This window comes from Staphylococcus sp. CWZ226, from assembly GCF_018986355.1.
GTDB classification, from domain to species: domain Bacteria; phylum Bacillota; class Bacilli; order Staphylococcales; family Staphylococcaceae; genus Staphylococcus; species Staphylococcus simulans.
Genome location: NZ_JAHMSB010000005.1, coordinates 1 through 115,343, shown reverse-complemented (window position 1 = coordinate 115,343; position 115,343 = coordinate 1). Strand labels below are relative to the sequence as shown.

At 35.8% G+C, this 115,343-nt stretch carries 99 protein-coding genes and 1 riboswitch (1 of these 100 running past the window's edge); of the genes, 18 read left to right on the top strand and 81 right to left on the bottom strand.

Annotated elements, in window-relative coordinates; translation table 11 throughout:
• The 9 genes from KRR19_RS05840 to parE all read right to left on the bottom strand — a co-directional run.
• A protein-coding gene (locus tag KRR19_RS05840; protein ID WP_002480873.1) for an O-acetylhomoserine aminocarboxypropyltransferase/cysteine synthase family protein crosses the window boundary here: on the bottom strand, positions 1-68 show its beginning. It extends 1,213 nt beyond the left edge of the window; the window shows 68 of its 1,281 coding nt (coding positions 1-68); its start codon is at positions 66-68; its stop codon lies beyond the left edge, outside the window.
• A gap of 59 nt (positions 69-127) precedes the next feature.
• Positions 128-225, bottom strand: a riboswitch (SAM riboswitch).
• A gap of 198 nt (positions 226-423) precedes the next feature.
• The gene (gene mprF / locus KRR19_RS05835; RefSeq protein WP_023015244.1) at positions 424-2,949 is read right to left on the bottom strand and encodes a bifunctional lysylphosphatidylglycerol flippase/synthetase MprF; all 2,526 of its coding nucleotides are present in this window, start codon (positions 2,947-2,949) and stop codon (positions 424-426) included.
• A gap of 144 nt (positions 2,950-3,093) precedes the next feature.
• The gene (locus KRR19_RS05830; RefSeq protein WP_031262556.1) at positions 3,094-4,320 is read right to left on the bottom strand and encodes an AI-2E family transporter; all 1,227 of its coding nucleotides are present in this window, start codon (positions 4,318-4,320) and stop codon (positions 3,094-3,096) included.
• 163 nt (positions 4,321-4,483) lie between these two features.
• Positions 4,484-6,562 (bottom strand): glucose-specific PTS transporter subunit IIBC, encoded by a 2,079-nt coding sequence (ptsG, locus tag KRR19_RS05825; protein ID WP_023015246.1) that lies wholly within the window; start codon positions 6,560-6,562, stop codon positions 4,484-4,486.
• A 121-nt stretch (positions 6,563-6,683) separates the two neighbouring features.
• Positions 6,684-8,708, bottom strand: coding sequence for a glucose-specific PTS transporter subunit IIBC (ptsG, locus tag KRR19_RS05820; RefSeq protein ID WP_156666555.1), 2,025 nt, complete (start codon positions 8,706-8,708; stop codon positions 6,684-6,686).
• 127 nt (positions 8,709-8,835) lie between these two features.
• Positions 8,836-9,696 carry a glucose PTS transporter transcription antiterminator GlcT gene (glcT, locus tag KRR19_RS05815; protein WP_037556387.1) on the bottom strand — a complete coding sequence of 287 codons (861 nt, stop codon included), beginning with the start codon at positions 9,694-9,696 and terminating at the stop codon, positions 8,836-8,838.
• A 264-nt stretch (positions 9,697-9,960) separates the two neighbouring features.
• Positions 9,961-11,424 carry a glutamine transporter AlsT gene (gene alsT, locus KRR19_RS05810; RefSeq protein ID WP_002480867.1) on the bottom strand — a complete coding sequence of 488 codons (1,464 nt, stop codon included), beginning with the start codon at positions 11,422-11,424 and terminating at the stop codon, positions 9,961-9,963.
• Between the two features lie 288 nt (positions 11,425-11,712).
• Positions 11,713-14,136, bottom strand: coding sequence for a DNA topoisomerase IV subunit A (gene parC / locus KRR19_RS05805; protein WP_107587361.1), 2,424 nt, complete (start codon positions 14,134-14,136; stop codon positions 11,713-11,715).
• The gene (gene parE / locus KRR19_RS05800; protein WP_023015250.1) at positions 14,133-16,133 is read right to left on the bottom strand and encodes a DNA topoisomerase IV subunit B; all 2,001 of its coding nucleotides are present in this window, start codon (positions 16,131-16,133) and stop codon (positions 14,133-14,135) included. Before parE ends, parC begins: the two co-directional genes overlap by 4 nt.
• Before the next feature lie 292 nt (positions 16,134-16,425).
• On the opposite strand from parE, the gene plsY reads away from it, so the two are divergent.
• Positions 16,426-17,034 carry a glycerol-3-phosphate 1-O-acyltransferase PlsY gene (plsY, locus tag KRR19_RS05795; protein WP_023015251.1) on the top strand — a complete coding sequence of 203 codons (609 nt, stop codon included), beginning with the start codon at positions 16,426-16,428 and terminating at the stop codon, positions 17,032-17,034.
• Positions 17,035-17,219: 185 nt separating this feature from the next.
• Positions 17,220-17,516, top strand: coding sequence for a HesB/YadR/YfhF family protein (locus KRR19_RS05790; protein ID WP_002480863.1), 297 nt, complete (start codon positions 17,220-17,222; stop codon positions 17,514-17,516).
• 64 nt (positions 17,517-17,580) lie between these two features.
• Here the strand turns inward: KRR19_RS05790 and menI are convergent, their stop codons facing one another.
• The 3 genes from menI to KRR19_RS05775 form a co-directional block, all read right to left on the bottom strand.
• A complete protein-coding gene (gene menI, locus KRR19_RS05785) occupies positions 17,581-18,042 on the bottom strand; it encodes a 1,4-dihydroxy-2-naphthoyl-CoA hydrolase MenI (protein ID WP_002480862.1) in 462 nt (153 codons plus the stop codon).
• Positions 18,043-18,161: 119 nt separating this feature from the next.
• A complete protein-coding gene (gene acnA / locus KRR19_RS05780; RefSeq protein ID WP_002480861.1) occupies positions 18,162-20,867 on the bottom strand; it encodes an aconitate hydratase AcnA in 2,706 nt (901 codons plus the stop codon).
• Positions 20,868-21,130: 263 nt separating this feature from the next.
• Complete coding sequence (locus tag KRR19_RS05775) at positions 21,131-22,756, bottom strand: BCCT family transporter (RefSeq protein WP_002480860.1); 1,626 nt, start codon at positions 22,754-22,756, stop codon at positions 21,131-21,133.
• A gap of 380 nt (positions 22,757-23,136) precedes the next feature.
• Between KRR19_RS05775 and mscL the strand changes: the two genes are divergently transcribed.
• Positions 23,137-23,508 (top strand): large conductance mechanosensitive channel protein MscL, encoded by a 372-nt coding sequence (gene mscL, locus KRR19_RS05770; protein WP_002480859.1) that lies wholly within the window; start codon positions 23,137-23,139, stop codon positions 23,506-23,508.
• 58 nt (positions 23,509-23,566) lie between these two features.
• On the opposite strand, the gene sbcC is transcribed toward mscL, so the two are convergent.
• The 7 genes from sbcC to sosA all read right to left on the bottom strand — a co-directional run bounded on the left by sbcC (position 23,567) and on the right by sosA (position 31,861).
• Positions 23,567-26,596 (bottom strand): exonuclease subunit SbcC, encoded by a 3,030-nt coding sequence (sbcC, locus tag KRR19_RS05765; RefSeq protein WP_216733537.1) that lies wholly within the window; start codon positions 26,594-26,596, stop codon positions 23,567-23,569.
• Entirely contained in the window at positions 26,593-27,720 is a 1,128-nt protein-coding gene (sbcD, locus tag KRR19_RS05760) for an exonuclease subunit SbcD (RefSeq protein ID WP_107593540.1), read from the bottom strand. Before sbcD ends, sbcC begins: the two co-directional genes overlap by 4 nt.
• Before the next feature lie 277 nt (positions 27,721-27,997).
• Positions 27,998-28,465 carry a CcdC family protein gene (locus KRR19_RS05755; protein WP_002480856.1) on the bottom strand — a complete coding sequence of 156 codons (468 nt, stop codon included), beginning with the start codon at positions 28,463-28,465 and terminating at the stop codon, positions 27,998-28,000.
• Positions 28,466-28,626: 161 nt separating this feature from the next.
• Positions 28,627-28,857, bottom strand: coding sequence for a YneF family protein (locus KRR19_RS05750; protein ID WP_023015255.1), 231 nt, complete (start codon positions 28,855-28,857; stop codon positions 28,627-28,629).
• A 174-nt stretch (positions 28,858-29,031) separates the two neighbouring features.
• Positions 29,032-31,020, bottom strand: a complete 1,989-nt coding sequence (gene tkt, locus KRR19_RS05745) for a transketolase (protein WP_002480854.1) — start codon at positions 31,018-31,020, stop codon at positions 29,032-29,034.
• Between the two features lie 208 nt (positions 31,021-31,228).
• Positions 31,229-31,471, bottom strand: coding sequence for a DUF896 domain-containing protein (locus KRR19_RS05740; RefSeq protein WP_002480853.1), 243 nt, complete (start codon positions 31,469-31,471; stop codon positions 31,229-31,231).
• Between the two features lie 156 nt (positions 31,472-31,627).
• Positions 31,628-31,861, bottom strand: a complete 234-nt coding sequence (gene sosA / locus KRR19_RS05735) for a DNA damage-induced cell division inhibitor SosA (RefSeq protein ID WP_002480852.1) — start codon at positions 31,859-31,861, stop codon at positions 31,628-31,630.
• Between the two features lie 144 nt (positions 31,862-32,005).
• Here sosA and lexA point away from each other — a divergent pair, with 144 nt between their 5' ends.
• Positions 32,006-32,629 (top strand): transcriptional repressor LexA, encoded by a 624-nt coding sequence (lexA, locus tag KRR19_RS05730; protein ID WP_023015256.1) that lies wholly within the window; start codon positions 32,006-32,008, stop codon positions 32,627-32,629.
• Between the two features lie 341 nt (positions 32,630-32,970).
• Positions 32,971-33,654, top strand: a complete 684-nt coding sequence (locus KRR19_RS05725; RefSeq protein WP_002480850.1) for a phosphoribosylaminoimidazolesuccinocarboxamide synthase — start codon at positions 32,971-32,973, stop codon at positions 33,652-33,654.
• Between the two features lie 43 nt (positions 33,655-33,697).
• Here KRR19_RS05725 and KRR19_RS05720 read toward each other — a convergent pair whose 3' ends face one another.
• From KRR19_RS05720 to rpsN, 8 genes are all read right to left on the bottom strand, one after another.
• Positions 33,698-34,219: an NAD(P)H-dependent oxidoreductase gene (locus KRR19_RS05720; RefSeq protein WP_207021203.1), complete on the bottom strand. Its 522-nt coding sequence runs from the start codon at positions 34,217-34,219 to the stop codon at positions 33,698-33,700.
• Between the two features lie 138 nt (positions 34,220-34,357).
• On the bottom strand, positions 34,358-35,770 hold the full coding sequence (locus tag KRR19_RS05715) for a sucrose-specific PTS transporter subunit IIBC (protein WP_002480848.1): 1,413 nt from the start codon (positions 35,768-35,770) through the stop codon (positions 34,358-34,360).
• Positions 35,770-36,729, bottom strand: a complete 960-nt coding sequence (locus KRR19_RS05710; RefSeq protein WP_156666661.1) for a carbohydrate kinase family protein — start codon at positions 36,727-36,729, stop codon at positions 35,770-35,772. The genes KRR19_RS05715 and KRR19_RS05710 overlap by 1 nt, the downstream gene beginning before the upstream one ends.
• 2 nt (positions 36,730-36,731) lie before the next feature.
• Complete coding sequence (locus KRR19_RS05705) at positions 36,732-38,204, bottom strand: sucrose-6-phosphate hydrolase (protein WP_216733536.1); 1,473 nt, start codon at positions 38,202-38,204, stop codon at positions 36,732-36,734.
• Positions 38,205-38,271: 67 nt separating this feature from the next.
• Positions 38,272-39,252: a LacI family DNA-binding transcriptional regulator gene (locus KRR19_RS05700; RefSeq protein WP_216733535.1), complete on the bottom strand. Its 981-nt coding sequence runs from the start codon at positions 39,250-39,252 to the stop codon at positions 38,272-38,274.
• 196 nt (positions 39,253-39,448) lie between these two features.
• Entirely contained in the window at positions 39,449-40,384 is a 936-nt protein-coding gene (locus KRR19_RS05695; RefSeq protein WP_105978061.1) for a CAP domain-containing protein, read from the bottom strand.
• Positions 40,385-40,484: 100 nt separating this feature from the next.
• Entirely contained in the window at positions 40,485-41,462 is a 978-nt protein-coding gene (guaC, locus tag KRR19_RS05690; RefSeq protein ID WP_002480843.1) for a GMP reductase, read from the bottom strand.
• A gap of 179 nt (positions 41,463-41,641) precedes the next feature.
• Positions 41,642-41,911 (bottom strand): 30S ribosomal protein S14, encoded by a 270-nt coding sequence (rpsN, locus tag KRR19_RS05685; protein ID WP_002480842.1) that lies wholly within the window; start codon positions 41,909-41,911, stop codon positions 41,642-41,644.
• A 256-nt stretch (positions 41,912-42,167) separates the two neighbouring features.
• Here rpsN and rpmG point away from each other — a divergent pair, with 256 nt between their 5' ends.
• From rpmG to KRR19_RS05670, 3 genes are all read left to right on the top strand, one after another.
• Positions 42,168-42,317, top strand: coding sequence for a 50S ribosomal protein L33 (rpmG, locus tag KRR19_RS05680; RefSeq protein ID WP_001265708.1), 150 nt, complete (start codon positions 42,168-42,170; stop codon positions 42,315-42,317).
• 284 nt (positions 42,318-42,601) lie between these two features.
• Positions 42,602-44,059, top strand: coding sequence for an amino acid permease (locus KRR19_RS05675; RefSeq protein ID WP_002480841.1), 1,458 nt, complete (start codon positions 42,602-42,604; stop codon positions 44,057-44,059).
• 129 nt (positions 44,060-44,188) lie between these two features.
• Positions 44,189-44,503: a hypothetical protein gene (locus KRR19_RS05670; RefSeq protein ID WP_002480840.1), complete on the top strand. Its 315-nt coding sequence runs from the start codon at positions 44,189-44,191 to the stop codon at positions 44,501-44,503.
• A 59-nt stretch (positions 44,504-44,562) separates the two neighbouring features.
• On the opposite strand, the gene KRR19_RS05665 is transcribed toward KRR19_RS05670, so the two are convergent.
• From KRR19_RS05665 to KRR19_RS05650, 4 genes are read right to left on the bottom strand one after another with little or no spacing between them, the layout of a single operon-like run.
• Entirely contained in the window at positions 44,563-45,366 is an 804-nt protein-coding gene (locus KRR19_RS05665; RefSeq protein WP_002480839.1) for a Cof-type HAD-IIB family hydrolase, read from the bottom strand.
• A 56-nt stretch (positions 45,367-45,422) separates the two neighbouring features.
• Positions 45,423-46,337: a homoserine kinase gene (thrB, locus tag KRR19_RS05660; protein WP_002480838.1), complete on the bottom strand. Its 915-nt coding sequence runs from the start codon at positions 46,335-46,337 to the stop codon at positions 45,423-45,425.
• Positions 46,337-47,404 (bottom strand): threonine synthase, encoded by a 1,068-nt coding sequence (thrC, locus tag KRR19_RS05655; protein WP_105978063.1) that lies wholly within the window; start codon positions 47,402-47,404, stop codon positions 46,337-46,339. The genes thrB and thrC overlap by 1 nt, the downstream gene beginning before the upstream one ends.
• 5 nt (positions 47,405-47,409) lie before the next feature.
• Positions 47,410-48,690 carry a homoserine dehydrogenase gene (locus tag KRR19_RS05650; RefSeq protein WP_002480836.1) on the bottom strand — a complete coding sequence of 427 codons (1,281 nt, stop codon included), beginning with the start codon at positions 48,688-48,690 and terminating at the stop codon, positions 47,410-47,412.
• 192 nt (positions 48,691-48,882) lie between these two features.
• Here KRR19_RS05650 and KRR19_RS05645 point away from each other — a divergent pair, with 192 nt between their 5' ends.
• Complete coding sequence (locus tag KRR19_RS05645; protein ID WP_105978064.1) at positions 48,883-50,259, top strand: aspartate kinase; 1,377 nt, start codon at positions 48,883-48,885, stop codon at positions 50,257-50,259.
• Positions 50,260-50,341: 82 nt separating this feature from the next.
• Here the strand turns inward: KRR19_RS05645 and KRR19_RS05640 are convergent, their stop codons facing one another.
• Complete coding sequence (locus KRR19_RS05640; RefSeq protein WP_002480834.1) at positions 50,342-50,926, bottom strand: hypothetical protein; 585 nt, start codon at positions 50,924-50,926, stop codon at positions 50,342-50,344.
• Positions 50,927-51,021: 95 nt separating this feature from the next.
• Entirely contained in the window at positions 51,022-51,486 is a 465-nt protein-coding gene (locus KRR19_RS05635; protein ID WP_105978065.1) for a sugar phosphate isomerase family, read from the bottom strand.
• 192 nt (positions 51,487-51,678) lie between these two features.
• Between KRR19_RS05635 and KRR19_RS05630 the strand changes: the two genes are divergently transcribed.
• Together KRR19_RS05630 and KRR19_RS05625 are read left to right on the top strand one after the other, a co-directional pair.
• Positions 51,679-52,053, top strand: a complete 375-nt coding sequence (locus KRR19_RS05630) for a transcriptional regulator, SarA/Rot family (RefSeq protein WP_002480832.1) — start codon at positions 51,679-51,681, stop codon at positions 52,051-52,053.
• A 250-nt stretch (positions 52,054-52,303) separates the two neighbouring features.
• Positions 52,304-53,164 carry a hypothetical protein gene (locus KRR19_RS05625; RefSeq protein ID WP_156666656.1) on the top strand — a complete coding sequence of 287 codons (861 nt, stop codon included), beginning with the start codon at positions 52,304-52,306 and terminating at the stop codon, positions 53,162-53,164.
• 41 nt (positions 53,165-53,205) lie between these two features.
• On the opposite strand, the gene nucI is transcribed toward KRR19_RS05625, so the two are convergent.
• Positions 53,206-53,739 (bottom strand): thermonuclease NucI, encoded by a 534-nt coding sequence (gene nucI, locus KRR19_RS05620; RefSeq protein WP_105978067.1) that lies wholly within the window; start codon positions 53,737-53,739, stop codon positions 53,206-53,208.
• 128 nt (positions 53,740-53,867) lie between these two features.
• On the opposite strand from nucI, the gene KRR19_RS05615 reads away from it, so the two are divergent.
• Positions 53,868-54,062 (top strand): hypothetical protein, encoded by a 195-nt coding sequence (locus KRR19_RS05615; protein WP_023015265.1) that lies wholly within the window; start codon positions 53,868-53,870, stop codon positions 54,060-54,062.
• A gap of 54 nt (positions 54,063-54,116) precedes the next feature.
• Here KRR19_RS05615 and cls read toward each other — a convergent pair whose 3' ends face one another.
• Positions 54,117-55,595, bottom strand: coding sequence for a cardiolipin synthase (gene cls, locus KRR19_RS05610; RefSeq protein WP_156666655.1), 1,479 nt, complete (start codon positions 55,593-55,595; stop codon positions 54,117-54,119).
• Between the two features lie 461 nt (positions 55,596-56,056).
• On the opposite strand from cls, the gene KRR19_RS05605 reads away from it, so the two are divergent.
• Both KRR19_RS05605 and glnA read left to right on the top strand, forming a co-directional pair.
• Positions 56,057-56,422 carry a MerR family transcriptional regulator gene (locus KRR19_RS05605; RefSeq protein ID WP_002480827.1) on the top strand — a complete coding sequence of 122 codons (366 nt, stop codon included), beginning with the start codon at positions 56,057-56,059 and terminating at the stop codon, positions 56,420-56,422.
• 20 nt (positions 56,423-56,442) lie between these two features.
• Complete coding sequence (gene glnA / locus KRR19_RS05600; RefSeq protein ID WP_002480826.1) at positions 56,443-57,783, top strand: type I glutamate--ammonia ligase; 1,341 nt, start codon at positions 56,443-56,445, stop codon at positions 57,781-57,783.
• 402 nt (positions 57,784-58,185) lie between these two features.
• Here the strand turns inward: glnA and KRR19_RS05595 are convergent, their stop codons facing one another.
• The gene (locus tag KRR19_RS05595; RefSeq protein ID WP_103364085.1) at positions 58,186-59,424 is read right to left on the bottom strand and encodes a methionine gamma-lyase family protein; all 1,239 of its coding nucleotides are present in this window, start codon (positions 59,422-59,424) and stop codon (positions 58,186-58,188) included.
• Positions 59,425-59,429: 5 nt separating this feature from the next.
• Positions 59,430-60,686, bottom strand: a complete 1,257-nt coding sequence (hflX, locus tag KRR19_RS05590) for a GTPase HflX (RefSeq protein ID WP_216733534.1) — start codon at positions 60,684-60,686, stop codon at positions 59,430-59,432.
• A gap of 144 nt (positions 60,687-60,830) precedes the next feature.
• Between hflX and KRR19_RS05585 the strand changes: the two genes are divergently transcribed.
• Positions 60,831-61,304 (top strand): glutathione peroxidase, encoded by a 474-nt coding sequence (locus tag KRR19_RS05585; protein ID WP_002480822.1) that lies wholly within the window; start codon positions 60,831-60,833, stop codon positions 61,302-61,304.
• A gap of 281 nt (positions 61,305-61,585) precedes the next feature.
• Here KRR19_RS05585 and hfq read toward each other — a convergent pair whose 3' ends face one another.
• The 9 genes from hfq to mutS all read right to left on the bottom strand — a co-directional run bounded on the left by hfq (position 61,586) and on the right by mutS (position 73,432).
• The gene (gene hfq / locus KRR19_RS05580) at positions 61,586-61,798 is read right to left on the bottom strand and encodes an RNA chaperone Hfq (RefSeq protein WP_244968292.1); all 213 of its coding nucleotides are present in this window, start codon (positions 61,796-61,798) and stop codon (positions 61,586-61,588) included.
• On the bottom strand, positions 61,795-62,757 hold the full coding sequence (miaA, locus tag KRR19_RS05575) for a tRNA (adenosine(37)-N6)-dimethylallyltransferase MiaA (RefSeq protein WP_057509845.1): 963 nt from the start codon (positions 62,755-62,757) through the stop codon (positions 61,795-61,797). The genes hfq and miaA overlap by 4 nt, the downstream gene beginning before the upstream one ends.
• Position 62,758: 1 nt before the next feature.
• Positions 62,759-63,694: an alpha/beta fold hydrolase gene (locus KRR19_RS05570; RefSeq protein WP_216733532.1), complete on the bottom strand. Its 936-nt coding sequence runs from the start codon at positions 63,692-63,694 to the stop codon at positions 62,759-62,761.
• A 199-nt stretch (positions 63,695-63,893) separates the two neighbouring features.
• The gene (locus tag KRR19_RS05565; RefSeq protein ID WP_156666413.1) at positions 63,894-65,561 is read right to left on the bottom strand and encodes a glycerol-3-phosphate dehydrogenase/oxidase; all 1,668 of its coding nucleotides are present in this window, start codon (positions 65,559-65,561) and stop codon (positions 63,894-63,896) included.
• A gap of 190 nt (positions 65,562-65,751) precedes the next feature.
• Positions 65,752-67,251 carry a glycerol kinase GlpK gene (gene glpK / locus KRR19_RS05560; protein WP_002480754.1) on the bottom strand — a complete coding sequence of 500 codons (1,500 nt, stop codon included), beginning with the start codon at positions 67,249-67,251 and terminating at the stop codon, positions 65,752-65,754.
• An 86-nt stretch (positions 67,252-67,337) separates the two neighbouring features.
• Positions 67,338-68,153, bottom strand: a complete 816-nt coding sequence (locus KRR19_RS05555; RefSeq protein WP_002480753.1) for an MIP/aquaporin family protein — start codon at positions 68,151-68,153, stop codon at positions 67,338-67,340.
• 166 nt (positions 68,154-68,319) lie between these two features.
• Positions 68,320-68,853: a glycerol-3-phosphate responsive antiterminator gene (locus KRR19_RS05550; RefSeq protein WP_023015659.1), complete on the bottom strand. Its 534-nt coding sequence runs from the start codon at positions 68,851-68,853 to the stop codon at positions 68,320-68,322.
• A 13-nt stretch (positions 68,854-68,866) separates the two neighbouring features.
• Entirely contained in the window at positions 68,867-70,816 is a 1,950-nt protein-coding gene (gene mutL, locus KRR19_RS05545) for a DNA mismatch repair endonuclease MutL (RefSeq protein WP_216733530.1), read from the bottom strand.
• A 12-nt stretch (positions 70,817-70,828) separates the two neighbouring features.
• Positions 70,829-73,432: a DNA mismatch repair protein MutS gene (mutS, locus tag KRR19_RS05540; protein ID WP_070848280.1), complete on the bottom strand. Its 2,604-nt coding sequence runs from the start codon at positions 73,430-73,432 to the stop codon at positions 70,829-70,831.
• Positions 73,433-73,708: 276 nt separating this feature from the next.
• On the opposite strand from mutS, the gene KRR19_RS05535 reads away from it, so the two are divergent.
• A complete protein-coding gene (locus KRR19_RS05535; RefSeq protein ID WP_156666415.1) occupies positions 73,709-74,656 on the top strand; it encodes a glycerophosphodiester phosphodiesterase in 948 nt (315 codons plus the stop codon).
• Positions 74,657-74,811: 155 nt separating this feature from the next.
• Here KRR19_RS05535 and thiW read toward each other — a convergent pair whose 3' ends face one another.
• From thiW to KRR19_RS05470, 13 genes are all read right to left on the bottom strand, one after another.
• Entirely contained in the window at positions 74,812-75,309 is a 498-nt protein-coding gene (gene thiW, locus KRR19_RS05530) for an energy coupling factor transporter S component ThiW (protein WP_002480748.1), read from the bottom strand.
• A 33-nt stretch (positions 75,310-75,342) separates the two neighbouring features.
• Positions 75,343-75,699: a YlbF/YmcA family competence regulator gene (locus KRR19_RS05525; protein WP_002480747.1), complete on the bottom strand. Its 357-nt coding sequence runs from the start codon at positions 75,697-75,699 to the stop codon at positions 75,343-75,345.
• Positions 75,699-77,240: a tRNA (N6-isopentenyl adenosine(37)-C2)-methylthiotransferase MiaB gene (gene miaB / locus KRR19_RS05520; RefSeq protein ID WP_216733524.1), complete on the bottom strand. Its 1,542-nt coding sequence runs from the start codon at positions 77,238-77,240 to the stop codon at positions 75,699-75,701. The genes KRR19_RS05525 and miaB overlap by 1 nt, the downstream gene beginning before the upstream one ends.
• A gap of 122 nt (positions 77,241-77,362) precedes the next feature.
• A complete protein-coding gene (gene opp4C / locus KRR19_RS05515) occupies positions 77,363-78,262 on the bottom strand; it encodes an oligopeptide ABC transporter permease (protein ID WP_156666416.1) in 900 nt (299 codons plus the stop codon).
• A gap of 12 nt (positions 78,263-78,274) precedes the next feature.
• Positions 78,275-79,243, bottom strand: a complete 969-nt coding sequence (opp4B, locus tag KRR19_RS05510; RefSeq protein ID WP_002480744.1) for an oligopeptide ABC transporter permease — start codon at positions 79,241-79,243, stop codon at positions 78,275-78,277.
• Entirely contained in the window at positions 79,240-80,226 is a 987-nt protein-coding gene (locus KRR19_RS05505; protein WP_023015664.1) for an ABC transporter ATP-binding protein, read from the bottom strand. Before KRR19_RS05505 ends, opp4B begins: the two co-directional genes overlap by 4 nt.
• Before the next feature lie 12 nt (positions 80,227-80,238).
• Positions 80,239-81,219, bottom strand: coding sequence for an ABC transporter ATP-binding protein (locus KRR19_RS05500; protein WP_082709446.1), 981 nt, complete (start codon positions 81,217-81,219; stop codon positions 80,239-80,241).
• 63 nt (positions 81,220-81,282) lie between these two features.
• Positions 81,283-83,004, bottom strand: coding sequence for an oligopeptide ABC transporter substrate-binding protein (gene opp4A / locus KRR19_RS05495; RefSeq protein ID WP_105966882.1), 1,722 nt, complete (start codon positions 83,002-83,004; stop codon positions 81,283-81,285).
• 171 nt (positions 83,005-83,175) lie between these two features.
• Positions 83,176-83,466: a thiamine-binding protein gene (locus KRR19_RS05490; RefSeq protein WP_002480740.1), complete on the bottom strand. Its 291-nt coding sequence runs from the start codon at positions 83,464-83,466 to the stop codon at positions 83,176-83,178.
• An 88-nt stretch (positions 83,467-83,554) separates the two neighbouring features.
• A complete protein-coding gene (locus KRR19_RS05485; RefSeq protein ID WP_002480739.1) occupies positions 83,555-84,073 on the bottom strand; it encodes a type II toxin-antitoxin system YoeB family toxin in 519 nt (172 codons plus the stop codon).
• A 205-nt stretch (positions 84,074-84,278) separates the two neighbouring features.
• Positions 84,279-85,145 carry a 2-oxoacid:ferredoxin oxidoreductase subunit beta gene (locus tag KRR19_RS05480; RefSeq protein ID WP_002480738.1) on the bottom strand — a complete coding sequence of 289 codons (867 nt, stop codon included), beginning with the start codon at positions 85,143-85,145 and terminating at the stop codon, positions 84,279-84,281.
• The gene (locus KRR19_RS05475) at positions 85,132-86,907 is read right to left on the bottom strand and encodes a 2-oxoacid:acceptor oxidoreductase subunit alpha (protein ID WP_057509838.1); all 1,776 of its coding nucleotides are present in this window, start codon (positions 86,905-86,907) and stop codon (positions 85,132-85,134) included. The genes KRR19_RS05480 and KRR19_RS05475 overlap by 14 nt, the downstream gene beginning before the upstream one ends.
• A gap of 114 nt (positions 86,908-87,021) precedes the next feature.
• Complete coding sequence (locus KRR19_RS05470; RefSeq protein ID WP_216733522.1) at positions 87,022-87,819, bottom strand: TIGR00282 family metallophosphoesterase; 798 nt, start codon at positions 87,817-87,819, stop codon at positions 87,022-87,024.
• 270 nt (positions 87,820-88,089) lie between these two features.
• On the opposite strand from KRR19_RS05470, the gene KRR19_RS05465 reads away from it, so the two are divergent.
• Complete coding sequence (locus KRR19_RS05465; RefSeq protein WP_002480735.1) at positions 88,090-88,308, top strand: hypothetical protein; 219 nt, start codon at positions 88,090-88,092, stop codon at positions 88,306-88,308.
• Positions 88,309-88,412: 104 nt separating this feature from the next.
• Here the strand turns inward: KRR19_RS05465 and KRR19_RS05460 are convergent, their stop codons facing one another.
• Complete coding sequence (locus KRR19_RS05460; RefSeq protein ID WP_002480734.1) at positions 88,413-89,243, bottom strand: LysR family transcriptional regulator; 831 nt, start codon at positions 89,241-89,243, stop codon at positions 88,413-88,415.
• 122 nt (positions 89,244-89,365) lie between these two features.
• Between KRR19_RS05460 and KRR19_RS05455 the strand changes: the two genes are divergently transcribed.
• A complete protein-coding gene (locus tag KRR19_RS05455; protein ID WP_023015671.1) occupies positions 89,366-90,361 on the top strand; it encodes a YeiH family protein in 996 nt (331 codons plus the stop codon).
• A 120-nt stretch (positions 90,362-90,481) separates the two neighbouring features.
• Here KRR19_RS05455 and rny read toward each other — a convergent pair whose 3' ends face one another.
• The 21 genes from rny to KRR19_RS05350 all read right to left on the bottom strand — a co-directional run bounded on the left by rny (position 90,482) and on the right by KRR19_RS05350 (position 115,101).
• Positions 90,482-92,041, bottom strand: a complete 1,560-nt coding sequence (gene rny / locus KRR19_RS05450) for a ribonuclease Y (protein WP_002480732.1) — start codon at positions 92,039-92,041, stop codon at positions 90,482-90,484.
• A gap of 199 nt (positions 92,042-92,240) precedes the next feature.
• Complete coding sequence (recA, locus tag KRR19_RS05445) at positions 92,241-93,305, bottom strand: recombinase RecA (RefSeq protein ID WP_002480731.1); 1,065 nt, start codon at positions 93,303-93,305, stop codon at positions 92,241-92,243.
• A gap of 168 nt (positions 93,306-93,473) precedes the next feature.
• Positions 93,474-94,619, bottom strand: coding sequence for a CinA family nicotinamide mononucleotide deamidase-related protein (locus KRR19_RS05440; protein ID WP_107552078.1), 1,146 nt, complete (start codon positions 94,617-94,619; stop codon positions 93,474-93,476).
• A gap of 134 nt (positions 94,620-94,753) precedes the next feature.
• Positions 94,754-95,335 (bottom strand): CDP-diacylglycerol--glycerol-3-phosphate 3-phosphatidyltransferase, encoded by a 582-nt coding sequence (gene pgsA / locus KRR19_RS05435; RefSeq protein ID WP_002480729.1) that lies wholly within the window; start codon positions 95,333-95,335, stop codon positions 94,754-94,756.
• A gap of 25 nt (positions 95,336-95,360) precedes the next feature.
• Positions 95,361-95,759 carry a helix-turn-helix domain-containing protein gene (locus KRR19_RS05430; RefSeq protein WP_002480728.1) on the bottom strand — a complete coding sequence of 133 codons (399 nt, stop codon included), beginning with the start codon at positions 95,757-95,759 and terminating at the stop codon, positions 95,361-95,363.
• 21 nt (positions 95,760-95,780) lie between these two features.
• The gene (locus KRR19_RS05425) at positions 95,781-96,620 is read right to left on the bottom strand and encodes a DUF3388 domain-containing protein (protein WP_023015675.1); all 840 of its coding nucleotides are present in this window, start codon (positions 96,618-96,620) and stop codon (positions 95,781-95,783) included.
• A gap of 132 nt (positions 96,621-96,752) precedes the next feature.
• Positions 96,753-97,457 (bottom strand): elongation factor P 5-aminopentanone reductase, encoded by a 705-nt coding sequence (gene ymfI, locus KRR19_RS05420; RefSeq protein ID WP_107539886.1) that lies wholly within the window; start codon positions 97,455-97,457, stop codon positions 96,753-96,755.
• Positions 97,458-98,744, bottom strand: a complete 1,287-nt coding sequence (gene yfmH, locus KRR19_RS05415) for an EF-P 5-aminopentanol modification-associated protein YfmH (RefSeq protein ID WP_156666903.1) — start codon at positions 98,742-98,744, stop codon at positions 97,458-97,460.
• On the bottom strand, positions 98,745-99,971 hold the full coding sequence (gene yfmF, locus KRR19_RS05410) for an EF-P 5-aminopentanol modification-associated protein YfmF (protein ID WP_172954253.1): 1,227 nt from the start codon (positions 99,969-99,971) through the stop codon (positions 98,745-98,747).
• A 58-nt stretch (positions 99,972-100,029) separates the two neighbouring features.
• Positions 100,030-100,752: a GntR family transcriptional regulator gene (locus KRR19_RS05405; protein WP_002480723.1), complete on the bottom strand. Its 723-nt coding sequence runs from the start codon at positions 100,750-100,752 to the stop codon at positions 100,030-100,032.
• Positions 100,753-100,754: 2 nt separating this feature from the next.
• Positions 100,755-103,127: an FtsK/SpoIIIE family DNA translocase gene (locus KRR19_RS05400; protein ID WP_216733520.1), complete on the bottom strand. Its 2,373-nt coding sequence runs from the start codon at positions 103,125-103,127 to the stop codon at positions 100,755-100,757.
• Positions 103,128-103,359: 232 nt separating this feature from the next.
• On the bottom strand, positions 103,360-105,033 hold the full coding sequence (rnjB, locus tag KRR19_RS05395) for a ribonuclease J2 (protein WP_002480721.1): 1,674 nt from the start codon (positions 105,031-105,033) through the stop codon (positions 103,360-103,362).
• A gap of 189 nt (positions 105,034-105,222) precedes the next feature.
• Positions 105,223-107,328, bottom strand: a complete 2,106-nt coding sequence (gene pnp, locus KRR19_RS05390) for a polyribonucleotide nucleotidyltransferase (RefSeq protein ID WP_002480720.1) — start codon at positions 107,326-107,328, stop codon at positions 105,223-105,225.
• A 164-nt stretch (positions 107,329-107,492) separates the two neighbouring features.
• On the bottom strand, positions 107,493-107,762 hold the full coding sequence (gene rpsO / locus KRR19_RS05385; RefSeq protein ID WP_002480719.1) for a 30S ribosomal protein S15: 270 nt from the start codon (positions 107,760-107,762) through the stop codon (positions 107,493-107,495).
• Positions 107,763-107,886: 124 nt separating this feature from the next.
• Entirely contained in the window at positions 107,887-108,861 is a 975-nt protein-coding gene (locus tag KRR19_RS05380) for a bifunctional riboflavin kinase/FAD synthetase (protein WP_002480718.1), read from the bottom strand.
• A gap of 14 nt (positions 108,862-108,875) precedes the next feature.
• Positions 108,876-109,790, bottom strand: a complete 915-nt coding sequence (truB, locus tag KRR19_RS05375) for a tRNA pseudouridine(55) synthase TruB (RefSeq protein ID WP_103363875.1) — start codon at positions 109,788-109,790, stop codon at positions 108,876-108,878.
• Positions 109,791-109,908: 118 nt separating this feature from the next.
• Positions 109,909-110,421, bottom strand: coding sequence for a PepSY domain-containing protein (locus KRR19_RS05370; RefSeq protein WP_241964951.1), 513 nt, complete (start codon positions 110,419-110,421; stop codon positions 109,909-109,911).
• Between the two features lie 34 nt (positions 110,422-110,455).
• On the bottom strand, positions 110,456-111,832 hold the full coding sequence (locus tag KRR19_RS05365; RefSeq protein WP_156666900.1) for a sensor histidine kinase: 1,377 nt from the start codon (positions 111,830-111,832) through the stop codon (positions 110,456-110,458).
• A gap of 2 nt (positions 111,833-111,834) precedes the next feature.
• Complete coding sequence (locus KRR19_RS05360) at positions 111,835-112,512, bottom strand: response regulator transcription factor (protein WP_156666899.1); 678 nt, start codon at positions 112,510-112,512, stop codon at positions 111,835-111,837.
• A 13-nt stretch (positions 112,513-112,525) separates the two neighbouring features.
• On the bottom strand, positions 112,526-113,899 hold the full coding sequence (locus KRR19_RS05355) for an SLC13 family permease (RefSeq protein WP_156666898.1): 1,374 nt from the start codon (positions 113,897-113,899) through the stop codon (positions 112,526-112,528).
• Between the two features lie 2 nt (positions 113,900-113,901).
• Positions 113,902-115,101: a glycerate kinase family protein gene (locus tag KRR19_RS05350; protein ID WP_216733518.1), complete on the bottom strand. Its 1,200-nt coding sequence runs from the start codon at positions 115,099-115,101 to the stop codon at positions 113,902-113,904.
• Positions 115,102-115,343 lie beyond the last annotated feature (242 nt).

Here is a 115,343-nt window from a genome sequence, read left to right as displayed (position 1 = left end):
TGCGATGCTTCATCTACCTCTTGTCCTGCGTGTAATTGTAACGTTTCGAATTTAAAATCATTTGTCATGTTCATTTCCTCCTTAAATGTAAAAAACGAGCCTACCTGAAAAAGATAGACTCGCTACGGGCTTATCTTTCAGGTCTTCACCTGCTGGAATTAGCACCTAACTTAAATAGGTTGCCTGGTATCGTAGGGCCAGTCCCTCCACCATTCTTGATAAGTTTTTTTATTAATTTATTCAGAGTATAGACTGAAATTCAGACAATGTCAATAGACTTTTCTTAGTTTTCTGAATTTTGGATTAAAATAAAATATTTGGATAACAAAGTTTACATACGTTTAATCGTAAACCATTAAAAAAAGACCGAGACCTTTTTTGGCCTCAATCTTTATATGCACCTTGCAGTATGAAACGGTTCAACTAGTGTTTAGAACGAATTACTAACAACACTTTAATCATACTTTGCCATAAAGAACTGTGTCTTGAGTAAACTAAATATCGTGGTTCCCACTCTGGTTTGAATTTATCTTTATAACGTCTTAAACCGCTGAAGCGATATAACGTATTAAAGTTATCAAAGATTTTACCTGCGACACGTTCATTCCAATATGAGTATTCATTTTGACCGACATTGGATAAGGTCGCCATACCCATGTTAAATGCTTTGTAGCCTTTTTCTTGGCTCCATAACAACATATGCAGATAGAGCGCATCCATCAACGGTAAATCTACATCTGGCAACCAACGAATTAAATCTACTGAAATGGAATCATTGTAATACGTCGGCATTAAACTGCAGAATGCGATGACACGGCCATTTTCTTCTTTTAGAATTCCAATCGGTGCTTTTGATAAATAATCATGTGTGAAACGGCCGACTGAGAAATGCATTTCATTTTTACCGTCTAACCATTGATCACTAATATCTTCCAACTCTTTAAGGAATTCATCTGTATATGGCGGTTCTATAATCTCAAAGTGAACATTTTGGTCTTCTAGTTTATTTAACGTTGCTCTGAATCCTCTGCGTTTTTTACCAGAAGTTGTAAATGTTGTTAAATCAATGACCGCTTCTTCACCCAATTTAAAGAACTGGTTACCAAAATCATGATATAGCGGCATATGACGATTTGTCGCTTGATAGAAAATCACTTCATAACCCAAATCTCTAGCATAATGGTACAACGATTCAAACAAATCATTAAATCGTTTAGGGTTACCAATCGGATCACCTAATACCACAATACAATTAAGTTTAAAGCGATACATCACAAACGCTTCTTTCGATTCATCCATATACACAGTTTTATCTCCACTATGAAGCAAATGGCTTAAATAGTTGCCGCCGAATTTTTCGATAATCGCTTCACACTGTTCGATATCATTGGCTGGATAATCTTTACGATACGCATTTTCAAATAACCAGACAATAAACGTCACGATAATAATAACAACCAGAATGGTCAACCATAAGTAATAACGTAACATTGAGTTATCTACTTCAATACGATAAGCATCTACCGCATCTAATACAAAGACAATCATATAGTGATTCAGTGTCAGCATAACAATACTAATAATCAGCATTGAAACTATATGGCGTAAACGAATCGGACGTTTTAAGACTTGTGCTTTCATAAAGGCATAAATCAATAAACTAAATACCACAAGCAACCACGTAATTAATAAAAATGAGGTATTCGTATACACTGTAATCACAAAGATCAACACGATAGAAACCATCGCAAATAATATGGCTCTGCGGCTTTGTTTAAAGATACCGCGAACGTTCAACATCAGAATTAAACAAGCACTCGTATGAATCGTCACCACAATATAATAAAACATATGGTTCGGATCATATAAGCCTTCATAAATAATACTGACGTTATTTAAGATAAAGACTAAACTCGTAAACATGACCAGTACCGCTAAAGAAAGCGATGGAATTTTAGAAGTGATAGATTTTTGATATGAAAATAAAAATGAAGTCACTTCTTTTGCTGGTGTATAGTACTTCGATTGTTCAATATAACGTTTAGCTGAAGTACCGAACTCAAACATTGATAAGATTAACGCAATAATCACTGGAATGATATAATACGCAAAACGATATAACATCAACGCTAAGACAATTTTTTCTTCTGGTAAATTCAAGTGCTTCAAGCCGACTAAAATCACGACATCAAATGCCCCGAAACCACCAGGAATAAAACTGATTAACCCGGCAATCGCCGCAATAATAAAGATACCGACAAATGATGTGAATGACACATCTAAGTTGACAATTCGTAATGCAAAATAGAGTACAAAACTTGCGGCTAACCATTCCACACCTGACACTAGTGTTAAATAGACACCTGTAAAACGACGAGACGGTTCTACTGGTTTTTTAATTGTGATAAAGATAAATACAGGCAAGAAACATGCGACCACATAGAGTAAAACATGTACTACTGGATAATCATTCAGTAAATGTTTCGCATTAAAGACATGGGTCACGACTAGAATCGACAGCATGCTTAAACCAGTCAACATCGATAATAAAACCAATGAAATATAATGCAATAACGTTTTCGTATCTTTCACGTAAGGTTTATAGACTGATAGACGTGCACCCGCACCTATAAAGCCTCCAAATCCGATAATAGAATTCAACGCATTGATAATATAGCTGACACGTAATACTTTAAATAAAGACATTTTCAATTTTAAAGTCCGTACCATCGTCACATCATACAGGCTTAATAATAATATAGATAAGCCACCAGCAACTAACAGACTCGTTAATTCAACACGATTCAATTTTTCAAACAGTACAAATAATTTTTTAAAGTTCATGGTTGAGAGTTCTTTGTATAAAGTCGTCACAACTAAGATAAAAAGAACAGTCGCAAACACAATTTTCGCACCGGTGATTAATCTACCTTTTAATTGTTTTGACATTGTTTCCCTCAATTCCTCACACCATTTCAAGCAATTCATGAAATGATTTATAATATACCAAAATGTTACCACATAATTATATGTCAAAGCACCAAAAAAATAAGGCATGACACCTAACAAAAGTGTCATGCCTTATACGTTACTTTACTTCAATTGATTATTCGGATTATCTGCCCACTCATCATCAGCAACTTCATAAGGTCCTGAATCTTGACCATAATAACGGTTATAACGACGTTTATACATACCGAATAAGTGTGTGACTAACACTTTAATGACCGCATAACCAGGAATTGCGAGAATGACACCCACAATACCAAGTAAATTACCTGCACATAATAATACAAAGATAATTGTCAAAGGATGAATCTTTAATGTTTTACCCATGACGTTAGGTGAAATAAAGTGACCTTCAATAAATTGAACTGCTGTCCACACAACAATTAATTTTACTAACATAATCGGTGATGTAATCAATGCCATAATAATAGCTGGAGAAATTGCGATGGTTGGTCCTAAATAAGGAACCACACTAGTGACTGCCGCAATACTCGCTAAAACTAAGCTGTAATCTAAACCGATAATCGAATAACCGATAAAGAGTAAGATACCGATACAAAATGATACAATGATTTGACCTTGGATATATGAACCTACTTGTAAGCTCATGCTTTCAATTACTTCATGCACATCTTGGCGATATTTCGGTGGCATCACTTTTGTTAAACCTGCTTTGAAGCGATGACCATCTTTTAAGAAGAAGAAGAGTACGAATGGTGTTGTGACGATAACCACACCAATATTCACAACCGCTTCAGCGATTGACATAATCTTCGTTCCGAAACCATCAAAGAAATCTGAAACCATTGTCGGTACTTTCTTCGCTATTTTATCAAGCTGATCTTGAATTTGCGTATAGAAATCAGACATACCCGCAAAATGCGACCAGCTGGTTACTTGATCAACCATTTCATTAAATTTATCTACATAACGTGGGAAGTTATGCGCGAACGTTTTGATTTGATCGCTGATGACTGGAATTAGTAAATTAACCACTAACGCAATCACCGCTGCAGCGAAACAAAACAGAATAATAATCCCCCATAGTCTTGGGATATTATAACGTTCCATAAATTGAATAACTGGATTTAACAAGTAGAATAAGATCAAACCTAAAATAACCGGCGCTGCAATCGTATTGAATATGATCACAAACGGGTGGAATATGTACGATACTTTATCAAATATAAATATTGTTAATCCAATCATAATCAACATCAGAAGACCGAACATCAAGTTCTTACCTCCGATAAATCTCATAAACCGTGTTTCACTCAGCGAAAAACGCTTCGGTTTATCATTATTTTCCATGTACTTCACCATTCCTTGCTATTGATTAATCATATTTTATCGCTATTTTGTAAAAAAAGAAACTTTTTATTTATCATTCCCTTCAACGCTACTCTTTACCCCTAACCCTAAAAATAAAAACTGATGCCTAAAAAAATTTAGACACCAGTTTGTGTTTGATTTACTATGGTTTGACTATAGCGATTTTATCCCCATGTGTCACTTCACCTTCATGAACCAACTCTATTTCTGGTTGTTCTTGATTTGTGACGATAATCGGTGTGATAGTACTATCCGCATGTTTCTCAATATAATCTAAATCTACTTTCATCAACGGTTGGCCCAGTACAATTTTATCCCCTGCTTCAACTAAAATATCAAAGCCTTGGCCTTCCAATTTAACGGTTTCTAAGCCGAAATGAATTAATAATTCTACGCCGTCTTTAGATTCTAAACCCAGTGCATGTTTGGTTGGGAAGATCATCTTCACTGTACCATCAAATGGTGCGTAGACTTCACCTTTAGATGGTTGAATCGCAAAACCGTCTCCCATCATTTTGCCAGAGAAGACTTGGTCAGGCACCTCTGAAAGCGAAACGACTTTACCTGTAATCGGCGCATAAATTACTGCACCGCCCTCAGCTACAACTTCTGCTGTTTCTGCATCACCATCTTCTGTTACTGTCGTTTCTACTGGAGACGTAATCTTGCCATCCATAATCTGTTGCATATCATGTTTGATTTGATCTGACTTCGGTCCGAAAATCGCCTGCATATTATTGCCGACTTCAAGGACACCTGATGCTCCTAAATCTTTTAATTCTTGAACATCTACTTGAGACTTATCATTCACTTCTACACGTAAGCGTGTAATACATGCATCTAAATGTTTAATGTTGTTTTTACCACCCATCGCATCTAATACTTTAAATGGTAATTCACTCACTGACACGTTCGTTTGTGTCACTTCTTGATCTTCACGACCTGGTGTTTTCAAGTTCATTTTCTTAATTAAGAATGTGAATAAGAAGTAGTACACAACTGCATAACAAATACCGACTGGAATCACTAATAACGCATTGGAACGATCCCATGATAATAAGCCATATAAAATATAATCAATAAAACCGCCTGAGAAGGTCATACCGATTTTAACGCCTAATAAATGCATAATTAAGAATGAAGAACCTGCTAAAATGACATGTGCAACATAAAGAATCGGCGCTACAAATAAGAATGAGAATTCTAATGGTTCTGTAATCCCTGTTAAAAAGGCTGTAAGCCCTGCTGATAACATTAAACCTGCGACTACTTTTTTACGTTCTGGTTTCGCTTGACGATAAATCGCGAACGCTGCTGCTGGCAAACCGAACATCATAAATGGATATTTACCTGTGGTAAAAGCCCCTGCCGTAAACGGTACACCATCTTGGTATTGTGCCATCCAAATACGTTGGTCACCACGAATTAAGTTACCCGCTTCATTTGTATAATGTCCGAACTCAAACCAAAATGGTGCATAGAAAATATGATGTAAACCAAATGGAATAAGTGAACGTTCAATAATCCCGAAAATAAATGTCGTTAAAGCTAAGTTTTTACCTAATAAGAAATTAGATAAGTTATTTAAGCCATCTTGAACAGGTGGCCATACAAAACTTAAAACAATCCCTGTCACGATTGCGACTAATGATGTAATAATCGGTACAAATCGTTTCCCAGCAAAGAATCCTAAAAATTGAGGAAGTTGAATGTTGTAGAAGCGGTTGTAACATATCGCTGCTAAAGCCCCGATAATAATCCCGCCGAATACACCTGTTTGTAAGGTCGGTATGCCTAATATCAAAGCATGTGCCGGGTCTTTTGCTGATTGTCCTAACGTTTTAGCCCCTTCAGCATAAGAATAAATATCATCAATTGTAATACCTACGACTTTACCCATGGTCGCATTCATAATTAAATAACCGACTAGTGCCGCAATACCAGCAACACCATCACCGCCTGCTAAACCAAGTGCTGTCCCCATCGCAAAGAGTAATGGCAAGTTATCAAAGATGACCTGACCAGATACTTCCATAATCTGACTGACCATCTGAATATAATGATTTTCCATCCAAGGTGCGTAGTGTAAGATTTGTTCGTTGTGCATCGCATTACCGAACGCCAGTAAGATCCCAGCTGCAGGTAAAATCGCCACTGGCAACATTAAGGCTTTACCAATACGTTGTAATTGTCCAAAAAAGAATTTGAATAACTGTTTCATAGATAACCTCCTTGTATAAAAAAAGCACGAGCTAGAAACCTCCTAGAGTTTCATAGCTCGTGCTCAATGTGCATGACGCATCGATTAAAGTGTCTAAGGTGTTGTTTCTGTGTAGCTGTTTCTATTTAATTAAGACTGCTTTATCACCATGGTTAACATGGCCATGTTGTAACACTTCTAATGTGCGATCATTTAAATTTGTAACGACGATTGGTGTAATCGTACTTTCAGCATGTTCTATAATGTAATCTAAGTCGACTTTCATTAAAGGTTGGCCTAAAACGAAGTTATCGTTTTCTTTAACTAAGATGTCGAAACCTTGACCTTCAAGTTTAACAGTTTCTAAACCGAAGTGAATCAATAATTCCACGCCATCTTCTGATTCAATACCAATCGCATGTTTTGTTGGGAAGACCATTTTCACAGTACCGTCGAATGGTGCATAAACATCACCATTATCTGGTTTGATTGCGATACCGTCGCCCATCATTTTTTCAGAGAATACTTTATCTGGTACTTCTGTAATATCTACTAATTCACCTGTAATCGGTGCATAAATCACTGCGTCACCTGTTTGCGCTACTTTGGTTGTTGCATCACCTTCATCAATCACTGTAGTTTCTTCAGGAGATGTGATTTTACCATCCATAATCTGTTGCATATTATGTTTGATTTGATCTGATTTCGGACCAAAGATCGCTTGCATGTTGTTACCGACTTCAAGCACACCTGAAGCACCTAAATCTTTCAAACCTTGTACATCTACTTTTGCTTTATCATTTACTTCTACACGTAAACGTGTAATACATGCATCTAAGTGTTTGATGTTAGATTCGCCACCCATCGCGTCTAACACTTTGAATGGTAATTCATTTGTTGAAACTGTAGATGTCTGCATTTCTTTGTCTTCGCGACCTGGTGTTTTGTAGTTCATTTTTTGGATGACGAAGCGGAAGATAACATAGTAAATAACCGCATAAATTAATCCAACTGGAATAACTAACCACCATTGTGTCTTATTCGGCAAGATACCGAGTAAGAAGAAGTCAATAAATCCACCAGAGAATGTGTAACCTAAGTGCACATCTAATAAGTAAAGAATTAAGAATGATAAACCATCTAATACTGCATGAATGAAGAATAATAATGGTGCTACGAATAAGAATGAGAATTCTAAAGGTTCAGTGATACCTGTTAAGAATGATGTCAAAGCACCAGATAACATTAAACCAGCAACCACTTTTTTATTTTCTTTTTTCGCTGTTTGATAAATCGCAAGTGCTGCTGCTGGTAAACCGAACATCATAACTGGGAATTCACCTTGCATGAATTTACCTGCAGTTAAAGGTACGTTATCACGAATTTGTTCGATAAAGATACGTTGGTCACCATGAATGATTTGACCCGCCAAGTTTTTATATGAACCGAATTCAAACCAGAACGGTGCATGGAAAATATGGTGTAAACCAAACGGAATCAATAGACGTTTAATGAAACCGAATAAGAATACAGCTAATCCTGTATTTGATGCTAATAAACCTTCACTGAATGCGTTTAAGCCGCCTTGGATAAATGGCCAAACAATCGCCATTGGAAACGCTAAAATAAATGATAACGTCGCCATCATAATTGGTACGAAACGTTTCCCTGCAAAGAATCCTAAATAACTTGGCAGCGAGATATTATAGAACTTGTTATAACACCAGGCCGCTAAAGCCCCGATAATGATACCGCCGAACACACCCGTTTGGAGTGTCGGAATTCCTAATACTGTCGCAAAACCTTTTGCAGCATCTGCTGCTTTTTCAGGTGTTACATTTAAGAACATTCCCATTGTTTTGTTTAATACAATAAAACCGACGAATGCTGCGATAGCTGCAACACCATCTCCGCCGGCCAACCCGATTGCGACACCTAATGCGAAGATAATGGCCAAGTTATCAAAGATAATCCCACCGGCACCTTCCATCATTTTCGCAACGTTTTGAACACCTTCTACTTTAATAAAAGGCAGTAAACTTTGAAGCGCATCGCCTTGAAAGGCGTTCCCTAATGCTAAAAGTAAACCCGCTGCCGGTAAGATCGCAACAGGAAGCATTAACGCTTTACCAATACGTTGCAATTGACCGAAAAACTTTTTCCACATAAAAGTTTCCTCCTAAATTTATAAAGTTGTAAACATCACCTAGCGACATAGCAGCAAAGAAAAAAGGCATGAGTAATAAAAGCTGGAAGTACGACCAACTTTCATGACTCATGCCTAATCGAATTAGTTACACGTTATGATTTTGATTTTTATTCGCAAAATGATAAATATGCAACGTCAGATACGAGAGTTCCGCTTCATAGACAGGAACTTCAAGATGCTGCTGCATCATTTTAATGATTTTAACAGCTATATTATAGCACACGGGATAATGCGCTTTCAACATGTTTCCGAAATCTTCATTGACTTGAATAGTTTCACCTTTTTGCAAGCGTCTTATTAAGAATTGGATATGACGGATAAAACGTTGATAGATAATCGAACTTGTATCAATTGTATAACCTAAATCATGTTCCATAATTTGAACACTTTTATTGATAATCTCATTCGTCAATCTTACTTCGCTTAAAGTTAAATCATCTTTACTGCTTGCGATATGTAACGCGATAAAGCCGATTTCATCATCTGGAAAATCAATATCTAACAAGCCGTTTAAATGCTCTATCACTTGAACCGCAATTTGATATGATTCAGGGTATAGCTGTTTCGTTTCAATTAAGAATGGATTTTTAATAAATTGCTGCTGTTTGATACGTTTATACGCAAACAAGATATGATCCGTTAACGCGACGACTAAATCATTATCATCAACTGAGCGATCCGCTTTCGTGATGATATCAATCGCTTCAATAATTGATTGTAAAACATCATCATCAGCCATCTCTACTAATGCTTTATAATGTTCTTGTTCAGATTTATGTTCTAATTTATAAACTTTATCAATCATTGCTTTGTCAGATAAGCGCATCCCTTTTTTCTTATTAAAACCGATACCTTTTCCGATAAGAACGACTTCGTGCTGTTGTGTTTCATCTTTACAGATGATGACGTTATTATTTAATGCTTTCTCTATCACGTAGCTGCTCATGAAGATCACCTTTTCTCCTCAATACTCTATCCTATTCATTATAGCCCATTTCACTATTGATAGCGCTGAATTAGAAATTATTTTACCATATCCTTGTACATACTTGGACTATTTTTTATTATTTCATGTTTTTCTTCTCTAGAAATACAATAATTTGTCATTTTTTATACTTCTAAAAAAATAAAATCCCTTATCAACAACACATGATGTGTGTGATAAGGGAAGCAAATGGTTGAATCTCTTATTCAACTCATACTCTATTTATTATTTTTTACGTGATAATTGTTTAGCTGGATCGCCCCAACATTCAATACCAAATAAATTGATTTCCAAGTTCTCTGGCTTGAAGATCGGTTTCTTACCAGCTTTACGTTGGTCATGGTAATCTTTCATCACAGCCAGTGCAATGTTAGACAAGGCAATGATAGAAATAATATTGACGATTGCCATTAAGCCCATGAAGACATCCGCAGTACTCCATACTGTTTCTGTTTTCACGACTGCACCAAAGAAGACTAATAATACAACTAAACATCTAAAAATAAATAACACCGTTTTATTGTAAGATAAGAATTCAATGTTAGATTGACCATAATAGTAGTTACCGATAACAGATGAGAATGCGAACAATGTAATTGCGACAGATAAGAAAATACCGCCTGCACTGCCTAAATGTTCGTTCAATGCTGATTGTGTTACCGCAACCCCTTGTGGAGCACCTTCACCAAATTGTAAACCGCCGTATAATAAAATAACGATTGCTGTTGCAGTACATACTAAGATTGTATCGAAGAATACACCTAATGACTGAAGTAAACCTTGTTTTACTGGGTGTGGTACAGCTGCTGTTGCTGCCGCGTTTGGTGCAGAACCCATACCGGCTTCGTTTGAGAATAAACCACGTTTAATCCCTTGTAATACTGCCGCACCGACTGCACCGCCAGTCGCTTGTTCAATCCCAAAGGCACTCTTGAAGATTGTTAAAATCATTGGAATGATTTGGTCATAGTTCATGATTAAGATGACTAATACCACACCAATATAAATAATTGCCATAATCGGAACGATATATGAAGACAATGTTGCGATACTTCTTACACCACCGAAAATGATAATTCCTGTTAATACTGCAAGGACAATACCTGTTACGACTGGGCTGATATGATATTGTGTTTTCAATGATTCTGCAATGGTATTGGCTTGTACTGTATTAAACACAAAAGCGAATGTAATCGTAATTAATACCGCAAATAAGACACCTAACCATTTTTGATTCAAACCTTTTGTCATATAGTACGCTGGTCCCCCACGGAAACCGCCTGCTTTATCAGGTACTTTATAAACTTGTGCTAAAACGGATTCTACAAACGCACTGGCAGCACCGATAGACGCGATGACCCACATCCAAAAGACTGCACCAGGACCACCTAAGACAATTGCAGTCGCAACACCGGCAATATTACCCGTACCTACACGAGATCCTGCACTGATTGCGAAAGCTTGGAAAGGTGAAATCCCTTTTTCACCGCTATCTAATGTTTCAGGTTTTTCCACTAACGCTCTAAACATTTCTCCAAATGACGTAAACTGTATAAACCTGGAGCTGATTGTAAAGAAAAGTCCTGCAGTCAGCAGTAAACCGATTAAGTATTGTGACCAAATCAGGTCATTCCCTACTTCAACAAATGCTTTAAACCAACCAGGTACTAAACTATCAAAATCTTTCACATTTATTACCTCATATTCTGTTAAATATTTATGTATATCTGATACATAACAATGGAATATATCGACTGCTTTCTTCAATATACACCACTTAAATAAAAAAAATACCAAGAGGCAGGATTCTAAAAGAATGTGCTACCACTTGTTATTTCATTTGATTTACTCTATATTTTATCATCTTAGCAATTATCTGACTATATTTTTTTGAAAAACCTTATCCTTCACAAAGAAAAGCTGTTCAAATTTAAAGGGATATACGTCCCTTTTTTGAACAGCTTTACTTCATTAAATTTATGCTTCAGGTTCACTCATATCTGATACAGATAATGCTTCAACATCTCCGAAGCTATCTACATCAACCACAAATGAGCCATTTGTATATTGTTCTGTTAAATGTACATCTCCGACAGTACCTGTGAAAGTATCCTTGTTTGAATACAATGTATACGTCGCAACTGGATTTTCAATCACATCAGCACCTACGATACGATGCGGTTTACTTTTAAGTTCTTTCAACAGTTTAATACCGCGTTGTGCACGTTTAGCTTCTGTTAGCACTTGATAGCCGATACGTTTAACTGCACCTCTTTGTGTTGCCATTAAAATCGTATTATCAGGATGTACGACTTGTGTCATCACTACGTAGTCATCATCTTTAAGGTTAATCGATTTTACCCCTGCAGCACGTAAACCAGTACTTGATAATTCATCCGAACTATAAGTTAATGACATACCTGTATGTGTAATGACTGAGAGTAATTGCGGTGATTCAATACGCATCACATTAATCACTACATCGTCATCTTTTAATTTCATCGCAATCAGCGGTTTATTGAAACGTGTTGTCTTAAACAGACCTAACTCACTTTTCTTAATCATACCGTTTTTCGTAGCCATTAAATAATCCGCTTCTTGTTTGAAATCTGGTTCAGTAAAGACATCAATGACACGTTCATCATTTTCTATCGGCACAAGTTGTGAAATATGCTGACCAAGGTCTTTCCACTTGATATCAGATAGTTTATGCACCGGTAAGTAGAGATAACGGCCTTTATCTGTAAAGACTAAAGCGATATGTTGCGTATTCGTTTCTACGTAACGTAATAAGCTGTCGCCCTCTTTTAATCCGACTTCTTCTACTTTATTCGCATTGAAGCTTCGGATTGAAGTACGTTTGATGTAACCATCTTTAGATAAACTTAAAATTGTTTCCTCACTCGGCACAATCACTTCTTTAGAGATTTTAATTTCAGAAATCTCTGCTTCAATACGAGATAAACGTTCTGATTTAAAACGTTTACGAATCTCTTTCAATTCATCTTTAATCACGTTTAATAAAGCATCGTGGTTATCTAAGATATGACGTAAGCCTTTGATTTGCTCTTCTAATTCTTTATGTTCCGCTTCAAGCGCCACAATATCAGTGTTTGTTAAACGATATAATTGCAATGTCACAATAGCTTCTGCTTGTTCTTCAGTGAAGTCAAACTCTGCGACTAAATTATCTTTCGCATCACGTTTGTTTTTAGATCCGCGGATAATCGCAATGACTTCATCTAACACAGATAAAGCTTTCATTAAGCCTTCAACAATATGCATACGCTTTTCAGCGTGGAACAAGTCATAGCGCGTACGTTTCGTCACAACTTCAATTTGGTGATTCAAGTAACTATCGATAATTTGGCGGATGCCCATTTGTTTAGGGCGTCCTTCACTGATTGCGACCATGTTGAAGTTATAAGAGATTTGTAAATCTGTATTTTTGTATAAGAAGTTCAAAATCGCTTCACTATTAACATCTTTTTTCAATTCAATCGCAATACGTAATCCCGTACGGTCTGTTTCATCACGTACTTCGACAATACCATCCACTTTTTTATCTGCACGCAATTCATCAATCTTTTTGACTAACGCACTTTTATTCACTTCATATGGAATTTCAGACACTACTAATTCTTGTCTGCCGTTACGTAACGTTTCAGTTTCCACCATAGAGCGAACAACAATACGTCCTTTACCTGTTTCATATGCTTTTTTAATACCGTCGACACCTTGAATAATGCCGCCAGTCGGGAAATCCGGCCCTTTTATGTGTTTCATTAACTGATTCACTGTAATATCTGGATTATCAATGAACTTCAAAGTTCCATTAATGACTTCACCTAAGTTGTGCGGCGGAATATCTGTCGCATAACCTGCAGAAATCCCTGTGGAACCGTTCACTAATAAGTTAGGGAAACGCGCAGGCAATACCATCGGTTCTGTTGTAGTATCATCATAGTTCGGCACAAACGAAACTGTTTCTTTATTGATGTCGCGTAATAATTCTTCAGAAAGTTGACTGAGTTTCGCTTCGGTATAACGCATCGCAGCTGGCGGGTCATTATCGATACTCCCGTTATTACCATGCATTTCAATTAACACATGACGCAATTTCCAGTCTTGACTTAAACGCACCATCGCATCATAAACAGAAGAGTCGCCATGAGGGTGGAATTGTCCGATAACATCACCGACTGTTTTGGCACTCTTACGGAAGTTTTTATCAAATGTATTGCCGCTTGAGTACATCGCATATAATATACGACGTTGTACCGGCTTTAACCCGTCTCTGACATCTGGGAGGGCACGTTCTTGGATGATGTATTTACTGTAGCGGCCGAAGCGGTCGCCAATGACATCTTCTAACGAAAGGTCTTGGATGATTTCGCTCAATTTACTTCCTCCTCATCGTATGCTTCTTGATCTAGAATTTCGATTTCATCATTTTCTAGAATACTTTGATCTTCTTGCATACCAAATTGTACATGTCGTTCAATCCAATCACGACGTGGTGCAACTTTATCACCCATCAACGTCGTCACACGTTTTGATGAACGAACTTCATCTTCAACATTAACGCGAATTAACGTACGCGTTTCCGGATTCATTGTAGTTTCCCACAATTGGTCAGGGTTCATCTCACCTAAACCTTTATAACGTTGTAAGCTGAAACCTTTACCTAATTGTTTTTGAAGATTTTCTAGTTCATCATCTGTCCAGGCATATTCTACTTTCTTCGCTTTACCTTTGCCTTTTTCTAATTTGTAAAGTGGAGGCAAGGCAATGAAGACACGGCCTGCTTGTACAAGCGGCTTCATGTATTTAAAGAAGAACGTTAATAATAAAACTTGAATATGTGCACCATCTGTATCGGCATCGGTCATAATAATGACACGATTATAGTTGCTGTCTTCTAATTTGAATTCAGTTCCTACACCTGCACCGATCGTATGAATGATAGTGTTGATTTCTTCGTTTTTGAAGATATCTTCTAAACGTGCTTTCTCAGTATTAATAACCTTACCACGTAATGGTAAAATAGCTTGATATTTGCGGTCACGACCGAGTTTAGCAGAACCACCTGCAGAGTCACCCTCTACAAGATACAGTTCTTTCTTCTCTGTATTTTTACTTTGTGCTGGTGTTAACTTACCAGACAATAAAGTATCTTTGCGTTTGTTCTTTTTACCAGAACGTGCATCTTCACGTGCTTTACGTGCAGCTTCTCTGGCTTGTTGTGCTTTCACTGCTTTTTTGACAAGTGATTTAGATAATTGTCCTTTTTCTTCTAAATAGAAAGGTAGTTTCTCTGCGACTACACTATCTACTGCACTTCTTGCTTCCGCCGTACCTAGTTTAGACTTCGTTTGTCCTTCGAATTGTAATAACTCTTCAGGAATACGGACAGAAATAATCGCTGTTAAGCCTTCACGAATATCATTACCATCTAAATTTTTATCTTTAGCTTTTAATTCACCAATGCGACGCGCATAATCATTAAACACACGTGTCATCGCAGTTTTAAATCCGACTTCATGTGTACCGCCGTCTTTAGTACGTACGTTATTGACAAAGCTTAAGATACTTTCAGAATATTGATCATTGTATTGGAAAGCGATATCGACTTCGATACCATTGGCTTCTCCTGAAAACGTCGCAACATCATGTAAAACTTCTTTGCCTTCGTTGACGTAAGACACGAATTCTTTGATGCCGTCTTCATAATGATAAATTTCTTCTCTTTCTTTACCAGAACGTAAGTCTGTTAAAGTGATTTTTAGATTTTTTAAAAGGAAGGCTGATTCTTGTAGGCGTTCGCTTAATGTATCAAAATTGAATGATGTGGCTGATTTAAAGATTTCTGGATCAGGTTTGAACGTTACTTTCGTTCCTTTTTTACGTGTTTTTCCTTTTTTCTCTAAACCAGTGGCAGGTAATCCCCCCTTATTAAAACGCTGTTCATAAATAGAGCCGTCTCTATAAATTTCAACGACTAACCATTCACTTAATGCGTTAACTACGGAAGCCCCTACACCATGTAAGCCGCCTGATGTTTTGTAGCCGCCTTGGCCGAACTTACCGCCGGCATGCAAGATTGTGAAGATAACTTCGACTGTCGGTTTGCCAGATTTATGAATCCCCGTCGGCATCCCGCGTCCGTTATCTTCTATTGTGATACTATCGTCTTTATTGATAGTCACTTTGATTTCATTACCATAACCGTTCAATACCTCATCTACTGAGTTATCTACGATTTCATATACTAAGTGGTGTAAACCACGTTTATCGGTTGACCCAATATACATTCCTGGTCTTTTACGGACTGCTTCTAATCCTTCAAGTACTTGAATAGAATCGTCCGAATAGTTTTGTCGTTTATTTGTTGCCAATCGATTCTTCGCCTCCTACAAACGTACGTTCGTTTATAAAACATTACAATAAACATTCTTACTTAAATCAAATCAAAATGCAAGTCAGAAATTGATTTGCATGTGATAACATTTTACAACCTAACGAAAAAAGATTTCTTTCGATAAAAGATTTTGTTACTATGAAAATCGAACATTGTCGCTTAAACTATATATAACGAGAATGTGTCGTGAAAATAACAGAACAGTCCACTTCAAAGTCTTGGAGTGTGGTAAAATAACGTTATCGTCAATAAAGGAAGTGTCAAGGTCAATGATGATTGTACTCATGCTGCTGCTCGCCTACTTAGTAGGTTCATTCCCAAGCGGTATCATAATCGGAAAATTATTTTTCAAAAAAGATATAAGACAGTATGGAAGCGGTAATACCGGTGCTACTAACAGTTTTCGTGTGTTAGGACGACCAGCCGGATTTGCTGTAACTTTCTTAGATATATTTAAAGGTTTTATTGTAGTTTTCTTTCCACTATGGTTTCCAATCCATACGACAGGACCTATCAGTGAGTTCTTTACACATGGTATGATTGTCGGTGTATTTGCGATAGTCGGACATGTTTTCCCAGTCTTTCTTAAATTCAAAGGCGGAAAAGCTGTCGCAACCAGTGCGGGTGTCGTATTAGGTGTTGCTCCGATTTTACTCTTAATCTTAGCAGCTATCTTCTTTATTACATTAAAACTGACTAAATACGTATCCTTATCAAGTATCGTCGCAGCTATTTGCTGTGTCATCGGATCACTCATTATTCAAGATTATATCTTATTAGGTGTCAGCATCATCGTTGCTGTCTTATTGATTATCAGACACCGTACAAATATTATAAGAATCTTCAAAGGTGAAGAGCCTAAAATTAAATGGATGTAAATCACAAACCGGGACAAAATGTGTTCCGGTTTTTTTATAACTATACAAAATTTTGTCAAATCCGTTCTATACTTTTTAAAGAAATTGAGCATTTAAGGTTAATCATGGTGTTATAACGGTTATACTCTTATATATAAATCTTTATATGCAGCATAATATTTGGTAATAATGAGAGGAGTTTTACCATGGAATTGAAATTGACAGATAAAGCAATCAACTGGTTCAAAGATGAGTTTGAATTACCTCAAGAAGGAAAAGCCATTCACATCTTTGTGCGTTATGGCGGAGAACCTCAAATCAAACAAGGTTTCAGCCCTGCATTCAATATTGATAACCGCAATGATCAACCCATTGAAATTGGATTTGAACAAGACTATGACGGTGTAGACATCATTATTGCCGAAAAAGACTTATGGTACTTTGAAGATGTATCAATAACTATCGATGTTGATGACAAAGATGAAATTACTTTCAAATTTTAATAGCATCTCTAAACACATATAAAACTGGGGCATTCATATGTCCCAGTTTTTTGCGTTCATTTAATTATTGAATCCCATCAGTCACTTCAAATTGTTCGCCAGCTTTGTTTCGTTTTTCTACTTCTTGATAGACTTCGTGCCAGTCTGGGAAATAACGATCTAAACGAATCGGTGTATGCGTATCTTCTGTCATACATATCAGCTCAGTTGAACCTGTTGTCGCAATTTCTCCTTTTTCGTTATAAATTTCATAACGATATAAAGAGCGTAAACGTGAATAGCGTTCTACCCATGTTTTTATTCTTACTTTTTCAGGATAAGTCACAGGTTTAATAAACTTCACATCTAAGTGCGTGACTGGAGAAATGATGCCACGCGCTTCCATATCAGCATAATTAAAGCCAAGCTTGCTTATATAGTCTGTACGAGCAACTTCAAACCATGTCGCATAGTTCCCATGATAAATAAATCCCATTTTATCAGTTTCTTGGTATCTTGCTTCTATTTCAGTAATACTGTATATCATTTTTACGCCACACTTTCTATTCTCATTCCATGTTTTATCATAGCACAAAATGAAGAGGCTAAGACAGTTTCACACCATCTTAGCCTCACATCAAGTTCTATCAAAATAAGGTTGATGCCTTACGCATTTGCTAATTTATTACGTAATACAAGTTGTAAGATACCGCCATGACGGTAGTAGTCTAATTCAACTTGTGAATCGAAACGAGCGATTACATCGAATTCGATTGTTTCGCCATTTTCTTTTTTAGCAGTTACTTTAACTTTGTCATGTGGTTTTACAGATTCATCGATGTCTACTGAAATTTCTTCAGTACCATCTAATCCAAGGCTGTCAGCTGAGTCGCCGTCTTGGAATTGAAGCGGTAATACACCCATCATTACTAAGTTAGAACGGTGGATACGTTCGTAGCTTTGTGCAATAACTGTCTTAACGCCTAGTAAGTTTGTACCTTTAGCAGCCCAGTCACGAGAAGATCCCATACCGTAGTCGTTACCTGCTAAGACAACTAATCCAGTACCGTCTTCTTTGTATTTCATTGCTGCGTCATAGATTGGCATTACTTCGCCTGTAGGCCAGTAAGTTGTGAAGCCGCCTTCTGTACCTGGCGCTAATTGGTTTTTAATACGGATGTTTGCGAAAGTACCTCTTACCATTACTTCGTGGTTACCACGACGAGAACCGTATGAGTTGAACTCTCTGATTGGTACGTCATTTTCTTGCAAGTATTGACCTGCTGGCGTATCTTTACCGATTGCACCCGCTGGTGAAATGTGGTCAGTTGTTACTGAGTCACCGAATTTACCCATCACGCGTAGATCTTTAAGCGGTTCGATTTTTCCTGGTTCTTTTGATAAACCTTGGAAGAATGTAGGGTTTTGGATATAAGTTGAGTTAGGATCAAAGTCGTATAATGGTTGATCCGTAGTTTCAATTTCATTCCACATTTCGTTATTTGTGTATACATCTGAGTATTCTTCACGGAATAAGTCAGGTGTAACAGTGCTTTCAACAGTATCAGCAACTTCTTTGATTGATGGCCAGATATCATCTAAGTATACATCGTTGCCATCTTTGTCTTGACCGATTGGGTCATTTTGTAAGTCGATATCTACAGTACCTGCTAAAGCATATGCCACAACTAATGGTGGTGAAGCTAAGTAGTTACCTTTTACTAATGGGTGGATACGACCTTCGAAGTTACGGTTACCAGATAATACAGAAGTTACAAGTAAGTCTTCGCCTGAAATTGCTTTTTCAATTTCTGGTAATAATGGACCTGAGTTACCGATACATGTCGTACAACCATAACCTACTAAGTTAAAGCCTAATGCATCTAAGTACTCTTGTAAGCCTGAATCATCTAAATAGCCAGTTACAACTTTAGAACCTGGTGCAAGTGATGTTTTCACGTACTCAGGTACTTTCATGCCTTTTTCAACTGCTTTTTTCGCAACTAAACCAGCACCTAACATTACATATGGGTTAGATGTGTTTGTACATGAAGTAATTGCCGCAATAGCGATATCACCTGTTGTCATTTTAGCAGTGTGGCCATCTGCGAATTCGATTGTTGCTTCTTTATCGAATTCAGATTCGTCGAATCCGAAACCTTGGTTGCCTGCTGGTGCAGTCACTGCTTTTTCGAATTCTTGTTTCATGTCGCCTAATTTAATTAAGTCTTGTGGACGTTTAGGACCTGATAAAGAAGGTTCTACAGTAGATAAGTCTAATTCAAGAACATCTGTGTAAGAAGGATCTTCTTTTTCCACATCGAAGAACATATGGTTTTGTTTCAAGTATTCTTCAACTAATTCAATTTGTTCTTCAGTACGGCCTGTTAAACGTAAATATTTTAATGATTCTTCATCAACTGGGAAGAAACCACATGTTGCACCGTATTCAGGTGCCATGTTAGCGATTGTAGCACGGTCAGCTAATGGTAAGTGTTGAACACCAGGACCATAGAATTCTACGAATTTACCAACTACGCCTTTTTTACGTAACTCTTCAGTTACACGTAAAGCTAAGTCAGTTGCTGTTGCACCTTGTGGTAATTGGTTTTCTAAACGAACACCGATTACGTCTGGGATTGGGAAGTATGAAGGTTGACCTAACATACCTGCTTCAGCTTCAATACCGCCGACACCCCAACCTAATACGCCAAGACCGTTGATCATTGTCGTATGAGAGTCAGTACCGACTAATGTATCTGGGAATGCTACTGTTTCACCATCTACGTCTCTTGCATGTACAACGTTAGCTAAGTACTCTAAGTTAACTTGGTGTACGATACCTGTTGCTGGTGGTACAGCATTGTAGTTATCGAATGCTTTTGTTGCCCAGTTTAAGAATTGGTAACGTTCGAAGTTACGGTGGAATTCTAATTTCATGTTTTGACGTAATGCATCTGGATTCGCATAGCTGTCTACTTGTACTGAGTGGTCAATAACTAAGTCTACAGGTACTTCCGGGTTAATTTTATTAATATCGCCGCCTACATCATCCATTGCTTTACGTAATGAAGCTAAGTCAACAACTGCTGGTACACCTGTGAAGTCTTGTAAGATAACACGAGATGGTTTAAATGGTACTTCACCTTCAGCGCCATCACCAAATTTTGCTAATTCTTTAATATGGTCATCAGTAATTACGAAGCCATCCTCTTGGCGTAATACCGATTCCAATAGTACTCGAATTGAATATGGCAATTTGTTGATTTTAGTTAAACCTTGTTCTTCTAATGACTGCAAATCGTAAAAAGTATACGTATTGTCGTTTAAAGTAAACGTTTTCTTTGCTTGCTCTTTTAAGTTAGAAGACATCTAAATCCCCCCTGATTAATATTATGCCTTTACTTAGATTGTATATTGATATGATAGCGAATACAACTGATATTCATTAAAAACCAAATGTTCATTGTTTTTGTTTTATAATCAGTATGTATAAGTATATCTTATCATATCGAGTTCGTGTAATAAGTATCTATTATGTATTGAGAATAATTTTCATTTATTTAGCCTAAATAAAATAAAAAATGCGCTGCCTTTCAATTTAATAATTGAAAGACAACGCATCTAAAATTCAATTAAGAATCAAGATTTTGTGATTGTTGACGTACTTTACGTTTTTCTAGAATATCTTCTTCATAATCTTGTTGTGAATATTTCACATATTCTTCTAAACGATGCTTATTAGGTGTCAATGTTAAGCCTAAGAACTTACGTTCACGGTTCGCATCTTTGTAGAAGGCAATCATCATTAATATGATCACAATGGAGAATGGCAAGGCACTGATAATCGCTGCACTTTGCAGTGAGTTTAAGCCTGTATCTCCACCTGAGAATAACAAGATGAACGCGATTAATGATTGCGCAACACCCCAAGTTACTTTAATGTATGATGCCGGTTCTAATGAACCATAAGAAGTCTGCATACCTAACACGAATGTTGCTGAGTCTGCAGAAGTAACGAAGAATGATGCAATCAATAGTAACGCAACAATTGATAATATAATGCCTAAAGGCAAGTGATTAAATACTGCGAATAATTGTGTCTCAGGTGACATTTCAAAGATTTCTTTGTGTTTTTTACCAGTTTCAATACCTAGTACACCAAACACACTGAACCAAATGAAGCTGACTAATGCTGGTACTAATAGCACGCCTGAAACGAATTCGCGAATTGAACGTCCTTTAGATACACGCGCAATGAACACACCTACGAATGGACTCCAGCTTAACCACCAGCCCCAATAGTATAGTGTCCAACCTGACATCCATTCACGTTTTTGTGGGTTTAATGCTGCTGTATCAAAGCTGTTGGCTAAGAATGTGTTCAACAAGCTACCTGTTGAGCTTGTCAACATGTCTAAGATTAGAACAGTTGGACCAATAATTAATGCAACAATCATTAAGATTGTACCTAAACCGATGTTTAAGTTACTTAAGTATTGGATCCCTTTACTGATACCAGACCATGCTGATGCGATGAACATGATAGTCACAACAACGATAATAATACCTTGTACCCAAACATTGTTTGGAAGGCCGAATAAGTAATGTAAACCACCATTGATTTGTAGTGCACCCATACCTAATGATACTGCTACACCAACAACAGTCGCGAAGACTGCTAATACGTCAATGATAGTACCCACAGGTCCATCTACTTTATCTCCTAAAATAGGACGTAAAGTCTTAGATAATAAACCTGGTTCTCCTTTTCTGAACTGTGCATATGCAAGTGCTAATGCTACTACACCATAAGTTGCCCATGCATGGAAGCCCCAGTGGAAGAACGTAGAACGTAACGCTTCAGTATAGGCTTGAGCTGTTTCAGGTTTCGCATTTGGCGGCGCCGCAAAATGTCCCATTGGTTCTGCTGCACCATAGAATACTAAACCGATACCCATACCGGCACTGAATAACATCGCAAACCATGAAATCGTATTGAATTCAGGTTTGTCATTAGGCTTACCTAGTTTCAGTTTTCCAATTGGACTGAAGATAAGGAAAACACAGAAGAATACTAGGATTGTAGTTAAGATTAAGTAATACCAACCCAATTTATCGGTAATCCATAGTTTGATTGTATTCGTTACATGATCAAACTGTGATGGGAAGATTGCACCAGCGAGTACTACAATAAGTACAATAATTGAAGCGTAAATAAAGACTGGTGAGAGCTTCTTACCTCTTTGAGAAGAATCCATAATCAATTACTCCCTTTCTGATTTATTTTGTTGTCAATGATATGCTTTTGATATTTTATAACAAAATATCATTTTAGCGAAAAACCAAGTATAATCATAACAAAATCAAGTTGTATAGGCAAATTTAGGAAAATTGATTATACAATCGTATAAAAATCAATTTTATTAAAAATACATTGAGCAATAAACAACTTGATTTCTTACATTGAAATTATACATTACTTTAACATACCCTCTTACCAGATAAAAAACTAAGAATTTTTAACTTTTTTTAAGCAGACGCTTACTATTAGTAAAAAATCCAACATCTAAAAAAATGTATTTTATTACTTAAAACATTAATGTATAATTAACTTTAGTAAATTTAGGAGGACATACTCGTGTTTAAAGAATTTAAAGAGTTTGCGTTTAAAGGAAATGTATTAGATTTAGCTGTCGCAGTAGTAATGGGAGCTGCATTCAATAAGATTGTTACATCACTTGTCACTTATATTATTATGCCGTTAATCGGTTTGATTTTCGGAACAGTAGATTTTGCGAAAAACTGGTCAATGTTCGGTATTAAATATGGTTTATTTATTCAATCGATTATTGATTTCTTAATCGTCGCTTTTGCATTATTCTTATTCGTCAAAGTAGCTAACACTATGATGAAGAAAGAAGAAGTTGAAGAAGAACCAGAAGAAAATACAATCTTATTAACTGAAATCAGAGACTTACTTCAAAAACAGAATAACCCATCTGATCAATAAGATTTAGCACAAAATAAAAAGCAATGCCGCAATTTTAATAACTGCGGCATTGCTTTTTTTATTGAAATCTAAATTCTGCATGGCTTTGATAACCATTTGAATGAATCTGTAAAATACTTGGAATGCGTTGTTTTAACTCGCTGACATGAGAAATAATCCCCACCATTCGACCTGATGTTTTAATATTAATCAATGTATCCAATGCTGTTTCTAACGTTTCTTGGTCTAGCGTTCCAAATCCTTCATCGATAAAGATAGCTTCTAACGTAATACCGCCAGATTCTTGTTGTACCACTTCACTTAGGCCTAACGCTAAGGCTAATGCAGCTTGGAAAGATTCTCCGCCTGACAATGTACTAATCGGTCGTGATTTATTAGAATACCAGTCAAAGACTTCTATATCTAATCCACTGTAACCTACTGACACCGCTTCGCTTCTCACCAATTTATACCTTTGATTTGTCATCTGGAAGAAACGTTTATTCGCATTATCAATAATCAAGTTTAAGTAATATCTCAACACGAAGTTTTCTAATGTTAATTTTTGAATATTTTTTCCAGATAAAATTTCTGAAAGTCTGAAAATCTCTTCTTGATCAGCTAATTCTTGCTGTAACGTTGTTATATTCTCTTTTAGCGCCTTAAATTCTTTTTGATTAGACTGGATTTTGAATTCATGTTCATTCACTTGTCGCGTTTGCACATCTAACTTCTCTTTCGCCTCTTGAAGTTGCGCTTCCAAACTTTCTAAATCTGGTTCAGGTTGTCCTTGTATCAATTGTTTTAAATTCTCAATTTGGCTGGCTAGTTTAACTTGAGCGTCACGGAAATCTTTAATTTCTTGTTCAATAGATGCTTTCTCACTCATTTTATCCAGAACATTTTTCACTTCATCTGGTGATTGAATACCTAGCGTTTCCATTTCTTTATTAGACTGTGTTTCTTGATTTTTGATTTGTTCTGAGAGTTCTGATAGACGCTCATTAACACTTTGAAGCGAGTTTTGTTTTAATGCAAAGTCTTGTTCAAGCTCTCTTATTTTTTCAGTTAACTTTGTCTGTTGTGTTTCATATTGACGGACTTCTTTTTCTTTAGTTTCATAATCATTTTTAAATGCCATTACATCTTTATATTCAGTATTTGATTCAAACGCTTTAATCAGTTTTTGTTGGTTCGTCAATTCAGCTTGTTGATTGGTCACTTTTAACTGTAATGACTGAATTGCTTCTTTAGTTTGTTGTTTTTGCTTTATTTTCTCTTCAAGTTCAGCATTAGCTTTTTGTTGTTGTTGTTTTTTAGTTTCTGTATCTTTATATTGCTCCCTTAATGCTTCTATCTCCACTTTGGTATTTTCAGTGCTATGTGTTTCTTCAAACGTATTGACTGCTTGTTGCTCGATTTTTATTTCTGTATTGAATTCGGCTGCTTTAGCTTTTAATTCATCTCTTTGTTTTTGTAAGTTTTCAAGCTCATGTCGATAAGCTCTTAATTGTTCGTAATCTACATGATATGTAATTTCATGACCACAAATTGGACATTGATCACCAGGTTCTAACATAGATTGTAATTTTCGAATCATTGTTTCTTGATTGTCTAATTCTAACTGATGTGTATTGAATGCTTTGATTTTTTCTTCTAGTTCATTTAAGGCCGTTTGATTTTCTTCTTGCTTTGTTTTTAGCCGTTCAATATTTTGTATTTGCTTTTGATATGTCGTAAAGGCAGTTTGATATTGTTCAGCTGCTTTAATTTCATTGTCAATTTCGAACAGTTTCTGGGTTAGTTGATTTACTTTTTCGTAATCCGGTTGAACTGTTTCATGACTTGAATCAAGTTGTTTTAAATGTGCTTGATGTTCATTTAATGCATCTTCTAGTTGTTTCACTTCAACTGTCAGCTCATCGATTAATTTATAAGCACTTTGATATTGAGATGCATTTTTATAAAAATATTGAGTTTCACTTATAAAATGTTGTGCTTGTTCGATTTGTGATTGATTTTCTTGCAATTGTTTTAACTGTTGTTTACTTTCTTCTAATTGCGTTTCAATTTGTTTTAACTGTTTAGTTAAATTTTCGGATCTTTCTTGCGTTTGTGTGTAATCTTCACGCGATTGTTCAAGTGTCGTCAAAATTTGATGTAAAGGACGCACTTCACTCATTTGTTTTAAAAGTGTTTCTAACGATTCAATATGTTGTACTTCATTTGTTAAGTTTTGATACTTTTCTTGTTCTTGTTGTAATGCTTTGATATTTTGATTCAGTTCAAGTGCTTTACGATACGTAGCATCTGCTTTTTCAAATTCATTTTGTTCTTTTTCTTTTTGTTTTGTCAGTTGTTTTAATATTGTTTCAGCTGTTGTTTCAAATTCTGGGATATACAACATCAATTTATCTGTTTGAATACTTGGTGTTGTTTTCAAATTTTCTAAATGTTCATCTTCAAAAGTATTTACATTTTGCCAATGTTGCGCAATTGTTTGATAACGTAATTCAATTTGATGTTTTTCATCTTTAATCTCTTCTTCTAGTTGCTTTTTTAGGTGGTCAAAACGTACTGTGTTGAATAATGTACGTAAAATTGTTTGTTTCTCAGAACTTTTAGAGAATAAAAACTTTTTAAATTCACCTTGCGGCAAAATAAATAATTGTCTGAACTGACTGGCATTAACGCCTAATAATCTGATCAGATACTCTTTTCCTTGTCTGATTCGACTTTCTATAAGTTCATAGCCGTCATTTTTCCACTCGTAAATTAGTGCTTCGCCTTTTGTCTCGTTTTTATTTCCTTCTTTCACAAAGGGTGCTTGTCGGACGACTTTAAATAAACGATTTTTCAATCGAAATTCAAATGTGACAACCATTGGTGATTTACCATCTGCGAAATGGCTTCTAAGCTCTTTGCCTTTTCTGCTTTCTAAAGAAGTTTCATCAAATAAAGCATAGACTATCGCATCAAATAACATAGACTTTCCTGACCCTGTTTTACCGCTGATTAAAAACAGTTCGTTATCCTCTAGTTTAGAAAAATCTATTGTTTCGTCTAAGAAAGGCCCGAAGTTTTCTAAATGTAATGTCAATGGTCTCATGCTTCTTCACCTCGATTCATGCGATTTAACAAGTCATTAATTTTTTGTTCTTGTACTTTGCTTAATGATTTTTGTGTCATGCTTTCATAGAAATCTTCAATAATTTCTTTATCTGTCATTTGTTTAATCGCATTTTGTGTTTCATGTACTTCAAACGTTTGACTCTGATTAGATAGTGCTAATACGTTAGGATAGATTTGTTTTAAATTCATCATCGGATCATTAACATGTGAAAGTTGAGTTAAATTGAAATGGATGTAGTTTTCTTTATTTTTAACTTGTGCATTTTCTTGAATTGCTTCTTCATAAGTGGCATCAACGACTTCTAATTCTCTCAATGGTTTGAGTGGAATGAAAATAGATTCAATGTATCCTTCTTCATCTACAGTTAATTTACGATAACCTTTTGCTTGTTTCGTTTCTGAAAATGAGTACTGTAAGAGTGAGCCACTGTAATGAACAAAATCTGATTGAATACTGAATGGATGATGTAAATGGCCTAAGAGTACGCTATCAAATTGCTTCATAACATTTTCCGATATTTCTTCAACTGTTCCAATAGATAACTCACGTTCTGAATCTGACTTTATGCCGCCTGAAACAGTCAGATGACCGACTAATATATTAGTTTGATTAGAGTCTAATTGTGCTGTCATATGTTTTAAACAACATTGAATTGCTTGATCGTAGGACTTCAATTTTTCTTCTGGATAGAAATGCTGAATTTCTCCTAAAGTTGCGTATGGCAACATATAAAAATTCACACCATTAATCGTAATCGGTTCTGCAATGCGGTCTAAATTGGTGCGAATATATAAATGCGTATGCTCAAACCAGCTAGCTCCATAATTCAATCGTGTTCTGCCATCATGGTTACCGCTAATAATGATAAGTGGAATATTTAATGTTAAGTTTAAAGTTCTTGTTGTTTCTTCTAATAATTTAACTGTTTCTTTATTTGGATAGCTCGTGTCATACAAGTCACCTGCAATAACAATGACGTCTGGTTGTTCTTCTTTCATCGCATCAATAAATTGGTTTAAAATGTAACGTTGGTCCTCTAAAAAAGATTGCCCATTTAAAATTTTACCTAGATGCCAATCGGCAGTATGTATGATTTTCATCTAATCACCTCTTTTATTGATTATAATACAAAACGTCCATCCCTTTATAGAGAATAGACGTTCATCATTGACTACTTATATAGCTTTTGAAATTTCGCAAAGGTATACACCATCCCAGCAATAATCGCTGAAATAATACCTATAACATGTTTGAGTTTCACTCCGAGTCACCTCTCTTTATGCTTATTTCTTACCCAAAATAAAAATAAACGATGCTTTACCAATCATTGCAAAACATCGTTTAAATTATATTTATTGTTTTATTTACTATTATCCATCAATCAGCTATTTGTTTTCTTAATTTTTTATATTTCATCAACATCGCAATTCGCCATGGTAAAATCATTGAAAATGCCAATAAGAAAAACATACCGCCGAGTTGACCTGGATCAATTTGACTGCTGATGACAAGTTTCATAACAGTACGAATCACTAGCAAGGAAATCAAAATGATTGGAAAGGCTTTCGAACGTTTCATATAAATCTCTTTGCCTTTTATCTCGAAACGAGATGTCCAAATCAATACAATTGAGAACATCAACCCAACTGCCATTGCTTCAAGTGCTTCAAGTCCTGTAATTCTAAAATAAGGAATAACATACATCAGTGCACCTGTAGACATAAAAATCGGCGGCAATATGAGTTTCTTCTCATTGACTGGATATTGTTGTGCTTTCATTCGTAATATAATAACGCCGATACTCATTAAAAATGCGACACCGACTGAGAATATAAGATATAACACCGTGACACCTTCTTTTCTACATTAAGTCTATCCTGAGAAATCATTTCATAGTATATCATTTTGTGTCTATATTTCCATATCAAAACGATTGAAAATGTATAAATACAAATAAAAAGAAAGCTATATGCCGCTGCACACAACTTTCTTTTTATAGATACTGACTATTTCATTTTTTGATCCATGTTTTTGTTCATCATCGTCATCATTTGATTGATTTTCTTTTGAGATGGTTTTTGGCCCATTTGCATCATCATCATACGTAACATCTCTTCGTTGATAGGAGGATTCTTTTTAAGATAATCCATCATATATTTTCTTGCTAGGAAGAATCCACCAACTAAACCGATGATAAGTGCAGCAATGATTAATAAAATTGCTATCCAAGTTGCCATTGTCTCACCCACTTTCTTTATCCTTTAGCATTTTACTAAAATAATTTCATCTTTTCAAGTTGAATCGATACTAAAACATAAGAATAAGAGCTATTCCTAGCTCATTGAAACGCTAACCGCTATTTTGGGTGTTTCAATTGTAGAATAGCTCTTATCTTTATCTTAATTCAAAACTTATAGGTTATTCAAAAGTTTTAAAACATTTTCTTTAGTGAAGCCATATTTTTCAACAACTAATCCACCTGGTGCACTTGCGCCGAAACGATCGATACCAAGTACTTCGCCTTCTAAGCCGACATATTTATGCCAACCTAATGAAGAAGCCATTTCAATCGCTAAACGTTTTTTAATTGTTGGTGGGATAACTTCATCTTGGTAAGATTTTGGTTGTTGTTCAAATGCATGCCAGTTCGGCATAGAAACAACACGTACTGAGTTACCGTTATCCGCAAAAGTTTTTGCTGCTTCTACTGCTAAGCTTACTTCTGAACCAGAAGCTAATACAAGATATTCTGGATTTTCTTCAGATTCATATACTACATAAGCACCTTTACGTACACCTTCTTCTACTGTTTCTTTAGAAACATCTAATACAGGAAGGTTTTGACGTGTTAATACTAATGAAGTTGGTGTTTGTTCACTCTCTAATGCAACTTCCCAAGCTACGCGTGTTTCGTTACCATCTGCTGGACGAATCACATTCATATTAGGAATTGCACGTAAACCTGCTAATTGTTCAATCGGTTCGTGAGTTGGACCATCTTCACCAACAGCGATTGAGTCATGTGTAAAGATAAATGTTGAGTTAAGACCCATAATTGCTGAAAGTCTTAATGCTGGTTTTAGATAGTCACTGAACACGAAGAATGTCGCACCGTAAGGATTTACTCCACCGTGTGCTGCCATACCGTTTACAGCTGCTGCCATCGCAAATTCTCTAACACCGAACCAAATATTTTTACCTTCAGGTGTATTGCGATCATAGTCTGGTGCATCTTTAACATTTGATTTGTTTGAACCAGCTAAGTCTGCTGAACCACCGAAGAATGAAGGTACAGATTTGCTTAGTGCTTGAATGACTTCACCTGAGTCTGCACGTGTAGCACTTTCTGAACCGACTTCGAATTCTGGTAATTCTGCTTCATAGTTTTCAGGTAATTTACCAGCAATCGCATCTTTGAATTCTTGTGCTAATTCTGGATAAGATTCTGCGTATTTTTCAACTAAAGCTTTCCATGCTTCTTCGTTTTCAGTTGCACGTGTCAACATAGTTTCATTGAAGACATCATAAACTTCATCCGGAACGTAGAAACGTTTTTCTGGATCTAATTTATAGTTTTCTAATGTTAATGTACGTTCATCATCACCAAGTGGCGCACCATGTACACCATGTGTACCTGATTTATTTGGTGAACCGTAACCAATAACTGTTTTAACTTCAATCATAGTTGGACCATTTTGTTCTTTAGCTTTTTCAATGGCACTATTAATTTCTTCTAAATCATTACCATCTTTAACTAAGATGTGGTTCCAACCATATGATTCAAAGCGTTTTTTGATGTCTTCAGAGAATGCTTTATCAAGATCACCATCAAGTGAAATATCATTTGAATCGTATAACACGATTAATTTGTCTAATTGTAAGTGACCTGCTAATGAAGCTGCTTCATGAGAAATACCTTCCATCAAGTCACCATCAGAAGCTAAAACATAAGTGTAATGATTTACGACTTCAGCATCTGGTTTGTTGAATTTACCTGCTAAGTGGTTTTCTGCCATTGCCATACCTACTGACATTGCGAAACCTTGTCCAAGTGGACCTGTAGTTACTTCGACACCTTGTGTGTGTCTGAACTCAGGGTGTCCTGGAGTTTTAGAATCCCATTGTCTAAATTGTTTCAATTCTTCTAATTCTAAGCTGCCTGATACATGTAATAGGCTGTAAAGTAGTGCAGAACCGTGCCCTGCAGATAAGATGAATCTATCTCTGTTAAAGTATTCATTTGAATTAGGGTTAAAGTTCAAATGTCTTGTCCATAATGTGTATGCCATTGGTGCAGCACCCATCGGTAATCCTGGGTGACCAGAATTTGCTTTTTCAATTGCATCAATACTCAATGCTCTGATTGTATTGATTGCAAGCTCATCTCTTTTATCGAACATCAATAAAACTTCCTTTCTATACAGCATGATTTTATGCCATTATACATTAAATCAGTTAAGTTTAACATTTATTGTCCTCATGAAATCGCTATCAAATATAATAAAAGTGATTAAAACAATCAAAATATACATTTTCATGAAAAAAGAGCCTTTAGAACATCAATTATTCTGTTCTAAAAGCTCTACATTTATTGTAGTATACTGAGTTTTATTGTCTTTTATTTTGCTCACGTTGTACTTGTTTTAATTTTTCTGGTGTTACATCATTTCCTTCAGGATCTAATACTTTTGTATTTTCAATTTGTTGTTTGAAACCTTCGCGGAATGTTTCAAGATATTTTTGATGTAACTCTGCTCTTTCTTTCGCTTCTTCTTTTGTTAAGCCTTCTTCTTTTTTCTTTTTAGAAAGTTCATTAATACGGTTAATTGTTTCTTTATGTTGATCTGCCATGCTATCGACCTCCATTAGTCTGATGATTATTTATCTTAGCAAACAATCGCTCAAAATAAAATCAATATGTTCTACTAAACTTATTCCCAATCACAGAAACCTTACACCATAGAACACATCGTGTTAGCAGTATAATCAACACACTTTATTTATAAATCAGTGAACAGTTGCGACGATAGGTCTGTTATTTTGTTCGCCCTGTTCTATATATTGTTGCTCATGTTCGGCTTTTTGTTCTACCTTAGTTGGAAGTGTATGATCTGTCATTTCGTACACTTGTTCCTCATTACTTGACTGCTCTGCACCGATTAAAAACGCTGAAACTAACATAAAAGACATTAACAATACTGCTGTATATAGTAAAAAACTAGTTTGATATTTCCTAATCATTATTCGAACACCCCTAGAACATTTGTTTGTATTTAAACAATATCAGAACGATTGTTCGGTGTCAACACTTTTACGAACAAATGTTTGTAAAGGCTATATTAACGTGATATAATAAGAACAAACTAGAAGAGGATGTGCATATAAATGACTGAACTTACGAAGCGTCAAAGCGAAATTTATGAATATATAAAACAAGTCGTTCATACAAAAGGTTATCCGCCAAGTGTCAGAGAAATCGGTGAAGCAGTCGGACTTGCTTCAAGCTCTACTGTACACGGGCATCTATCACGATTAGAAAGCAAAGGGTATATTCGTCGTGACCCTACAAAACCACGCGCAATTGAAATTGTCAGCGACCAAATTGAAGATGCTGCTGAAATCGAAGGTACTATCCATGTACCAGTTATTGGTAAAGTCACAGCCGGTGTCCCAATCACAGCAGTAGAAAATGTAGAAGAATACTTCCCGTTACCAGAACACTTTACATCAACACATAACAGCGACATTTTCATTTTAAATGTTGTTGGAGACAGTATGATTGAAGCTGGTATTTTAGATGGAGATAAAGTCATCGTCAGAAGTCAGACTATCGCAGAAAACGGTGATATTATTGTAGCTATGACAGAAGATGATGAAGCAACTGTAAAACGCTTCTACAAAGAAAAACATCGTTATAGATTACAACCTGAAAACAGTACAATGGAACCTATTTATTTAGAACATGTATCTGTTTTAGGTAAAGTTGTAGGTCTATTTAGAGAGCTGTAGGCAATCGTATCTGTTCATAGGCATATCATCTCTTCTTAAATTTTGTTCGTGACAAATTATTTAGATTCAAATTAGATTAGTAAACTACTAACGCCCCATAATGTCCAAAATTCATAGACATTATGGGGTGTTTTTAATTATTTTGTTGTGTTTATCTCCGTTCTGTTATTTTTTATACTGTGCATAAATAATTTGCATCTTAAAGCGGCTTTAGTCTTGCATGCACCTTGCCTTTTTAGTTTAAAATGCAGCAATGCCATCATATTTTCATACTTTTGTATTTATATAAAAGAGAAATTCACTTATACTAAACATGAGTAATACTTGAGGAGTGAGATGAAATGGATTTAATTTACAAAGGTAAAACAAAAGATGTCTATCAAGACAAAGATGGTGAAATTGTTCTTTTCTTCAAAGATGATATGACAGGAAAAGATGGCAAATTTGATCCAGGTGAAAACCAAGTTGGCTTAACTGTTGAGGGTTCAGGTAAAGCTGGTCTTAAAATGACAAGTTATTTCTTCGAAAAAATCAACGCTGCTGGTATTCCAACACATTATATCGACGCAAATATTGAAGATCGTCAAATGCGTGTTAAAAAAGTATCAGTATTCGGTCATGGATTAGAAGTTATTTGCAGATACCGCGCAGTGGGTTCATTTATCCGCAGATACGGTGACTATATCGAAGAAGGCGCACCACTTAACGCATATGTAGAAATGACTTTAAAAGATGATGAAAGACAAGATCCACTCATCAACAAAGCAGGTCTTGAAGCGTTAAACATCTTAAAACCAGGTGAATACGACGAAATTGCTAAATTAACAGTAAAAATTTCAGACATCATTAAAGAAGAACTTGCACAAAAAGGTTTAGAACTTTACGACATTAAATTAGAATTTGGTCGCGATGAAAAAACTGGTGAAGTTTTACTTATTGATGAAATCTCTGGCGGTAACATGCGTGTGTTTGATAAAGACGGCAAATACATTGAACCTTTAGAGTTTGGAGAGTATTTATTCTAATTAAACGAAAGCTGAGATCAAAAAACGATCTCAGCTTTTTTATTTACAACTTTTTCACAAATTCTATATAGCGCTTGCTGCCTTCAATCAATTCGTTTTTCGTCGCATGATTCACTGTACCATATTGTTCAAAGTGTCCTTTATATTGGGCACCGATATAATTAAAAGTCGCAACGAATGGTGAAAGTAATGTGTCTAACGTGAATCGATTCGAACCTTCTTCTGAATAATCTTCTTCTAAACTGCCAACTGTCGTCGCAATCGCAAATTTTTTATCACGAAGTTTCGTTCCTTCTGGACCATATGCAAAATTAAATAAAAACACTTCATCTTGATATTGTTTCAATAATGGCGGACTACTATACCAATATAATGGAAATTGGAATACTATTGTATCGTAGCTCATTAATCTTTCTTGTTCGCGTGCAACATCAATGTTTCTGTCAGGGTACAATTCATATAAATCGACCACATCAATATGTTCGTTTATCAAAGCATTTTTCCACATACGATTAACTACTGAGTTTTCTATATCTGGATGGATAATAATGACTAATTTTCGCATCTTTGCACTCCTTTAGTCTTCAATACTCGAAATGATTATAACTTTTAAACTTTTCTTTTGCCATGATGCTTCACAAAAATTGCGAACATTTTCTATTAAAAAACTGTTAACCACAATTTGTGGTTAACAGTTTATCCATTATTTAGCTTCCTTGATCTCCTCAGCTAATTTATCACTATATCCAAAGAACCAAGTTAATACAAAAGCTGTCGCAAATGAAATTACTAATACTAATAAATAAAGTGGCAATTGGCCAATATCTTTTAAGAATAATAAGATACCTGGCAATACAGTAATCGCCATACCTGATGCTTTTAAGTGGAAAAGTGCTGCGAAGAATCCACCTACTGCTCCACCAATCAAACCACAAACAAAAGGTTTAAAGTAACGTAAGTTTACACCGAAAATCGCAGGTTCTGTAATACCAAGTAGTGCTGAAAATGCTGAAGGTAAAGCTAACGCTTTTAATTTCGCTTTTTTCGTTTTAAGTCCTACCGCAACAGCTGCTGCGGCTTGAGCTGTCATAGCTGCTGAAATAATCGGGTTGAATTCATTATAATGGAATTTTTCCAACAACTGAATTTCCATGAAGTTAAAGATGTGATGTACACCTGTAACCACGATAATTTGTTGGAAGAACCCAATTAAAAGTCCAGCGATACCGAATGGTAAAGCAAGTACCCATTCTGTTCCTGACAATATAATTGTTTCAATTGAATGGAATACAGGACCAATCACAAATAATCCTAAAGTAATCATCACAAGTAAGACTAAGAATGGTGTCACAATTAAATCAATCGCATCTGGAATACGTTTTCTCAATGCTTTTTCAAACTTAGCACCAATCAAGCCGACAAAGAATGCAGGCAATACAGAACCTTGGTAACCAACAATCGGTATAAATCCAAAGAATTTAATAGCTTCTGCTGAACCATCACCTACTTCATAAGCATTAGGCAATGCTGGGTTTACGAGCATCAATCCTAATACGATACCTAAAACAGGACTGCCGCCAAAGACTTTAAAAGCACTCCAAGCAACTAAAGCAGGCAGAAACGCAAAGGCAGTATCCGTCAGCACTTGTGTGAACAAAATAAAGTTTTGCGGGATATCTTTGGCTGTCATGCCCATCCAGCTTAAAATTTGGTCGTTCATTACGACACCGCGTAGTCCCATAAACAGACCTGTCGCAACTAAGACTGGAATAATCGGTACGAAAACATCACCGAACACACGAATCGCACGTTGAAATGCATTGCCTTGTTTGGCACCCGCTTCTTTAACCTCTGATTTCGAACTGCCCTCTACACCTAATTGTGTAATTTCATTATAAATCTTGTTGACGGTACCGGTTCCAAAAATAATTTGAAATTGTCCCGAGTTATAAAAGGCACCTTTTACTTTTTCAATTTCTTCTACTTCTGCTTGATCTACTTTTTCATTATCTTTGACCATGATTCTTAAACGCGTCGCACAATGGGCAAGAGATTCAATATTTTCCTCTCCACCCACTGCTTGAATGACCGCTTCTGCTATTTTCTTATCACTCATTACTTTTCACCTCTCATAAACGTTGTCGTTTGTGTTTTTGTCGGCAGACTTTCTATCGCTCCATATGCAGTAGTTGTTAATGCGCCGACCGCATTCGCAAATTTTAAAAATTGATGACTTTCTTCAAAAAGCTTGTGCTTACCATGTGTTAATAACTGATAGTTGATGGCACCGATAAAGGCATCACCCGCACCAGTCGTATCTAAAACTTCTACATTAAAACCAGTTTCTTGTGCAATTAAGCCTTCTTTTGTATAAAGCGCAGCACCTGCTTTGCCTTCTGTATAAATAACAGCTTCTACATTGCCTTTAAAAAGCGAATCGATTGCTGCTTGTTTATCTTTAAGACGCGTAATAAACTCTAATTCTTCATCTGAAATTTTGACAATATGTGCTTTAGGTATAAATTCTAATACAGTATGGTGTAATGCATCTAAATCATCCCAAAGCGGGAAACGCAAGTTCGGATCAAAAACAACAGTCCCTTTTGCTTCTAACATTTGATCGATCAACATGCGGTGTGTTGCTTTCATTGGACAATCTACTAAATCAACCGAACAAAAATGCAGAATATCTGTCTCATCAAAGGATAAATCTGTTAACTGATCCGCTTCCAACAACATATCTGCTGAAGGTTTACGATAAAACGCAAAGTCTCGTTCTCCCGCTGCGGTTAAGCTGACAAATGCAAGTGCTGTATTCGCTGTGGATGTTTGTTTCAAATACTGCGTATCGACACCAACATCCTTGAGTTTATCTTCTATTTTCTCGCCGAATGCATCATCACCGACTTGTGTAACCACTGCCGCATTTCCGCCTAATTTTGCGACACAACTTGCGACGTTTGTAGGTGCACCGCCGACTTGTGGTGAAAACTGTGTCACTTCTTTTAATTTCGCATCACGTTCACTAGGGATAAAATCGATTAATGCTTCTCCAACTGCATATAATTTATTCATGATTACCCTCTTTTCAATTCATATTGTTTCGTTTCCATTTTGACCGTTCCTGACTCTGACGATAGTTGACAATATTGATATGGTTCAACAGGAAACAGTCTAGACGTCATCACATGTGTACCTTCATTAATGAAGATTTCGATACTTGATGTATCTATAAAAATTTTCAATGATTTTAAAGCATCAAATAACTGTACACTTCTCTTTTGATTATCTTGATTGTTTGGTAATTCACCACTCTGGCTGCGATCTAGTTCAAAAACTCCTGTATTTTTATCATACGTTATTTTAACCGCTTCTTCGACTTGATTAGAAAAAACTATGCTTAATACATCCGCTTCATTTTCAACAATTGAAATGTTGATTTCTGAACGGTCTAGTTGAATCAAATCTAATACAGTGTTGTCATCAGTGATATCCATTGTTGTTTCATTACTGCGAACTCTCAACTTTTCTACATCTGGATGTACCGTTTGTATTAATGTATTCTCTTTAACTTTCAATTCCCTCGGTAAAGTCAGGCAATGTGCCCAGTTATAAACATCTGTTGGATAGTTAATGTCTGGTAAACCCATCCATCCGATTAAGACACGTTCGCCTTCTTTAGAAATAGTTGTTTGCGGCGCATAAAAATCAAAGCCGTGATCTAATTCAACAAATCCATCATGTTTCATTTCTAAAGTCTTTAAATCAAAATCTCCTATGATATAACCGGATTGATAGATATTGCGATAGTTCATCCCATCTGCTTCTAACCCTTGTGGACAAAAAATTAACACATCTTTATTTCCTAATTTAAATAAATCTGGGCATTCCCACATATATCCGAAATCTGATAAACCTGTTTGAATTTCTCCGAGTAAATGAAACTTGAATGATGTATCACCTTGATAGATTAAAGCACGCCCTGTTTGTGCTGTAGTTTGTGCACCAATCACGAAATAATAATTTCCATTTTCCTGCCAAACTTTCGGATCTCTAAAATGGTCAGTATAACCTTGCGGTGAACCTTCAATGAGTGGCTGTTTGTCCTTCACTTGAAACGCGTCATTTAATGTCGCTACCATTTGATAAGGTACACGTTCCCAATCTTTTGTCCTATGATTACCTGTATAGAATAAATACAACTGGTCTTCAATTTGTATACTAGAGCCACTATAAGCACCGTGTGAATCATATGTAGTATCAGGATAGACGACTGGTCCTTTATTTTCAAAATGAATCAAATCATCAGAAACAACGTGATACCAATATTTCAAACCATGAACAGGACCTAACGGATACCATTGATAAAATAAATGGTATTGACCTTTAAAGTAAATGAAGCCGTTCGGATCATTTAACAATCCCGAAACAGGTTGAACATGAAAGTGTTGTCGCCAAGGCGATTGATGCACTTTGTCTGTCATACTTTCAAATTCTTCATTTGTAATTGAAGATAACCCTCGATACCTTGCTTCGCGTGTCCATTCCATCCTATCACTCCTTTTATTTGGAACCGGTTCCAAAATACTGTAAAAGTAAAACGCTTTCACAAACATTTTACTCATTGCTTTCAGATAAGTCAATACTGTTATTTTTAATAAACTCAAAATCCATCACTTCTATTTGTTTAATCGCTTCACCATTGATAATACGTATTAAATTTTGGGCAGCTTTCTCACCTGTTTGTTTATAGGGAAAGCTGATTGTCGCAAGAGATGGTGTGACAATAGAGGTTGTATCATAGCCTCCGAATCCCGCTATTGATAGTTGATTTGGAACTTGAATATGTTGATGATGGGCAGCTTTCAAGGTTCCTAACGCAATATTATCTGTCCCGCAAATTAATGCATCGTATTGAGACACTAACGGTTTTGCAGCGACTACAGCTTGTTGTAAATCAAAAGTTGTGTAATAAACATCAGGCGTTTGATTATATCGTTTTAAACCTGACAATATACCTTTTTTTCTTTCAACACCTACTGCTTTATCATATTCATCGACACTTAAATATGCGATACGTTTAAAGTTTTGTTGTCCAAATAATTCTCCAATAGTGCGCCCCGCTTCAAAATCATTTTGTATTACAGAAGGTACATGTTCATCTGACTGCCCGACTAATATAACAGGAGCCTTTATTTCTTGTATCGCTTCAATGTGTTGCTTTGTGATTTGTGTGGCGATTAATAAAATACCATCTACTTTATTTTTATTTAGTGTATATAATGCTTCTATTTCTTGTTCAATACTTTGACTCGTATTAACAATCAGGGTTTGGTACTTAATTTCACGTAAGTAAGTATCTGCACCTTCAAGAATCTGATTTGCCGCATAGGAATCAAGTCTAGGAATAATCGCACCAATCATGAATGTACGTTTGGCTTTTAAGGATTGTGCAAATTGATTAGGTGAATAGCCTGTTTCCTTCACGATTTTATCTATTTTATCCTTAGTTTTCTGGCTGACTGATCCACCATTTAAGTATCTTGATACAGTGCTTTTTGATACGTTTGCCATTGATGCGATATCTGAAATATTCATAGTCACCCTCCTTCCTTTATGATTTCAAGTCATTTAATATGTATTATAAAATATTATCCTTTTTTCTGCTTGTGCTTATTATAATCAAGAAATCATTCATTAATCAATAATTTCTGAATAAATTAATCTTTTCTTTATAAAACAAAAGGCAAAATCTCTGCTGAATACAGAAATTTTGCCTTTATTTTAAAGCTGATTAACTTGTGTAATTTTCAGTCCAGAAAGGCTGTCGTTCATCATTGAAATCAACACCGACACCTAAGTTTTTAAAGCTTGGTTGTAAAATATTTTTTCGATGTCCTTCTGAATTCATCAGACCTTCATGTGCGAAAATACTATTTTGATGGCCGTACGCTAAGTTTTCACCCGCGCTATTATAATCAATGCCATCCTTTTTCATACGATCAAATGGAGATTCTCCTTTTGGATTAGTATGATCAAAGTAATGGTTGTCAGCCATATCTTTACTGTGTTTTCGTGCAGTATTAGAGATTGCATCACTATATTTCAATACAGATAAGCCTTTTTGAACACGCTCTGCATTGACTATATCAAAGTTTTGCATCTCAAAACTCTGAGCAAGTGAAGACGATGGCGCACCGTAAGGTTTAGTTAAACGATGTTCCATTTCCTTACTAATCTGCATGACACCTGTTACTTGATTATTTTCATGCTTGTCATAAAAGACGGTCGTATAAATACCATCTTTATCAAAGACATCATATTCATCGCTCGTAATTTGGTATCTATAATTACCTTTCGTCATTTCATCAATCGGTTGGCCTAGTCTATCTCTTACAGCTGATTTCGGCGAACCATACTTGATTTTAGATTTAGAAGAGATAACATTTTGATTGCTATAGATACCATTCACTTTATTATTCATATAACTGACCATTACGAATGAATGGTAATCCTTATGGTATGTGTACCATTTTAAACCATATTCATTTGCGCTGACACGCTCAGGTTTACCTAAAGCCTGTTCGACTTCTTCTTTTGTCATATTCATTTGAATGTTATTTAAAGCAAAATCTTGCTTATCCGGCACTTTAAGTGCTGTTTCATTGGCACTTTCTTGTGTAGTGATTGCTTGTATTTTGGCTTTTGCTTGATTTTGAATGTCAATCATCCATGGTGTCTCTTTAACAGGAATGATTAAAGCAGCAAGTAACAGGATGACTACAAATGAAAATGTGCGTCTGATCGTCTACACCTCCAGAAGGTAAAGCTTAGTCTCTATCACCATTGAAGATAGAGTTTCTTACGATGACATAATCTACTTTTCTTAATTCAAGCAAGTCTTTACCGCCTGCATAAGAAATAGAGCTTTGTAAGTCCTGTTGCATTTCATTCAATGTGTCTGCTAATGAACCTTTGTGTTCTACAAACATTTTCTTACCTTCAACGTTTTTGCGCTCACCTTTTTGGAATTCAGAAGCACTGCCGAAGTATTCTTTGTATAATTTACCATCAAGTTCTACTGTTTCACCTGGTGATTCTTCATGTGCCGCAAATAATGAGCCAATCATAACCATTGAAGCACCGAAACGAATTGATTTCGCGATGTCACCGTGAGTTCTGATACCGCCATCAGCAATGATTGGTTTACGCGCTGCTTTACTGCAGTGGTTTACTGCAGCTAATTGCCAACCGCCTGTACCGAATCCTGTTTTGATTTTTGTAATACATACACGGCCTGGTCCGATACCGACTTTTGTCGCATCTGCACCAGCGTTTTCTAATTCTCTTACACCTTCAGGCGTACCTACGTTGCCTGCGATCACAAATGAATCTGGTAAATATTCTTTCAAGTGGCGAATCATGTTAATGACTTGTTCTGAGTGACCATGAGCAATATCAATTGTGACATATTCAGGTTTTAAACCTTGTTCTGCAATTTCTTTAACGAAATCATATTCATTATCTTTAACACCTACAGAAATAGATGCGAATAATCCTTTATCTTGCATTTTTTTGATGAATGGAATACGCGCTGCTTCATCAAAACGATGCATAATATAGAAGTAATCATTTTCTGCGAACCACTCTGCAAGTTTTTCATTCATAACCGTCTGCATATTTGCAGGAACAACCGGCATCTTAAAACGACGCGGTCCGAATTGGATTGATGTATCACATTCTGAGCGGCTTTTCACTATACATTTATTAGGAATCATTTGGATATCTTCATAATCAAAAATTTTCATATCTATCTAACACCTTACCCTTTATTTTCTCTAACTCAAAAAGTCCAATATACATCATACTACCTCATTACGACTTTTACCATAAAAAAGCGTGTATTCTCTCTAAAAATACACAAAAAAAGAACACATTTCATTCAAGAAATGTGTTTCATGATAAATTGATTGCTAAAAACTAGAAATTACCAGCTTGCTTTTCTTACGCCTGGAATTTGACCTTTATGTGCATGTTCTCTGAATGCAATACGTGACATTTCGAATTTTCTCATTACGCCACGAGGTCTTCCAGTTACTTTACATCTACGAGTTAAACGTGTTGGTGATGAATCTCTAGGTAATTTTCTTAATGCTTCATAGTCACCTTTAGCTTTTAACTCTTGACGTTTTGCGTAATATTTAGCAACGAGTTCTTCTCGTTTTTGTTCTTTAACAACTTTTGATTTTTTTGCCATTAAAGTTCCTACCTTTCTTAATAGTAAATGTTCATAATCGTAATTATTACGATTTATATCATAACACAATTTCCATCTTTATCAATACTTTTTGCTCATTTTTTAAGCAAAGTTATTTACTAATCGTATATTTTTCTATACAATAGAATACATTGAGCTTATGCTGCTTATTTTATCCATCTTGCACGATATGCATGATTGTGGTAAATTTAAGTGCGTAAGTATTGCTAATAACTTAATAGAAAGGGTGTCTACATTGCGCGTAAACGTAACATTAGCTTGCACAGAATGCGGCGATCGTAATTATATTACTACTAAAAACAAACGTAACAATCCTGAACGTATCGAAATGAAAAAATACTGCCCAAGATTGAACAAATATACATTACACCGCGAAACTAAATAATGTATTGAAACTACGATAGTGAACTTACCTATTCAAATCGGTAACGTTCACTTTTTTTATTGTTGGGTCTAAATATACACCTCTCCTTCTATTTTGTCTAATACGCTCTTACTATATCAACTAAGAATTTATGTCAATTTAACGGACACAATGAACAAAATTCTGTCATTTTTCTGAATTTTTTAAAATATTTGATTTAATGCATCAAAGGTCATTGATTAGTCGTATAAAAACAATTAGAATAGAGTACATATATTTTAATTTAAAGATTAGAGGTAACGCATATGGATGAAAACAAAATGAATAGAGGACTCAGTTCTCGCCATATATCAATGATTGCTATCGGGGGTGCAATCGGTACAGGTCTCTTTATCGCAATGGGCGGCGTCATTTCTCAAGCTGGTCCTGGCGGTGCGATTGCAGCGTATCTGATTATTGGTGTCATGTTATATTTCTTAATGTCATCAGTCGGAGAACTTGCAACCTTTTATCCTGTATCAGGTTCTTTCAGTTCTTATTCAACACGATTCGTTGACCCCTCACTTGGTTTTACAGTCGGTTGGTTATACTGGGCAATGTGGTCACTTGTGACAAGCGTTGATGTTATTATCGCATCAAATGTCTTGTACTATTGGGACACATTTAAGTTCTTCTCTCCACTTACATGGAGTTTAATATTTATCACGTTCTTACTATTATTGAATATCTTTACGGTAAGAGCCTTCGGTGAAGCGGAATTCTGGTTAGCAGCTATTAAAGTTGTGACGATTATCGTTTTCATCGTTATAGGTGTTTTAACTATCTTTGGTATTCTTGGCGGTCATACGTATGGTTTTAAAAACTTCACTGTCGGTGAAGCACCATTTGTTGGCGGTATCTCTGGTTTCTTAAGCGTTCTGCTTATCGCTGGATTCTCTGTCGGTGGTACGGAAATTGTAGCGGTCACAGCTGGTGAATCAGATGATCCTAAAAAATCAATGCCAAGTGCTATTAAATCAGTATTCTGGAGAATTTTATTATTCTATGTTCTTTCAATCGCAGTCATTTCAGCGATTTTACCTTACAATGAACCGTTATTACTTAATAAAAGTGAATCTGTAACACAAAGTCCATTTACGATTGTGTTCGATAGAGTTGGTATCGCCTTTGCAGCTTCTGTCATCAATGCGGTTATTTTAACATCACTATTATCAGCTGCTAACTCAGGTATCTATTCAACAAGTCGTATGTTGTTCTCACTTAGTACAGATCGACAAGCGCCGAAATTCTTAAGTTATTTGCATGGTAAAACAAAGTTACCGATTCCAGCCATCTTAACGAACTTCGTAATTGTTGTGGCGGTCATTATTTTAGCGAACTTCCATGCGAATGCGATTTTCACATTACTTGGTATTATAGGGCAACTTGTTATCTTCGTATGGGCAGCCGCAATCTTCTCGCAAATCAGATTGCGTAAAGGATTAAAAGCACAAGGTATAGATATTAATGAACGTTTACCTTATAAAACACCGTTATATCCGCTAGGACCGATTCTTGTTTTAGCTATACTCGTGTTCTTGTTATTCGGTGGTTCATTTGAAAATATGATTCACTTGAATGTCGGCGGATTAATTAAAGACTTCGTACCGATTGTAGTGCTCTTTATTATTTTCATTGTTCATAAAATCATTAAGAAAACAAAACCTGTTAAATTGAAAGAAATGGATGTAAGAAGTTTCGAAGAATTTAATAAAGTGAAATAATTATTCACACTGACAGATTGGCTTTGGCCAATCTGTTTTTTTGTTTCTTCTTATAACTTTTAAGATTTTAACGTTTATGGATATGTAGTATAATAGGAGTAATAAGACGAGAAATCGAGGTGTTACAACATGGTAGGACAAACAAATTTATTTGACGATGTTTTGAAGGAAGATGAACGTTTTGTGATTGTCGTTCAGTCTCTTGAAGAAAAAAATGGCAGACTTATCAAAAGAACTTTAAGAGAATATCCAAGTCTAGAACATGATCAAATGGTACCTCTATTTGAACACTTAAAAGATGTTTACCTAAGTGAACCGTTTGAAACTGGACAATCATCATTTATTATCACAGTCTATACAAACTTAGACTACTCTGCTGATAATATCTATGCTCTTGTAAAACGAAACCATGGCATGCATGAATGGACACATACAGCTAAATAAGATGTATCGCATACAAAAGGAGACTCTCTTGAACAGAAAGTCTCCTTTTGTATTTAAATCTATAAAATTTTCTTTAAGGCATAGACAATACCGTCTGAGTTATGATCTAACGTCACAAAATCAGCGATTTCTTTTAACGCATCACGTGCATTGCCCATTGCGACAGCATACCCTGCTTCTTCCATCATAGAATAATCATTCATACTATCACCAAATGCGATAGTCTCACTGATATCGATGCCTACTTTTTCGCATAACGCATGTAATGCATTACCTTTAGACACACCATGCGGTACAAATTCTAAGAAGAAGGGTTTACTTGTCGTCACATCGATTTGGTCGTTAAACACACCGCCAAATGCTTGAGAGAGTTCTTGAATATGTGATTCGTAGTCTACGCCCAGCACTTTCGCAACAGGATTTTGAATGAATGCTTTCAAATCATCTGTGCGATGCATAGGTAACCCTGTTAACTCAGACTCAATATTCATATACTCATGTTCACCTTCATAGATAATATGACCGTCTTGATACGTCAACACAAAGATATTATTATCGCGACAATAATCTACAATACGGTCAAAGTCTTTTTTAGAAATACTTTGTTCGGCTTCAAGCTCTCCATCTCTAACACGTGTTGTACGACTGCCGTTAAAACTGATGACATAACTATCATGCTCATGAAGATGCAAGTCTTTTGCGATCGGCAACATACCTTCTGTTGGACGTCCTGAAGCTAAGACAACATGATATCCTTTATCTTGTAATTCAATTAAATATTTTGCAGTATCTGGACTGACTTGATTCTCTGAATTCAACAAAGTATCATCCATATCCATTACTATCATTTTATAGCTGCTCATTTGATGTGCAGTGCTCCTTTCAAGCGTATTCCATCAAATTATATCGCATTTCTTCATTAATCATAAACTTTTTCAACGATAATTCCGCTTTTATTAACTGAAATTAATTCAGATTCACAATCTGGCAACTCTTTGTTCAATCTTCTGACTAATTTACCGCTTTTAGAAGGATCAATTAATGTTAAAATCGTCGGACCTGCCCCACTGATAACTGTCGCATAAGCATGATATTCACGACCTAACGCTTTAACGCGTTGAAATTCTGGGATTAAATCTTGACGATACGGTTCATGGAACCCATCCATTTCCATCAACATACCTGCTAATTGATAATCATGCTGCATCAATGCACTTAACATCGTGTTACTGATGGCACTGTATTGAACCGCTTGTTCATGTTCAAAGCTTTTCGGCAAAACTTGTCTAGAGTCATGTGTCTTCAACTCGTAGCTTGGAATAGTGATCACGAGGTTCACGTATGGAGGTTCTATTGAAGAAATGTATGTTTCTTTTGTTTCATGATTATAAAATCCAGCAATCATCCCACCATAAATCACAGGGGCAACATTATCTGGATGTCCTTCTATTTCTGTTGCGGCTTCGACCATTTCAAATTCTGATAATTGTAAGTGACCGAAGAAATCTGCTAAATAAATACCTGCAACTAAAGCAGAAGCCGAGGACCCAAGTCCTCTGGCTAAAGGAATTTCACTCCGCATAGTGACATCTAATGGCGGTACTGACATATCATATTTCTGTTCAAGAAACTGTACAACTTGATAAATCAGATGGTGTTCATCTGTCGGTAAGCCATGCAAGTTGTCACCTTTATGATGGAAGTGCCATCGATCATCTGCACTCACTTCTGCTTCAACATATAGGAACTTATTTAATGCGAGTCCGATTGAATCAAAGCCTACGCCAAGATTGGCAGTAGAAGCGGGAACTTTAAGTTTTAAACTTTCTCCCATTAATGTATAGCTCCTTTGATATATTTAATAATACTTGCTTTATCATTTGGTAAAGATTTAATCGGATTGTCTAATAATGAGATGGCAGTATCAGGGTCTTTTAAGCCATTACCAGTTAACACTGCAGTAACTGTAATATCTTTTGGTAATTTACCAGCTCTATGCAGTTTAATTAATCCAGCAATTGAAGCGTTACTTGCAGGTTCTGCAAACACACCTTCTTTAGAAGCAAGTAATTGATAAGCTTCTAAGATTTCTTCATCTGTCACACTATCAATCAAGCCGTTAGATTCATCCAAAGCTTTCACTGCTTTATCCCAACTTGCTGGGTTACCGATACGAATCGCAGTTGCGACTGTTTCAGGATTTTTAATGACTTTGTTCTGTACGATTGGTGATGCACCTTCCGCTTGGAATCCAAATAATTTCGGTAAGCCTGTTTGATGTTTATCATTAAACTCTTTGAAGCCTTTCCAATACGCAGTGATGTTACCTGCGTTACCGACTGGGATAGCTAATACATCTGGTGCTTTGCCGCCTAATTGATCGACTACTTCAAATGCACCTGTTTTTTGACCTTCGATACGGTATGGGTTAATTGAGTTAACAAGTTCAATTTCGCCTTCTTCTTTCGCAACTTCTTTAACAATTTCTAACGCTTCATCAAAGTTGCCTTCAATCGATACAATTTCTGCTCCGTACATGACAGCTTGTGATAATTTACCTAAAGCGATTTTACCTTCAGGAATAACTACGATTGCTTTCAAGCCTGAACGTGCCGCATATGCAGCTGCAGAAGCCGAAGTATTACCTGTTGATGCACAAATCACAACTTTTTTACCTTCTTCTTTTGCTTTAGTGACTGCCATGACCATACCACGGTCTTTAAATGAACCTGTTGGATTGGCACCTTCAAATTTTACAAACAAGTTAATACCTAACATGTCTGATAATGTATCACAATGAATCAACGGCGTTTGGCCTTCATTTAAAGTTACATTCGGTGTGTTGTCGCTAACTGGGAGATATGCTTTGTATTCTTGTACTAAACCTTGCCATCTTTTCATTTTAATTAAACCCCTTCTACTGGATAAACTTTTTCCACTGGATATTTACCTTGTGCTAAAATTTCATCAGCTGGAACATTGATACTTTTTACAATGACAGCTGCTGTGTTGTCATCTCGTTCAATGACATTGAGTGATTTGTGAAGCGGTAATTGTGCTTTAACCTCTTCTTCCACTCGTTTAACCGGTGCACCATTTGTTTGTAAAACAACATAGTAACTACCTTTTTCTTTTAATTTTGTCGGTTCATCTGCGTCGATCATTTCTTTTGCATGACCTGTTTTCAATTCGAAATGCGGCGGTAAAGTATGCAAGTTAGATTCGAATTGTAGTGAGACGTTTAGTAAGTCGCTGACTACTGCACTACCTGTAGCTAAGCTACCTGCACCTTTACCATAGAACATCGTTTCTCCAACAGAGTCGCCGATAACATAAATCGCATTATATTCATCTTCAACTGATGCTAATTGATGTCTTTCATCGATTAAGGTTGGTGCAACAGATGTTTCAATAACACCATTATCAAATGTACCTTTACCGATTAATTTAATTTTATAACCAAGCGCTGTTGCAGCTTTGATATCCTCTACTGTTACTTCAGAAATACCTGTTACTTTAACTTCGTCTAAACTGATAACTCGGTTGAATGATAAGTATGTAACGATGACTACTTTACGTGCCGCATCGATACCTTCAACATCATCGGTTGGATCTGCTTCAGCAAAACCTAAACGTTGTGCCTCATCCAAAGCTTCTTTAAAGCTTGCGCCCTCTTTTGTCATCTTAGATAAAATGAAGTTGGATGTACCGTTTAAAATACCCATGAATTTACTGATGTTGTTCGCATTTAAACCATTGTTGATTGCGTTGACGATTGGAATACCGCCTGCCACACTGGCTTCGAATTTTAAAGCAACGCCATTTTCTTCTGCTAAATCTTCTAATGTGCGTAAATGAACCGCTAATAAATCTTTGTTAGCAGTAATCACATGTTTGCCCTGTTTTAATGATTTTTTCAACCACTCAACAGTAGGTTCGATACCGCCCATCACTTCAATCACAATGTCGACTTCATCATCATTTAAGATTTCATCCACATCTTCAGTCAGATGGTATTTACTGATATTTAAGGGACGTTTTTTCTTTTTATCTCTAACAAGAATATGTTTGATGTGAAGATCTTTGTGAATCGTATCTTTAATCTGTTGATGATTCTCTTCAATAATTTTAACTACTCCTGAGCCCACTGTTCCCAGACCGAGCAAAGCGATGTTTAACTTCTTCATAATTACATTCCTCCGTTTGTTCGTTCTAAAAAAACACCTGTACTATTGAAAAATACTTGATTATGGTTTAGTATAAATTCATTCATCAAAATTGTAAAGTTCAAAAAATTTGGAATATGTTGAAATTTTAGCATTTTTCACCCAAAAAACAAAGCAGTATATTATTAAGATTGATAGAAAGGTTGATTAAATATGAAAGTAGCTAAATTTGGCGGTAGTTCCGTCGCTTCAGCAAGCCAAATTCAGAAAGTGTTAAACATCATCAATAGCGATGACGAAAGAAAAATAATCGTTGTGTCTGCTCCTGGTAAAAGACATTCTGAAGATATTAAGACAACAGATTTGTTGCTTAGGCTTTATGAAAAAAGTGTAGCAAAATTAGATTATCAAAATAAAAAGGAAGAAATTATCGAACGTTATGCAGATATCATCCGTGATTTAAACATGGACGAAAATATTTTAACAGAATTCGATGATATTCTTGAACAGCGTATCAAAGCCAACCAAAGCAATCCGCCTCGTTTAAAAGATGCATTACTTTCTTGTGGTGAAGACTTTAACGCTCGCTTAATCGCGCAATATAATAACGCTCAAGGTGTTCCAACTACATATGTGTCTCCTTTAGACGCAGGTATTACCGTAACCAACACGCCTCAATTTGCTCAAATCTTAGAAGAATCTTATGATAAAATTTACAATCTAAGAAAAATTGAAGGAAAAATTATCGTTCCAGGTTTCTTCGGTTACTCGAAACAAGGTAATGTTGTCACTTTCCCTCGCGGCGGTTCTGATATCACTGGTGCAATCTTGGCACGCGGTGTACGCGCAACGTTGTATGAAAACTTTACAGATGTTTCAGGTATCTATCGTGCAAATCCGAACTTAATCAAAAACGCTGAAATTATGGAAGAAGTAACATATAGCGAAATGCGTGAACTTTCATATGCAGGCTTTAGTGTTTTCCACGACGAAGCCCTTCAACCTGTACAAAAAGAACGTATTCCAGTCGTAATTAAAAATACAAATCGTCCTGAAGATCCAGGTACTTTCATCAGATACGACCGTGAAATTAAACCAGACCACTTGATTACAGGTATTAGCTGTGACAAAGGCTTTACAGTCATTAACGTACGTAAATACTTAATGAACAGACAAGTTGGTTTCACACGTAAAATCTTATCAGTACTTGAAGATTACAATATCTCATTTGACCATATGCCTTCTGGTATTGATAACGTCAGTATCATCATGCGAACACATCAAATTCGTGGTAAAGAAACAAAAGTGTTAAATGAAATTCGTAAACAATGTGATGTTGATGAATTAGGTATTGATAACGACTTAGCTGTGATGATGGTTGTTGGTTTAGGTATGAACCAAATGGTCGGTACTGCCAATATGATCACATCTGCACTCGCTAAAGCGAATATCAACCTGAAAATGATCAACCAAGGTGCGTCTGAAATTTCAATGATGTTCGGTATCAGCGTTAAGGATGCTGACGATGCCGTACGTGCAGTTTATGATGGAAGTTGTGCCCATGTGAAAGAAAATTTACAATTAAAATAATCTGAATTTAAACAATATTTAGTTAAAATTTAAAGATATAAAAATACAAGAGTGTTGCGACTAAGCAACGCTCTTGTTCTTTTTACGATGCGTATAATGCATCATGTAGACGTTCTTCACCTACGACCACGCGTAACATAACGAATTGATAATAACTCAATGCATCAATCACAGCTTTGTTGTTAAAACTACTGCGATGTACTGAAGGTTGCAGCAACTCATACATCAGAACGATTTCTGGTTTAATATAATCAACGCCCCAAGGTAAAGAATGGAAATAAATATGTTTTTCAGGCAATCGAATGTTGTGGTTGAATCTAAACATCCACTCTTTGTTATGTACATCATAAATATAAATAGTCATAATTCTTTGCCCATGTATTTCTACTTCTAAATGTGTTAGTTGAGAGAATTTCGTATCTCTTAATTTTTCACTGACATTCCCTTCTGAATCTATGTATCGAATACGATAATTATCCGGGATATTCTTTAAAACTTTAGTAAGGTTCTTACGTTTTACGCAAATATCTACTGTATCGTTAATAATAAATTCATTTTTCAAGAATAAAAGTTTTGCAGTCTCTCCGAAAAATTTGATTTCATCATTGGTATTCTCTATTAATCTATCAACCAAGAAATTTAAATCTTCATTATTAGACTTTTGCATTCTGACACCTCCTACTAGTAAGCGCTTACAATAATGGTTGTATTTTCTCTCTATTCATATTCATTTTAGCGTGTGTTTCACTACTTGTCTATCATTTAATTTACATATCCGATATGAATATAACGCTGATTTGATTCTATAAAATCAGGATAATTAACGACATAACTGTGTCGCGCTTGTTGGATCAACGTTTTTTGCAATGCCCCTATTTGTGAATGCACTTGATATAAACTACCTTGTTCATCTATGTAACTCGCTGCGCAGAAATAGACATCTATTTGAAGAGTTTTAAATGATTCCACCATTGTATCACCAGTAATAATATGTAAGCTTGAATCCACTTTACCTGGCGCAAAAATAATATTTGAAAAAGTATTTTGACACACATATTTCATAATATCTGTGGAAAATGTGACAACAGAAACATGTCTCTCCTGTTCAGCTAAACAGTCTAACACATAATAAGAGATAGGATGATTATCTAATGCGATAACTGCATTAGGAGGAATATTATTATAAAAGTCTGATAAATCTGTTTTATTCTTTATAATAGAGAACAATTTTTAAACTCCTTTTGTTATACCAAGTAACCCTATTGGATTTATAAACTTTATTTTCATTCGTTAATTGAATTTTTAAAAATAGATACAATAATTTAAGTTAAAACTAAAGAATATCTCTTTTCAAAGTATAACTTTTTTATTATAATAATGTAGACGCAAGATATTATAAATACAACACGAGGTGAAATCATGTATTCTGAAAAAACACAGTCTACAGAATCGATTTTTTACTATGAATTGCATCGAAAAGAATTAATTAAAGCTTTGAAGCAGGAATATAACTTACGTTTCAACGATTTATTATTTTTAAAACACATTTTAGATCGTCAAAAGAAACTTATCCCTCTTCTTGAAGTGAAACACGGTATGAATTTCAGTTTAATGGAAATTCATAAATCGTTCAGCACATTAACGGAAATGAAAATCATCGGCAAGCAACGCTGCATCGATGATGAACGAAAAGTTTTCATTACTATTACAAGCGCACAAACGAAAAAAGCATTGAAACTGCTTGAGGAATTTGACGCTTTACAAAAATCTATCTTACAAGATACAAAAGCGTAATAGTTTTTAAGATATTTCATTGATTCCCAAGCTGAGTTGAAACCAAACACTTAAAATTGAATTTAACGATTAAAGTTCCAGACACATTTCCTACATATTCGTCTGGAACTTTTTTAGTATTATCATAATATGTCATAAATGTTACATTAATATTTTGTTAAGACTTTATTATTGATTTTTACCACTAAGAGTTAGATTATTAGGGTATGTTTAAATTTAACTACTTTTTATTGAGTAAGGAATGATAGGTATGTATTTAATATTACTTCTAGTTGCTGTCATCGTGATTTTGGCCATTGCGCTTGTTGTATCACGCAGCTTAATGCAGCACCGACTAGATACAGAGATTTATTCAAAAAATCAACTTGTAAGCAAGGTCAACACCTTACGTACAGAAGTCGCATCATTGAAAAATCAAATCATTAATGATGGTACACAACAACATCATTATGGTGTACGCAAAGCTAAACAATCTATCGAGAAAGTTATGCAAAGCTTAAAAGAAAATGGAGAAGTTAAGTTTTACCATATTGTTTCAACAGGCAATGTTGCTGTTAAACATCCACTCTTCGATTTCTTGCGTACTTTTGATTATGTAGTCATCACAGATAAAGGGTTGTTAAATATCGACGTGAAGAACTGGAAAGAAAAAACATTTTATCATTTCAGTGCTGAACCTGAAAAACCTATTGATACAAATGTAGAAGATATTGATCAAATTATCGGGCATTACATCGCAGATCAATATCAAAGTCAATTCCAGTCAACAAGAGAAGATATTTATACGTTCACTGAAAAAGTCAAAAGCAACAGTGTCACTTTTGATTTCTATGACTATGACCCGTACCTTACAGCTTCTGTGAACTCTAAAGAACTAAAAGATGCTTACGAAAAGAACTTCAATCAAAAAATTTCAAGTGTCGGTTTAGTATACTTTAGTGACGGTTCTGTAAATATCATTGATGGTCCGACTGAACGTCAAAAATATGTTGAGACCGCAACTTCTAAGCATGACTTAAAAGATGCGATTCGCAATATATTTATGCAGTCAAAATATGAAATCACTGAACAAGATTGCGAAAAGATTCTGGGCTACATCAATCAACCTTAATTAAAATAACGGACAAGCACATTCAGCTTGTCCGTTATTTTTTAACTCCAAATATTTAAATGTTTTTGTTTCGCTTCTCGTTCAGCATCTTTAAGCACATCTCGGTACTTGCCATTCGGCGCAAAGTACTTTTCACGTGCAAGTCCTTGTTTAACTAATTCTTCGTTAAACATATGGTTCTCATCTAACCAAACATAAGCTAAATAGCGGCCATATTGATCTTTCGGCTCTTTATCAAATTCTAAATAAACCTTTTGGTTATTTAAATGCTTCTTGGTATAGTTTGAAGCCTCTTTCCCGTATGGTTGTACAGGTGTATTAGGTTTAACTGTTTCTGGTGTATCCATACCAATCATTCTGACTTTAATTTCATGATTATCTTTATCTGTTGCGATAAAGGTGTCACCATCAATAACACGTTTGACAGTAACCGCTTCTTTATCCCCCATCGATGTCGACGCTTGTTCTCCACCGCTTTGTTTAAAGGGACCTGAATGATTAAAGTATTGGAAACCTAAAACAATTACAGCAATCACTGCAATTACAATGATTGACGACATAGACTTACGTTTCAAAAATTTTCACCTGCTTTGATTAAAGTTATCACCGACTCATCATACCTATTTTTTCATAGGTGCGTCAATTCTCTGATGCACAAAAATTTGGTATGATAGAAACAAGGAATTTGATGAGGAGGCGCGCTATGCAAGCCATTAAAGAAAATATTGTAACGATTGTTGCCGTTGCAGTCGCAATTATCGTCGGCTTGATTTTGCAATATGTATATGAGTTTCCATTACTAGTCACAGCAATTATTGGCATCTTAATGGGAATGCTCGTCGGTTTTATTTTATTTATCATCCAGCAGAATCGAGATAAACACAATAAAAGAAAATAACACAGTATAAATAAACTCGGAAATGAGACAGCTCACTTCCGAGTTTTTCTTATCTTATAAAATTGGTGTAATCAGTTTTGAGAAGCCCTCTTTCATTTTAATCCAGAATGAACGATTCGCATAACGTGCTTTCGTTAATTCTGTTGAAAGTGTGATATCATGTTCAAACGCTTTACGTAACTCTGTAGCGATTTCTTTGTTATACATAAAAGCGTTGACTTCAAAGTTTAATTCAAAGCTTCTGAAGTCCATGTTGGCTGAACCGACACTAGCGACTTCATCATCAATTACCATCGTTTTAGAATGGATAAACCCATTATTATACGTATAGATTTTGACACCTGAGTCTAATAGCTCTGCCGCATGATAATATGTTGCCCAGTATACAAACGGATGGTCAGGCATATCAGGAATCATCAAGTGAATGTCTACTCCTGAATTTGCGGCCATCTTCAACGCATTGATATAAGAATTATCTGGAATGAAGTAAGGACTCTGCATATAAATCGATTTTTTAGCTGAGTTAATCATTTTTGTATAGCCGAATTCAATTTCATGCCAGTTATCATCAGGGCCGCTTGAACAAATCTGAACAGAAGCTTCCCCTACATCTTCTTTCACTGGGAAGTATTTAGGTTTATATGGCAACGTTTGACGTTTAGATTGAGAATTCCAATCCAACATAAAGCGTAATTCTAACGCATCCACTGCAGAACCTTTAATTCTGACATGTGTATCTCTCCAATAACCGAATTTTTTACTTAAGCCTAAGTATTCATCTCCAACGTTGAAACCACCGATATAACCGATTTGACCGTCAATTACAACAATCTTTCTATGGTTACGGTTATTAATTCTGAAGTTGATTAACGGCAGTTTGCTTGCGAAGAAAGCTTCAACTTGCCCACCAAGCTTTCTAAAACGCTTGAATTGGCGCAAGGTTAACTTTTTCGAGCCAATATCATCATATAATAATAAGACCTCTACACCCGCTTCTAAACGCTCTTCTAAAGCATCAATAATGCGATGGCCTAAACCATCTAATTCAAATACATAATACTCTAAGTGGATAAAAGACTCCGCTTTTTTAATATCTTCAATCATTTGATCGTATAATTTATGGCCATCGACAAACACATCGATATCATTACCTTCTGTTAAGAAAGCAGGTTGTCTCGTTAACAGCATATTTACTAAGTCATGATGTCTTTGAACTATTTCATTATCACTTTGTATCTGATCTTGTTGAACTTGGTAACGTTGTTCATTGATAATATCATCAAATTGTTCTATATCTTTTCTGTAATCTTTGTATAACTTTTTCTTTGATACGCCTCTTCCAAATAAAATGTATAAGAAGAAACCTAACACTGGTGCGATAAATAAAATAAACAACCAAGCCCATGTGGCACTTGTCGACCTATTTTTCAAGAAGATGATATTAAAGGCAACAATCAAATTCAAGATTGTGAATAAGATAAATATGCCTAGCAATATATCACCTAGTAATCCTGGTACGTAAAAGGCTATCATTGTCTCAACTCCATTCTTGCGATTCATTTTAAACTCTTACATTGATTTAATGGTAAGTTAAAACGTCTATCATTTAATATAAATAAGATAAAACTATTTTAACATTTATAATCGCTTAAGACATCATATAAACAACTGAAATATCAGTACTTGAGTACGTCTAATTTCACATTTCATTTAGTCAGATGTTTATGTCTAACGCAACTTAGGTATAATTTTACATAGAGAAAGTCATAGTAGATTCTTTCTTATTTAAGTAAAAACACAGTAAATCGGAACGAAAATGTGAAATATTTTTGAATGGTTCGTGTTTTAATTTGTTAGAATTATCAGAAAAGACATGTTGAACCCTTGATATATAAGGCTTTTTATACTGATGTCAGAAAACCTTACATATTTTTGTAATTTCGGTTTATTTGTGATAAGTTAATAACAAGTTCAAAAATAGAGGTGATGGAGAAATGTCAAATGATGCACTTCGCAGAAACATGGCCGTCTTCTCTATGAGTGTCGTAAATCAATTGACTGAGCTAACACCAAGACAGGTACGGTATTACGAAGCACATGGACTCGTTAAACCAGAGAGAACACCCGGTAACAAAAGATTATTTTCGATGAATGATTTAGATCGCCTGTTAGAAATCAAACACCTATTAGAAAAAGGGTTTAACCTAAAAGCAATCAAACAAATCATTTATCAAGATGATCAACATTTGTCTACTGATGAAAAAGCCATCAGAAAACACGTTATCGTTGAAGCAACACAGAAACCGCAACAGGAAGCTATCCCGATAAATCGAGGCGACCTATCTCGTTTTATCAAATAATTCACTGGAGGATTTAAAACATGGCAAAACGTACATTTACAAAAGATGACATCCGCAGATTTGCTACTGAGGAAAACGTAAGATATTTACGCTTGCAATTCACTGACATTTTAGGAACAATCAAAAATGTTGAAGTACCTGTAAGTCAATTAGAAAAAGTATTAGATAATGAAATGATGTTCGACGGATCTTCAATCGAAGGTTTCGTTCGTATTGAAGAATCAGATATGTATTTACACCCTGACTTAGACACTTGGGTTATCTTCCCTTGGACAGCAAGTCAAGGTAAAGTTGCACGTTTAATTTGTGACGTATACGGTACAGATGGTAAACCATTCGCTGGTGACCCACGTACTAACTTGAAACGTGTCTTAAACGAAATGGAAGAATTAGGCTTCACTGATTTCAACTTAGGGCCTGAACCAGAATTCTTCTTATTCAAATTAGATGAATATGGCGAACCAACATTAGAATTAAATGACCATGGCGGTTACTTCGACTTAGCTCCTACTGACTTAGGTGAAAACTGCCGTCGTGATATCGTATTAGAATTAGAAGACATGGGCTTTGACATTGAAGCCAGCCACCACGAAGTTGCGCCTGGCCAACATGAAATCGACTTCAAATACGCAGATGCCATCACTGCATGTGATAACATCCAAACTTTCAAACTTGTTGTTAAAACAATTGCTCGTAAACATAACTTACATGCGACATTTATGCCAAAACCATTATTTGGTGTAAACGGAAGCGGTATGCACTTCAACGTTTCTTTATTCAAAGGTAAAGAAAATGCATTCTTCGATCCAAATGGTCGTGACCAAATGACTGAAGAAGCTTACCAATTCATCGCAGGTATCTTGAAAAACGCACGTGGATTCACTGCTGTATGTAACCCATTAGTAAACTCATACAAACGTTTAGTTCCAGGTTACGAAGCACCATGTTATATCGCTTGGAGTGGTAAAAACCGTTCTCCATTAGTACGTGTCCCAACTTCACGTGGTTTATCTACACGTGTAGAAGTTCGTTCAGTTGACCCAGCAGCTAACCCATACATGGCTTTAGCAGCAATCTTAGAAGCTGGTTTAGACGGTATCAAAAACAAACTTAAAGTTACTGAACCTGTAAACCAAAATATCTATGAAATGAACCGTGACGAACGTGAAGCAATCGGTATCGAAGATCTTCCTTCAACACTTTACACAGCATTAAAAGCAATGCGTGAAAACAAAATTGTTAAAGATGCTTTAGGTTCACACATTTATAATCAATTCATCAACTCTAAATCAATTGAGTGGGATTACTATAGAACACAAGTATCTGAGTGGGAACGCGAACAATACATGAAATTGTATTAATCACTACGCACACAGGTGCTAAACAATAGGGATAAAAAAAGAGGCCGACTGGCCTCTTTTTTGTTGCTATCTTAATCTTTTATTGCGTTTTATCTTACCAAGTTTATACAAAATGAAAGAAACTGCTACCATATATATTCCTAACACCGAATAGAAAAATACAGGTCCTAAAGATTTACTTGCTTCAAAACACAACAACATCATTAATGATAAGACAAATAATAAGGTACGATAAGTCAGAACCATAACGTTCTCCTCCACTTCGTTGATTCATGTACCTTCTTTTTCTCTCACATGTTCATTTTTATTATATCTTTTATTTATTAAATTTCATATACTTCATAGTATTTTTTCTGTGTTTTCATTAAAAAACCGACGCAAAATTGCGTCGGTTGCTTTATTTTAGATAAGACCTTCTTCATTCATTTGTTGAACAGCTCTTGTGACTGCCAACTTAACATGTTCATACGTTAAGCCGCCTTGAACATAAGCTTCATATGGCGGTCTGATTGGACCATCTGCTGAAAGTTCAATAGATGAACCTTGTACGAATGTTCCCGCTGCCATAATCACATCATCTTCATAACCCGGCATGTAACTTGGCTCTGGACTGAAGTGTGCGTTGATAGGTGAAGCGGCTTGAATACATTGGCAGAAGCGAATCATTTGTTCTGCTGTATCAAATTGAACAGTTTGGATTAAATCCGTTCTAGGTGTATCAAATGCCGGTACAGTATTCATGTTTAATTTCGTTAGAAATAAACTTGTAAATAATGCACCTTTCAAGCTTTGACTAACCACATGTGGCGCTAAGAAGAAGCCTTGATACATACTTGGCAGCTCAGTTAAAGAAGCTCCGGCTTCTTTTCCAATACCTGGTGCAGTCAAACGATAACCGCAACGTTCAATTAAATTTGTTTTACCAACAATGTAGCCGCCGATACGTGCTAAACCGCCACCTGGATTTTTAATGAGTGAACCTGCCATGATATCTGCACCTGCTTCAATTGGCTCTTCATCTTCTACAAACTCTCCATAGCAATTATCTACAAAGACAATCACATCAGGATGTTCTGCTTTGATATCAGCCACTGCACGTTTAATTTCATCCACCATAATCGATGGACGTTGATCATAACCTTTAGAGCGTTGTATTGCGATCACTTTTGTATCGTCATTTATCGCATTCAGTACTGCAGGAACATCAATTTGTCCAGCTTCTGTTAAAGCGACTTCGTTATATAATACGCCATTCTCTTTTAAACTGCCGATACCATTACCATTGACACCGATGACTTCTAACAGTGTGTCGTAAGGACTGCCGGTAATATATAATAATTCATCACCATGTTTTAGATTGGCTTGTAAAGCCACAGTAATCGCATGCGTACCAGAAATAATTTGCGGTCTGACTAACGCATCTTCAGCTTTAAACGTATGCGCATAGATTTCTTCTAAATGGTCACGACCGATGTCGTCATAACCATAACCTGTTGTCCCTTGCAAATCAGATTCTGTCGCTTTCACTGCGTGAAAGGCATCTAACACTTTCGCTTGATTACGATAAGCGCAAGCTTCAATTGTTTTAAAATAAGGTTGTAATTCTGTTTCTGTTTCTTGAATAATTTGTTCTAAATCCATGGTGCTTACTTCTCTCCATTTTCTTCTGCTTTTCTTCTATAACCTTCTACTTCATAACTTTCATTTTCTTCGTTAAATTCAAGTTTATGAATCAACGTATGACGTTTTAAGAAGTATAGACGATCTGCATCATCTGCAGGAACTGTCTCTTCATAAGGTTCCATTTGTTTTTCTACTTGGTCTATTAATAACTGTCTTACTTTTTCTTCATCCGCTTCATCACGTGCTGAAACGTATACATTCGGCAATTGAGATGCAGGGGTTGGTCCTTCGTTCAAGTCTTTCTTATTAAAGATGACTGCTTGTGGAATCTTATCCATATCTAAATCGCCAATGATACGGTTAACCGTATCATACTGCGTACGATATTCTTCATTACTTGCGTCAACGACGTGAAGTAGTAAATCCGCATCGCGCGCTTCTTCTAATGTGGATTTAAATGCGGCAATTAACGTAGTCGGTAACTTCTGAATAAAACCAACTGTATCAGAGATAATTAAATGATAACCATCGTTCACTTGGATTTGGCGTGTTTTCGGATCCAATGTAGCGAATAAAATATCTTTTTCATACGTAGATTCATCCGCTAAAATATTAAACCAAGTTGATTTACCAGCGTTCGTATAACCTACTAAAGCTACTTGGAACACATGATTTTGTCTACGTTTAGAACGATAGCGTTCACGATGTTCGACTACAGTTTGAAGTTGGTGTTTGATTTCATTCATACGGCGACGAATATGACGTCTGTCTGTTTCTAATTTTGTTTCACCAGGACCTCTTGTTCCGATACCGCCACCAAGTCTAGATAAACTTTTACCATGACCTTGCAGACGTGGCATTAAATAATCAAGTTGTGCTAATTCAACTTGCAGTTTACCTTCCTTACTGCTTGCGCGCATCGCGAAAATTTCTAATATTAATTGGGTTCTATCTATAATTTTAATACCTAAATTATCATTCAGACTTTTAGATTGTGCAGTTGTCAGTTCATCGTTAGCTACAACGACATCGACATCATACATTTCTACATAATCTTTAATTTCTTGTAATTTACCTTTACCAACATACGATTTATCTTCAATGCGGTCTTTTTGTTGTGTAATTTCACCTAAAACATCTAATCGGCATGTTTCAGCAAGTGCTTTTAATTCATCTATGGTTTCACGGAAATCGAATTGTTTTTCATCATATGCATCGACCCCGATTAATAATGCTTTTTCTACCGCTTCTTCTGTATCAAATATTCTCTCTTGAGGCAAAAATGTATCCTCCTTAAATTCATTTTACGGTCATTTTGAATGTTTATTCAATCTACTAGTAATCTATTCCATTTTATCATAGAGCATATCTAAAGACTATTCAGGCGAAATGTGTTAAGTTTGGGACATCGAGGTGAAGAAAACATGAGCATATATGATATTGAAGTTACAAAAACCGATGGCACAACCTATCAACTAGATCAATACAAAGGAAAGGTCATGTTAATCGTCAACACAGCGAGTCAATGTGGCTTTACGCCACAGTTTGAAGGCTTGCAAGAGCTTTACGAACAATACCAAGATCAAGGCTTTGTCGTATTAGGATTTCCTTGTAACCAATTTGGCAAGCAAGAACCTGGTAACGGTCAAGAAGCCATGCAAAATTGTAAAATTAATTATGGGGTAACTTTCCCAATGCACGAAAAAATTAAAGTGAACGGACCTGAACAACATCCACTTTATCAATACTTAACAGAACAACAAGATGGATTTTTCAATAGTAAAATCAAATGGAATTTCACTAAGTTCTTAATAGATAGAGATGGCAATGTAGTCAATCGTTTCTCACCACAAAAAAATCCAAGTCAAATCAAATCAGATATCGAAGAACTATTATAATGAACAATAAAGACCGTCTTATAACCATGTACTATATGATTATAAGACGGTCTTTTTATGTATTGAATGATTAAAAAAGCAACGACTATGCATTAAGTTGTATCACTTAATACCAGACGCTGCTCTTCGTGTTTTTTTACCTATACCAATTAATTAAATAAATAAATTTGTACTAAAACTCAGTTCAACATGATTCATCTATTGTGAGATTATATGCAATCTAACCGTTACATGATGTTTTTTCCTGATGATTGGGTTTTAGAATTAAACAAACGAACAAATTACTCAACCACTGATGGTTCTTGTGTGAATGTGCTGATCGCATGTTTGTAAATTAAATGATTTTTGCCTTGTGAGAATAAGTTCACAACGGTGTCATCGAATTCTACAATTGTTCCTTTCATTTGGAAACCGTTTAATAAGAAAACAGTTAACTCCTCTTTGCTGTCTTTAAAACCTTGTAGAAAATTCTCTTGGATGCTTTTATCATTCATGATTGCATTCTCTCCTTTTTTTTATTTATGTGGGCAGTAATGTCATCTAGAATCAATGGAAGTGGCTGTTGCTCTCTATCAAACCATTGCACATTCATTTTATTTTTGAACCAAGTCATTTGACGTTTTGCGTAATTTCTTGAGTGTTGTTTTAACTTGTCAACTGCTTGTTCAATCGAAATGTCTTGATCAATAGCAGGAATCAACTCTTTATATCCTATTGCTTGCATGCTCTGACAATTTGTAAAACCCTGTCTCAGCAGTTGCTCTACTTCATTAATTAAACCCGCTTTCATCATATGATCAACACGATTATTTATTCGTTGATACATAGTTTCACGCGACGTTTCTACCCCTATTAATAATGTATCATAATTTTCTGTATATTGTTGAACTTTTTTGCGATTACTTAATTTTTTTTTCGTTTTTAAGTAATATTCAACCGCTCTCAACACTCTTTTACGGTTATTCGGGTGAATATCCGCTGCAGACTCCGCATCAAAGCTTGCGAGATATTGATGTAACGCTTCATTAGACAAGCTTTCTAATTCCTCCAGCTTTTCACGTACAGCACGTGCTGTTTCTTCAGAAACTTCTTCTTTATCAAATGGATAGTTATAAATTAGTGATTGAATATAAAGACCCGTACCTCCAGCGATAATTGGAACTTTACCGCGCGCTGTGATGTCTTTAATTAATGCTTCAGCACGAACTTTGAAGTCATATGCTGAAAATGATTCATCTGGATTTAAAATATCAATAAGATAATGAGGGATATTTTGCATCTCTTCAGGCGTAGCTTTAGCTGTCCCAATGTCCATGCCTTTATAAACCTGCATTGAATCACCGCTGATAATTTCACCATCAACTTTTTTCGCAAGTTCAATGCTTAATTCAGTTTTCCCTACCGCTGTTGGTCCTACAATGACAACGAGTAAGGGCTTTATATTGTTGCTCATATTAATCCCCCTGCTTATATTTGTTAAGGATATTTTTCTTAATCCAGTCATACATGTTATTCCATGTTTGATGATAGTCTTCTTCAAACAGAATTTCATGTCGCTTATTACGATAAAGTTGTACCGTAATGTGTTTTACACCATTTTTCTTCATTGCCACACCCAGTCTGCGAATACCTTTGCCATAGTCTCCAAATGCATCATCTTTACCAGAAATTAATAAGACTGGTAAATCTGCATTCATCTTTTTGATTTCTTTTGGTGTGCTGGTTTTCATCATTTCATTCAGCGTTTCATAAATAATCTGATTTGAGACTAAGAATCCGCAATACTGATCAGAACAATATCTATCAACTTCCTCTCTTTGTGTTGATAACCAATCATTCTCAGTTTGCACGTTTTGAATTCCTCGATTGAATGGTCTGAAAGCTAGACGGTTGACCCATCTGAGTCTTCTGCGTTTGCCAAATACAATCGTGATTATTTTCATTAACAATGCTAAAATCTTCCCTTTTAATTTTGGGAACAATCCTGTACCTGTAAAAATCAAACCTTGCGACATATCAGGATACATTTCAACATATTTACGTGCAATAATCGATCCCATTGAATGGCCGAGCACAATATAAGGCAGTTCATCTCTTTCTGGATATAACGTTTGCGCAATTTCATAAGCATCCGCCGCAACATTTTCAATACTGTCATAATGCCCTCTTGTGCTTTCGTCTATATCCTTACCATGACCTCGATGATTGTGACGAATCACATCATAGCCTTGTTGGTTGAGCGATTCGACAAATGTATCATAACGTCCCATATGTTCAGCCATACCATGAAAAATATGTACAATACCAATTCGTGTTTTATTCGCTTTATCTAATTTAACTTCAATATTTGTACCATCTTCAACTGTTACCTTAAATGTGTTAGGACACATTGACTACACTCCCGTCTAACTTTTTATTATTCTAAGATGCCTTCACTAGATGTCTTACCCTTCTATTATAAAACAGACCCCAAATTCTTGAAATAGGCTTTCATTTACCTAAATAGTAAAAAAACTGCACTCTTTAATAATAGGATAACAAAAATGAGCTGGAACTTCGTCCCAACTCATTTTGATACTCTATTTTGCTTTATTCAGCAGGTTGATGATTCGCAGTTCTTGCTTCATTAATCGCTTCTTCTAATTCTTCTGTATACAATGAACGTTGAATTTCGTCATAGTTTAATAGTTGTGCTAATACATCTACAACCGCTTCTTTATATTTCAAGACATCTTCAATATCGAAGTACAACATACCTGTTCTGCGGATTAAGAAATCTGTTGGTTTATAAACCATTTCATTTTGAATACCATAAACCAATTCAGCATAGATTTCTAATGGCAATCCTGAGTTTTGATATTGTGCCGTATGCGCAATTTTATAGATTTCATCTGCGTTTGAACCATAACGTTGTGCAATATCTTCAGCAGTTTTTGCGTCAATTTGATATTTCTTAGCTTCAGCTACTTTTTCTTCTACAAAGTGATCGAAATTCGCACTGCCGCCGACATCTCCGCCTGAAATTGTCAGATGTTTTGTTTCACATGGACCGAATTTCTTACCGAAGTCTTGTTGTAAACGTTTTGCTAATAAGTCCACAATGCCTTTTGCCATATGACGATAACCTGTTAATTTACCGCCCGCAATTGTTAATAGGCCAGATTTACCTTCCCAGATTTCATCTTTACGTGAAATTTCAGATGGGTCTTTACCTTCTTCTAAAATCAATGGTCTGATACCTGCCCAAGATGATTCGATATCTTTATCTGTTATATCTAATCCTGGGAACATATAGTTCACTGCATCGACTAGGTAATCACGGTCTTCTTGTGTTGGTAGTGGTGACGCTTTTTCATTGTTATAGAATGTGTCAGTTGTGCCAATATACGCTTTACCTTCACGAGGAATCGCAAAAATCATTCTGCCATCTGATTTTGTATCGAAATAAACCGCTTGTTGTAATGGGAATTTAGATTGATCGATAACAATATGCACACCTTTAGTTAAGCGTAATTGTTTATTGTTTCTAGAATAATCAGCGCCTCTGACTTCATCTACCCATGGGCCACTGGCATTAATAACTTTTTTAGCGTGAATGGTATAAGCTTCATCCGTCAACATGTCAGTCACTTGAATGCCATTCACTTTTTCGTTGTCATTGTATGTGAAATTCATTGATTTCGTATAGTTAAGAATATCTGCACCTTTTTCCGCTGCACGTTTCATGACTTCAATTGTTAAACGCGCATCATCTGTACGATATTCAACATAGTAACCGCCGCCTTTTAGGCCTTTCTTTTTAACTAATGGTTCTTTTTCTAATGTTTCTTTTTTGTTCAACATTTTCTTGCGTTCTGATTTTTTAACCCCTGCTAAACGGTCATACATTGCTAAACCGATAGAAGTTGTAAATTTACCGAATGTACCGCCTTTATGCATCGGTAACAACATCCATTCCGGTGTTGTTACATGTGGACCATTTTCATAAACAATCGCACGTTCACGTCCAGTTTCTGCTACAACCCCGACTTGAAATTGTTTTAAGTAGCGTAAACCGCCATGAACTAATTTAGTAGAACGAGAACTTGTTCCTTGCGCAAAGTCTTGCATTTCTACTAATGCCACTTTCATACCGCGGTCTGCCGCATCTAACGCAATGCCGGCACCTGTAATACCACCGCCGATGATAACGACATCATATTCTTCCTCTTTCAATCTTCCTTTAATTACATCTCTGTTTAATGTTGATAAACTCATTGAACAACGCCTCCTAAAATATTCTGTTATGAATGCATGAGACAAGTCGAGATGCGAATTTAACGCAAAATAAATTAAAAAATGAGAGACCTATCCCATACATTAAAAATGGTGTGAACAGTTCTCTCATTCTCGAGTCATAGATATTAACTTGTCTTTAGTATAACATAGTTAGAAATCAGTCGTCTAATTAGTCGTCTAGCTTGAAGACTTGTGTTGCTTCTACAGCTTTTTTCCAACCTTTATATAATTTTTCTCTTTCTTTTTCATCCATTTCAGGTTCGAAAGCTTGATCTAATTTCCAACGGTTCGCAATTTCTGCTTTACTATCCCAGAAACCTACCGCAAGTCCTGCAAGATAAGCAGCACCTAACGCAGTCGTTTCATTGATTTCAGGACGTTCTACTGTAATGTTTTGAATATCTGCTTGGAACTGCATTAAGAAGTTGTTCTTAACAGCACCACCATCTACACGGATATTCTTCACTTCAATACCTGAGTCTTGAATCATCGCTTCAACCACATCACGTGTTTGGTAACAAATAGATTCTAACGTTGCTCTGATAAAGTGTTCTTTCTCAGTCGCACGTGTAATACCAAATACTGCACCACGCGCATTCGCATCCCAATAAGGTGTACCGAGTCCAACAAATGCAGGCACTACATAAACGCCATCACTTGATTCAATACGGTTCGCATAGTTTTCAGATTCAGGTGCTGAGTTAATCATACGTAAACCATCTCGCAACCATTGAATAGCTGAACCAGAGACGAAAATAGAACCTTCTAATGCATAATTCACTTCGCCATCTAAGCCGAATGCGATTGTTGTTAATAAACCGTTATCCGATTGAATCGCTTCTTTACCAGTGTTCATTAACATGAATCCACCCGTACCATATGTGTTTTTCACTTCACCACGTTCGAAGCATGCTTGTCCGAATAAGGCTGCTTGCTGATCCCCTGCGATTCCCGCAATCGGTACTTCTTGTCCAAAGAAATGATAATCTTTTGTTTTCGCATAAATCTCACTTGATTCATGAACTTCCGGCAACATTTGTTTTGGAATGTCTAGAATTTCTAATAACTCATCATCCCATTTTAAGTCATGGATATTGTAAATTAATGTACGGCTGGCATTCGTATAATCCGTCACATGCGCAGCGCCCCCTGATAATTTCCAGACAATCCATGAATCTACTGTACCGAATAATAAATCGCCGTTTTCAGCTTTTTCTCTTGCGCCTTCCACATTGTCTAAAATCCATTTGATTTTAGTACCAGAGAAATATGGATCAAGAACTAAACCTGTTTTCTCACGGAAGGTATCTTCATAACCTTGATCACGTAATGATTGTACAATATCTTGTGTTTGACGAGATTGCCACACAATCGCATTATAAATCGGACGACCAGTATGTTTATCCCAAATGATAGTTGTTTCCCTTTGGTTTGTAATACCGATACCGCTGATTTGATGCGGATAAATATTATCGTCATTCAACACTGTCGCAATGACAGACAACACGGATGTCCAAATTTCATTCGCATCATGTTCCACCCAACCTAAATGTGGGAAATGTTGTGTGAATTCACGTTGTGCTGTTGAGACAATTTCTCCTTCTTTATTGAATAATATTGCACGTGTACTTGTAGTACCTTGGTCTATTGACATAATATATCTTTCCATAGTAAGCCACTCCTTAACCCTGATTTTAACATGTTATTAATGTTTTAACTGTTCCCCCGAATTATCTAAGCCTGCAAACACTTTGATTAGTAAATCGTACCAATGTCTTTCTTATCGATTTTATTTAACACAACACCTAAAATTAAAGTTGCTGCAGTTAATAAAATCGCCACAACAGATAATGCATCAAATGTTTCTTTATAAGCTGCACGGTAAATACAAGCACCTAACATACCGCCTGCAATTGGACCTAGCACAGGCACAATCGCATAAGACCAATTTGAATTACCTTTACCTGCAATCGGTAATAATGCGTGCGCAATACGCGGACCTAAATCACGCGCTGGATTAATCGCATAACCTGTCGGGCCACCTAAACTTAAACCAATTGCCACAATCAAACCACCGACAATAATCGGATTTAAGCCTTCAGTGAACTTATTAATACCAATAAATAATAAGCCTAATGTTAATGCTGCTGTACCGATAATTTCACTGAAAAAGTTGGCATAGTAATTTTTGATACCTGGTGCTGTACAAAACACTGCTAATTTTGCACCTTGATCTTCAGTCACTTTCCAGTGCGGTAAATACATTAACCAAACTAAAAAGCCTCCGACAATACCGCCGAGCATTTGACAGATGATATAACCTGGCACTTTGTACCATTCAATACCGCCATCCATCGCAAAAGCAACCGTCACAGCTGGATTTAAATGTGCACCTGAAAAAGTTCCGACTGCATAAACACCTAGTGTTACCGCAAGCCCCCAACCAAGCGAAATATTAATCCAATCACTGCCTAAACCTTTTGATTTTGCTAAGTTCAAATTGGCAACCACGCCGCCCCCAAATAAAATCAGAATGGCTGTCCCTAGAAATTCCGCAAAATATGGACTCATCTTAATTCACTCCTTAAAAAAAGACAAAAAGACTCCTACATAATTGAATACAATGTAGAAGTCTCCTATCTCTATCAATATTTATATTAACTTATTAACAGAATATCTTTTTATGAAAGCGTTGTCAATAATTATTCACAATTTCACAAAATTACGTTCCAAAAATTTACCATAATGTTTTATTGCTCGTTGTAACATATTCCGCACCACTTGTTACGGCTTCTTGTACTTCTTCTTCTAAATCAATCAGCCCACCAGCAATCACAGGTGTCTTTGTTTCATCATAGATTTTCTGTATTACCTTGCTTGCAACTCCAGGTAATACTTCCACAAAATCCGGCTTTACTTGTTGGATTAAGGCAATACTACGTTTAAGCGCATGACTATCAATAATAAAGACACGTAAAATTGTCGTTACTTTTAATGTCTTTGCTTTTTTAATCACTTTAGGTTTCGTCGACACAATGCCTTTCGGCTTGAATTTTTGAATTAAATACTCACAACCGAACTCATCGTGCGCAATACCTCTTGTTAAATCCACATGAATATACATTTCCATGCGATGTTGCTTCAATAAATCAGTAATACTTTGTAAATGACCAATATGCGCATCTAATAACACGCAAGTAGGATAATCCGTTTTCACCAATTTTTCTAAATCGCGCATTTCACGGATTGCAGGTAAAATGTGTGGTTTCAAGCTCATATCTCCTTTACTGGATACGTTTGAATAAACGCTCCATTTCATAATTTGAAAAACTGATGATAATCGGACGACCATGCGGACAAGTAAACGGATCTTCCATTTCTCTCAACTGATCAATTAAGTCCGCCATTTCATGATTTCGTAAATAATGATTAGCTTTAATAGATTTTTTACAGCTCATCATGATGGCCGCTTCTTCTCTAATCTTCTTAATCTCTACTTTTTTATGTTCTAACACATACTCTACCATATCTTGAATAATCTCTTCTGCCTCTGCTTTAGGGAACCAGACAGGATAACTATTCACGATATAGTCATGCGCACCGAACGGTTCTAAATGTACCCCTACTTTATCTAATTCATCCTTGAACTCATCAATAATCATTTGTTCATCTTTTGAAAAATGGAACGTTAACGGTATTAATAAATTCTGAACTTCATTCGTTACTTCTCCAATTTTCTCACGGAAATACTCATATTTAATGCGTTCTTGTGCCGCATGCTGATCAATCATAAACATGCCAGTCTCATTTTGCGCAATAATATATGTCCCATGAACTTGGCCGACTACTTCCATATATGGCACACGGTGTTTAGGTTGCGCGTTTTGTGTTTCACGAACATCTGGTGTTGGTTGTGTGTCATACGCTGCTTCTTCTGGTGTATGTGTTGTAGCTTCATTTTCATTTAATAATGCATCGTCATTATCAGAATGATTATCTTTTTCTTCTAAATCAGACAGCATTGCTTTTTGCATCTCTTGATACGCTTGATAATCTGAAGCTGATGTATTCTTTTCAGAGACCTGTTCATTAGAAACTTCAAGCTCTGATTCAGAGGTAGGCATATCATTCGAAGTTTGAGTAGATTGTTGCTGGTTTCTTTTTTCAAAATCTATTTTCTGTTGTTCAAATGATTCCAACACTTTGTTCTTTTTATACAATTTGTTTTCATCATTGTGTGGAATTAAGATTTTATCTTTAAACGCATCTCTAATTTTTTCTACAATTAAATCATATAACTGTTCTTCTTTAGAAAGTCTGACTTCTAATTTTGTAGGATGCACATTGACATCTACTAAAATTGGATCCATTTCAATATTGATATAACAAATAGGATAACGGCCGATTGTCAGCAACGTATGATACCCTTCTAAAATGGCTTTATTTAAAATGAAATTCTTAATATAACGTCCATTGATAAAAATAGAAATATAGTGACGGTTACTACGTGAATGTTCTGGTTTAGCGACATAACCTTCTAGGTGGTAATCACTCGTATCACCTGTGATATGTACTAAATCTTTAGCCACTTTCATACCGTATATTTCTGCCATCACTTCATTCGTACGCCCAGAACCATTTGTTTTAATCAGCACTTTGCCATCTGAAACTAAAGTGAAACGCACATCTGGATGACTCATGGCCATACGGTTGACGATATCTGTAATCTTGCCTAATTCTGTATACAAGCTCTTCACATATTTCAAACGTGCTGGTGTATTATAAAACAAGGATTCTACTAAAATATCTGTCCCTTGTTTCGCTTTCGCCGGCTTTTGGTTTAAAATTGCGCCATCTTCTGCATAAATTTCATGACCGTTTTGTCCGTCTGTACATGTTTTTAATGTCACTTTTGCTACAGAAGAAATACTGGCCAAGGCTTCACCACGAAAGCCTAATGTTCTTATATGGAATAAGTCGTTATCTTCACTTAACTTACTCGTCGCATGACGATGAAAGACTAACTTCAAGTCATCTTCCTCTATACCTGTTCCATTATCTACAACACGAATAGATTCAATGCCAGACTGTTTAACTTCTATATTAATTTCACTTGCTTGTGCATCAAGGGCATTTTCGAGTAATTCTTTGACGACTGATCCAGGACGTTCTACGACCTCACCCGCCGCAATTTTATTAGCGAGTGAAGTTTGTAATTCTTTAATTTTGCCCATGATTCGTCACCTCTATTTTAATTGATTTTGTAATTCGTTTAATTTAATCAATGCTTCAAGCGGTGTCATATTAGAAATATTAAGTTGTTTCAATTCCGCTTCTATCGCACTTTCTTTCGGCGCACTATCAAATAAGTCAAAGGTACCTTGGAAGAACTCTGCTTCATTTCCTTTAGACTGTTTTGTTTCTTCTGTGCTTTCAGCCACCTGCATTTCTGATGTTTCATTCGTCGGAATATGCGGCTGTGGTTTATCTTTTGCTTCAAAGGCATCTAAAATCACTTGTGCACGGTCAATCACTTCATCAGGTAAGTCTGCTAATTTCGCAACTTGAATACCATAACTGTCATCTACTGCACCCTCTTTGACTTTATGCAGGAAAATCAATTCGCCTTGATATTCATTTGCTGCGACATGTACATTTTTAAGACATGGTAACGATTGATCTAATGTTGTCAGCTCGTGGTAATGAGTAGAGAATAAAGTCTTCGCATGAGACGTTTGTGCTACATATTCAATCATGGCTTGAGCGAGTGCTAAACCATCAAATGTAGAAGTACCACGACCGATTTCATCGAAGATAATCAAGCTGTCTTCAGTCGCATAAGTTAAAGCTTTTTGTGCTTCTAACATTTCTACCATGAACGTACTTTTACCTGAAACTAAATCATCCGCTGCACCGATACGCGTAAAGATTTGATCAAAAATCGGTAAAACTGCTTCACCACATGGAACATATGCCCCCATTTGCGCCATAATACTGATAATCGCAATTTGACGCATATATGTTGATTTACCTGACATATTCGGTCCAGTAATTAAGTAAATAAATTGTTCGTCATCTAAGTAACAATCATTAGGTACATAATCATTATAATCCATCACACGTTCTACCACTGGATGGCGTGAATCGACTAAGTTCAATGTTTTATCTTCACTGAACTCAGGTCTGACGTAGTTATATTTTTGCGCGATTTCCGCAAAACTTTGAAGACAGTCAATTTCTGAAATTAATTTTGCTTGTTTTTGAAGACGTTCAGTATAAGTTTTAACTGCTTCTCTCAATTTCACAAATAATTGATACTCTAATTCAACCGCTTTATCTTCTGCGCCTAAAATCAAATCTTCTTTTTCTTTTAATTCGTCAGTAATAAAACGTTCCGCATTCGATAAAGTTTGTTTACGTGTATAGCCATAATCAGCAGGTTCAAAGTCTTTTAGATTCGCACGCGTAATTTCGATAAAGTAACCGAATACTTTGTTGAAGCTGATTTTTAATGAGCGGATGCCAGTACGTTCTCGTTCTTTTGCTTGAAGTTGCGCAAGCCATTGTTTCCCATTAATTGACGCTTCTAAATATTCATCAAGCTGTTCATTGAAGCCTTGTTTAAATAAACCACCATCTTTTACAGAAATCGGAGGCTCTTCCACGATACTTTGTTCTAATAAATCGAGTAAATCATCTAAAGGCTCTAACTGTCTGAATTGTTCTGGCAGCTGTTGGTCAAATTCATCTAGTAAAGCTTTGATATTCGGAATTTCAGATATTGAGTGCTTCAATTGGATTAAATCACGTGCATTGACGTTACCATAACTGACACGTCCTACAAGGCGTTCAATATCATAGACTTGGTTTAAGTAATTACGGAGTGTATCACGTTCGATGAAGCGGTCTATCAATTGAGACACTGCATCTAAACGTTCATTAATAGCTTGTTTATAAATTAATGGCCGATCTATCCATTGTTTTAAACGACGTGCTCCCATCGGAGTTTTCGTTTCATCCATCAGCCATAATAAAGTACCTTTTTTAGACTTCAAACGGATACTTTCTGTTAACTCTAAATTACGTTTCGCATAATAATCCATTTTCATAAAGTCTACTGCTTCGTACACTTTGACATCTTCAATATGATCTAAGTTTCGTTTTTGTGTGTGATGAATATAATCTAATAAGACTTGTACAGCACGATGCATCAGGTCATCTTCTACTTGATTCACTGGATAGTCTTGATTCGTGATATCATCTACAACAGTCAACGTTTCAGTCGCAAGCGACATTTGTTGTTTTAAGTTTTCTTCTACTGTTTCTGCTGTCACAATTTCATTTGGATTAATCGTTGTGATTTCATTCAGCAACATACTTTCATCTTTAAAGTGTGTCACTTTTAATTCACCCGTAGAAACATCGCAATAACTTAACGCAATGTCACCATTTTCTCTGACGAAGCTTAAAATATAGTTGTTTTGTTTCTCATCAACACCGCCCTGGTTCATAATCGTACCAGGTGTAACGACGCGGATGACTTCACGGCGTACCATGCCTTTTGTAACCTTCGGATCTTCCATTTGTTCACAAATGGCCACTTTATAGCCGTTATCAATTAAAGTTTCGATATAGCTTTCTGCTGAATGATACGGCACCCCGCACATGGGTATCGGATTTTCTTTTTTCGCATCACGCTTCGTCAACGTGATTTCTAACACTTTCGATGCGACTTTAGCATCTTCATAAAACATTTCATAAAAATCGCCTAGTCTGAAAAACAGTAAGCAGTCTTGATATTGTGATTTAATTTTTAAATATTGCTGCATCATCGGCGTTACATTTGTCATGATTTTCAATCATTCCTTCTAATTTTAGGTTTAATCATTATAAGTGATTGTATAGGAAATTCATATTCTTTTCACTTGTCTTAACTCATCTATTTTAACAAATTATGTTCTCACAAACGAGTATCGTCTTTACACTGTAATTTTAATCTAATTTAAAAAATAATAATAAATCATAAAACCATAGTTAACTTTTATAAACTTATAGTAAATATGTGCAATTCTCCTTAAATCTTAAGCTATCATGAAAATATCTTAAACAAAGGAGCATGAATACATATGAAAATTAAATCAACTATTTTTTCTACTCTCATGATTTCTACTGCACTTCTCGCAACTTCCCAGGTAACTTATGCGAACACTGACACTATCGGTCCAGCTTCAAATGCGCATAATCAGTCTACAAAAAACATGTCGAATCATCCGCATAACATCTTAAATCAAAATGTTTCAATTGCACATCGTGGCGCGAGTGGTTATGCACCTGAACATACTTTCTTCGCATATGACAAAGCGAAACATGAACTTAACGCAGACTATATTGAATTAGATTTACAGATGACTAAAGACGGCAATCTTATCGCGATGCATGATGAAACGGTAGATCGTACAACTGGTGGAAAATTCCATGGTCCCGTCAAAAATTATACGACAGAACAACTGAAACAAATGGATGTCGGTACTTGGTTTAACGTTGAAAATCCACAATATGCGAAACCTGAATATGAAGGCGCAAAAATTCCGACGCTTGACGAGATTTTAAATCGTTATGGTCAAGATACTAATTATTATATCGAGACAAAGTCACCAGATGTGTATCCAGGTATGGAAGAAAAATTACTTCAAACACTGAATCAACATGGCTTATTAACTCCTGCAAAACTAAAAAACGGACAAGTTGTGATTCAAAGCTTCTCACAAGAAAGCTTACTGAAGATGCAACGCTTAAATAGCCATATTCCGCTTATTCAACTAACAGATATTGGTCAATTATCCGCTTATACTGATCAACAACTAGACTTTATTTCATCTTATGCACAAGGTGTCGGCCCTGAGTATCATGATGCGACACCACAAAATGTCGACAAAGCACATCGTCACGACTTACTTGTTCATCCATATACAGTAAATACACAACCAGAGATGCAAGCATTGCTGAATGCAGGTGTAGATGGTGCATTTTCAAACTATATTGATCAGTATATCCAGTTACGTGATCAAAAATAGTACTAATTGACCACATATAGTTATTTCATGTATGAGCTTCTAACAGCTTACTAGTATTTTCATTCTATAACTAAAACAATATTTAGTTATAAAAACCAGAAGATATAACAATGACCCCATTCACTTCATTTAAGAAACGAATGGGGTCTTATTTATTAATCTTTAGGCAACCAACGAGAGAGTTTGCCTTTTTTAAATAATATCATTAATACAACATAGCTGATAAAAGCACCGACAGCACTTGAAGTAATAAAGGCTGCCATTAAAGGTTTAATCGCAAAATGTTGTAAACCGAGTACGAATGCTAATGGAATACACATAAAACTTCCGATTAATCCTGTACCGATGACTTCACCGATAGCTGCCATAAATAAATGTTTACGGTAGCGGTAAAGTGCACTTGCCAACAATACACCAATCATACTGCCAGGAAACGCAAAAGCTGATCCTGTGCCGAACATCATTCTAATTACAGAAGATAGAAAGGCTTGTGCCAATCCAAACCACGGTCCTACAAATACAGCACATAGCACATTAATCATATGCTGAATCGGTGCTGCTTTAATCGGTCCAATAGGGATAACAATCAAACTGCTTAAAACCACATTAATGGCGATAAACATTGAAGTCAGTGTAAGTTTTCTTACATTCACAATAAAAAACGCCCTTTCACTTATAATTTAAAGTTACTGCTTGTGGTGCGCTGCATTTAACTGATCAGCCATCGTATTAATCATCATCTGCAATAAATCATTCGCATCTGCTTGGGCATCACGAAACTCTGTCACAATCGGCAACGCATTGATTTTTTGTTGAATCTCCGCAATCTCTGCTTCACTACGCTTGAAAGCTTCCATTTTGCCATAGTTCTGCAAATTGACTGATTGCTTTTGTCGTTGTTTCAAATCAGCCATCCACGCATCGATATGATGATTACGATGTATTTGTTGTTCAACTTTTTGATATTCTTTAACGGTTTCTAAAGCTTTTATTTGATCACTGAGTGCTTGTGCCTTAGCGATAATCTCTGCTTTATCGTACATTATGCTTCAACCGCTTCAGCTTCCACAATATTTAAGAATGTACCGTTTAAAGAATATTGTTTCGCTTCATCAATTTTCACTTTCACTAATTGACCTATTGCTTCTTTAGGTCCTCTGAAATTGACAAGTTTGTTTTTCTCAGTATAACCTGCTAAAACATTTTCATCTTTTTTACTGCTGCCTTCACATAGTACAGTGACCACTTCACCTTCGTATGCTTTTAAGGTACGTTCTGAATAATAACCGACTTTTTTATTCAAACGTTGTAAACGTTCTTTCTTCACTTCAGTTGCCACGTTATCTTTCATACGTGCTGCTGGTGTACCATCACGTTGTGAATAAAGGTACGTATACGCATGTTCGAATTCAACTTCATCATATAGTGATAAAGTCTCTTCAAATTGTTCTTCAGTTTCATTTGGATAACCGACAATGATATCTGTCGTTAACGCAACATCTGGAATTGCTGCTTTGATACGATTTACTAAATCTAAATAACTTTCACGTGTATATTTGCGTCCCATAATTTTAAGTACGGCATCATTACCAGATTGTACCGGTAAATGAATATGTGGAACAATATTGCCGCCTTTGGCAATAACTTCAATCATGTGGTCTGTGAAGTCCCATGGATGACTTGTTGTGAAGCGAACACGTGGAATATCAATTTTAGCGATATCTTCAAATAAATCGCCTAAACCATATTCAATATCTTGTAAGTCCTTACCATATGAGTTAACATTTTGTCCTAATAATGTAATCTCTTTATAACCTTGACGTGCTAAATCACGTACTTCTTCAATAATATCTTCTGGTCTACGGCTACGTTCTTTACCACGTGTAAACGGAACAATACAATATGTACAGAACTTGTCACAACCGTACATAATATTGACCCAAGCTTTGAAATAGTCATCACGTACTTTAGGCAAGTTTTCAATAACATCGCCTTCTTTTGACCATACATCAATGACCATTGCTTTAGATAAATAAGCTTCTTCTAAAATTTCAGGCAACTTATGAATATTATGCGTACCGAAAATCATGTCCACATTTTGGAATGATTTTAAGATTTTATTTACAACTGATTCTTCTTGTGACATACAACCGCAAACGCCGATTAAGCAATCTGGACGATCACGTTTTAAATGTTTTAAATTACCGATTTCACTGAACACTTTATTCTCCGCATTCTCACGGATTGCACAAGTATTCAGTAAAATAACATCCGCTTTCAACATGTCGTCTGCTAACGTATAACCAAGTGCCTCAAAAATACCTGCCATTACTTCTGTGTCATGTGCGTTCATTTGACAACCGTATGTTTTAATAAAGAACGTACGGCCTTTACCCATATCTTTAAACTTTTCATCTATTTGGAAATCACGATTATATTTTACTTCTTCTTTACCGCGTTTTTTGGCTTCTTTTAAACTAGGAGGTTGATACACTGTTTCGAAGTACTGACTATAATCTTTTTCTTTTTTATTTCGTTGAGCAATGACGTCTAAAGAACCTGCTTTTCTTTGTTCTTCATTCACTTCGCAAAATCCTTTCTATATCCCCGATTTATCATTATTACATTATATATGGTTTATCATAAAAGTGCAAAATGATTCTTGTTCTCATAAGAAAAAGCCGGTCAATGTGACCGACTCTTTGATTAGTGTTTAGATTTAGGGTTCAAAGCATCTTTTAATCCTTCACCCACGAAGTTGATACATAAAATTGTAATCGTAATAATCATCGCTGATGGCATCCAAATCCATGGTTTACTGCTTAATACATCCGCTTCTTGCGCATCCGATAACATATTCCCCCATGTCGGTGTTGTTTTCGCAATACCGAAACCAAGGAAACTCAAACCAGCTTCTGCCACGATTTGTACCGCAAATAATAATGTTGCTTGTACAATGATGACACTTAAAATATTTGGAAGTAAGTGTTTTAACATAATTTTATAAACAGGTGTTCCAATTGAAACAGCCGCTAAGAAATATTCATTTTCTTTTTCCTGCATGACTTTACCACGTGTTAATCTGGCAATCCCAACCCATGATAAAGTAATGATTACGGCAGCTAAAATAAATGCTGAGCCATATGGATTTTTGATTTTGTCACTGAATGTCGCATTTAATACGATTGCGAATGGAATGAATGGGAACAACATAACAAACTCAGTAAAACGCATTAAAATGGTATCTACTTTGCCGCCATAGTAACCTGAAATCATTCCGACAATCAAACCGATGATTAAAATTCCGGCAGTTGTCACAATCCCAAAGACCATAGAGACACGACCAGAATAAAGCAGACGACTTAAAATATCACGTCCACCGGCATCTGTGCCTAACCAGTGTTCTGGTGACATATCCCCTTTAATATAAACCAAATTTTGTAAGTTTGGATCGTACGGCGCAAGCAGTGGAGATAACATTGAAATCACAAATATCGCAATTAATGTAATCAGCGCTGTCATTGCTAATTTATTATGTGTGAAGTGAATCATGGCTGTTCTCAGCGGTGAATAACTTTCATGTTTCTTTTTTGATTTTTTAGACATGTTTTCTCCTCCTTAGTTGCTCTTAATTCTAGGGTCTACAATACTGTATGTGATGTCGGATATTAAGTTCGCTAATAGTCCTAAAAATGCAAAGAATAAAAGTAATGCCATCATTAATGGATAGTCTTTACCGCTGATTGCTTCAATTAATAATTTACCGATACCAGGATAAGAGAAAATCGTTTCAGTAATTACAGCCCCACCGAAGATAGATAACACATCTCCACCGAAGAATGTCACAATCGGAATGACTGAGTTTCTTAAAATATGTTTGTTGTAAATTTTGTTTTCTGAAATACCATTTGAACGTGCTGTTCTGACATAGTCTTTACGTGAATTTTCGATAATATCATTTCTTAAGAATTGTACGTAACCTGCTGTCGACATAATACCTAGAATTAATGCAGGCAATAAGGCATGATAAATTTTACTCATATAGTACGGGAATGTACCTTCTTCCAAACCAATCGTCACTGAGCCTTGGAATGGGAACCAGTTTAATTGGAAAGCAAATAAATAAATTGCGAACACACCCGCTACAAATGAAGGTAACGCGAGTAAGAAATAGTTCGCGATTTGTATAGAATAATCTAAAGGTGAGTACGGTTTCCGTCCTGAAACAATACCAAGCGGAAACGCTAAAATATAAGTAAATATCAAACTTAATGTACCTAGTGTAATTGTGTTTGGCATTCTTTCTTTAATTAAATCTAAAACTGGACGTTTGAATCGTACAGATTCACCTAAATCACCTTGAGCGATTTTTTCAGCCCATTTCATATATTGCACATGAATCGGCTGGTCATAGCCTAATTTTTTTCTTTGCTGTTCAATATATTTAGATGCTGAACTATCAGTTGACGTTACAGATCCTGTAAAAGCATCACCCGGCTGCATTTTCGCAATACCGAAGATAACGATTGAAATTAAGAATAATAACGGAATCATCAATAATAAACGACGAACAATTAACTGAATCATTTTTCCACCTCTTCCTCAATCAATAAGCATGCTGCGAAATGATTTTGACTGACTTCTTTATACTTTGGCTTAGTTGTTTTACACGCTTCTTGAGCAATCGGACAACGGGTATGGAATGGACACCCTGTCGGTGGATTGGCAGGAGAAGGTAAATCACCTGTTAATAAAATACGTTCTTTTCTTTTTTCTGGATCAATTTCAGGAATAGCTGAAATCAAAGCTTGTGTGTACGGATGTTTAGGATTGTTATAAATTTCATCTGACGGACCTTGTTCTACAATGTGTCCGAGATACATAACTCCAATGTAATCACTCACATGCTTTACGACACTTAAGTCATGGGCGATAAATAAATAGCTGAGATTAAACTCTTCTTGCAAATCATCTAATAAGTTCAAAACTTGAGATTGTACAGAAACATCTAACGCACTGACAGGTTCATCTAAAATGATAAGTTTTGGTTTTAGAGCGAGTGCACGTGCAATACCGACCCTTTGTCTTTGACCCCCTGAAAATTCATGCGCATATTTGTAATAGTCTTCTGTATTTAGACCTACTTTGACAAGCAGTGCTTTGACTTCTTTTTCGAGTTCTTCTTTAGATATTTTATGATAGTTTTTAATCGGTTCAGCGACGATATCGCCGACCATTTGAAGCGGGTTTAATGATGCATAAGGATCTTGAAAGACCATTTGAAAACCTTGTCTCGCTTCTCTCAACTTTCTACCTTGAATCTTTGTGATATCCTCACCATCGAATAAAACAGTACCATCTGTCGGTGTCTGTAATCTTAAAATGCTGCGTCCTGCTGACGATTTACCACAGCCTGATTCACCAACAAGCCCCATTGTTTCTCCTTCATTAATTTTAAAACTGATACCGTCTACTGCTTTAACTTGACCGATTGTTCTACGAAAAAATCCACCTTTAATTGGATAATATTGCTTAAGATTATTTACTTCTAAGATTGTCTTTTTATCCATATCGTTCCTCCATTATTGCTCGTCATATAAATGACAAGCGACTTTATGTTTTGCGTCAATCGATTTTAAAGCGACGTTTTCAGTTTTACAGATATCCATAACATGCGGACATCTATTTGCGAATTTACATCCTACTTTCGGCATATTTACAAGTGAAGGGACACTACCTTCAATGACTTCTAATTTTTCAACATCACTGTCTAATTTAGGTATCGATCTGATTAAAGCTTGTGTATAAGGATGTTTTGGAGATTTGAAAATTTCATTAGTCGTGCCAGTTTCAATAATATTACCAGCATACATTACGGCAACGCGGTCACAGAGTTCTGAGATAACAGCTAAGTCATGCGAAATGAAGATGATAGACATATTCGTTTCTTTTCTGATTTTTCGTAACAACTCTAAAATTTGGGCTTGTACTGTAACGTCTAAGGCAGTGGTAGGCTCATCAGCGATTAATAAATCAGGACTACAAGAAATAGCTAATGCGATCATGACACGCTGTCTCATCCCACCTGATAATTGATGCGGATAGTTATCAATGACTTCTGCGGCACGCGGAATACCTACTTGGTTAAGCAAATCAATCGCTTTGGCTCTCGCTTCTGATTTATTCAATTTCAAATGCAGCATGATTTTTTCAGTAAGTTGATTACCAATTGTAAATACTGGATTTAAAGCTGTCATCGGTTCTTGGAAAATCATTGAGAGTTCTTTACCTCTTAGTTGGTTATAGTCATTCTCACTGATGTTGTCGACACGCTTACCTTTAAAGACGATTTCTCCTTCTTCAATCTTGGCAATTTTTTCTGGTAATAACTGCATCACAGATAAACTTAATACAGATTTACCTGATCCTGATTCACCTACGATCCCAAGAATCTCCCCTTCTTCAACTGACAAATTAATATCATTAACTGCAGAATGCCATTCTTTCTTTATGTAAAAGCTGGTTTTTAATTGTGTTATTTCTAAAATATTCCTCGATGTCAATTTCAACACTCCCTTTTTTGCTTAGAAAAAGCCTCGAAAATAATCGAGGCTTTTCATGCAAAATTATTTTTCTACAGTCCATTCATTTGCAGGGTTAGAACCTTTGAATGAAACTTCAAAGTTTTTAACTTTATTGCTAACTAAAGTAATATCTTCAAGTTCTACAAGAGGGATAACTGGAACATCTTTATTCCAAAGTTTTTGCCATTTCAAGTAGATATCTTTACGTTTTTCTTTGTCGTTTCCTACAACATCAAAATCAGTAGCTTCTGCTAATAATTTATCTGATTCTGGGTTGTTGTAACGTGATTCATTCCATAATGCATTTGATTTATATAAACCTGATGGATCTGGGTCAGCCCCTTGTTGCCATCCTCTGAAATAAACTTCAACGCTACCGTCTGATTTTTCTAAATCTGCATTATATTTACTGAATTCAACCATGCTGACTTTAGTTTTCAAACCAACTTTTTCCCAATAACCTTTAAGTGCTGCAGTTCTTGGTTCAAATGTTGGGTTTGTACCTGCATAGTGTTTCAAGCTGATTTCGAATTTTTTACCTTTAGGGTCTTCTCTGAAACCATCGCCGTCTCTATCTTTATATCCTGCTTCATCTAATAATTTTTTCGCTTTTTTAACATTGTAGCTATAGTCTTCTAAGCCTTTATTACCTTGAGATACCCAGTGACTTGTTGGAATTAATGAGTTCGTTGGTTTAGCGTAACCATACATGAATGCTTTAATCCATTCATCTTTATTGATCGCATAATCCATTGCTTTTCTTAAACGTACATCTTGGTATTTAGGAAGTGGTTCTCCGACTTTCATTGCTTTTTTATCATATTTGTTTAATACAAATCCGATAATTTGGTATTGTGTTGATGGTGCTGTTAATATTTTAATGTTGTCTGCTTTAGAGTCTTTGACTTGTTTCGCCATTGGTGGTGTACCTTCGCCTACCATGTCGATGTCACCGTTTTGAAGAGCTTTAACCATCGCGTTTTGGTCTACAACTTTGTAGTTGATTTTATCGAGCTTTGGTTCACCTTTCCAGTAATCTTTGTTTTTCTCTAATTGTACTGATTCGCCATCTACGATTTTTTTAACTTTGAATGCTCCATAACCGATTGGATGTTTACGAACAGCGTCTGATTTTGCCATATCTTTAACTGGAATATCTTTAAAGATTTTTTCACTCAATAAGTCGCCAGCATAAATTTTCAATAAGTTATTAACTTTTTTCTCTTTGAATGTGATTTCTACATTGTAGTCATCAATCTTTTTGATACCTGAAATTGTATCCGCTTGACCTTCTTTTTTCGCTTGTGCCCCTTCGATACAATCTACGTTGTCATAACGTGGACCATCGTAGTCAGGATTTGCTAATGTTTCTAATGTGAAAATCCAGTCATTGATTGTTAATGGATTACCATCTTGCCATTTCACACCTTTTTTCAATGTGAATTTATATTTCTTAGCAGGTTCGATTTCTTTCCATGACACTAAGTTTGGTTCTAATTGTAAATGATCATCCATTTTGAATAATCCATCACTGAATAATCCGATAACACCTGAATCAGTAACTGATGATGCAAAAATACCAGAGAAGTTACCTTCTGGTGGTGCACCTGTACCAATATTTAATGTACCGCCTTTTTTGTCACTCTTGCCCGTACTGCTTGAACCCTTAGTATTATCAGAATCCGACTTTTTGCTGCCGCATGCTGATAGTACTAATAACAGTGATAGTAAAACTATCGCTAACTTAAACCATCGTTTCTTCATATAATTCCTCCTCTTGCTGTTATCTCTATGCCGCTTATATGAAATTATTATATTAATATTCAGACTATTGTGTCAATGACGCTTCTATTTTTTATTGTTTTTATAATTAGGTTGTTTGATAAAACAAAAAAGCACTCCTGTAATTAGGAATGCTTTAGCAAATAATATTTATTAATCATATTTTGCGGTCAAATCTTCCATTGTAATACCAGTCGGTACATAATAGAACTTCACTTGACTGATGACACTTGGTACTTCTAGTTCGACCATTCTGTCATTAATATTTTGAATTAAAATCAAACACTCGCTCATTGTGCCTTGAACGGTTGTTTCTAATGGCGATACTCTAAATTTTAATCCAGATTGTTCAATAATAGAAATCGCTTCATCAACATATGGAATAACGTCTTCACCATTGGGGGTTTTAGGTAATACTTGAATACTCATCAATGTATCTTGCATCTTTCAAACCTCTTTTCACTATTTCATTAACTTTACTGTATCAAAATTTATATTTTCTATCGAATATTCTATCTTAGTTTTATGGAAATCATACAGTGTGGTAATAACAGCTGATAATAATGAGGCGATGATCAATTTCTTTATAGACTAGGCGGTGGATTTCATCAAGTTTCAAAACTTTAAAACCACCTTCACTGATTCGTCTAACATATAGAGGCACAGGATGATTATCTTCATCAAAAGGAATTTCACCTTTAATTTGTCTGATTGCTCGATTAAAATGTTTGATTAATTCTCCATTTAAACTTTTGAAATGGGTATGATCATTATTTGCTGTTTCCGTAAAATCGATTAATAAATGATCGTCTACTAACACTTTTACGAGATGTCCATTGATATAATCTCTAATACAGTGTGCTAAATGTTTTCGATTGGCTTCGTTTTTTAATAAATAAATGCGTGCATCATACCCTTGTGGTGTTTCATTTTCAATTATATGTTCATTTGAAGGATCTACTTGCTGTCCTTCTAAGTAATTATGTGCAATTTTATTTAATAAGTGCTCTTGTGTCATAGGAGTTTCATTTCCGTTTATCTCTTTCTTCATTTTGTACACCTCTTAAATGCGACTTATTTAAACATTACCCTGATTAAGCGGTATGCCAAACTTTTATTTTAAACTTTAGTCAATCTCAATTTAATGGATATACAAAATAATCATATAAATATATTTTCAGAATCATAAATAAGCCTTCATACCCTTACAATAACTTATACCCGTTATTTGAAGAATATGAAGGCTATTTTGTATTTTAAATAAATTGTTTTGTTAGTTCATCAAATTGTGATTGGTCAATGTTGATATCTTGCTTAGCTAAAGCTTCTCCGCTCATCACTTCTAATTGTGATTCATAAGAAGGTGTTTCTTTATCTTGATATACAATACCTGTCAGCAATGATTCATGATTGATAACTGCTTGTGTTGCTTTACCTTTATCTGATGGATCATAATCTTCTAATTCATCAACAGATACAAGATTTTCTTTAAACCAATCATACGTATTTACTTTATTATAAGTCACACATGGTGAGAAAACGTTCACAAATGAGAAACCATCATGGTTGATTGCTTCTTCGATTAAAGCAGTCAATCCTTTGATGTCACTTGAGAAACCTTGTCCTACAAATGTTGCACCTGATGATAATGCTAATTCTAACGGTGCGACGTTTTGTTCAATGTTGCCTTTTGGTGTAGTTTTTGTCACAAAGCCAGGTGCTGATGATGGTGATGTTTGTCCTTTAGTTAAACCATAAATTTGGTTATCCATAACGATGTACGTAATGTTCATGTTACGACGTAATGCATGAATGGTATGACCCATACCAATCGCATAACCATCTCCGTCACCGCCTGAACAAATCACTGTTAAATCTTTATTGGCCATTTTAACACCTTGCGCAATCGGTAAAGCACGACCGTGAATCGCGTGCATACCATATGAGTTAACATAGCCTGATAAACGACCTGAACAACCGATACCTGTAATTAATGCCACTTCTTCTGGTTCTAAGCCTACATTTGCAGCTGCTTTTTGAATCGCTGCTTGGACTGAGAAGTCACCGCAACCTGGACACCAGTTAGGCTTAACGTTATTTCTAAAATCTTTAAATGTTGCCACCTGTAACCACTCCTTCAGTTTCTTTGGCAATTTCTAAACCTTTTTCTTCAATTTCATGTGGTAAGAATGGTGTACCATCATACTTCGTTTGATTGATTAATTTTTGATGGACGTTCACATTCATTTTTAATATATTCGCAAGTTGTCCTTGATAGTTATGTTCAACAACAACTACTTTTTTCGCTTTATCTACCGCTTCTTGCACAATTTGTGTAGGGAACGGATGCAATTGTTTAATTTGTAAATGATTGACTTTAATACCTTCATCTTCAAGACGTGCTTTACCTTCTTGAATTGCACCTTTTGTTGAAATGAAACCAATATATAAGATATCCGCTTCATCATACGGTTGATCGTCAATCACAGGTTCATTGATTAATAACTTTTCTGTCTTACGCATACGTTTGTCCATTTGTTCTTGACGGTTTTGTGCAGACTCGCTAGGTTTACCTTCTGGACTGTGTTCTACACCTGTCACATGATGAATACCGCCTTTAACACCTGGAATTGGTCGTGGTGATACACCGCTTGCTGTTAATGCATAACGTTTGAAGTAAGATTTATCATCTTCATCTCTTTCAATATCACTTTGAAGCAACTCGCCACGTTTAATTTCTACACGACTGAAATCTAATTGTTCAACAGTTTGTTTACCTAATGCTAATTGTAAATCACTTAAGATAATGACTGGGCATTGGTATTCTTCAGCTAAGTTGAAAGCTTCAACTGTTAAATAGAACGAATCTTCAGCATCTGTCGGTGCTACGACAATTTTAGGAATATCGCCATGCGTACCATAAATCATCTGCATTAAGTCAGATTGTTCTTCTTTTGTCGGTAAGCCTGTTGATGGACCGCCACGTTGTGTATTCACAATCACTAACGGTGTTTCAGTCATACCTGATAACCCGATAGATTCCATCATTAACGACAAGCCAGGTCCTGCTGATGCTGTAAATGCACGGACACCTGCATAGTTTGCACCGATAGCCATTGTCGCAGCCGCAATTTCATCCTCTGTTTGGATAACTGCACCATTTACTTTTGGTAAGTTTTCAATCATATATTCCATGATTTCTGATGCTGGTGTAATCGGATAAGCAGCCATAAATTTAGAACCCGCTGAAATCGCACCTAAACCAATCGCATCGTTACCGATCATATATAAATGCGGCTCAGACTGGCTTGCTTCAAGGTGGTAGTCACCTTTTAAGTCTGTCATTTCTTCTTTCATAGCTTCATAGCCTGCATGTAACGCTTGAACGTTCATGTCTACAATATTTTCGCCTTTTTTACCGAATGTATTCGCAATTAAAGATTCGAAAGATTTGATATCTAAATCCATAATGGCACATGTTGCACCAATTGCGACCATGTTTTTCATTAATTTCGTACCTAGCTCTTTTGCGATATCTGTAAAAGGCAGTACGATCAGTTGGGCTTTACAATTTTCAGGACGAGACGGTTTTGCTTTTGCATCTACAATAATTACGCTGTCATCACGCATTTCATGATGGTTTAATTCAATCGTTTCTTGATCAAATGCGATTAGAATATCTAAATCATCGCTGATCGCATGTACAGGTGTTGTTGATACCCTGATTTTATTATTGGTATGTCCGCCTTTAATACGGCTTGAGAAATGTCTGTATCCGTAGAGATAATACCCTTCACGGTTCATTGCTGTGGCAAAGATTTCTCCAGTCGATTCAATTCCTTCACCTTGTTGTCCGCCTACTTTCCAAGATACTTGTGATTTCATACCTAGCTTTGCCTCCTGTAATATAATTCATCTATCATCATAACAAAATAAACCACTGTATTACTATGATAACAGTGGTTTTAAGTGAAATTCATACTAACGGACGATACCCTATCAGACCATTTCGAATGGGTTATCTTCGTTAATTAAAATCCGTTCAATCTTTTTGGTTTTACCATTTTTATCTAAATCAATAACTACACCAGATAAAACTTCTCTTCCCTCGTCAGGTACAACATGACGTTGCGGTAAACTTGAGATAAAACGGTAAATGACTTCATCACGATTAATACCTAAAATACCATCATAGAAGCCAGTCATACCGACATCTGTAATGTAACCTGTACCTTGAGGTAAAATACGATTATCTGAAGTTTGAATATGTGTATGCGTTCCAACTACAGCACTTGCGCGGCCATCTAAATACCATCCCATCGCATTTTTCTCTGATGTTGTTTCCGCATGAAAATCTACAAAAATATAAGGCGTTTCTTTTTGTGCTTCTTTTATCAAAGCATCTGCTTTTTTAAATGGATCATCGTTATCTTGCATAAAAGCGCGTCCTTGCAAATTGATAACAGCAAGTTTTGTGTCATTAATCTGCATATAACGCATGCCGACACCTGGTGCTTCATCAGGGAAGTTCGCAGGTCTGACCATACGTTTCGCATCATCAATAAACTCATAAATCTGACGCTGACCATACGTATGATTGCCCATCGTCATAAAGTCTACGCCTTCACGTAATAATTGTTTATAAATTTTTTCAGTCAGTCCTTTGCCGTGTGCCGCATTTTCAGCATTCACAATTGTCGCAGTCGGACGGTAATGTTGTTTCAATTTAGGAAGATACGTCGTGATTGCCTGACGTCCTACCTTACCTACGATATCGCCGATAAATAATATTCTCAACGTTCCTTCATCCTCTCATATTAGTTAGTTTAATGGAAAAAGCATCAATTGAAAAGTATCAATCGCGTTCTGAAATCAAAGATTCTTTTAAGTTTTAATAACTTCATCTTTAATTTTATGTAGAGCGGGTAAAAGTAATTAAATCATTCATACATCACATTGTTGTATTTGTAAAAAATCTGTCAATTTTCGACTAGAAGTTTTACTTTTTCAGGGTGTGTTTGTATGTTATGATTTGTCTATCAAATTTATAGGAGATGTCGTTATTCAATGTCAATTAATATTGATCCCGAAAAGTTCGCAGAACTAGTACTTCAATCAAATCCGTCAAAAAGTGAGGATGCTGAAGATATCGCAAAAGAAGCTTTAGAACTTTATGTTAATGCTTATCGTTTAGCTGAAAGATACGCACAATTATCTTCAAACGCTTTAGATACATGCGAAGTACTTAAAGAAGTAAAACAAACAGATTTACTTTTATCTAAATAAAGACAACGATTATAAAAATAAAAGCAATGCAGTGATATACACTGACACATGAAACACGAGAAGTTAAGCAAAATATGCTTAACTTCTTTTTTATGTTCAACTTTTTATTGCTTCTTCAAATGTTCTATCAATAAGCTTAGATTATCATCAATGTATTTATTCTTATGTGTAAACAAATAAAAATCACGTTGTATATCTACAGGTACTACGCTTAAATATTGATGATCATAAGGAGTCAGCGCTGAAGAGGAAACAATAGATATTCCCATACCACTTCGCACCATATTTTTAATCAGTGTGGTATTATTCATTTCAACTAAAAAGATATCATCTAAGCCTAGTTTCTCAATTCCCTTCTCTTGGTATGCACGCGTACCTGAGCCTCTTTCTCTAATATAAAACGTTGAAGCTTGTTCAAACACTTGCCCTTTTCTACGAATTAAAACTAACTCATCATGTTCAATTTTAATTTTATTTAACGCATTGTCTTGAATTTCTTTTTCTACAATACCTACATCGATACTATTATGTTTAAGATGTTCAATAATATGTTCTGAGTTATCTAATCTCGCATGAATGTGTAATTTAGGATATTTTAGAGCCAAGTCTGCGAGATGTTCAGACAATCGATATTCTCCGTAAGTGTAACTGCTGCCAATGGTTAGTTCTCCTGAAATTGTATGAGGTGCTTGTTTTAAATCTTTTCTCAAACGATCTTCAAGTCGCTGTTTTTGTATCGCATATCGAAATAAAGTTTCACCATCAGTTGTGAGTCGCATGTTCGAATGTTTAAATTCAAATACCTTCACGTCATAGTCACTTTCTAAGCGTTTAATATCTCGGCTGATTGAAGGTTGCGAGGTATATAAGTTTTGTGCTGCTTTCGTGTAGCTTCTCGTTTTTACGACTTCAATTAATACTTTAAAAGGATCCATTGTACGTCCCCCGACTCTTTGACTTTTCACTATTATAACAAATTTGTTATGAGCGCTATACCAAATATTTATTTAACGTTATAGTCAGCCAATGATAACCTTAATTTTAAGGAGGCATGACTATGACAACATTTAGACAAAAACCTTTCATACTAGGGATACTCTTTACTCTGGTTATCGCACTCATCAGTATGTTGTTAGCGAAGTTGCCGATTCTCGCAAATGTAGGTGCATTGACTATTGCGATCTTATTTGCGATTGTTTATCGACATATTAAAGGATATCCGGAAACACTTAGACCTGGCATTGAATTTTCAGCGAAAAAGCTTTTGAAATTTGCGATTGTCTTGTATGGTCTTAAATTAAATATTAACGAAATCATTACACAAGGACGTACATTATTACTCGTGGATATCGGTGTAGTTATTTTTAGTATCGGTTTTATTTTCTTATTAAACAAATGGCTTAAAGGTGATCGTGATATCGGTCTTCTATTAGGAATCGGAACAGGAATTTGCGGTGCAGCTGCTATTGCCGCAACTTCTTCAATTCTAAAAGCGAAAGAGAAAGACACAGCATTAAGTGTGGGCATTATCGCATTAATCGGAACACTCTTTTCATTGGCCTACACTGTAATTACTTCTATCTTTAATATTGCGCCACAATTATACGGTGCATGGTCAGGCAGTAGTTTACATGAAATTGCGCATGTCGTATTAGCTGCTGGATTTGCGGGAGAAGCTTCACTTAAAATCGGACTACTCGCAAAACTCGGACGTGTATTTCTATTGATTCCAGTCAGTTTGATTTTACTCGCAATCATGAAATACAAATCACAACATAGTGCACAAAAAGCTAAAATAGAAATTCCATATTTCTTATTTGGTTTTATTATTGCTGCATTGATTAATACGTATTTACCATTGCCAGAACCTTTAATGGCAGTATTAAATTTCTTAGCAACATTACTCATCATAATGGCAATGGTTGGATTAGGCTTGAATGTTGCCTTAAAAGATATTAAAGATCGTGCCGGCAAACCATTAATAGCAATTGTAATCGCATCTATTATATTATCCGCATTAACTTTTGCGACTCTAAGTATGCTGCATATATAAATTTAATATGAATTAAATGAAACTATCCCTTGAGCTCATTCAAAAGCTGAAGGGATAGTTTATTTGTATATAAAAGAACCTTGAGCTATCTCTAGCCCAAGGTTCTGTTGGTTTCAAAAATTATTTTGCATATTCAATTGCTCTCGTCTCACGAACAACTGTCACTTTGATATGTCCTGGATACTGTAATTCATCTTCTATTTGTTTTTTAATATCTCTTGCTAGGCGATGTGCTTTCAAGTCATCGATGTCATCTGGTGATACAATCACACGGATTTCACGACCTGCTTGAATCGCAAATGCTTTTTCTACGCCTTCATAACCTTCAGATAGTGCTTCTAAGCGTTCTAATCTTCGGATATAATTTTCAAGTGTCTCTTTACGAGCACCTGGACGCGCTGCTGATAAAGCATCTGCTGCAGCAACTAGGATAGAGATAATAGATGTTGGTTCAACATCCCCGTGGTGGGAATGAATCGCATTAATAACTGTTTCGTTTTCATGATATTTCTTCGCAAGTTCTACACCAATTTCGACATGGCTGCCTTCTACTTCATGATCAATCGCTTTACCAACGTCATGTAACAAACCAGCACGTTTTGCCAATGTCACGTCTTCACCAAGTTCAGCTGCAAGCATTCCTGATAAATGTGCAACTTCGATTGAGTGTTTTAAGACATTTTGGCCATAACTTGTTCTGAATTTAAGTCGACCGAGTATTTTAACTAGGTCTGGATGCATGTTATGAACGTTAATTTCAAATGTAGCTTGTTCACCAGCATCTCGGATAATATCATCTACTTCTTTACGTGCTTTTTCTACCATGTCTTCGATACGACCCGGATGAATCCGACCGTCTGAAACAAGGTTGACTAAAGCTGTGCGTGCAATTTCTCGTCGAATAGGATCGAAGCCTGATAATATAACCGCTTCTGGTGTATCATCTATAATTAAATCGATACCCGTCAATGTTTCTAAAGTACGAATGTTTCGACCTTCACGGCCAATAATACGACCTTTCATTTCATCATTCGGTAAGTTGACTACCGATACTGTTGACTCTGAAGTATGTTCAGCAGCTAAGCGTTGAACCGTTGTTGCCAACAGTTCTTTTGCGGTTTTATCAACTTTTTCTTTCGCTTCATTTTCCTTTTCTTTAACAAGTACTGCAATATCTTGTGACAGTTCTTCTTCAACACGTTGAAACTGTTCTTTGATAGCTTCATCACGTGTGAGACCGGAGATGCGTTCTAATTCTTGTTCGTGCTTCATTATTATGGATTGAACACTACTCTCTTTTGCATCTACTTGTTGTTGTTTTTCTTCAATTTTCGATTCTTTTTGCTCTAAAATCTCATCTTTTTTGTCTAATAGATCAGACTTACGCTCTAAGTTATCTTCTTTTTGAAGAAGGCGGGTCTCTTGTTTTTGAAGATTTCCACGTATTTCTCGAAGTTCATTTTCTGTTTGTTCTTTTAAACGTTGATTTTCTTCTTTCGCCTCAAGTAATCTCTCTTTCTTGAGATTCTCTGCTTCTTTGTTCGCCTGATTGATAATATCATCTGCAGTTTGTTTTGCTTGCACTTGTTTATCGTGCAAAACTTTTTGGGCAACTATATACCCTACAACAACTCCTAGAATACAACCCAGCAAAATGAGTAGGAGGGTTAATAAATTCACACAAACACCTCCTTTTTCTAGGATTTTGTTTATTTGTATATCAATTTCAATATGATTATATGAAGTTATATAAGAATCATACATACCAATTGTACTTTTTTAACATGAGAAGTGTCAAGGTTAATAGTTTACATAACCTTCATAATTACACCGCAAAAAGAAAAACCTGGAAGCTATTTCCAGGTTTATAAAATAGATACTATTCTTCTTCAAATAAAGATGCATTTTCACTATTTTTTTCTGCTTCTTTTTCTTCTTTCTCTTCAACATCTCCATCAAAAATACCAAGTTTTTGACGTAATTTTTGATCGATGTCTGCTTTAACATCAGGATGTTCTTTCAAGTAATTCTTAACGTTTTCTTTACCTTGACCCATACGGTCGCCATTGTAAGAATACCAAGCACCTGATTTATCAACGATATCATGTTCAACACCTAAGTCGATTAATTCGCCTTCTTTAGAAATACCTTGTCCGTACATAATATCAACTTCTGCTACTCTGAATGGTGGCGCAACTTTGTTTTTAACTACTTTAATTTTAGTACGGTTACCTACAATTTCTTGGCCTTGTTTTAATTGTTCTGCACGACGTACTTCTAAACGTACTGAGCTGTAGAACTTCAATGCACGTCCACCTGGCGTTGTTTCAGGGTTACCGAACATTACGCCGACTTTTTCACGGATTTGGTTGATGAAAATCGCTGTACAGTTTGATTTAGAAATAGCACCTGAAAGTTTACGTAAAGCTTGTGACATTAAACGAGCTTGTAAACCAACGTGTGTATCTCCCATTTCACCTTCAATTTCAGCTTTGGGTGTTAATGCTGCAACTGAGTCGACAACAATAATATCTACTGCACCACTACGCACAAATGCTTCTGCAATTTCTAAACCTTGTTCCCCATGGTCAGGTTGTGAAAGGTATAAGTTATTGATATCTACACCTAATGCTTCTGCATATACAGGATCTAACGCGTGCTCAGCATCAATAAATGCTGCAATGCCGCCTTGTTTTTGTACTTCAGCAATCGCATGCAATGCAACTGTTGTTTTACCAGAACTTTCTGGTCCGTAAATTTCTACAATTCTTCCTTTAGGGTATCCGCCTACTCCTAAGGCATTATCTAATGTAACAGAACCGCTTGATACACTTGAAACTCGGCGCGCTTTGTTATCGCCTAACTTCATAACCGCACCCTTACCAAACGATTTCTCCATATTCTTAATTACAGTATCTAGCGCTTTTTGACGTTCATTATTCAATGTCTGGCCTCCTATTCGAGATATCTTCTCAAATTTATCTTAATTCATACTATACAGGTTTCTATCCTAAATTACAAGAAATAAACGAATATTTGTTCGGTTATTTCTTGTTTTAAGTGATAACCAACCGAACACTAGTACTTATAAATGTAATTTTTTGTCTATTTCTTACTTAGAAAACATATTTATCAAACGGATATAGACATAGTTTGGCGTTCTATGTTTAATTAAATTCCTTTTTTGCGTCATAGTAAACGCTTCTATTTTGAAGTCATCTTCTGTGCGTACACCTAAATACACTTCATCCTCTTCATGCAATAAGGCTACACCGATATCAGTTTGATAAAGTTTACGTACTTGTTCTGCACCTGATTTTAATCGTGTTTTAATATCTAAGTCTTGTTCTACAAAGATAACATCATCAACCAACATACCTCTTAACTTATCAACTTTATCATCTTCTTTAAGTTTAGAGTAAACTTCTCCTGATGTAACACCATCATAAATCGCAAAAGTACCCGGTACTTTTTCAAGTGTTGCTTGTTCGATTGTTGTTTCATCAGAACCAAAATAATAATCTCCAATACGATTAAGAATTTCTGTTCTAATTGGTTTGATTAAAGACTTACATGTAGCTTCATCTGGTCCACTTGCTGTAACACGAATTTTAACTTCATGAGAACCAGCTAAAGGAGCAATTGTTGGATTAGATTGATTGTCGATTAAGTCTAACAATTCTGTTTCAACACGTGATTCTCCGATACCCGCAAACTTCAATTGTTCAGAAAAGATTGTACCGTTTTCTTGCATTAATAATGGAAGTAATTCTTCTTCTGCCATCGGATTCATTTCTTTTGGTGGTCCAGGCATTAACGCAATACGTTTACCATCTTGTTCTACTAACATGCCAGGTGCCATACCTACTTTATTTGGCAGAACCGTTGCCCCTTCAATCACTAATGCTTGTTGTTTATTATTTTCGCTCATTTCTTGTTTTTGTTCTTTAAAGTAGCTTTCAATATATTCTAATGCTGTTTCATCTGTAACCAGTTCACGCCCTAAGACTTTTGCTACTGTATGTTTCGTTAAATCATCTTTTGTCGGACCAAGTCCGCCTGTCATTACGATCGTATCGTTAACTTCTAGAGATTGACGCAATAAGCGTTCTAATCTAGCTTCATTATCTCCAATTACCGCTTGTTCTACGACATTTAAGCCAACACCGTTAAATAATTGAGAAAGGAACTTCGCGTTTGTATTGAGTATTTGTCCTAATAGGAGTTCTGATCCTACTGCTACAATAGAAATTTTCATAAAATTTCCTCCATTACCTTTGAGAATCTTAATTCATACTATACAAATATAAGAGTGGCATAAACATAGTGATTTGTGAACTCATATGCATTCAGTTCACCGCTATGTATATGCCACCCTTAAGATGATATAGATTATGATTGTTTTTTAAACACATCTCTACCTTTGTAGAAATATTCAATACCTGAAAGAACTGTAAAGAATACACCGATGTATAACAATACTTGTCCGATTGGGAAACCAATCCATACGACAAGTGGTTCACCAAGTAAAATCCAAACTAATGCAACCATTGTAACTGCTGTTTTAATTTTACCTAATTGACCTGCAGCGCTGACAAATCCTTGTTCAATTTGAAGTAAGCGTAAGCCTGTTACCGCAAATTCACGTGCAATGATAATAATCGCTACAACTGAATTCGTTAAATCAAGTTGAACTAAAACGATTAAAGCACTTGCAACTAACAATTTATCTGCTAGCGGGTCTAAGAATTTCCCCATGTTTGTCACTAAATTCCATTTACGTGCTAAGTAGCCATCCGCAAAGTCACTGAGTGAAGCGATGATAAAAATCAAACCGCTGATAAAGAACTCAATACGAATCGAATGACTTCCGATAAATGTCATATTGCCAAAGCCGAAGTCGACTAACGCAAAAAGAATAAATACCGGTATTAAAATTACCCTGAAGATGGTTATCTGATTGGGTAGATTCATAAACATTTCCTCTTTTCTTGCTATTTTATAATAAGAATACTGCTGCCACCCATAAGACCAAAGTTACCACAATAAAAATACTGAGCCAAACAACCAGTTGCTTAGAATCTTTACTTTGTGTTTTATAATCTGGCGGATTTGAACCACTGAATTGTTCAATAGTTTCATCATAGTGGCTATCTGCAGAATTCGGCAGCTCCTCTTGATGATGAGCAATCAGGATAGAAGCATCTGTATTCACAGCTTTGGCATATTTCTCAATAATACCTTCCGCATAATTCGGATTAGAAAGCGCATTAAAATCATTCGCTTCGATAAGAGTCAAAGTTTCTCTTTTCACTTTAGTCTTTGACTCTAATTCATTTAACGTCATGCCTAAGCGTTCTCTTTTCCCTTTTAATGTCTGTCCAATTGTATTGCTCATGTTTTGACACTCCTTGAAACATTATTCAAAAAATCCGAATCCTCCGCCAAAGTCATCAAAGGAATTACCGAAATCTAAGTTATTCTTACTTTTAACTGTTTGTTGTTTCATATGTTCATATTTGATTTCTTGATCTTCAGTTTCTCTCAACTCAATAATATAATCAAAGTCTTCTAACTGATAATCACAAGAATCTACAAATAAATCCGGATGTTCTACCACTTTGATTGCTGGTAAAGCCATCACTTCATCGACTAATTGACGATGCTTAGGATCATTTTCTCTGGCAGTCACTGCCCCATCGATAATATAAACATGTTCTGGTCCGTATTCTCCTTTTAATAGAGAATTACGTATGGTTTGTTTAATCAATGTAGAACTGATAAACAGCCAACGCTTATGCGCACAGACACTGCCTGCTACAATTGATTCTGTTTTACCGACACGTGGCATGCCACGAATACCGATTAGTTTATGGCCTTCTTCTTTAAAGATTTCTGCTAAAAAGTCTACCAGCAGACCTAAATCCTCACGTTCGAATCTGAACGTTTTCTTATCATCTGCATCTTGTTTGATATAGCGGCCATGTCTGACTGCTAAACGATCACGTAATTGCGGTTTACGCATTTTAGTAATCGAAATTTCATCAATTTGACTTACAATATCTTCAAAGCGTCGCATTTTGTCTAAACTGTCTGCACGAATTAATAGACCTCGACGATTTTGATCGACGCCATTAATTGTCACAATACTGATCCCCATCATCCCTAATAGACTTGCGACATCTCCTAAAAGTCCAGCTCGGTTAAAGGTAATTTCATATTCTAAATACCATTCAATTTTTCTTTCTGGTGCTATCATGTTTTAACACGCCCCTTAGTTCAACAACATATAGAATTCATCAGAATGAAGTGATACATACTCATTTTCAATAGAATTGAAAGATATCTACATTATACATTATCTCTAAGTATATGAATATGGAATTCATGTTTAAATATACCAACCGCCATTGACTTTCTGTATTGTACCTGTGACACTTTGTGCACGTTTATCATAAAGATAAGCACATGTGTACGCAACTTCATCTGGTGTAACCATACGTTGTTGTGGCAGTTCATCAATAATAGCTGCTAATTCAGAAGGTTCAAACTCATCTGCCATATTACCACTGACCATGCCAGGTGTCACAGCATTGACTGTAATATTTGTCATCGCAACTTCTTGGCTTAAAGCTTTCACAAAGCCGATTTGTGCCGCTTTCATCGCAGAATAAACAGTTTCCATGCTCGCACCTGTTTCTCCCCATATTGAAGAGATAATTAAAATGCGGCCTTGAGCACTTGCTCTTAATTGTTCTAAAAAGAAACGTGTGATAAGCATCATGTTTTTAACATTCAACTGATAACATACATCAATGTCTGTTGCTGTCATATCTTGAAACATGCCATATAAACTGCGACCAGCTGCATAAACTAAAACATCCAAATTATGAATAAATGAAAATACAGATTCCATGTTTATATCTTGCGTCAAATCCGCTTGTACAAACGATACATTCTGACTCTCATATTTAGCTTTTAGCTGATCTGGTGACGATTGATTATAATGAACAATGACCTCATAACCATCTGACAATAATTGTTCTACAATAGCGGAACCAATAGAGCCAGAACCTCCAATGACTAATGCTTTCATTTACTTCTTAATCTCCAGTCTGCTGTCAGCAATTTGATCAAAGTTTAAACTTTTCTCTGCCGCTTCATTAATACTCTCTAACGTAATACTATCTACAATTTCCAACATATTGAATAAGCTGACACCTTCGAAATAAAGTTTTGTATATTGATTCGCAATATATTCTGGTGAGTTCAAACTTGAAATAAACTCTCCAATAAATTGTTTCTTCAACAATTCAAAGGCTTCTTCATCTTCTAAATTGCCGACCTTAGCTTTCAACTCATCCAACAATAACGACTTCAACTTATCTGGGTCTGGTGTTGAACTTGTAATTAAAGAGAAGCTGTAAGAAGGTTCTAACACAAATTGATAACCAAATGTATCATCAATTAAGCCTTCATTTAATAAGTTTTGATAGAAGTCTGTTTCTTCGCCTAATACCATTTCGAAGAAGAATGTCATTTCAATATCACGTTTCATAAAGACTTCTTTTGATGCTTGTTGCGGTACGTTTTTAAAGCCAAGCATCAATCTTGGAATTTGAATATTCATTTCCTCAACCACTTTGGTTTGTTGAACTGCTTCAGGCTCTTCTAAACTATCGCGTACAATTTCAGGTTGTGCTGTCAATTCTCGTTTTGCTTCATGATCACGAACTAAATCATGAATACATTCAGGATCGACATTACCTACAACAAACATCACCATATTAGATGGATGATAAAATGTTTCGTAGCAAAGATATAAATCATCTTTTGTAATTTCATAAATACTTTCAACACTGCCAGCAATATCTACTTTAACAGGGTGTTGTTTATACATTGCACGTAATGTATTGAACATTAGCTTATAACCTGGTTGTTCTTGATACATTTTTATTTCTTCAGCAATAATCCCTTTTTCTTTTTCAACTGTTGCTTCAGTGAAATAAGGCGTCTCTACCATGTTCATCAAGCGTAAAATGTTCGACTCTACATTTGAGGTTGCGCTAAATAAATAACTTGTGCGATCGAAACTTGTAAAGGCATTGACTTGTGCATTATCTTCCGCAAAGTCAGTAAATAAGTCGCCTTCTTCTTTTTCAAATAATTTATGTTCTAAGAAATGCGCAACACCATCCGGTACTGTCACAAATTCATCACTGCCTAAAGGTTTAAATTTGCTGTCTAATGAACCGAACTGTGTCGTATATGTAACAAATGTTTTTTGGAACCCTGGCTTTGGAATGATAAAAACTTTTAAGCCATTATCCATTTGCGCTTCATATACTGTTTCATCGATTAACTCATAATAACGTTTTTTCATTTATGCTTCGTCCTCCTTCGTCAACACATAAATCGTATCTAGGATGGCACTTTGTGTGAGACGAATAACATCTTCTTTCGTCACATCGTGAATTTTTTGTCCATAATTACCATTTGTTAAATCTTTCGGTAATAAGATTTGATTATGCGCAATTTCTACCATACTTTTCGGACGATCTTGTGATTCATTACGTTGTGAAATTAAAATTTTCTTCGCAAGTTCTAATTTCTCTTCACTGAATTCACCACGTTGGAATTTTTCAAATTCCGCTAAAATCGTATCTTTCGCAACTTCATATTTTTCAGCAGAAACACCACTTAACACAAACATGTAGCCATTCTTACCATCAATTTGTGAATGTACAGAATATGCTAAACTTTGTTTTTCACGTACTTCATTGAACAAGACAGATGATGGATCACCACCAAACATTGTATTGAAGACCACAAAGGTATAATAATCTGGTTGTCCATAGTATGTGTTGAAGCGATAACCGATGTTCAACTTCGCTTGGTCAATTTCGTCATATTCTACAATAGTTTGCGGCAGTTCGTCTTTAGAACGTTGTGCTTGAATGACTGAAGACACTTGTTGTAGTGGTTTAATATCAAACAGTTGTTTGATTTTGTCTGTGACTTCTTCTGAATCGACATTACCTACGACATAAACAGCACAATCATCGTTCTCTAACATGGATTGGTATGTATGATATAACAATTCTGGTGTGATTTGAGGTATATGTTCGATTAAACCTGATGCTAGATAACTATATGGTTGATCGCCAAACATGTTTTTCATTAATTTTAAGAACGCCAGTTGTGCTTTATTATCATTGATTGCTTCTAGTTTCTTTTTCAATAATGTCTTTTCTTGTGTCACAAATGTTTCATTGAAACGTTCATTTTCAACTAACGGATGATAAAGAATTTGTTGAAGTAATGCTAAACCTTCATCAAACAAAGGGTCTTTATGTTTTAAGTAACGTTCGTTCACAATTTCTAATGTAATTGTGATGACATGTTTATCCTTGAACTTTGTCACGAAACTATTGACATAAGCCCCATATAACTCTGAAAGTTTTCTGTTAAACGCTTTATCTGTCGGCCATTCTTTTGTGGCTCTGACAAGTAATTTACTTAACAAGGCACGCGCAGTCATAGTTTCTTCATCCAGCGGTGCCATAAATTTGAATGTGATAATTGTTGTTTTAAATTTATCCGTCGGCATCACCTTAATGCGCGGCTCTGTATGATTGTGTTGTTGACTCACACTGTCACACCCTTTCTTAATTTTCTTCAATTTTGCGTATTGTTTTAAATTTGACTACTTCACTCTTGAAGTAATTATAAGAGTAAAGAATCGGTCTGTTTTGATGGTCATAATGGATTTGTCTTAATAGCATCAATGCTTCATTTGGTGCTGACTCTAAAGCTTCTGACACTTTAGGTTCATAGCTGACCGATTCAATCTCTGTTTCTGAATATGCGATACTGATATCAGCAAAAGCTTTGATTGCAGTTAAAATGGATTCATCATGCGCTTGAAATGCAGCACAAGTCAGGTAACTTGTTGCCACTTTATCTAAACAATAAACAACAGGACTACCATCAGCGGTTCTGATTCTTTCAATCAACGTGACAAATTCGCCTTCTTTTAAATCCAGCGCTTTACGATCATACATTGTTGCTGGTTGTTGATCTAAATTCATAAAAATAGTGCCCGCTTTATAGCCTTCATTTTCAATCATTTTGCTGATGCTTAACAACTTATCAAGTGGATAGAAGAAAGGTTGAGAAGTTTTAACACTCGCTGTTGCTTCAAAGTTTTGTGTTAAAACTTGTTCCGTAATAAGTTCATCCACTGCATCATATACATCATCAGTTTTTGCGTTAACTTCTCTTGCGATTGATAAAGTACTTGGAACCGGATCACCCGGTTGCAAGTTACCTTCTTCAATTTCATTTAATATCCATTCTTTAATTCTGTATATCGAATTCGTATTTGTCATCATTACACCTCACCATTATCTAAATCCACTAATACTTGTCGTGGTTTACTGCCTCGTTGTGGTCCAATCACTTGGTTGTTTTCTAAATCATCCATTAAACGTGATGCACGGTTGTAACCGATTCTGAATTGACGTTGTAAAAGGGATGTACTCGCTTTTTGCTGTTCGACAATAAATTGATAAGCTTCATCATATAGCGGATCTTCACTTTTCTTTTCTCCGCCCTCTGGTGTTGTACCAGGTTCCATTTCTTTAACATAATTCGCTTTTTGTTGATCAATTACAAAATTCACTACATTTTGAACTTCTTGATCACTTAAGAATGCACCTTGGATACGCGTTTGAATAGAACCGCCATTACCAAAGTACAACATATCCCCTTTACCTAATAGCTTCTCAGCTCCGCCTCGGTCGATAATCGTACGAGAGTCTGTTTGAGAGCTGACCGCAAAGGCAATACGTGATGGAATATTGTTCTTGATTAATCCCGTAATAACATCCACAGATGGACGTTGTGTCGCAATAATTAAGTGAATGCCTGCAGCACGAGCCATTTGTGTAATACGTTGAATCGCATTCTCAACATCTTTACCTGCAACCATCATCAAGTCAGCTAATTCATCTACAATTACGACAATATAAGGTAATAGAGATTGTATTTCATCTAATTCCTCATTTTGACGCTTCATATAGTCATTATAGCTTTCAATATTTCTCGTACCCGTATGTTGGAATAAATCATAACGACGTTCCATTTCCGCCACAATTTTCTCTAACGCTTGCGATGCTTTATGAGGATTTGTGACCACTGGAATTAATAAATGCGGAATACCGTTATATACATTCAATTCTACCATTTTTGGGTCAATTAGCATGAGTTTTACTTCATGTGGTTTCGCATTCAGTAAAATACTCGTAATGATACCATTGATACATACAGATTTACCGCTTCCGGTAGAACCTGCCACAAGCAAGTGCGGCATTTTATTTAATTCTACGCTGATAGGTTCGCCTGATATATCTCTACCCAAACCTACCTCTAATTTATTCTTAGAAGGGAATTTTTCATCTAAGACTTCTTTTAATGAAACTAATGCGATTTTATCATTCGGTACTTCGATACCTACTGCTGAACGACCAGGAATCGGCGCTTCAATACGCACATCTTTGGCAGCTAAAGCTAACGCAATATCATTATGCAAGTTGACGATTTTGCTGACTTTAACCCCTTGTGCTGGTTGTACTTCATATTGAGTCACTGCCGGACCGATTTTGATTTGGGTTACTTTCGCATTAACATTAAAGTTCTTCAATGTATTTTCAAGTAAGCGCCCTTTCTTTTGAACTTCAGCACGTGAAGTTGTTTTTTGTTTCACTGGTTCATTCAAAATTGAAAGTGGCGGTAATTGATAGTCTGAATTTTCAACTTCACCCGCTTCAGAAATACTGCCCATATCTTCAGATGATTCTGTTGATTCATTTGTTTGTGTTTGTTCTACCAACTGATGTTTTTCACGTTTTCTTTTAGGTGCAGGTTCTGCTTGAGGTTTAGGTTCTGCTGGTTTTGGTGTCTCTTCTTTTTGATCATCACCGAAAATCGGAATCGCAGCTTCTTGCTTCTCTGGTTCTGACATGGGAACTTCTGTAAAGTCGCTGACATCCTTCACTTCTTCTTGTTGTGCACGCTCTGCTGCTTTTTCTTCTTTACGGCGTTGTTTTTCTTCTGCACGCTCAGCTTGACGTGCTTTACGTTCTTTTCTATGTACTGCTGCTTTTTCACTGCCTGATTTTAATTTCTCTAAGAAAATTTTAGCCACATCACGATGACGTTGTTTAGATAATAAAATAAAACTAGAAATAAAAAGTAATATTGTTAAGATGACAACGCCGACAATGGATACAAGCGGTATAGAGAAATGAACTAAATAATAACCAAGCACCCCGCCGCCGAAATTCGGAAAATGGGTTTTATCATATTGACGATACACATAAGAAATAACAGGTTCACGGTCGCCCGCCGCACCTTTCGTAAAGACTAAATACAACTGTGTCGCAAATAACAACGCAACTTGTAACACAATTGAACCTGTTAATCTTCTAGTTTTCGGCAACTTGCCGTTATAAGCTAAAAAGCCTGATGCTAATATAACGAGAATGTAGGTTAAGTATCTACTATAGCCAAACAAGTAATTGAAAAGGGTATCAATTACTCTTCCGATTATTCCTAATTGGAAGGCACCTAGAACAACAAGCACTACCGTAATAATCGCAGCAATATAGCGTAACGGTGCTTCATTTTGTTTTTTCTTTGTGGTTTTTCTTCTTGCTGTCGTTTTACGTTTCGTATTTGTTGTTCTTTTCTTTCTTTGTGCCAAAACATACACCTTCTTTTCCATAAAATATGTCTTAGTGAATATGTATTATGCGTACAGACAAACTAAGGTGCCTATACGCACACATGCTAAACTTACTATCCTTCTATTTTAACATTTAACGTATAGACCACATAGTTACACATGATTAAAATATGAGCTATACGATGAAATGCTATGGTACGCATGTTTGCACACCATAGCATTCTTGTATGTTAATCTTGCATACTTTTAATTAAACTTCAGAAATAATTGGGATAATCATTGGACGGCGTTTTGTGTTTTCAAACAACAACTTGCTGATTTTATCACGCATATTTTGCTTGATTTCAGACCATTCAATACGACGTTCTTGAAGACCTTGTTCCACTATCTCGCGTACTTTTTCTTCCGCTTCTTTCAACAATTCTTCACTTTCTCTGACATACACGAAACCACGTGATTGAATTTCAGGTCCTGCCGCAATTTGTCGGTTTTTCGGATCTAAAGTCACAACCGCAATGAAAATACCATCTTCTGCTAATAAATGGCGGTCACGTAAAACGATATTACCGACGTCACCGACACCGATACCATCAATCAGTACGTTACCTGATTCTACTTTTTCATTTAAAATCATATCTTCGCCATCGAAGTTTAAGACATCGCCTTTTTCAGCTAAGAAAATCTTTTCAGGTGCTACACCTGCTTCAGCCGCTAATTTTGCATGGGCAATCTGCATTTTGAACTCGCCTTGGACAGGGATAAAGTATTCTGGCTTCATGATGTTAATCATCATTTTGAGTTCTTCCATGCAACCATGACTTGATGCGTGGATTTTCTTATTATTTGGGATGATATCTGCTCCGGCACGTGCTAATTCATTTAACGTGTCACCGATAATTACTTCCATGTTAGCTGACGCTGTCATGGCTAAGAAGACTGAATCGCCTTTTTCGATATTCATAATTTTATGCTTTTGACGCGCCATTTGGTTCAATGCTTCTACAGGTTCTCCTTGCATACCTGTCGCAATAATTACCACTTCATTTTTCGGATAATTTTTAACTTCATTAATAGGAATTAATAAGTCTTTTGGAATATCAAAGTATCCCATTTTACGTGCAATATTGAATGATGTTTCTAGTGAACGTCCTAAGAATGAGACTTTACGATTCAATTTGCAGGCAATATTTAACACTTGTTGAATTCTGATAAAGTTTGATGCATAGCAAGACACAATCAATCTGCCATTCACTTTTGTAAATGCATCTAACATATGAGATTCAATCACATTTTCAGGTGTGTTGTAACCTGGTTTCTCCGCTTCAGTCGAATCACTGATTAACGCAAAGACACCTTCGTCTCCGATTTCAGTCATTTTCTTAAGATCTGGCGCATAGTTGCCTTGTAAACTTTGGTCAAATTTAAATTCACCAGTATACACAATTGCACCATATGACGTATGAATCGTTACACCTAAACTATCTGGAATACTATGTGATGTATTAAAGAATGAAACATTGACATTTTTAAAGCGCATTACAGATTCATTGTTGACTGTATAATATCTGACTTTCTTATCAATTTTACGTTCTTTCATATATTCTTTAACAAGTGCTAATGTCAATTTAGAACCATATACTGGTGCGTCAACTTTTTCTAAAACATAGCTGACTGCACCAATCGCATGCTCATGTCCATGCGATAAGAATATACCTTTTAATTTATCTTTATTTTCAATGACATATTGAATATCAGGAATTACAATGTCGACACCCAGCATTTCGTCTTCTGGGAACATAAGACCTGCATCCAACATAAACATTTCATCGTCAACTTCAACGATATACATATTCTTCGCAATTTCACCCACGCCGCCAAGCGGGATGATGCGAATATCATTATTCTTTTTCTTTACTAAATTCAATTTTTCTCCTCCTATTTATAATCCCCGACCATATAAGTATTCACTCTATATTATAAGTTAAAATCTTTTTAATGTACACTAATGAATCCATAGGCCAGCACGATGTTAAACCGTACATATGTATAAAAGAATGCTTGTGAAGCAACATCAAGTTGTACAAGCATTCTTCTTATTCAATCTCATATTCTATTAGTTTTCTTTATTTAATAATACACGGTGAGATGCATTCACACGGCCTTTACTGTCAATTTCAGTTACTTTAACTTCAATTGAGTCGCCAAGTTTCAATACATCTTCAACTTTATTGATACGCTCATTCGCAATTTGTGAGATGTGTAATAACGCATCAGTGCCTGGGAATAATTCTACGAACGCACCGTATTTTTCAATACGTTTAACTTTCGCATTATATGTTTGACCCACTTCTGCTTCACGTGTAATTTCTTCAATAATTTCACGCGCACGATTGATCATCGCTTGATCTACTGCACCGATAAAGATAGTACCATCTTGTTCGATATCCAGTTTAACACCTGTTTCATCAATGATTTCATTGATTTTCTTACCGCCAGGTCCAATAACATCTCTGATTTTGTCTGGTTTGATTGTCATTGTTTCAACTTTAGGTGCATACGCACTTAATTCTGGTCTTGGTTGATCGATTGTTTGAAGCATGTGTTCTAGAATTGTTAAACGACCGACACGTGCTTGTTCTAAAGCTTCTTCAATGATTTCTCTAGTTAAACCATCGATTTTGATATCCATTTGGATTGCTGTGATACCATCTTTAGTACCGGCAACTTTGAAGTCCATGTCGCCTAAAGCATCTTCCATACCTTGAATATCTGTAAGAATTGTATAGTTATCATCGCGTGTTACAAGACCCATCGCAATACCAGCAACTGGTGCTTTGATTGGTACACCTGCATCCATTAAAGCAAGTGTAGAACCGCAAATAGATGCTTGTGATGATGAACCGTTTGATTCAAGCACTTCGCTGACAATACGTACTGTATATGGGAAATCTTGTGTGTCAGGAATGATATATTTCAAAGCACGTTCGCCTAATGCACCGTGTCCGATTTCACGACGACCTGGTGCACGAACTGGACCTGTTTCACCTACTGAGAAGTTCGGGAAGTTATAGTGATGCATAAAGCGTTTTTCAACTTCAGGTCCTAAACCGTCAATTAATTGATATTCGCTTAATGCGCCTAATGTCAATACAGATAACGCTTGTGTTTGACCACGAGTGAATAAACCTGAACCATGTGCACGCGGTAATAAACCGACTTCAGATTCTAATGGACGAATTTCATCTGGCTTACGCCCATCTGGTCGTACTTTTTCATCCGCGATTTGACGACGGACTTCTTCTTTTACTAAATCATTTAAGATTGCATTTACTTCAGCTAGTAACGCTTCGTTTTCCGGATCTTCTTCATCTTCGAAAATCTCAATAATTTCGTCACGAACTGCGTCGATATTTTCTTCGCGTTCTTTTTTATCGAATGTTTGAATTGCTTCTTTCAAACCTTTTTCTTGTGTTAATGCAGTTACTTTTTCTTCTACTTCTGCATCACGTTCAACTGGAATAAATTCTGATTTCTCAGGTTTAAGGTAATCAATAATTTCCTCTTGGAACGCTACTAAACGTTTGATTTCTTCATGACCGAAGAAAATTGCATCTAACATTTCTTTTTCAGTAATCTCGCTTGCGCCTGCTTCAACCATGTTGACTGCGTCTTTATGGCCTGCAACTTCTAAATCTAAACGAGATTGTTCTTTTTGTTCTACAGTCGGGTTGATCACATATTGACCATCAACATAACCGACATTTACCCCTGCAATCGGACCTTGGAATGGGATGTCTGATACACTTAATGCCATTGATGAACCGATCATTGCTGCCATTTCTGGTGAACAATCCGGATCAGCACTTAACACGATATTCATGATTTGAACATCATGGCGGTAACCTTTAGGGAATAATGGACGGATTGGTCTATCGATTAAACGCGCAGTTAAAGTTGCTTCGTCAGCCGGACGACCTTCACGTTTTTTAAAGCCCCCAGGAATTTTACCTGCTGCATACATTTTTTCTTCATAGTTAACTGTTAATGGGAAGAAATCTCCATCACGCGGTTCTTTTGATGCTGTCGCAGTAGATAATACAACTGTATCCCCATAACGTACGAGTACCGCACCGTTTGCTTGTTTTGCCATCTGCCCAGTTTCAATTGTTAACGGACGGTTTGCCCATTCGGTCTTAAACACTTTCTTGTCTTGAGACATTAGGAATCTCCTTTCTCTTACTACCTCTTTTACATTAATAATTCTATCATATCATTTACATGATTATTTTTATACGCACATTCGTATCTAAGCTATAAAAAAAGGAAAGCAACCAACGATGGTCCTTTCCTCTAACTGGTATCAGCGTTTTACTTAAGAAAAGATTAACGACGGATACCTAATGATTTGATTAATTCACGGTAACGTTGAATATCTTTTTTACGTAAGTAGTTTAATAAATGTCTACGACGACCTACCATTTTTAATAAACCACGACGTGAATGGTGGTCTTTTTTGTGTGTACGTAAGTGTTCGTTTAAAGCATTGATTTCTGCAGTTAATACTGCGATTTGTACTTCTGGTGAACCTGTGTCTGTTTCGTGTACACGATATTGTTTGATTAATTCGTCTTTACGTTCTTGTGAAATTGCCATTGTCAATTTCCTCCTTTAATAATTTAGTCTCCCCAGTCTGAGTCAGGCGTCGGAGTATCGACCTGCCAAGAGTGAGGACTGTTTTTAATCTTGTTTTGATTACCACATGTGTAATCATTCCGACCTAAATATTATAAGATACTTCATCACCGAAATCAACCGATAATAAATATTTCGCTTGTTCTTTATCTTTATTCATTTGTTCTACAAGCGGATCAATACCATCAAACTTGATTTCCGGTCTTAAATAGTGGTGCCAAAAGACAATCACACGTTCACCATAAATATCTTCTTCAAAATCAAAGATATTCACTTCAATCACGACATGTGATTTCTTAGGATCATGAAATGTCGGTTTCACACCCACATTACATACACCTCTATAAATACGTTGTTCTGTACCGATAGCTAAGCTGACTGCGTACACACCTTTTTTAGGTAATACATAATCGTCGCTCGGTTCAATATTTGCTGTTGGGAACCCGATTGTTCTGCCACGTTTTTCACCTTGGACTACTGTTCCTTTGATGCGGTAACGATAGCCTAGTTCATCATTTGCTTTCTGCAAGTCGCCTTCTTTTAATGCTTTTCTAATTTCAGTTGTTGATATTTTCTCTGAGAACATTTCTTGTTTGCTCACAATCGTTGTATTAAAGTGTGTTTTTAATTCTTGGAGTACAGACATATTGCCTTTACCGTGTTTGCCGAATGTAAAATCAAAGCCTGCAACGACTTCTTTCACATGGTTTGCGATTAAATATTCGTTCACAAACTCATCAATCGAAACATCCGCAAATTTAGATGTGAAATTCACAATAATAACATAATCGATGTTATATGATTCTAAAATTTCGATTTTATCACTTAACGGCGTTAAATAATCCGTTCTTTTTTGTTTAGGATTCAATACAACCGATGGATGGGGATCAAACGTCATAATCGCTTTTTTCAAATTACGTTTTTTCGCAATCTCATTTAAAGTATGAAAGACTTGCGCATGCCCTTTATGCAAGCCATCAAAAAATCCCAATGCCATCGCAACGTCTTCTTGTATATATTGCTCAGGTTGAATTGGATGTGTAACTTCAATTACTTTCATTTTGCGATGCTCCTTTAGTTAAATACCTTTTTAGGTTTGATTTCATTCGGTTTCTCAGCGTGCGGAATATAAAGTGCTAACGCTTTTTCTGTTTCTTTATCTTCCATCACTGTTACTTCATCAATCGCTTCAGAAAATTCATTTTTATAAAATTTCTGTCCATTTAAAATACGTTTTTTGATGTTCGGGTCGTCAATTTGAATATGAGGCAACCCTTTCAAACCATATTCTATCGGAAATAGCTTTTCCTGTAATGCTTCTTGCTTATATAATTCATCAATTTGATCCAAAGTTAAACTTTCATCGATAGAAAAGCCGCCGCTTTCTACACGTGTTAATTGAGACATATGTGCCGGATAACCTAATGCTCTGCCGATATCAGTTGCTAACGTTCTGATATATGTCCCTTTCCCACAACGTATAAATATATCAAATGAACATGTGTCATCTTTATACCGAATCTCAGAATTACGTTCAATTTCATAAATGCGCACTTTTCGTTTAGGGCGCTCAACTGTTTCATTATTACGTGCGTACTCATAAAGCTTACGTCCATTCACTTTAACAGAAGAATACATCGGCGGAATTTGTTCAATTTCACCTACAAATGATAAAATCGCTTCATCAATTTTATCAGCTGTTAAATCTTTACTGACTGCTTTCGTTTCTAGCACCTCTCCAGTTTGGTCTTCAGTAGTTGTACTCACACCGACCGTAACCGTTGCTTGATATGCTTTACCCATTTCCATGATATAGTCACTGACTTTAGTGGCACCACCGACACAAATCGGTAAAACGCCATTTACTTCTGGATCTAATGTGCCTGTATGTCCTACTTTTTTAGTATGTAAAATTTTACGCAATTTAAATACAACATCATGGCTTGTTAAACCACGTTCTTTAAATACAGGTAAAATACCCTCCATCAACTACACCTCTTCTCTCTGTCATACCTCTACTATTTTACAATAAATTCAAAATGAAATATAGGCAAAGAAAATAAGCAGCTGTTGAACGCATATAACCCTTCAACAGCTGCTTATATTTTTAATCATCAAAATCATCATCGTCGTCATCATCTTTAATTTCGAACCATGACACAGACAGTACTTTTTTATTGAGGGCATTCACTTTAATTACTGCGCCTTCATCATCGTCTACGATTTGTTGAACCGTATAAAAAGGTGGATTGTGCTCTTTTTCTAAATCAATATAAACAAATTGACCTGGCACTTGATGTTGTGCGACTGCTTTTGCTGTTTCTTCTGAAATATAAGGTGTCTCTTTCTTCTTAGTTGCTTTTTCTTGCTGTGATTTAGACTTAGTCGGTTGTTTGACTTTTACTGTATGGACATTTTTAATTGCGCCGTCTTTTTTATCCACTTCTAAATCATACTTCAACCCTTCATCTAACAATTTTACTTTATAAGTTGTTTTTGCTTTGTTCAAAGAAATAGATTGAATTTTGCCGTCATAACGATCATCTACTAGTTGTTTAACTTCTTGTTGGGTGTAGTCGTGTTGCGTGGACTTGAAATAAATCACTGCACATAATATCACTATCAATATACAAATAATGACTATCAACAGTATTTTAATCATCTTTTTGAGCACCATTTGAAGTCACCTTTTCTATAATCAAAATAAACGTTGTGCCAACATCAAGCACACTTTGTACTTGAATTTCTATGTCATTACGTTTGGCTAATTCAAACGCGATATAGAGTCCTAAACCAGAACCCCCAGATTGTCTTGCTCTTGCTTTGTCCACACGATAAAATTTATTGAAGATCTGTTCTAAATCTTCTGGTGGAATACCAATGCCACGATCTGAAATATTCACGTTTATGTGCGTTGGATGTTCTGTCGCATGTATCATCACATCATCTTGACTGTACTTAATCGCATTATCTAAAAAAATTGTCATCAACTGTTTGAACTGATCTTCATTCACAAATGCACGTGCAGTATTATCACAGTGAAATACAATATCTCTATCATATGCATGTGCGAAACGTGAAGCCTTATGCTCTAATATTTCATTTAAATCAACAGATTGCCGTTCGGCCTGTTGATTACTGCGCTCTACTTTAGCTAAATCCAACATTTGCTCAGTTAAATATTTCAGTCGTTGTGCTTCATCGCTGATCGCATCTATACTTTCATTTAAAATATCTTCTCTAGTTTTTCCAAACCGCTTCAACATCTGACTATAAGAATTAATCACAGTAATCGGTGTTTTCAATTCATGAGAAGCATTGGATATAAATGCTTGCTGCTTTTCATCATGTTCCTTTAAATTTTCCATCATATCATTATATGTCTGAGTTAATGCTTGCAACTCTTTAGTATCCTTTTGATTAATATCCATAATGACATAATGATTCGTTTCAATCGTCTTTTTCATTTTCTCAATCAATTGATTTATCGGTTGTAAAATAATTTGAGTCAGTAATCGATTTAATAAAAAGACAATCAACAAAATAAACAATGTAGAAAGTGTTAAAACGACTTTTAAAATATCGTATTTACTATATTTGAAATCGATATTCTCAAAAATTTGTAAATTACTGACTTCTCCATCTTTCCAAACGAGCGGAATACTGACTAAGATAAAATGATGCCCTTTTTTATAAATAGCCTTTTTATATTGTTTATTTTTATACGGTTCACTTAAATCTTTATATTTTGGATTAGATGTGACTTGAAATTTACTATCATCATCTTTACCTACAATCGCAATATAACCATCAGTTAAAATCAAACTTTGCAATACTTTTTCTTTGTCGTTATGATTTTCTTTGGCCTTTCGTAATTCCTCCATCGTGCTGATTGCTTTATCTTCTAATTGTGCGGTTTCCGCATTTAACGAAGTGGTACGATAAATAAAATAGATCGTCAAATTAGTAATAATGACAACAATCGCAATCATCAAAGTGATATAAATTTGAAGTTGTGTTCCTAGTTTCATAACTAAGCTCTCATCATATAACCGATACCTCTGACACTTGATATAATTGAAGTATCAGACGTATCTAATTTCTTTCTTAAGTATCTGACATAAACATCTACAACATTCGTATCACCTACGAAATCATAACCCCAGACATACTCAATGATCTGCGCACGATCTAAAGCAATGTTTTGATTGGTCATAAAATAATACAACAAATCGTACTCTTTTTGTGTGAGTTCGACTAGACTGCCATCGACAAAAACTTCTCTAGATTGTGGATTCAATTCGATGTGATCATGTGTTAAAACTTCAACAGCTTCTTTTTGATTTAATTGCTGCTGTTTTAAATGTACACGAATACGTGCTAATAATTCTTCAATTTCAAATGGCTTAGTCATATAATCATTTGCACCAGAATCTAAACCGCTGACTTTATCCATGACTTCATCACGTGCAGTTAACATAATAATTTTAATATAGTCATCATCATTTCGAATACGTCTGAGCACTTCTAATCCATTTAAATCTGGTATCATCACATCAAGTAAAATCAAATCAATCTGACGTTCTTGATAAAGTTGTAATGCTGCTTTACCAGAATGCGCTATACAGACATCATAGCCTGCATAATCCAATTCTAGTTCAATGACGCGTGCTATTTTCTCGTCATCTTCCACAATTAAGATAGTTTCCACTTTCTATTCACTCCTATTTCAATGCAAGCCCAACATATTGCCAATAAACATAATACATCACAATCATGGTAAGCATATATACTGGCATGATACCTAAACTTAAATACATGAGCTGTTTAATTGTAAATGGTCTTTCTTTATTCTCATAAAACAATAACAAGGCTTTAGAACTGACTGGAAAAGTTAAGCAGTAGTTCGTACCGATCAGCGCAATAAATACAACTGCTGTCAGGTTTAAACCAAACATTTTACCAAAAACAATCAGTAATGGAATAAAGACGACTGCACGTGTTGTATGACTTGTAATATACAAGTGAGAAGTCACAGTCAATACTACAATAATCACTAGCGGCACAAATTCATTTACCAGTTTGACATGATGCATCACTTGATATAATTGATGTTGAATGACATCGAGCACTTTATATTTCACCAATAGATTGCCAAGTGCAGTCGCACCCGCTACAAAGAAAATTAAGCTCCATGACACTCTGTTAAATGCTTCACGCCATCCGATCAAATCAACTTTAGGCATAATCATAATCAAGCTCATTAAAATTGTCACAAAGGCAATATCGAAGCCATGCAGTGGTTCAGTAATCCAAAGTATCACTGTCAAACTAATGAGGACTGCTGCTTTTTTCTCTTTTTTAGTCAATGGTTGTTTTTCATATTGTATTATATTTTCTGTTGAAATCTTTTCAACAGGCTTCATATAAAACTTTTTTATCATAAATAAGCTTATTATTGCAATAATTATCCCAAATGGAAAGCCCCATAGTAAGAATTGAAGATAAGAAATAGAACCATCTGTTTGATTTTCAAGTAGCCCAATCCCAATAATATGACTGCCTGCACCGATTAAAGATAAGTTTGTTCCCATCAAAATTAACACTGGCATCAATATGCCTAAATACTGACGATTTGAATTAAAACGATTGCCAAATGCTTGATATACAGGTAGAAGTGCTGCTGCACGACCTGAAGTAGATGGAATAATTAAAGATAAAATTTGTACTAAGATAAAGACAAAGATATTCATACGTTTCCCAGACGTACACTTCGCTTCAATCCAGCGAATCAAACGATCTAATAAACCACTGGTTTCCACTACGCCACCAATAATAAATGCGCCAATCATTAACCAAATCACATGTTCTTCTAATGATTGATACAAAATATCTTGCGGCATACCGAGTAAAATACCTAAACATACAACCAACATCGCAGATAACCCTGCTGGCATTTTACTAAAAATAAATAGTCCTAAAGATAACACAAACAAAGCCACACTCAATTGTCCTAAATAGGACAAATTTGTTTCTAAAAACAGCCATAGCGTGAAAATAAGATAAAGAATGGCTGCGATTAATTTAGAATAACTCATCTTTAAAGCACAAAATGTCTTTGTTTAGTTGTGTGTGTTTGTGACTTTGTTTGATTCATCTTCATACCGATTTGAATTGAGTGATATATATTTCGTGCACATTCCTTTAGCCATTTTGATGCATACTCAATAGAATCATCTAAACTTGAAGGCTGTTTAATAATGCTGTGAAAGGCATTAATACCACTTTGATAATTAAATTCCGCATCTTGACCGATTGTGCCTGCTAATGCAATCACAGGTGTATCATATTGTTGAGCAATTCTCGCTACTTCAGCAGGAATTTTTCCGTTTGGCGTTTGGAAATCTAAACACCCTTCTGCTGTGATGACTAAATCAGCTTGTGCAATAACAGGTTCAATATGCAAGTACTGTTGAATTAATTCAAAACGTGGATGCAATGTAGCGTTCGCAAAAGCGATTAACCCTGCACCTAATCCACCAGATGCGCCAGAACCTTGTTGATAAGCAACTGACTCACCTGTTGAACGTTTTATTAAACGTGCCAAATGATCAAGGTTATCCGATAAATGTTCGACTTCTTTTGGACTTGCACCTTTTTGTGGACCGAATACTTTTGCGACACCTTTTGGTCCACATAAAATATTCGACCAATTCACTGCTACATCTATAGGTGTATTTAATACACGCGGATCAATATGAGATAAATCCATATCATGAATACGGTCAATTTCACCTCCGCCATGGATAAATATTGTTTTACCTTTATAATCTTTGAAACGTGCACCGATTGCTTGTGCCATGCCGACACCGCCATCAGATGTTCCCGAATCACCACAGCCGATTAAGATACGTTCAGCGCCATGATCTAATGCGTGGATAATTGCTTCACCTACACCGTATGTAGAAGTGTGAAGCGGATTTCTCTGGTTGCTAGGCACATGTCTTAGACCCGCAATTGCGGCCATCTCAATTACCGCAACTTTTTGTTTGTTTTCATAAAACATACCATAAAATGTTTTGCGTTTTTGTCCTAATGGATTTTCTGCATTTAAATGATAAAGCTGACCATTTTTAATTTGCGTGATAGTTTGCGCAAATCCTTCGCCTCCATCCACCATGGGAATCACTTGAATATTTAAACTTTCATCTGCTTCATGCAGACCTTTTTGAATTGCTGTACCGACTTCTGCTGAACTCAAGCTTTCTTTAAAGCCTGAGGGTATCACTGCAATTTTCATTGTTATAACCTCCTAGTAAAAATCCTTATCGCCTATGTTAAGGAGGTTAAGTTTGTAAAGAATTAGAGAATTATTAGAATTCAATTAAAAAAGCAGCTATGCACTTGCATAGCTGCCCAGACCGTAGACAAACTACCGTTATAACTTGAAAAAGTGTAACGGTAGTTTATTTTTTTTATGAAATTTTCGAAAATATGTATAAAAATCTTTATAATAGAAGTCCTCACGGACTCTTATGTAAG

Coding starts and splice junctions, on each gene's coding strand:
- mprF (WP_023015244.1), bottom strand. CDS start 2,949: ATGTCAAAACAATTAAAAGGTAGATTAATCACCGGTGCGAAAATTGTG.
- KRR19_RS05830 (WP_031262556.1), bottom strand. CDS start 4,320: ATGGAAAATAATGATAAACCGAAGCGTTTTTCGCTGAGTGAAACACGG.
- ptsG (WP_023015246.1), bottom strand. CDS start 6,562: ATGAAACAGTTATTCAAATTCTTTTTTGGACAATTACAACGTATTGGT.
- ptsG (WP_156666555.1), bottom strand. CDS start 8,708: ATGTGGAAAAAGTTTTTCGGTCAATTGCAACGTATTGGTAAAGCGTTA.
- glcT (WP_037556387.1), bottom strand. CDS start 9,696: ATGAGCAGCTACGTGATAGAGAAAGCATTAAATAATAACGTCATCATC.
- plsY (WP_023015251.1), top strand. CDS start 16,426: ATGATGATTGTACTCATGCTGCTGCTCGCCTACTTAGTAGGTTCATTC.
- KRR19_RS05790 (WP_002480863.1), top strand. CDS start 17,220: ATGGAATTGAAATTGACAGATAAAGCAATCAACTGGTTCAAAGATGAG.
- menI (WP_002480862.1), bottom strand. CDS start 18,042: ATGATATACAGTATTACTGAAATAGAAGCAAGATACCAAGAAACTGAT.
- acnA (WP_002480861.1), bottom strand. CDS start 20,867: ATGTCTTCTAACTTAAAAGAGCAAGCAAAGAAAACGTTTACTTTAAAC.
- KRR19_RS05775 (WP_002480860.1), bottom strand. CDS start 22,756: ATGGATTCTTCTCAAAGAGGTAAGAAGCTCTCACCAGTCTTTATTTAC.
- sbcC (WP_216733537.1), bottom strand. CDS start 26,596: ATGAGACCATTGACATTACATTTAGAAAACTTCGGGCCTTTCTTAGAC.
- sbcD (WP_107593540.1), bottom strand. CDS start 27,720: ATGAAAATCATACATACTGCCGATTGGCATCTAGGTAAAATTTTAAAT.
- KRR19_RS05750 (WP_023015255.1), bottom strand. CDS start 28,857: ATGGCAACTTGGATAGCAATTTTATTAATCATTGCTGCACTTATCATC.
- tkt (WP_002480854.1), bottom strand. CDS start 31,020: ATGTTCGATAAAAGAGATGAGCTTGCAATCAATACAATCAGAGCATTG.
- KRR19_RS05740 (WP_002480853.1), bottom strand. CDS start 31,471: ATGGCAGATCAACATAAAGAAACAATTAACCGTATTAATGAACTTTCT.
- sosA (WP_002480852.1), bottom strand. CDS start 31,861: ATGATTAGGAAATATCAAACTAGTTTTTTACTATATACAGCAGTATTG.
- lexA (WP_023015256.1), top strand. CDS start 32,006: ATGACTGAACTTACGAAGCGTCAAAGCGAAATTTATGAATATATAAAA.
- KRR19_RS05725 (WP_002480850.1), top strand. CDS start 32,971: ATGGATTTAATTTACAAAGGTAAAACAAAAGATGTCTATCAAGACAAA.
- KRR19_RS05720 (WP_207021203.1), bottom strand. CDS start 34,219: ATGCGAAAATTAGTCATTATTATCCATCCAGATATAGAAAACTCAGTA.
- KRR19_RS05715 (WP_002480848.1), bottom strand. CDS start 35,770: ATGAGTGATAAGAAAATAGCAGAAGCGGTCATTCAAGCAGTGGGTGGA.
- KRR19_RS05710 (WP_156666661.1), bottom strand. CDS start 36,729: ATGAATAAATTATATGCAGTTGGAGAAGCATTAATCGATTTTATCCCT.
- KRR19_RS05705 (WP_216733536.1), bottom strand. CDS start 38,204: ATGGAATGGACACGCGAAGCAAGGTATCGAGGGTTATCTTCAATTACA.
- KRR19_RS05700 (WP_216733535.1), bottom strand. CDS start 39,252: ATGAATATTTCAGATATCGCATCAATGGCAAACGTATCAAAAAGCACT.
- KRR19_RS05695 (WP_105978061.1), bottom strand. CDS start 40,384: ATGATTGACATTCAAAATCAAGCAAAAGCCAAAATACAAGCAATCACT.
- guaC (WP_002480843.1), bottom strand. CDS start 41,462: ATGAAAATTTTTGATTATGAAGATATCCAAATGATTCCTAATAAATGT.
- rpsN (WP_002480842.1), bottom strand. CDS start 41,911: ATGGCAAAAAAATCAAAAGTTGTTAAAGAACAAAAACGAGAAGAACTC.
- KRR19_RS05675 (WP_002480841.1), top strand. CDS start 42,602: ATGGATGAAAACAAAATGAATAGAGGACTCAGTTCTCGCCATATATCA.
- KRR19_RS05670 (WP_002480840.1), top strand. CDS start 44,189: ATGGTAGGACAAACAAATTTATTTGACGATGTTTTGAAGGAAGATGAA.
- KRR19_RS05665 (WP_002480839.1), bottom strand. CDS start 45,366: ATGAGCAGCTATAAAATGATAGTAATGGATATGGATGATACTTTGTTG.
- thrB (WP_002480838.1), bottom strand. CDS start 46,337: ATGGGAGAAAGTTTAAAACTTAAAGTTCCCGCTTCTACTGCCAATCTT.
- thrC (WP_105978063.1), bottom strand. CDS start 47,404: ATGAAAAGATGGCAAGGTTTAGTACAAGAATACAAAGCATATCTCCCA.
- KRR19_RS05650 (WP_002480836.1), bottom strand. CDS start 48,690: ATGAAGAAGTTAAACATCGCTTTGCTCGGTCTGGGAACAGTGGGCTCA.
- KRR19_RS05645 (WP_105978064.1), top strand. CDS start 48,883: ATGAAAGTAGCTAAATTTGGCGGTAGTTCCGTCGCTTCAGCAAGCCAA.
- KRR19_RS05640 (WP_002480834.1), bottom strand. CDS start 50,926: ATGCAAAAGTCTAATAATGAAGATTTAAATTTCTTGGTTGATAGATTA.
- KRR19_RS05630 (WP_002480832.1), top strand. CDS start 51,679: ATGTATTCTGAAAAAACACAGTCTACAGAATCGATTTTTTACTATGAA.
- KRR19_RS05625 (WP_156666656.1), top strand. CDS start 52,304: ATGTATTTAATATTACTTCTAGTTGCTGTCATCGTGATTTTGGCCATT.
- KRR19_RS05615 (WP_023015265.1), top strand. CDS start 53,868: ATGCAAGCCATTAAAGAAAATATTGTAACGATTGTTGCCGTTGCAGTC.
- cls (WP_156666655.1), bottom strand. CDS start 55,595: ATGATAGCCTTTTACGTACCAGGATTACTAGGTGATATATTGCTAGGC.
- KRR19_RS05605 (WP_002480827.1), top strand. CDS start 56,057: ATGTCAAATGATGCACTTCGCAGAAACATGGCCGTCTTCTCTATGAGT.
- glnA (WP_002480826.1), top strand. CDS start 56,443: ATGGCAAAACGTACATTTACAAAAGATGACATCCGCAGATTTGCTACT.
- KRR19_RS05595 (WP_103364085.1), bottom strand. CDS start 59,424: ATGGATTTAGAACAAATTATTCAAGAAACAGAAACAGAATTACAACCT.
- KRR19_RS05585 (WP_002480822.1), top strand. CDS start 60,831: ATGAGCATATATGATATTGAAGTTACAAAAACCGATGGCACAACCTAT.
- hfq (WP_244968292.1), bottom strand. CDS start 61,798: ATGAATGATAAAAGCATCCAAGAGAATTTTCTACAAGGTTTTAAAGAC.
- miaA (WP_057509845.1), bottom strand. CDS start 62,757: ATGAGCAACAATATAAAGCCCTTACTCGTTGTCATTGTAGGACCAACA.
- KRR19_RS05570 (WP_216733532.1), bottom strand. CDS start 63,694: ATGTGTCCTAACACATTTAAGGTAACAGTTGAAGATGGTACAAATATT.
- KRR19_RS05565 (WP_156666413.1), bottom strand. CDS start 65,561: ATGAGTTTATCAACATTAAACAGAGATGTAATTAAAGGAAGATTGAAA.
- glpK (WP_002480754.1), bottom strand. CDS start 67,251: ATGGAAAGATATATTATGTCAATAGACCAAGGTACTACAAGTACACGT.
- KRR19_RS05555 (WP_002480753.1), bottom strand. CDS start 68,153: ATGAGTCCATATTTTGCGGAATTTCTAGGGACAGCCATTCTGATTTTA.
- mutL (WP_216733530.1), bottom strand. CDS start 70,816: ATGGGCAAAATTAAAGAATTACAAACTTCACTCGCTAATAAAATTGCG.
- mutS (WP_070848280.1), bottom strand. CDS start 73,432: ATGACAAATGTAACGCCGATGATGCAGCAATATTTAAAAATTAAATCA.
- KRR19_RS05535 (WP_156666415.1), top strand. CDS start 73,709: ATGAAAATTAAATCAACTATTTTTTCTACTCTCATGATTTCTACTGCA.
- KRR19_RS05525 (WP_002480747.1), bottom strand. CDS start 75,699: ATGTACGATAAAGCAGAGATTATCGCTAAGGCACAAGCACTCAGTGAT.
- opp4C (WP_156666416.1), bottom strand. CDS start 78,262: ATGTCTAAAAAATCAAAAAAGAAACATGAAAGTTATTCACCGCTGAGA.
- opp4B (WP_002480744.1), bottom strand. CDS start 79,243: ATGATTCAGTTAATTGTTCGTCGTTTATTATTGATGATTCCGTTATTA.
- KRR19_RS05505 (WP_023015664.1), bottom strand. CDS start 80,226: ATGGATAAAAAGACAATCTTAGAAGTAAATAATCTTAAGCAATATTAT.
- opp4A (WP_105966882.1), bottom strand. CDS start 83,004: ATGAAGAAACGATGGTTTAAGTTAGCGATAGTTTTACTATCACTGTTA.
- KRR19_RS05490 (WP_002480740.1), bottom strand. CDS start 83,466: ATGCAAGATACATTGATGAGTATTCAAGTATTACCTAAAACCCCCAAT.
- KRR19_RS05485 (WP_002480739.1), bottom strand. CDS start 84,073: ATGAAGAAAGAGATAAACGGAAATGAAACTCCTATGACACAAGAGCAC.
- KRR19_RS05475 (WP_057509838.1), bottom strand. CDS start 86,907: ATGAAATCACAAGTATCTTGGAAAGTAGGCGGACAACAAGGTGAAGGA.
- KRR19_RS05465 (WP_002480735.1), top strand. CDS start 88,090: ATGTCAATTAATATTGATCCCGAAAAGTTCGCAGAACTAGTACTTCAA.
- KRR19_RS05460 (WP_002480734.1), bottom strand. CDS start 89,243: ATGGATCCTTTTAAAGTATTAATTGAAGTCGTAAAAACGAGAAGCTAC.
- KRR19_RS05455 (WP_023015671.1), top strand. CDS start 89,366: ATGACAACATTTAGACAAAAACCTTTCATACTAGGGATACTCTTTACT.
- KRR19_RS05440 (WP_107552078.1), bottom strand. CDS start 94,619: ATGAAAATTTCTATTGTAGCAGTAGGATCAGAACTCCTATTAGGACAA.
- pgsA (WP_002480729.1), bottom strand. CDS start 95,335: ATGAATCTACCCAATCAGATAACCATCTTCAGGGTAATTTTAATACCG.
- KRR19_RS05430 (WP_002480728.1), bottom strand. CDS start 95,759: ATGAGCAATACAATTGGACAGACATTAAAAGGGAAAAGAGAACGCTTA.
- KRR19_RS05425 (WP_023015675.1), bottom strand. CDS start 96,620: ATGATAGCACCAGAAAGAAAAATTGAATGGTATTTAGAATATGAAATT.
- ymfI (WP_107539886.1), bottom strand. CDS start 97,457: ATGAAAGCATTAGTCATTGGAGGTTCTGGCTCTATTGGTTCCGCTATT.
- yfmH (WP_156666903.1), bottom strand. CDS start 98,744: ATGAAAAAACGTTATTATGAGTTAATCGATGAAACAGTATATGAAGCG.
- yfmF (WP_172954253.1), bottom strand. CDS start 99,971: ATGCCGACGGATAAATTTAAAACAACAATTATCACATTCAAATTTATG.
- KRR19_RS05405 (WP_002480723.1), bottom strand. CDS start 100,752: ATGACAAATACGAATTCGATATACAGAATTAAAGAATGGATATTAAAT.
- pnp (WP_002480720.1), bottom strand. CDS start 107,328: ATGTCTCAAGACAAGAAAGTGTTTAAGACCGAATGGGCAAACCGTCCG.
- rpsO (WP_002480719.1), bottom strand. CDS start 107,762: ATGGCAATTTCACAAGAACGTAAAGACGAATTAATCAAACAATATCGT.
- KRR19_RS05380 (WP_002480718.1), bottom strand. CDS start 108,861: ATGAAAGTAATTGAAGTTACACATCCAATTCAACCTGAGCAATATATA.
- KRR19_RS05365 (WP_156666900.1), bottom strand. CDS start 111,832: ATGAAACTAGGAACACAACTTCAAATTTATATCACTTTGATGATTGCG.
- KRR19_RS05355 (WP_156666898.1), bottom strand. CDS start 113,899: ATGAGTTATTCTAAATTAATCGCAGCCATTCTTTATCTTATTTTCACG.
- KRR19_RS05350 (WP_216733518.1), bottom strand. CDS start 115,101: ATGAAAATTGCAGTGATACCCTCAGGCTTTAAAGAAAGCTTGAGTTCA.